Source organism: Celeribacter persicus (assembly GCF_003050785.1).
GTDB lineage: Bacteria > Pseudomonadota > Alphaproteobacteria > Rhodobacterales > Rhodobacteraceae > Celeribacter > Celeribacter persicus.
On sequence record NZ_QAOH01000005.1, the window covers coordinates 171,233 to 257,588 of the forward strand.

93 protein-coding genes and 1 pseudogene (1 of these 94 only partly in view) are annotated in these 86,356 nt (G+C 60.3%); 44 read left to right on the top strand and 50 right to left on the bottom strand.

What is annotated here, in order from left to right; translation table 11 throughout:
• Together C8N42_RS08630 and C8N42_RS08635 are read right to left on the bottom strand one after the other, a co-directional pair.
• A protein-coding gene (locus C8N42_RS08630; protein ID WP_107816156.1) for a tRNA1(Val) (adenine(37)-N6)-methyltransferase crosses the window boundary here: on the bottom strand, positions 1 to 376 show its 5' end (the start). 386 nt of this gene lie to the left of the window's left edge; 376 of the gene's 762 nt are visible here — the first part of the coding sequence; its start codon is at positions 374 to 376; its stop codon lies beyond the left edge, outside the window.
• On the bottom strand, positions 373 to 591 hold the full coding sequence (locus tag C8N42_RS08635; RefSeq protein WP_107816157.1) for a putative signal transducing protein: 219 nt from the start codon (positions 589 to 591) through the stop codon (positions 373 to 375). The genes C8N42_RS08630 and C8N42_RS08635 overlap by 4 nt, the downstream gene beginning before the upstream one ends.
• 51 nt (positions 592 to 642) lie before the next feature.
• Here C8N42_RS08635 and C8N42_RS08640 point away from each other — a divergent pair, with 51 nt between their 5' ends.
• Positions 643 to 1,641 (top strand): polyprenyl synthetase family protein, encoded by a 999-nt coding sequence (locus C8N42_RS08640; protein WP_107816158.1) that lies wholly within the window; start codon positions 643 to 645, stop codon positions 1,639 to 1,641.
• A gap of 4 nt (positions 1,642 to 1,645) precedes the next feature.
• Here the strand turns inward: C8N42_RS08640 and C8N42_RS08645 are convergent, their stop codons facing one another.
• From C8N42_RS08645 to C8N42_RS08655, 3 genes are all read right to left on the bottom strand, one after another.
• On the bottom strand, positions 1,646 to 2,476 hold the full coding sequence (locus C8N42_RS08645) for a 4-(cytidine 5'-diphospho)-2-C-methyl-D-erythritol kinase (RefSeq protein WP_107816159.1): 831 nt from the start codon (positions 2,474 to 2,476) through the stop codon (positions 1,646 to 1,648).
• Complete coding sequence (locus C8N42_RS08650) at positions 2,466 to 4,172, bottom strand: tetratricopeptide repeat protein (protein ID WP_107816160.1); 1,707 nt, start codon at positions 4,170 to 4,172, stop codon at positions 2,466 to 2,468. The genes C8N42_RS08645 and C8N42_RS08650 overlap by 11 nt, the downstream gene beginning before the upstream one ends.
• A 149-nt stretch (positions 4,173 to 4,321) precedes the next feature.
• Positions 4,322 to 5,974 (bottom strand): electron transfer flavoprotein-ubiquinone oxidoreductase, encoded by a 1,653-nt coding sequence (locus tag C8N42_RS08655; protein WP_107816161.1) that lies wholly within the window; start codon positions 5,972 to 5,974, stop codon positions 4,322 to 4,324.
• A 408-nt stretch (positions 5,975 to 6,382) separates the two neighbouring features.
• Here C8N42_RS08655 and greA point away from each other — a divergent pair, with 408 nt between their 5' ends.
• The 4 genes from greA to C8N42_RS08675 all read left to right on the top strand — a co-directional run bounded on the left by greA (position 6,383) and on the right by C8N42_RS08675 (position 9,040).
• A complete protein-coding gene (greA, locus tag C8N42_RS08660; RefSeq protein ID WP_107816162.1) occupies positions 6,383 to 6,853 on the top strand; it encodes a transcription elongation factor GreA in 471 nt (156 codons plus the stop codon).
• A 27-nt stretch (positions 6,854 to 6,880) separates the two neighbouring features.
• Positions 6,881 to 7,885: a hypothetical protein gene (locus C8N42_RS08665; RefSeq protein ID WP_245890006.1), complete on the top strand. Its 1,005-nt coding sequence runs from the start codon at positions 6,881 to 6,883 to the stop codon at positions 7,883 to 7,885.
• A 118-nt stretch (positions 7,886 to 8,003) separates the two neighbouring features.
• Entirely contained in the window at positions 8,004 to 8,720 is a 717-nt protein-coding gene (locus tag C8N42_RS08670) for an AzlC family ABC transporter permease (protein WP_107816164.1), read from the top strand.
• Positions 8,717 to 9,040 (top strand): AzlD domain-containing protein, encoded by a 324-nt coding sequence (locus C8N42_RS08675; protein WP_107816165.1) that lies wholly within the window; start codon positions 8,717 to 8,719, stop codon positions 9,038 to 9,040. The genes C8N42_RS08670 and C8N42_RS08675 overlap by 4 nt, the downstream gene beginning before the upstream one ends.
• Before the next feature lie 12 nt (positions 9,041 to 9,052).
• Here C8N42_RS08675 and C8N42_RS08680 read toward each other — a convergent pair whose 3' ends face one another.
• From C8N42_RS08680 to C8N42_RS08705, 6 genes are all read right to left on the bottom strand, one after another.
• Positions 9,053 to 9,697 (bottom strand): hypothetical protein, encoded by a 645-nt coding sequence (locus tag C8N42_RS08680; protein ID WP_107816166.1) that lies wholly within the window; start codon positions 9,695 to 9,697, stop codon positions 9,053 to 9,055.
• Between the two features lie 37 nt (positions 9,698 to 9,734).
• A complete protein-coding gene (locus tag C8N42_RS08685; protein WP_107816167.1) occupies positions 9,735 to 9,869 on the bottom strand; it encodes an aa3-type cytochrome c oxidase subunit IV in 135 nt (44 codons plus the stop codon).
• 55 nt (positions 9,870 to 9,924) lie between these two features.
• The gene (locus C8N42_RS08690; protein ID WP_107816168.1) at positions 9,925 to 10,404 is read right to left on the bottom strand and encodes a DUF6173 family protein; all 480 of its coding nucleotides are present in this window, start codon (positions 10,402 to 10,404) and stop codon (positions 9,925 to 9,927) included.
• A gap of 2 nt (positions 10,405 to 10,406) precedes the next feature.
• On the bottom strand, positions 10,407 to 11,438 hold the full coding sequence (locus C8N42_RS08695) for an MBL fold metallo-hydrolase (protein WP_107816169.1): 1,032 nt from the start codon (positions 11,436 to 11,438) through the stop codon (positions 10,407 to 10,409).
• 13 nt (positions 11,439 to 11,451) lie between these two features.
• Positions 11,452 to 13,161: an acyl-CoA dehydrogenase gene (locus tag C8N42_RS08700; protein WP_107816170.1), complete on the bottom strand. Its 1,710-nt coding sequence runs from the start codon at positions 13,159 to 13,161 to the stop codon at positions 11,452 to 11,454.
• Between the two features lie 87 nt (positions 13,162 to 13,248).
• Complete coding sequence (locus tag C8N42_RS08705) at positions 13,249 to 13,818, bottom strand: YqgE/AlgH family protein (protein ID WP_107816171.1); 570 nt, start codon at positions 13,816 to 13,818, stop codon at positions 13,249 to 13,251.
• A 131-nt stretch (positions 13,819 to 13,949) separates the two neighbouring features.
• Between C8N42_RS08705 and C8N42_RS08710 the strand changes: the two genes are divergently transcribed.
• Entirely contained in the window at positions 13,950 to 14,765 is an 816-nt protein-coding gene (locus C8N42_RS08710) for a protein-disulfide reductase DsbD domain-containing protein (protein WP_146168255.1), read from the top strand.
• Position 14,766: 1 nt separating this feature from the next.
• Here the strand turns inward: C8N42_RS08710 and C8N42_RS08715 are convergent, their stop codons facing one another.
• The 5 genes from C8N42_RS08715 to C8N42_RS08735 all read right to left on the bottom strand — a co-directional run bounded on the left by C8N42_RS08715 (position 14,767) and on the right by C8N42_RS08735 (position 21,704).
• The gene (locus C8N42_RS08715; protein WP_107816173.1) at positions 14,767 to 18,147 is read right to left on the bottom strand and encodes an efflux RND transporter permease subunit; all 3,381 of its coding nucleotides are present in this window, start codon (positions 18,145 to 18,147) and stop codon (positions 14,767 to 14,769) included.
• A gap of 5 nt (positions 18,148 to 18,152) precedes the next feature.
• Positions 18,153 to 19,610, bottom strand: a complete 1,458-nt coding sequence (locus tag C8N42_RS08720) for an efflux RND transporter periplasmic adaptor subunit (RefSeq protein WP_107816174.1) — start codon at positions 19,608 to 19,610, stop codon at positions 18,153 to 18,155.
• 131 nt (positions 19,611 to 19,741) lie between these two features.
• Positions 19,742 to 20,284 (bottom strand): molybdenum cofactor biosynthesis protein B, encoded by a 543-nt coding sequence (gene moaB, locus C8N42_RS08725; protein WP_107816175.1) that lies wholly within the window; start codon positions 20,282 to 20,284, stop codon positions 19,742 to 19,744.
• The gene (locus C8N42_RS08730; protein WP_107816256.1) at positions 20,281 to 20,907 is read right to left on the bottom strand and encodes a LysE family translocator; all 627 of its coding nucleotides are present in this window, start codon (positions 20,905 to 20,907) and stop codon (positions 20,281 to 20,283) included. The genes moaB and C8N42_RS08730 overlap by 4 nt, the downstream gene beginning before the upstream one ends.
• A complete protein-coding gene (locus tag C8N42_RS08735) occupies positions 20,907 to 21,704 on the bottom strand; it encodes a uracil-DNA glycosylase (protein WP_107816176.1) in 798 nt (265 codons plus the stop codon). Before C8N42_RS08735 ends, C8N42_RS08730 begins: the two co-directional genes overlap by 1 nt.
• 118 nt (positions 21,705 to 21,822) lie before the next feature.
• Between C8N42_RS08735 and C8N42_RS08740 the strand changes: the two genes are divergently transcribed.
• From C8N42_RS08740 to C8N42_RS08770, 7 genes are all read left to right on the top strand, one after another.
• A complete protein-coding gene (locus tag C8N42_RS08740) occupies positions 21,823 to 22,782 on the top strand; it encodes an aspartate carbamoyltransferase catalytic subunit (protein WP_107816177.1) in 960 nt (319 codons plus the stop codon).
• A complete protein-coding gene (locus C8N42_RS08745) occupies positions 22,779 to 23,306 on the top strand; it encodes a hypothetical protein (protein WP_107816178.1) in 528 nt (175 codons plus the stop codon). The genes C8N42_RS08740 and C8N42_RS08745 overlap by 4 nt, the downstream gene beginning before the upstream one ends.
• The gene (locus C8N42_RS08750) at positions 23,303 to 23,818 is read left to right on the top strand and encodes an aspartate carbamoyltransferase catalytic subunit (protein ID WP_107816179.1); all 516 of its coding nucleotides are present in this window, start codon (positions 23,303 to 23,305) and stop codon (positions 23,816 to 23,818) included. Before C8N42_RS08745 ends, C8N42_RS08750 begins: the two co-directional genes overlap by 4 nt.
• Positions 23,815 to 25,080 (top strand): dihydroorotase, encoded by a 1,266-nt coding sequence (gene pyrC, locus C8N42_RS08755; protein ID WP_107816180.1) that lies wholly within the window; start codon positions 23,815 to 23,817, stop codon positions 25,078 to 25,080. Before C8N42_RS08750 ends, pyrC begins: the two co-directional genes overlap by 4 nt.
• 62 nt (positions 25,081 to 25,142) lie before the next feature.
• Positions 25,143 to 25,727, top strand: a complete 585-nt coding sequence (gene plsY, locus C8N42_RS08760) for a glycerol-3-phosphate 1-O-acyltransferase PlsY (RefSeq protein ID WP_107816181.1) — start codon at positions 25,143 to 25,145, stop codon at positions 25,725 to 25,727.
• 82 nt (positions 25,728 to 25,809) lie between these two features.
• The gene (locus tag C8N42_RS08765) at positions 25,810 to 26,328 is read left to right on the top strand and encodes a DUF805 domain-containing protein (RefSeq protein ID WP_107816182.1); all 519 of its coding nucleotides are present in this window, start codon (positions 25,810 to 25,812) and stop codon (positions 26,326 to 26,328) included.
• Between the two features lie 98 nt (positions 26,329 to 26,426).
• Complete coding sequence (locus C8N42_RS08770; RefSeq protein ID WP_107816183.1) at positions 26,427 to 26,849, top strand: DUF805 domain-containing protein; 423 nt, start codon at positions 26,427 to 26,429, stop codon at positions 26,847 to 26,849.
• Positions 26,850 to 26,885: 36 nt separating this feature from the next.
• Here the strand turns inward: C8N42_RS08770 and C8N42_RS08775 are convergent, their stop codons facing one another.
• The 3 genes from C8N42_RS08775 to C8N42_RS08785 form a co-directional block, all read right to left on the bottom strand.
• Positions 26,886 to 28,256: a glutamate--cysteine ligase gene (locus C8N42_RS08775; protein WP_107816184.1), complete on the bottom strand. Its 1,371-nt coding sequence runs from the start codon at positions 28,254 to 28,256 to the stop codon at positions 26,886 to 26,888.
• 91 nt (positions 28,257 to 28,347) lie between these two features.
• A complete protein-coding gene (locus C8N42_RS08780) occupies positions 28,348 to 28,854 on the bottom strand; it encodes a hypothetical protein (RefSeq protein WP_107816185.1) in 507 nt (168 codons plus the stop codon).
• Positions 28,851 to 29,576, bottom strand: a complete 726-nt coding sequence (locus C8N42_RS08785; protein WP_107816186.1) for a 16S rRNA (uracil(1498)-N(3))-methyltransferase — start codon at positions 29,574 to 29,576, stop codon at positions 28,851 to 28,853. The genes C8N42_RS08780 and C8N42_RS08785 overlap by 4 nt, the downstream gene beginning before the upstream one ends.
• 11 nt (positions 29,577 to 29,587) lie before the next feature.
• Between C8N42_RS08785 and ubiA the strand changes: the two genes are divergently transcribed.
• From ubiA to C8N42_RS08800, 3 genes are all read left to right on the top strand, one after another.
• Positions 29,588 to 30,553 carry a 4-hydroxybenzoate octaprenyltransferase gene (gene ubiA, locus C8N42_RS08790; protein WP_107816187.1) on the top strand — a complete coding sequence of 322 codons (966 nt, stop codon included), beginning with the start codon at positions 29,588 to 29,590 and terminating at the stop codon, positions 30,551 to 30,553.
• Between the two features lie 63 nt (positions 30,554 to 30,616).
• The gene (locus tag C8N42_RS08795) at positions 30,617 to 32,524 is read left to right on the top strand and encodes an OmpA family protein (protein ID WP_107816188.1); all 1,908 of its coding nucleotides are present in this window, start codon (positions 30,617 to 30,619) and stop codon (positions 32,522 to 32,524) included.
• A complete protein-coding gene (locus C8N42_RS08800; RefSeq protein ID WP_107816189.1) occupies positions 32,521 to 32,847 on the top strand; it encodes a hypothetical protein in 327 nt (108 codons plus the stop codon). The genes C8N42_RS08795 and C8N42_RS08800 overlap by 4 nt, the downstream gene beginning before the upstream one ends.
• Before the next feature lie 55 nt (positions 32,848 to 32,902).
• Here C8N42_RS08800 and C8N42_RS08805 read toward each other — a convergent pair whose 3' ends face one another.
• Together C8N42_RS08805 and C8N42_RS08810 are read right to left on the bottom strand one after the other, a co-directional pair.
• Positions 32,903 to 33,646: an SDR family oxidoreductase gene (locus C8N42_RS08805; protein WP_107816190.1), complete on the bottom strand. Its 744-nt coding sequence runs from the start codon at positions 33,644 to 33,646 to the stop codon at positions 32,903 to 32,905.
• 32 nt (positions 33,647 to 33,678) lie between these two features.
• Positions 33,679 to 34,074, bottom strand: a complete 396-nt coding sequence (locus tag C8N42_RS08810) for a (R)-mandelonitrile lyase (RefSeq protein WP_107816191.1) — start codon at positions 34,072 to 34,074, stop codon at positions 33,679 to 33,681.
• A gap of 103 nt (positions 34,075 to 34,177) precedes the next feature.
• Between C8N42_RS08810 and C8N42_RS08815 the strand changes: the two genes are divergently transcribed.
• Positions 34,178 to 35,071, top strand: a complete 894-nt coding sequence (locus C8N42_RS08815; RefSeq protein WP_107816192.1) for a LysR family transcriptional regulator — start codon at positions 34,178 to 34,180, stop codon at positions 35,069 to 35,071.
• A gap of 6 nt (positions 35,072 to 35,077) precedes the next feature.
• On the opposite strand, the gene C8N42_RS08820 is transcribed toward C8N42_RS08815, so the two are convergent.
• The 8 genes from C8N42_RS08820 to C8N42_RS08855 form a co-directional block, all read right to left on the bottom strand.
• The gene (locus C8N42_RS08820; protein WP_107816193.1) at positions 35,078 to 35,515 is read right to left on the bottom strand and encodes a molybdenum cofactor biosynthesis protein MoaE; all 438 of its coding nucleotides are present in this window, start codon (positions 35,513 to 35,515) and stop codon (positions 35,078 to 35,080) included.
• Position 35,516: 1 nt separating this feature from the next.
• A complete protein-coding gene (moaD, locus tag C8N42_RS08825; RefSeq protein WP_170109257.1) occupies positions 35,517 to 35,762 on the bottom strand; it encodes a molybdopterin converting factor subunit 1 in 246 nt (81 codons plus the stop codon).
• Entirely contained in the window at positions 35,758 to 36,324 is a 567-nt protein-coding gene (gene pgsA / locus C8N42_RS08830; protein WP_107816195.1) for a CDP-diacylglycerol--glycerol-3-phosphate 3-phosphatidyltransferase, read from the bottom strand. The genes moaD and pgsA overlap by 5 nt, the downstream gene beginning before the upstream one ends.
• 20 nt (positions 36,325 to 36,344) lie before the next feature.
• Positions 36,345 to 38,201, bottom strand: coding sequence for an excinuclease ABC subunit UvrC (gene uvrC, locus C8N42_RS08835; protein ID WP_107816257.1), 1,857 nt, complete (start codon positions 38,199 to 38,201; stop codon positions 36,345 to 36,347).
• A gap of 342 nt (positions 38,202 to 38,543) precedes the next feature.
• Positions 38,544 to 39,329: an SDR family oxidoreductase gene (locus C8N42_RS08840; protein ID WP_107816196.1), complete on the bottom strand. Its 786-nt coding sequence runs from the start codon at positions 39,327 to 39,329 to the stop codon at positions 38,544 to 38,546.
• A gap of 10 nt (positions 39,330 to 39,339) precedes the next feature.
• Complete coding sequence (locus C8N42_RS08845) at positions 39,340 to 40,284, bottom strand: calcium/sodium antiporter (protein WP_107816197.1); 945 nt, start codon at positions 40,282 to 40,284, stop codon at positions 39,340 to 39,342.
• A 171-nt stretch (positions 40,285 to 40,455) separates the two neighbouring features.
• Positions 40,456 to 41,250 carry a S49 family peptidase gene (locus C8N42_RS08850; RefSeq protein ID WP_107816198.1) on the bottom strand — a complete coding sequence of 265 codons (795 nt, stop codon included), beginning with the start codon at positions 41,248 to 41,250 and terminating at the stop codon, positions 40,456 to 40,458.
• A gap of 107 nt (positions 41,251 to 41,357) precedes the next feature.
• Positions 41,358 to 42,422 (bottom strand): zinc ABC transporter substrate-binding protein, encoded by a 1,065-nt coding sequence (locus C8N42_RS08855; protein WP_107816199.1) that lies wholly within the window; start codon positions 42,420 to 42,422, stop codon positions 41,358 to 41,360.
• A 123-nt stretch (positions 42,423 to 42,545) separates the two neighbouring features.
• Here C8N42_RS08855 and C8N42_RS08860 point away from each other — a divergent pair, with 123 nt between their 5' ends.
• Genes C8N42_RS08860 through C8N42_RS08870 form a run of 3 tightly spaced genes read left to right on the top strand, consistent with a single transcriptional unit; the run spans position 42,546 to position 44,610 of the window.
• Positions 42,546 to 43,031 carry a Fur family transcriptional regulator gene (locus tag C8N42_RS08860; protein ID WP_107816200.1) on the top strand — a complete coding sequence of 162 codons (486 nt, stop codon included), beginning with the start codon at positions 42,546 to 42,548 and terminating at the stop codon, positions 43,029 to 43,031.
• Complete coding sequence (locus tag C8N42_RS08865; protein WP_107816201.1) at positions 43,028 to 43,810, top strand: ATP-binding cassette domain-containing protein; 783 nt, start codon at positions 43,028 to 43,030, stop codon at positions 43,808 to 43,810. Before C8N42_RS08860 ends, C8N42_RS08865 begins: the two co-directional genes overlap by 4 nt.
• Positions 43,807 to 44,610, top strand: coding sequence for a metal ABC transporter permease (locus tag C8N42_RS08870; protein WP_107816202.1), 804 nt, complete (start codon positions 43,807 to 43,809; stop codon positions 44,608 to 44,610). The genes C8N42_RS08865 and C8N42_RS08870 overlap by 4 nt, the downstream gene beginning before the upstream one ends.
• On the opposite strand, the gene C8N42_RS08875 is transcribed toward C8N42_RS08870, so the two are convergent.
• The 10 genes from C8N42_RS08875 to C8N42_RS08920 form a co-directional block, all read right to left on the bottom strand.
• The gene (locus tag C8N42_RS08875; RefSeq protein ID WP_107816203.1) at positions 44,611 to 46,074 is read right to left on the bottom strand and encodes a mannitol dehydrogenase family protein; all 1,464 of its coding nucleotides are present in this window, start codon (positions 46,072 to 46,074) and stop codon (positions 44,611 to 44,613) included.
• Positions 46,075 to 46,099: 25 nt separating this feature from the next.
• Positions 46,100 to 46,873 (bottom strand): L-iditol 2-dehydrogenase, encoded by a 774-nt coding sequence (locus C8N42_RS08880; protein ID WP_107816204.1) that lies wholly within the window; start codon positions 46,871 to 46,873, stop codon positions 46,100 to 46,102.
• On the bottom strand, positions 46,870 to 47,874 hold the full coding sequence (locus tag C8N42_RS08885; RefSeq protein WP_107816205.1) for an ABC transporter ATP-binding protein: 1,005 nt from the start codon (positions 47,872 to 47,874) through the stop codon (positions 46,870 to 46,872). The genes C8N42_RS08880 and C8N42_RS08885 overlap by 4 nt, the downstream gene beginning before the upstream one ends.
• A gap of 16 nt (positions 47,875 to 47,890) precedes the next feature.
• The gene (locus tag C8N42_RS08890; protein ID WP_107816206.1) at positions 47,891 to 48,721 is read right to left on the bottom strand and encodes a carbohydrate ABC transporter permease; all 831 of its coding nucleotides are present in this window, start codon (positions 48,719 to 48,721) and stop codon (positions 47,891 to 47,893) included.
• A gap of 10 nt (positions 48,722 to 48,731) precedes the next feature.
• On the bottom strand, positions 48,732 to 49,604 hold the full coding sequence (locus tag C8N42_RS08895; RefSeq protein WP_107816207.1) for a carbohydrate ABC transporter permease: 873 nt from the start codon (positions 49,602 to 49,604) through the stop codon (positions 48,732 to 48,734).
• 76 nt (positions 49,605 to 49,680) lie between these two features.
• Entirely contained in the window at positions 49,681 to 50,991 is a 1,311-nt protein-coding gene (locus C8N42_RS08900; protein ID WP_107816208.1) for an ABC transporter substrate-binding protein, read from the bottom strand.
• Between the two features lie 109 nt (positions 50,992 to 51,100).
• Positions 51,101 to 52,069, bottom strand: coding sequence for a sugar-binding transcriptional regulator (locus C8N42_RS08905; protein WP_107816209.1), 969 nt, complete (start codon positions 52,067 to 52,069; stop codon positions 51,101 to 51,103).
• Positions 52,059 to 52,742: an HAD family hydrolase gene (locus tag C8N42_RS08910; RefSeq protein WP_107816210.1), complete on the bottom strand. Its 684-nt coding sequence runs from the start codon at positions 52,740 to 52,742 to the stop codon at positions 52,059 to 52,061. Before C8N42_RS08910 ends, C8N42_RS08905 begins: the two co-directional genes overlap by 11 nt.
• A gap of 42 nt (positions 52,743 to 52,784) precedes the next feature.
• Positions 52,785 to 53,618 carry a GNAT family N-acetyltransferase gene (locus C8N42_RS08915; protein WP_170109254.1) on the bottom strand — a complete coding sequence of 278 codons (834 nt, stop codon included), beginning with the start codon at positions 53,616 to 53,618 and terminating at the stop codon, positions 52,785 to 52,787.
• Positions 53,615 to 54,301, bottom strand: coding sequence for a GntR family transcriptional regulator (locus C8N42_RS08920; RefSeq protein ID WP_107816211.1), 687 nt, complete (start codon positions 54,299 to 54,301; stop codon positions 53,615 to 53,617). The genes C8N42_RS08915 and C8N42_RS08920 overlap by 4 nt, the downstream gene beginning before the upstream one ends.
• Positions 54,302 to 54,550: 249 nt before the next feature.
• Between C8N42_RS08920 and C8N42_RS08925 the strand changes: the two genes are divergently transcribed.
• The 5 genes from C8N42_RS08925 to C8N42_RS08945 all read left to right on the top strand — a co-directional run bounded on the left by C8N42_RS08925 (position 54,551) and on the right by C8N42_RS08945 (position 59,271).
• Complete coding sequence (locus tag C8N42_RS08925; protein WP_107816212.1) at positions 54,551 to 55,525, top strand: ABC transporter ATP-binding protein; 975 nt, start codon at positions 54,551 to 54,553, stop codon at positions 55,523 to 55,525.
• Between the two features lie 34 nt (positions 55,526 to 55,559).
• On the top strand, positions 55,560 to 56,825 hold the full coding sequence (locus C8N42_RS08930; protein ID WP_107816213.1) for an ABC transporter substrate-binding protein: 1,266 nt from the start codon (positions 55,560 to 55,562) through the stop codon (positions 56,823 to 56,825).
• A gap of 92 nt (positions 56,826 to 56,917) precedes the next feature.
• Positions 56,918 to 57,772 (top strand): ABC transporter permease, encoded by an 855-nt coding sequence (locus C8N42_RS08935; RefSeq protein WP_107816214.1) that lies wholly within the window; start codon positions 56,918 to 56,920, stop codon positions 57,770 to 57,772.
• Position 57,773: 1 nt separating this feature from the next.
• A complete protein-coding gene (locus C8N42_RS08940; RefSeq protein ID WP_107816215.1) occupies positions 57,774 to 58,610 on the top strand; it encodes an ABC transporter permease in 837 nt (278 codons plus the stop codon).
• A gap of 1 nt (position 58,611) precedes the next feature.
• Complete coding sequence (locus C8N42_RS08945; protein ID WP_107816216.1) at positions 58,612 to 59,271, top strand: aspartate/glutamate racemase family protein; 660 nt, start codon at positions 58,612 to 58,614, stop codon at positions 59,269 to 59,271.
• On the opposite strand, the gene C8N42_RS08950 is transcribed toward C8N42_RS08945, so the two are convergent.
• Genes C8N42_RS08950 through C8N42_RS08965 form a run of 4 tightly spaced genes read right to left on the bottom strand, consistent with a single transcriptional unit; the run spans position 59,263 to position 65,133 of the window.
• Complete coding sequence (locus C8N42_RS08950; RefSeq protein ID WP_107816217.1) at positions 59,263 to 59,955, bottom strand: TetR/AcrR family transcriptional regulator; 693 nt, start codon at positions 59,953 to 59,955, stop codon at positions 59,263 to 59,265. The genes C8N42_RS08945 and C8N42_RS08950 overlap by 9 nt on opposite strands.
• A gap of 2 nt (positions 59,956 to 59,957) precedes the next feature.
• Positions 59,958 to 62,999 carry an efflux RND transporter permease subunit gene (locus C8N42_RS08955; RefSeq protein WP_107816218.1) on the bottom strand — a complete coding sequence of 1,014 codons (3,042 nt, stop codon included), beginning with the start codon at positions 62,997 to 62,999 and terminating at the stop codon, positions 59,958 to 59,960.
• A complete protein-coding gene (locus tag C8N42_RS08960) occupies positions 62,996 to 64,078 on the bottom strand; it encodes an efflux RND transporter periplasmic adaptor subunit (RefSeq protein ID WP_107816219.1) in 1,083 nt (360 codons plus the stop codon). Before C8N42_RS08960 ends, C8N42_RS08955 begins: the two co-directional genes overlap by 4 nt.
• Positions 64,075 to 65,133, bottom strand: coding sequence for an efflux RND transporter periplasmic adaptor subunit (locus C8N42_RS08965; protein WP_170109255.1), 1,059 nt, complete (start codon positions 65,131 to 65,133; stop codon positions 64,075 to 64,077). Before C8N42_RS08965 ends, C8N42_RS08960 begins: the two co-directional genes overlap by 4 nt.
• 402 nt (positions 65,134 to 65,535) lie before the next feature.
• Here C8N42_RS08965 and hemP point away from each other — a divergent pair, with 402 nt between their 5' ends.
• Positions 65,536 to 65,697, top strand: a complete 162-nt coding sequence (gene hemP, locus C8N42_RS08970; RefSeq protein ID WP_107816259.1) for a hemin uptake protein HemP — start codon at positions 65,536 to 65,538, stop codon at positions 65,695 to 65,697.
• Positions 65,698 to 65,872: 175 nt separating this feature from the next.
• A complete protein-coding gene (locus tag C8N42_RS08975) occupies positions 65,873 to 67,036 on the top strand; it encodes a muconate cycloisomerase family protein (protein ID WP_107816260.1) in 1,164 nt (387 codons plus the stop codon).
• Between the two features lie 2 nt (positions 67,037 to 67,038).
• Here the strand turns inward: C8N42_RS08975 and C8N42_RS08980 are convergent, their stop codons facing one another.
• Positions 67,039 to 67,929 carry a LysR family transcriptional regulator gene (locus tag C8N42_RS08980; protein WP_107816221.1) on the bottom strand — a complete coding sequence of 297 codons (891 nt, stop codon included), beginning with the start codon at positions 67,927 to 67,929 and terminating at the stop codon, positions 67,039 to 67,041.
• Positions 67,930 to 68,159: 230 nt separating this feature from the next.
• Positions 68,160 to 69,032, bottom strand: coding sequence for a dioxygenase family protein (locus C8N42_RS08985; protein ID WP_107816222.1), 873 nt, complete (start codon positions 69,030 to 69,032; stop codon positions 68,160 to 68,162).
• Between the two features lie 264 nt (positions 69,033 to 69,296).
• On the opposite strand from C8N42_RS08985, the gene C8N42_RS08995 reads away from it, so the two are divergent.
• From C8N42_RS08995 to C8N42_RS09020, 6 genes are all read left to right on the top strand, one after another.
• Complete coding sequence (locus tag C8N42_RS08995; protein ID WP_107816224.1) at positions 69,297 to 69,686, top strand: hypothetical protein; 390 nt, start codon at positions 69,297 to 69,299, stop codon at positions 69,684 to 69,686.
• Positions 69,683 to 70,528 (top strand): alpha/beta fold hydrolase, encoded by an 846-nt coding sequence (locus tag C8N42_RS09000; RefSeq protein WP_107816225.1) that lies wholly within the window; start codon positions 69,683 to 69,685, stop codon positions 70,526 to 70,528. The genes C8N42_RS08995 and C8N42_RS09000 overlap by 4 nt, the downstream gene beginning before the upstream one ends.
• 133 nt (positions 70,529 to 70,661) lie before the next feature.
• Positions 70,662 to 71,300: a paraquat-inducible protein A gene (locus tag C8N42_RS09005; protein ID WP_107816226.1), complete on the top strand. Its 639-nt coding sequence runs from the start codon at positions 70,662 to 70,664 to the stop codon at positions 71,298 to 71,300.
• Entirely contained in the window at positions 71,267 to 71,929 is a 663-nt protein-coding gene (locus tag C8N42_RS09010; RefSeq protein ID WP_107816227.1) for a paraquat-inducible protein A, read from the top strand. The genes C8N42_RS09005 and C8N42_RS09010 overlap by 34 nt, the downstream gene beginning before the upstream one ends.
• Positions 71,922 to 74,030 carry an MlaD family protein gene (locus C8N42_RS09015; RefSeq protein ID WP_107816228.1) on the top strand — a complete coding sequence of 703 codons (2,109 nt, stop codon included), beginning with the start codon at positions 71,922 to 71,924 and terminating at the stop codon, positions 74,028 to 74,030. The genes C8N42_RS09010 and C8N42_RS09015 overlap by 8 nt, the downstream gene beginning before the upstream one ends.
• Positions 74,031 to 74,033: 3 nt before the next feature.
• The gene (locus tag C8N42_RS09020) at positions 74,034 to 74,594 is read left to right on the top strand and encodes a PqiC family protein (protein WP_107816229.1); all 561 of its coding nucleotides are present in this window, start codon (positions 74,034 to 74,036) and stop codon (positions 74,592 to 74,594) included.
• A 52-nt stretch (positions 74,595 to 74,646) separates the two neighbouring features.
• On the opposite strand, the gene C8N42_RS09025 is transcribed toward C8N42_RS09020, so the two are convergent.
• Positions 74,647 to 75,177, bottom strand: a complete 531-nt coding sequence (locus C8N42_RS09025) for a redoxin domain-containing protein (RefSeq protein ID WP_107816230.1) — start codon at positions 75,175 to 75,177, stop codon at positions 74,647 to 74,649.
• A gap of 324 nt (positions 75,178 to 75,501) precedes the next feature.
• Between C8N42_RS09025 and C8N42_RS09030 the strand changes: the two genes are divergently transcribed.
• The 10 genes from C8N42_RS09030 to C8N42_RS09075 are packed head-to-tail and all read left to right on the top strand — an operon-like array spanning position 75,502 to position 83,048.
• Complete coding sequence (locus C8N42_RS09030; protein ID WP_211309167.1) at positions 75,502 to 75,849, top strand: 2Fe-2S iron-sulfur cluster binding domain-containing protein; 348 nt, start codon at positions 75,502 to 75,504, stop codon at positions 75,847 to 75,849.
• Positions 75,850 to 75,884: 35 nt separating this feature from the next.
• Positions 75,885 to 76,805 (top strand): catechol 2,3-dioxygenase, encoded by a 921-nt coding sequence (locus C8N42_RS09035; protein WP_107816231.1) that lies wholly within the window; start codon positions 75,885 to 75,887, stop codon positions 76,803 to 76,805.
• 1 nt (position 76,806) lies between these two features.
• Positions 76,807 to 77,238: a GlcG/HbpS family heme-binding protein gene (locus C8N42_RS09040; protein WP_107816232.1), complete on the top strand. Its 432-nt coding sequence runs from the start codon at positions 76,807 to 76,809 to the stop codon at positions 77,236 to 77,238.
• Positions 77,239 to 77,251: 13 nt separating this feature from the next.
• Positions 77,252 to 78,736 (top strand): 2-hydroxymuconic semialdehyde dehydrogenase, encoded by a 1,485-nt coding sequence (locus tag C8N42_RS09045; RefSeq protein WP_245890007.1) that lies wholly within the window; start codon positions 77,252 to 77,254, stop codon positions 78,734 to 78,736.
• Positions 78,737 to 78,747: 11 nt separating this feature from the next.
• The gene (locus C8N42_RS09050; RefSeq protein ID WP_107816234.1) at positions 78,748 to 79,542 is read left to right on the top strand and encodes a 2-keto-4-pentenoate hydratase; all 795 of its coding nucleotides are present in this window, start codon (positions 78,748 to 78,750) and stop codon (positions 79,540 to 79,542) included.
• Positions 79,543 to 79,546: 4 nt separating this feature from the next.
• Positions 79,547 to 80,491, top strand: a complete 945-nt coding sequence (locus C8N42_RS09055; RefSeq protein ID WP_107816235.1) for an acetaldehyde dehydrogenase (acetylating) — start codon at positions 79,547 to 79,549, stop codon at positions 80,489 to 80,491.
• A 1-nt stretch (position 80,492) separates the two neighbouring features.
• Complete coding sequence (gene dmpG / locus C8N42_RS09060; RefSeq protein WP_107816236.1) at positions 80,493 to 81,512, top strand: 4-hydroxy-2-oxovalerate aldolase; 1,020 nt, start codon at positions 80,493 to 80,495, stop codon at positions 81,510 to 81,512.
• Complete coding sequence (locus tag C8N42_RS09065) at positions 81,509 to 82,276, top strand: 2-keto-4-pentenoate hydratase (RefSeq protein WP_107816237.1); 768 nt, start codon at positions 81,509 to 81,511, stop codon at positions 82,274 to 82,276. Before dmpG ends, C8N42_RS09065 begins: the two co-directional genes overlap by 4 nt.
• A 3-nt stretch (positions 82,277 to 82,279) precedes the next feature.
• Positions 82,280 to 82,471: a 2-hydroxymuconate tautomerase gene (locus tag C8N42_RS09070; protein ID WP_107816238.1), complete on the top strand. Its 192-nt coding sequence runs from the start codon at positions 82,280 to 82,282 to the stop codon at positions 82,469 to 82,471.
• Between the two features lie 10 nt (positions 82,472 to 82,481).
• On the top strand, positions 82,482 to 83,048 hold the full coding sequence (locus C8N42_RS09075; RefSeq protein ID WP_107816239.1) for an antibiotic biosynthesis monooxygenase: 567 nt from the start codon (positions 82,482 to 82,484) through the stop codon (positions 83,046 to 83,048).
• A gap of 41 nt (positions 83,049 to 83,089) precedes the next feature.
• On the opposite strand, the gene C8N42_RS09080 is transcribed toward C8N42_RS09075, so the two are convergent.
• Together C8N42_RS09080 and C8N42_RS09085 are read right to left on the bottom strand one after the other, a co-directional pair.
• Positions 83,090 to 83,800 carry a GntR family transcriptional regulator gene (locus C8N42_RS09080; protein WP_107816240.1) on the bottom strand — a complete coding sequence of 237 codons (711 nt, stop codon included), beginning with the start codon at positions 83,798 to 83,800 and terminating at the stop codon, positions 83,090 to 83,092.
• Between the two features lie 336 nt (positions 83,801 to 84,136).
• On the bottom strand, positions 84,137 to 84,904 hold the full coding sequence (locus C8N42_RS09085; RefSeq protein WP_107816241.1) for a DeoR/GlpR family DNA-binding transcription regulator: 768 nt from the start codon (positions 84,902 to 84,904) through the stop codon (positions 84,137 to 84,139).
• A gap of 83 nt (positions 84,905 to 84,987) precedes the next feature.
• Here C8N42_RS09085 and C8N42_RS09090 point away from each other — a divergent pair.
• Positions 84,988 to 85,833, top strand: a pseudogene (locus C8N42_RS09090) (DDE-type integrase/transposase/recombinase).
• Here C8N42_RS09090 and C8N42_RS21890 read toward each other — a convergent pair.
• Together C8N42_RS21890 and C8N42_RS21895 are read right to left on the bottom strand one after the other, a co-directional pair.
• A complete protein-coding gene (locus C8N42_RS21890) occupies positions 85,820 to 86,098 on the bottom strand; it encodes a DNA methyltransferase (RefSeq protein WP_245890008.1) in 279 nt (92 codons plus the stop codon). The pseudogene C8N42_RS09090 and the gene C8N42_RS21890 overlap by 14 nt on opposite strands.
• A 29-nt stretch (positions 86,099 to 86,127) precedes the next feature.
• Complete coding sequence (locus C8N42_RS21895; protein ID WP_245890009.1) at positions 86,128 to 86,277, bottom strand: hypothetical protein; 150 nt, start codon at positions 86,275 to 86,277, stop codon at positions 86,128 to 86,130.
• Between the last annotated feature and the right edge of the window lie 79 nt (positions 86,278 to 86,356).

Sequence of the window (86,356 nt, forward strand, 5' to 3'; positions counted from 1 at the left end):
GGCGTTCGTAATAGGGCGGATTGGCGATGACGTGATCGAAATGACGTTCTTTCAAAGAGGCAGGCAAATGGCGCAGATCGGCCTCGACAACCGTCATTTCCAACTGATTTTCCAGAGCATTGCGCCGGGCAAGTTCGGCATAGAACGCCTGCAACTCGACCCCGGTGAGCAACAGCCTTTCCACCCGAGCCACCAGACAGAAAGACGCCACCCCGGCCCCGCAGCCAAGCTCCAGCACGGACTGGCCGGGACGGGCGGGCGTGGCCGCCGCCAGAAGCACCGGATCGACACCCGCCCGATACCCTTTGATCGGTTGAAAGATATGCAACCGCCCGCCGAGAAAGGCATCGTGGCTGAGACCCGGATCTCCGCTCACAGGTCCTCCAGCTCGAAATCGTTGTCCTTGAGAATGCGCCGGGCCTGCGCGAAATCTTCGTCGCGGACCATCAAACGGCGCGGCAAGATGCCGATGCTGCCCTCAAGGACGCTCATATGGACGTCCATTTCAAAGCAGTCTATATCCTCTCCGGATAAGAGCGCTTTGGCGTAGACGATCTGGGTCGGGTCGGTTGTGCGCAGAAGCTGTTTCATCGCCGACGATTAAAAAGCAGACCGCAGGGTTTGTCGAGCCGAGGAGGTCCCATGGGACTGGATAAAGCCGCCGTGAAGCCGCACGAGAGACTGGCCGCCGCTCTGGCGCCCGAACTTGAGGCCGTCAACGCGCTGATCCGGGAGCGGATGTCGTCGGAACATGCCCCGCGCATCCCCGAAGTGACCGCACATCTGATCGAGGCCGGTGGCAAACGGTTGCGCCCGATGCTGACGCTGGCGGCCGCCAAGGCCTGCGGCTACACCGGCCCCTATCACATCCACCTCGCGGCCACAGTGGAATTCATTCACACCGCCACACTTTTGCACGACGACGTGGTGGACGAAAGCGCCCAGCGGCGTGGACGTCCGACGGCGAACCTTCTGTGGGACAACAAATCCTCGGTTCTCGTGGGCGATTATCTCTTTGCCCGGTCGTTCCAATTGATGACCGATGCCGACAACATGCGCGTGTTACGCATCCTGTCAAATGCCTCTGCAACGATTGCCGAGGGCGAGGTGCTGCAACTCACCGCAGCGCAGGACCTGAAGACCGATGAGGCCATCTATATTCAGGTTGTGCGTGGCAAGACGGCAGCGCTGTTTGCCGCCGCGACCGAGGTTGGCGGCGTTCTGGCCGGGGCAGACGAGACAGTGGTGAAAGCCCTCTTCGACTATGGCGATGCGCTTGGGATTTCCTTCCAGATCGTCGACGATCTTCTGGATTACTGGGGTTCCGAGCAGACCGGCAAGAATGTCGGAGACGATTTCCGCGAACGCAAGCTGACCCTGCCGCTGATCAAGGCGGTAGCCAAGGCCGACGCGGAAGAACGTGCCTTCTGGGTGAAAACCATCGAGAAGGGCCAGCAGGATGAGGGCGATCTCGACCATGCGATTGCGCTTCTGAACAAGCACGATGCGCTGGAAGAAACCCGTGTGATCGCGCTCGAATGGGCCGACAAGGCAAAAGCCGCGCTTTCGGTTTTGCCCGAAAGTGAGATCGTCGAGATGCTCTCCGATATTGCCGATTACGTGGTGGCGCGCCTGCGTTGAGGCTCTATCCCGGAAGCGTGCTTGCGGATCTGACCCACCACCAAGGATTGCCCTCAGCCAATTGCAATGCAGCTACATCCGCCGCATAGCGATCCGCAAAAAGCGCAAAACAGGTCGCCCCGGAGCCGGACATCCGCACCATCAGTGCCCCCGGTGCCAGCGCAAGCGCCGCGAGTGCTGCCGCCACCTCCGGCACGAGTTTGACCGCAGGCTCCTCAAGATCGTTGCGCTGGGTGGACAACCAATCGACGAAAGCCAGCGTATCCGGCCAGCGCGGCAGCAGATCCGGCATTGCCATATTGTCCTTGCGCTCCAGCCGTTTGAACACCACGGAGGTCGACACCTCGACCTTCGGGTTGACCAGCACCATGTGCAGCGCCGGAATGAACACCGGTTCGAGCACATCGCCAATCCCCCGCATCCGCATCGGCTTCGAACGCAGACAGACCGGAACGTCGGCACCGAGCGCAAGCGCCCGCTCTGCCGTCACGGGGTCGGCCCCAAGCCGCGCCGCCGCGCGCAGAGTGGCCGCCGCATCGGCGGAGCCGCCTCCAATCCCGGATGACGGCGGCAGGTGTTTGTCGAGCACCAGAGACATGGGGTAACCCGCAAGCGCCGCCGCCCGAAGCACGAGATTGCTGCCGTCCGTTGGCACGCCCTCGGCAAAAGGCCCGGTCACGCTCAACTGCGATTGCGCAGCCGGACGTGCCGTCACCTGATCCCCAAGATCGACGAAGGCCACAAGACTGTCCAGAAGGTGATACCCGTCCTCCCGCTGGCCGGTCACATGCAGGCTCAGGTTAATCTTGGCAGGGGCAAAGACCTTAACCGTCATTCGTATCCCGCGTCGGCTCTTCGCCCTCTTCGATCAGGACCCGATCGAGACCGATCTCCAGCTTTTTGCGGATGCGAGCGGCCTCGTCCTCTTCAGGTTCGAAAGACAAGGCGCGCTGCCACTGGAACCGTGCCTCGCGTTCCCGCCCGACGGCCCAATACACATCACCCAGATGATCGTTGATGATCGGATCGACCGGCATCAGCTCGACCGCGCGCTCCATCGGCTCCACCGCCTCATCGTAACGACGCAACCGATAAAGACCCCAGGCCAGGCTGTCGGTGATATAGCCATCCTCGGGCCGCGCTTCGACGGCCTTGCGGATCATCTCCATCGCCTCGTCGAGATTGGTTTTCATTTCGAGATAGGAATAACCGAGATAATTCAGCACACGCGGCTGATCCGGCTCCAGTTCCAAGGCTTGCCGCAGATCGGCCTCCGCCTTTTCCCACTCACCAAGCCGTTCATAGGCCGTACCACGGGTGAAATAGAGCGGCCATTGCGCCCGTGTCGGCGGTTGGTGACGCTCGATGACCACGGAATAGGCCTTGGCCGCCCCGGCATAATCCTCCTGACGACGCAAGGCATCGCCCAAGGCGGTATGCGCCTCGTCCAACTCGGGATGCGATTTCGCCAATTGCCGCAGCACTTCGAGCGAAGCTTCGATATTGCCCGAGGCTCTGAGCGTCTCCGACCGTGCAAGGCTCGCCACCGGGAAAGCCGGGTCTTCCGCAGGGATTTTATCGAGGGCTTGTGTGGCAAGATCGTAATTTTCCAGCCGTTCGAGCAGCGTCGCCACACTCAACACATAGCTTGCCTCATCCGGGCGCAGCGCTTCGGCGATCCGTGCGTAAAGGAGCGTATAGGCATCGTCGAGCCCGCCATCGAGCGCGGAAGCCACGGCAAAGAACACGTCCGCAATCCCGTCGCGGGCGCTGTGCACGACGGTGAAAGGGACCGTCTCGCCGTCAGTGAGTGCCTCGCGCAGAGTTTCCAGTTCGAGATCCAGCGGGCCTTCACCGAAACTGTCATTCAGGAACGCCAGAGCCTCTTCGTCACGTTCGAGTTGGCTGAGAATTTCCGCCTGCGCGATCACGGAAAACCGGCTTTGCGGCATATCCGGCTGCGACAGAATCTCAAGCGCGCCCTCATAATCCCCGACCAGCGCGAGGGCGAGACCCTTGTTATAGGCTCCGAAATTCTCGAACCCCTGCCCCATGCCCGCACCCTGATCGAACAGATCGAGCGCGCCGGACATATCGCCCAAACCGACATGGGCCCAGGCCAACATCAACCCATCCACCACGGTGCTGATGCTTTGCCCGCCTTCGAGCGCGGCCATCAGCCCTTCGTAATCGCCGTCCCGCGCCAGAAGCGTCAGGTTTGCCATGGCCGCGATCTGGTTCGAAGGCTCGATCTGGATCAACTGGCTGGCATAGCCTTTCACCGCATCGAAATTTCCCATGGAGATATGCGCGGAAATCACGGATTCGAGCAAAGCCGGGTTTTCCGTGTCGCCCGCGAGCGCTCGCGTGGCGTAATTGGCGAGTTCCGGGAATGTACGATCCATCGTGGCCTGACGCGCAGCCAGATAGGAACCGGCATCGGCCAGAACCGGAGATGGCAGGGCCACAGTTCCAAACAAAAGCCCCATGGCAGTGAGGGCGGAAATCATGCGGCCGGCGCGGTCTGTCACCTGTCGTCTCCCTTGTCGTTCTTACCAGGCGGTTCGTTCCCGTCTGGTTCGTCCCGGCGAGCCTATCGCCCAAAGCAACCCGCCGCAATGCAAACGGGGGCCGCTCTGGCCCCCGTCTCGATCTTTGAAAACACGTTGCCGTGAGAGGCTTACATGTTCGGGTAATTCGGCCCGTCGCCGCCCTGCGGCACGGTCCAGGTGATGTTCTGGCTGGCTTCCTTGATGTCGCAGGTCTTGCAGTGGACGCAGTTCTGGAAGTTGACCACGAATTTCGGCTCCTGACCTTCTTCGGTCAGATATTCGTAGACACCGGCCGGGCAGTAGCGTTGCGACGGACCGCCGTATTGCTTGTAATCCACGTCGATGGCCACCTGCGGGTCCTTAAGTTTGAGGTGGCAGGGCTGGCTTTCCTCATGGTTCGTCGCGGCAAAGGACACGTTGGTCAACCGATCAAACGAGATCACACCATCGGGTTTCGGATAGTCGATCGGCTTGAACTTGGCCGCTTTGCCGGTCGCCTGCGCGTCCGTCTTGCCATGTTTGACAGTACCGAAGAACGACACACCAAAGAGCTGGTTGGTCCACATATCGAACCCGCCCAAGGCCAGAGAGGCCGCAAGACCGAATTTCGACCAGAGCGGTTTGACGTTACGCACGCGCTTGAGATCCTTGCCCACGGCACCGGTACGCAGTTCCGTCTCGTAGTTCTCAAGCGTATCGCCTGCGCGGCCCTCTTTGATCGCCGCAACCACGTGTTCCGCCGCCGCCTTGCCCGAGAGCATCGCGTTATGGTTGCCCTTGATCCGCGGCACGTTGACGAGACCGACGGAACAACCCAGAAGCGCACCACCGGGGAAGGCCGCTTTCGGCATGGACTGATAACCGCCCTCGGAGATCGCACGCGCACCGTAAGCGACGCGCTTGCCGCCTTCGAGAAGCTCCTTCACCAGCGGGTGCTGCTTGAAGCGCTGGAATTCCATATAGGGGAAGAGATAGGGATTTTCGTAGTTCAGATGGACCACGAAGCCCAGATAAAGCTGATTGTTTTCCGCGTGGTAGACGAAACCGCCGCCGCCCGCGTTCGAGCCCAGAGGCCAGCCCATCGAGTGCCAGACCTTGCCCTCTTTGTGCTTGTCGGGGTCAATTTCCCAGATTTCCTTCATGCCGAGACCGAATTTCTGCACGTCGCGGCCGTTTTGCAGGTCGTATTTCGCGATGATCTCTTTCGCCAGAGACCCGCGCACGCCTTCGGAAATCAGTACGTATTTTCCGTGTAATTCCATACCCGGTTCATAAGCCTCGGTCGGTTCGCCGTCCGGCCCCTTGCCGAACTCACCCGCGACCACACCTTTGACTTCGCCACTGTCGCCGTAAATCAGTTCAGAGCACGCCATGCCGGGAAAAATCTCGACACCCAGCTCTTCCGCCTGCTCCGCCATCCAGCGGCAAACATTGCCCATGGAGACGATATATTTGCCGTGGTTCGACATCAGCGGCGGAAGCGGGAAATTCGGGATACGGATCGAGCCGGCCTCGCCCAGAACGTGAAAATGATCTTCCTTCACCACGGTGGTGATCGGCGCGCCCTTTTCCTTCCAGTCCGGGATCAGCGCGTCGATACCGCACGGGTCGAGCACAGCCCCCGACAGGATATGCGCGCCCACTTCGGAACCCTTTTCCAGAACGACGACATTCAAATCCTCGTCCAATTGCTTGAGCCGGATCGCGGCGGACAGGCCGGCAGGCCCGGCACCCACGATCACGACGTCATATTCCATCGCCTCACGCTCGATATTCGACATAAAATTTCTCCCTGGCTCAGGCGGCTCTCCAGCGCCTACCTAACCGGGAAGAGAGGGCAGGGTCAATTTGAGAAGCGGTTTTTCGTTGCGTCTGTTAAGCTTTACGGGCCTGAAATGACCGCAGCGCCACATGGGGACACCGCCAGACAACACATCGGGCACCCCGGCACCATCCCCACGCGTAGAATCGTGCGCAAACCTTGCCGCGAAACCTCCGCTCATCACGCCACCGCACAGCCACAAAACAGGTGACAGGCGAGAGATTTTCGCCCTGCGCGCAACAAAGCGCCCCTTGCCCCTTGCAATAGCCACCCGTTCCGGGTCAGGTAGTCCGACAAAGACAAAACCCGAAAGCACCCGGAGCCTGAACGGCTCCGCAGTGCTTTTTTCGTGCAGATGAGTGCCCTGATGGAAAAGATCCTCATGACCCGCGCGGGCTACACCGCGCTGAACGAAGAGCTGAAAACCCTGAAATCCGTCGAGCGACCGGCGATCATTCAGGCCATTGCCGAAGCGCGTGAGCTTGGCGATCTCTCGGAGAACGCCGAATACCATTCGGCGCGTGAGAAACAGAGCTTCATCGAAGGCCGGATCAAGGAGCTCGAAGGCATCCTGTCGCTGACCGATGTCATCGACCCGAAAACCCTGTCCGGTCCGGTGAAGTTCTCCGCCACCGTGACCATCGTCGACGAGGACACGGATGAGGAAAAGACCTATCAGATCGTTGGCGAGCACGAAGCCGACATCGAACGCGGTCTTCTCAACATCAAATCGCCGCTCGCCCGCGCCCTGATCGGCAAGGATGAAGGCGACAGCGTCGAAGTACGCACGCCCGGTGGCGAAAAATCCTACGAAATCCTCAAGATCGCGTATATCTGATTTGTAAACGCGATCGAGGAGATCCCTTTGGCAACCGAAGGCCCCAAAAAAGTCGAGCTGGGCGTCTACCAGCGCCCCGAGGAAGAACCGAAAATCACCGCGACGGAAATGATCGCCGCGGTGCTGTCTCTGGTATGGCTGGCGATGACCGCCGGGTATTTCATGATCGTCGGCTCCGGGTCGAGTGATTTCGATTCGATCCGTTTCGTCATGATGCTGATCGCGATTTTCATGCCGATCGCGATGATCTGGGTCGGAGCTCTGGCCGTGCGCGCCTCCCAAACCATGCGTGAGGAAAGCCGCAGGCTTCAGGCCGCGATTTCCGCCATGCGCCAGTCCTACCTCTCCGGGCAAGGCGGTGGCACCTCGAACGCCACGGTCGAGAAGAAACTCGAAGAGATCGCCGCCGCACAACGCAAGACCGAGTCGACACTCGCGATGTTCACCTCGATCCGCCCCGGCCAGACGCCGCCCGAGGACAAGCTGGCAATCCCCGCCCCCGCGCTGATCGAGGAACAGGCAAGCCTTGCGCTCGGTACTCCCTCGGAAAGCCTCGCGCCGCCCCTGTCGGTCGCGGATTTCATCAAGGCGCTGAATTTCCCGGAAACCGCCGAAGACAAGGAAGGCTTCCGAGCGCTGCGGCGGGCGCTGTCGGATCGCAAGGTCAGCCAACTCATTCATGCCGCGCAGGACGTTCTGACGCTTTTGTCGCAGGATGGGATTTACATGGACGATCTGCGCCCCGACCGTGCGAAGCCCGAGGTCTGGCGCCGCTTCGCCAAGGGTGAGCGCGGCCATTCCGTCGCCCCACTGGGCGGCGTGCGCGACCGTTCGTCGCTGGCACTGGCCTCTGCACGGATGAAACAGGATGCGATTTTCCGCGATGCCGTGCACCATTTTCTGCGCAAATTCGACAAGACTTTCGCGGAATTCGAGCAATCCGCCACGGATGAGGAAATCGCCGCCCTCACCGACACGCGCACCGCGCGCGGCTTCATGTTGCTCGGTCGTGTGGCAGGTACTTTCGACTGAGCCTGGGTTGCGGCGCTGTCCGCTTCCGCATAACCCGTTCTCACAAATCGCAATTGGTCCGCGCCCCCCGATCCCTTAGGTTGGCACGGTTCGGAATTTCAAGGCCTTCACGGATCCCATGTCACTCTCCCCCGCTGCCCAGCAATTTCTCAAAGGCGCCAAGGACGGGCTGCCGTTTCACATCGTGATCTGGCCCTTCGCCGCGATCTTTGGCGCAATTGCCACACAGGCGGGGCTGAATGTGGTGGAGGTCATGGGTTTCTCGATCCTCGTCATCGCCGGTTCCGCCCAATTGGCCGCTCTGCAACTGATGACGGAGAACGCACCGACGCTGATCGTGTTGGCGACCGCTCTGGCGGTGAACCTGCGGATGGGCATGTATTCCGCCGCGATCACCCCGCATCTGGGAAAGTCCTCGCTGCTGACCCGCGCCTTCGCTGCCTACATGCTCTACGATCAACCCTATGCGCTTTCGACGATCAAATTCGAAAAAGAGCCAAATCTGAGCCTCTCCGAGAAGCTCGGCTATTTCTTCGGTGCTGCCATCCCGATTGCCATCGCGTGGTATGCTCTGACACTTGGGGGAGCGCTTCTGGGCGAGAAAATCCCGACCGACATCGGCGTCGATTTCGCTGTGCCGGTGACCTTCCTTGCCTTGGTGGCCCCGATGCTCAAGACACCGGCGCATCTCGCTTCGGCATTGACCTCGGGGGTGTTGGTACTTGTTCTCGGCTTCATGCCTTATGGCAGCGGGCTTCTGATCGCCGCGGCCGCCGCCTTGGTGGTGGGTGCGCAGGTCGAGATTTGGATGGAAAAGAGAAAGGCCGCGACATGATCGAAGCGAGCACGACGCAAATCTGGATCATCATCGTCGGAATGGCCATCGGCACTTTCCTGATCCGCTTTTCCTTTCTCGGCCTCGTGGGCGACCGTCCTCTGCCCGCATGGCTGTTGCGCCTGTTGCGCTACACGCCGGTCGCCGTACTGCCCGCCGTGGTCGCGCCGATGCTTTTGGGGACCAAGGCTGACACGGACCCGCTACGCCTGTTCTGTGCCGCCGCGACGATTCTGGTCGGTATCTGGACGAAAAACGTGCTCTGGGCGATCATCACCGGGCTTGGCCTGTTCTTTGGACTTGGCGCTGTGATCGGATAAACGCCACGTCCCTCAGGAACTCCCGCTGGAACTCCCGCTGTGGTGCAGCAAAAGAGGCGGTGCCTGAACAAGTTGGCCGTTTTCATCGGGGCTGTCATCGTAGATGACTTTTTCCGTCACCCCGGGCAGTTCCCCGAACCATTGCATGAGCTTTTTCGGTGACATGGTTTGCGGCGCTGTTTCGAATCCCGGCAATTCCACCAGAATGTCCGACACGCTCTTTGCACACATCGCTTTCGGCACGGCACCATAGGCCTGCACCTTGGCAAGCGCCAATGTGGCGACTTCCGGGCTGACCGTGATCGTCTGTTCCACCACGCGCCAGGTGATGCGCGCGTGATAGTCGATATAGAAATCCACCGCCGGATCGGACATGCCGTAATGCACATCGTTCCGCTCCGGCAAATGCGGGTGATAGAACGTTCCCGCCGGATCGAAAATCACCCGCTCGGACGGTGCATTGACCAGCAGGGAGCTATGCCCGCCACTGCCCGAGCGGTTGTTGATCACAGTGAAAAGCGTGAGCTGATAAGGCGCGCCATGCACGTAATGGGACCGCGCCACCTCGGCGTCCGACGCCCATTTCGGTTCGGCCGCACCACAGGCGGTCAGCACAAGAAGGGACAGGAGCCCGACGGCTCGATACAGAAACGACACGTTTGAGGCTCCGGCCCTTGTTCCACGCTTACAGGTGTTAACTATTGAATACCGCGAGGATAATCAAAACAAAAACGGTCGCCCCCGCAACCCAGGTGGCCCATTTCACAAAACCTTCAAAGGTTTTCTCCTGAACGGAAATATCCATTTCGCCGTGCTTGTGTTCCGACATTGTGCGGTCCTCCCTTATGTCTTTCTGTCAGACCTAGACGATTCAGCGCTTTCTGTCACCTCTCCCCGCTCAGGTCCTGTTCCAGATCAGCCGCCAGACGGAAACCGATCCGCGCAGGCGTCGCATCCTCCGTCTGTTTCGGCATGGCCTGCAGCATCACGTTGAGTTGGGTCACATGCTGGATAAGCTGGGTCTTGGTGCCCTCTTCATCCATGCCGTAGAAGGTGACGATATCCGGATCGAAAAAGCCGATCCCCTCGATCCGAAGCACACCGGTGTCGGAGCCCGCGAAGCCCATGGCAATCTCGTGTTCGCTGTCGAGCTGTTCCTCGAAATTCTGGATATATAGGATCAGCCGCTCATAGGCCCATTCTGCGGGGCTTTTCTCCTCAAGAGGTTTGCGCGCGACCGCTTCGGGCAAGGGTTTCTGTTCGGCGGTACAGGCATCGGGGTCGGCATGGGCGACACGGGCCTGCGGCAGGGCGGCCTCTTCATGCGCCTCGGCGGTGGTGCGGATATGATCCCCCTGGGACATACTCATTCTCCTGTTTGCCACAGGATCGCACCATCCTCCCTCTCTCGTCCAGTGATAAGACCGCGCCGTTCGAGATGACGACAATGCGCCATGGCCTCGACCATGGCGAGCCCGTATTCGCCCTCCTGAATCGGCCGTTTGAACAACACATCAAAGCACTCGCAAGCGGTGCGCGGCTCATGCAGCGCTTCGCGCAGACGCTCAAGGGCGTGGCGGTGATTGTCGATGAGGTGCCGCAAACGCGCGGGCAGGCCGGTATAGGGCAGTTTATGTCCGGTCAGAACCAAATGGCTCTCAAGCGCATGGGGTACGAATTTCTCGCAGGACCGAAGCCAGTCCCCCACCGGGTCGGCCAGAGGTTCGGTCGCGGAGACGCCGAGATTAGGAGAGATCGAACCCAAGAGCTGATCGCCACCAATGAGCAATTCGCCATCCCCCGACCAGAAGGTCGCGTGTTCCGGCGCATGGCCATCGCCTGTTCGAACGGTCCAAAGCCGCCCGCCGATCCCAATCTCCTGCCCGTCGACAAGTCGCGTATAGCCAAGCGGCAAAGGGCTGACCGCATCGGCGGTGTTGAACGGGCGCTCGGTGAGACGTTTCTCGTAAATTTCCGGCGCCATCCCGCAGGAGCGCCAGAAGGCAAGCATTTCCGGCGTCGGCTCGTCCTGCAGATCGAGCTGCAACATCCGCGCCATCAGGTAAGAGGTCCGCGTGGTCACAAGCTCCGCGCCATGCTCCGTCACGAACCATCCGGCAAGGCCGATATGGTCGAGGTGGTGGTGCGTGACGATCACCCGCCGGATCGGCTTGCCGGACAAAGGCCCGTCAATCAAAGCCTGCCACAGCCCGCGGGATTTGCGTGTGTCCACGCCGGTGTCGACAATGGTCCAACCATCCCCCTCGTCAAACGCATAAACATTCACATGCGCCAGCGGCACGGGCAAAGGCATCCGGGACCAGAGCACGCCTTCGGCAATCTCGATCACACCCCCGATCTCGGGGGGGGCAAAGGGCGTGCGGATCGGAGCAGTCATAAAATACTCACCATCAGGCGGAAAGGTCCTCTGGGCTCAATGCGTAAATATCACCGGCCCCGAGACGCGCCTGCGCCAGCAAAGCCGTATGTTCGGGCAGCATACGGTTGATGTAGAAAGCTGCAAGCCGCGAACGCGGCCCCTCGCCCCCTTCGGAAATCGCCGCCTTGAGATGGTAGTAACCTCCCAACACGCGCGCAAAGGCCCGCAGAAAGGGCACAGCACCGGCGAAGCGATCGTTCATCGACAGCGCCAGCATCGCCTCCATGCCTTCGCGCAGGGTTTCGGCGGCATTCCAGACGGCTTTGGCCCGGTTCGGCAGGGTCGCGCGAGCGGCCTCGGCAAAGGTTTCGATCTCATCGAGAATGGCAAACCCGGCTTCGCCTCCGTCCATCAGCTTGCGCCCGACGAGGTCCATCGCCTGAATGCCGTTGGTGCCCTCGTAGATCGAGGTGATCCGGGCATCGCGGGCATACTGCGCCGCACCCGTCTCCTCGATATAGCCCATGCCGCCATGCACCTGCACACCGAGTTGGGCGACTTCGTGCCCGATGTCGGTCGAGAACGCCTTGGCAATCGGAATAAGAAACGCGCCGCGCGCCTGTTGCTCCGGATCCGTCCGGCCAAGATCGAGCGCCACACCGCAAGCAAGCGCAATCGCCCGCGCGGTAAAGGTATCGGCCCGCATATGCGCCAGCATCCGGCGCACATCGGCATGGTCGATGATCCCGGCCCCGTCGCGGCCCAGCGGCGATTTGCCCTGTACACGATCCTCGGCATAAGCCAGCGCCTTTTGCGTCGCCGCCTCGGCCACGCCCACGCCCTGAACACCAACGCCGAGGCGCGCGTTGTTCATCATGGTGAACATGCATTTCATACCCTCGTGCTCTTCACCGACAAGCCAGCCGGTCGCACCGTCATATTCCATGACACAGGTCGGAGAGCCATGAATGCCCAGCTTGTGCTCAAGGCTCACAACCTTGAGGCTGTTACGCTGGCCGGGATTGCCCTCTGCATCCGGGAGGAATTTCGGCACCATGAAAAGCGAAATGCCTTTCGTACCCGGCACCCCGTCGGGCAACCGGGCAAGCACGAGGTGGCACACGTTATCGGAGAAATCGTTATCGCCCCAGGTGATGAAAATCTTCTGACCGGAAATCGCATAAGTGCCATCGCCATTGCGCTCCGCCCTGGTGCGCAACGCCCCCACGTCCGAACCCGCCCCCGGCTCTGTCAGGTTCATCGTGCCGGTCCATTCGCCGGAGATGAGTTTCGGAATATAAAGCTCTTTGATCCCATCAGAAGCGTGATGTTCCAGCGCCTCGATCTGCCCCTGTGTCATCAACGGCTGCAACGACAGGGACAGGCAAGCCCCGGACATCATCTCGTTGACCGCCGTCGCCACGGTAAGCGGAAGACCCATGCCGCCATTTTCAGGCTGCGCCAGCATGCCAACCCAGCCGCCCTCGGCCACCTGCCCGAGCGCCTCGGCAAAGCCCGGAGAGGTCTTGACCACACCGTCCACCAGTTTCGCAGGCGCCAGATCGCCACCACGATCCAGCGGCGCGATCACATCGCTTGCGAGCTTGCCGGCCTCTTCGAGAATCGCCGTAACCGTATCCGCATCCACCTCGTCAAACGCGGCGCTGTCGAGCACTGCCGAAAAATCGACGATCTGATCGAGAATGAACTGATAATCCGAAACCGGGGCGCGATAGGTCATGGCTGTCTCCTCCTCAGGCGCAGACGGTCCTGCTAGTTGGCCCTCAGAGTAACGAAGCCGGATCGACGGCCCAACCCGAACGCTGCGTCACGCCCGCCCGGCATCCGCCGACAAAAGCGCGGGACTGATCCCCATGGACAAAAGCGCGGCCTGCCACTTGCGGGTGTCCGGCGTCTCGAACACGATCTCCGGTGTCGCATCGCAACTGAGCCAGCCGTTCTGCCCGATCTCGCCCTCAAGCTGCCCTGGCCCCCAACCGGCATAGCCAAGGCACAAAAGACGCTCCCTCGGTCCACCGCCTTGGGCCATATCGCGCAGAATGTCGCGCGAGGCGGTCATGGCATAACCGGACCCAACGTCCATCGAAGCGTGATCGGCGTCGTAATCCGTGCTGTGCAGCACGAATCCCCGCCCAACCTCGACGGGTCCGCCAAAATGCACCGGCAAGGGCCGCATGTCCGGCGTGGGGCGGATTTCGAGCTGGGAAAACACGTCGGAGACGGAGATGTCCTGTGACACCTTGTTGATCATCAGCCCCATCGCACCGTCATCGGAATGAGCACACATGAATACCACTGCGCCGTTGAAACGCGGATCGCCAATGCCCGGCATCGCGATGAGAAGTTTTCCGGTGAGGTCAGACGATTGAGCTTCCATATCCCCACCTCATCGCATGACGCGCCGGGGTGCAAGGCTTCGCGATGGAAAAGACATAATTTCGCGTTTCCGGGGCAACACAGGTCCGCGATCACGCGTGGATCGTCCAAATGTGAGTTTGCGGAACGCATTTGCCTACCTATATCGGGCACATGATCCGATCTCTTGCGCCCCTTGCCTCCACCCTGTTTCTTGGCCTCGCCCTGCCTGCCTTTGCGCAGGACCCTGCCGAGATGGCCAAAATCGACATCCTGCCCGGCTGGCAGATGGAGAACGGTCATCGCATGGCCGCGATCCGGGTACAGCTTGCGCCAGGCTGGCACACCTATTGGCGCACGCCCGGAGAAACCGGCATTCCGCCCACGTTCGAGTTGAGCGGGTCGGACAATCTTGCCCGGATGGATCTGCACTGGCCGGTGCCGGAACTCTTTTCGGAAAACGGCCTGTGGTATCTGGGCTACGAACATGAACTGATCCTGCCCATCGAACTGATCCCCGAGAAGGATGGTGACATTCGCCTGTCTGGCACGATGGATCTTGGCGTGTGCAAGGACATCTGCATGCCGCTCCGGGCCACGCTCAATGCGACGCTCACGCCCGATGGAGCGGGTGGCGCGCAGACGGAGATCAGGAACGCTCTCGCCGATCAACCCAAACGCATCATCAACGCCACCTGCAAGGCCGCGCCGATCTCGGACGGGATGCGGGTTTCCGTCGATATGTCCGTGCCGGAGCTTGGCCCCTATGAGGTGGCGGTGATCGAACACCCCGACCGCTCCGTCTGGATTTCCGAAGCGGCTGTCGAGCGTGCAGGCGGTAAGATCAAGGTGGAGAGCGATCTCGTGCCCTCGGATGCGCAGCCCTTCTTTATCGACCGCTCACAACTGACCATCACCGTGATCGGCAACGGCACAGCCTATGAGGCGCAGGGCTGCTCCGGCAACTGAGCTATACGGCCTTATGCGTTCGTTGCGCCATCGTCACGGCCAAAATCGCATAGATCGCAGAGAACACCAGCAAAAGCCCCAACAGAAACAGTCCAAACGCTACGGCAAAGCTCGCAGCGCCGAAAAGCGCGGGCAGGATACCCGGCAGAACCACCGGCCCGATGGTCAGCGCGAACCATAGCACGGTGAACACACTCGCCCCGATCAACGCCTTACCCACCACACCGCTGCGATTGGGGTGACGCAACCCGCGGCGCAAGGCGGCAATCTGCCGTGCAACATCAAGCTGCATCGCCAGAATGGCGGGCACCATGACCAGAACGATCACCATACCGAAGCCCAAGCCATAGGCCAACGTGATCACTGTCGGCTTGAGGAACTGCGCATCGGCGGAGGTCTCGTAGAGCAGGGGCGCAAGACCCAGAACCGTGGTCAGCGTGGTCAGCATCACGGGCCGCAGCCGGTCCACCGCCGCGTCGATCATCGCGGGAACCAATCCACGATCATGAGCATATTCATCCACCGTGGACACCAGAACGATGGAGTCGTTGATGATGATCCCGGTCATGCCGATGAGCCCGACGACGGAGAACATCGAGAGAGGCACCTCCCAGAGCGCATGGCCATGGATTGCCCCAATCAATCCGAAGGGAATGACCGACATGACCACCACGGGGCGGGTCCAGCTTGAGAAAATCCACGCAAGCGTCAGGTAGATGCCGAGCAGAACGCCCGAAAGCCCCAGAAACGCATCGGAGAGAAAGCGGTTTTCCTGTTCTGACAGACCGGAAATCCGGTGGGTCACACCATAGGTCTCGTCGATCTCCGGCAGGATCTCATTGGTGATCTCGTCCTGAATTTCACTGGCGCGCGCGGCATTGTCCTCGCTCAGATCGCCGGTGACGGAAATGATCCGCAAACCGTTTTCGCGCCGCACGGTCGAGAAACCGGTCGTGCGCGTCACCGTCACGATGTCCGCAAGCGGCACATAGGCGCCCGAAGACGTGCGCATCCGGGTCCGGCTAAGAAAATCGGCGGTCAGTTCGTCTTCGGGCAGTTCCACCTGAATCGTCGCGGTGCGAGTGCCCGCCGGATAGGTCGCCGCCTCGATCCCGCCGAGACGATGGGTCAGCACACTGCCCAGATCGTTGATGTTGAACCCGAGCGCCTCACCCTGTGGTGTCAGTTCGAGGATCAGTTCTTCCTTGTCATAGGACAGATTGTCCTCAAGCGCCGAAACCTCCGGAAATTGCCCAAGACGCGCCTTGAGCGCCTCTGCCGCGGCCTTGAGTATTTCCGAATTCGCGCCGTAAAGCTCGACGTCGATTGCATCGCCACCGGGGCCGAACTGCCCGCGCCGGAACGACACGGTCTCGGCGAGAGGATGATTGACCACCTCTTCCTGAAGATCGCTGACGAAGGCGAAGGAGGAATAGGGCCGCAGATCGGCGTCGATCAGTTCGATTGTGATACCGCCCAGTTGATAATCCTCCTTGGTGCTCGTCCCCGACAGACCGCGTCCGGCATTCGATCCGATCTGCGCCACCGCATAGGCCAAGGGATTGGTGCCGTATTCCTCTTCGTACCGGGCCGCAACCGCTTCGGTCGCCCGCTGCAATTCACGCAACATCGCCAGCGTATCGCTGCGCACGGCGCTGGGGGCCATGGCGATATTACCGCTGATCACCGGCTGTTCGGGGGAATTGAAGAAGCGCCATTGCACCTGACCCGAAATCAACAGGGAAAGCTGGATCATCAGAAGCAGGATACCTGCGGCCACGACCGGATAACGCAGCCGGATCGACCATGTGACCACGGGCCGGAACAACCGTTCTCGGAAAACCCGAAACCCCTTGTCGACCTGGCGCGAGGGCCAGTCGTACCAATGGGTTCTGGCATGTGCGGCCAGAGAATGGCTCAGGTGGTTGGGCAGGATGATAAAACATTCCATCAGCGAGGCGATCAGCACCACGATCACGGTGAAGGGAATGTCGGAGATCATATCCCCGAAACGCCCCGAAATGGCCGTCAGCCCGAGAAAGGCGATCACCGTGGTGATGGTCGAGGAAAACACCGGCGCGAACATCCGTCGCGCGGCATTCTCGGAGGCCTCGACAGCGCTCTCCCCCAGACGTCTCACACGAAAATCCGCGTGTTCGCCGACGACAATCGCGTCATCGACCACGATGCCCAGCGTGATGATCAGCGCGAAAAGAGAGATCATGTTGATCGTGATCCCGACGGCATACATCAGCGCAATCGCCGACAGCATTGCCACAGGAATACCCGCCGCCACCCAGATCGCGGTGCGCGCGTTCAGGAACAGGAACAGAAGCACCAGAACGAGCCCGAGCCCCATCGCCCCGTTCGAAAGCAGGAGATCGAGCCGCGCCTGAATCGACTCCGCCCGCGTGCGATAGAGATCGAGCGTCACACCCTCGGGGAGGGTCCCCGCCATCTCGGCGGTGACATCCTCGACAATGCCCTGAATCCCGATTGAATCGCCCTGATCGGAACGCGCCACCTGCACCGATACCGCCGGGTTGTCACCGACGAAAAACGCCTCATTGCGGTCCACACCTTCGACACGAATCTGCGCCACATCGCCAATGGTCAGTTTCGAACCGTCGTCATTGGTTCGCAGGACAATCCCCGCAATATCCGCCGCGCCGCGCTTTTCCACCCCGGCCCGCACACGCGACCCGCCCGACCCGACATTCCCCGCCGGGCTGGTGTCGGCTTCGGCGGCGATGGCGCTGGCGATCTCGGCCATGGATATATCGTGCTCGATCAGGCTCAGCGTCGGCACTTCGACGATGGTCTCTGGCGCGGCAACCCCGGAGATCGTGGTCCGCGTCACACCTCTCGCAAACAAACGGGCCACCAGTTCGTCGGCAAACCGCGCCAGTTGATCGAGCCCCACGGGTCCGGTGATCGCCACATCGGTCACCCTGTCGCTCCAGCCGCCCCATTGCACCACCGGATCGTCGGCCCCCTCGGGCAGGTTCGTCACCGTATCGAGCGCGGCGTTCACATCGTCGGCAGCGCGCTGGATGTCCCAACCGGGTTCGAATTCAAGCGTGATATTGCCACGCCCTTCGATCGAGGTGGCACTGCTCTCCAACACGCCTTCGACGGCCAGAAGCGTCGGCTCCAGCACCTGCACGATGGCATTGTCCACATCTTCCGGCCCCGCCCCTTCCCACGGAACAGAGACCCGCACGCTATCGACGACCACATCCGGAAAGAATTGCGAACGCATCTTCGGCAGGGAGGCAAGCCCCGCTGCCAGAAGCAGCACAAGCACGAGGTTCGCGGCGGTCCGGTGCCGGGTGAAATAGGACAGAAGCCCCTTGGCGTTCATCAGGCTACGTGCGCTCATGGGGTTCAACTCCCCATCCGTTGCTCAAGCCGCTCCAGAAGATCGGCGGGCACTTTTTCGGCGGCGAGCTGTTCGAGCACCCGTGTCCGCATCTCCTCCGGCATTTTCGTGTTGTTCGAAACGAATTCCAGAAGGGCCGCGCGGCGTTCCTCGCTCAGTTCAATCATCTCCACGCCGCCCCCTGCGGCAGAAGCTTCCGCGCCGTTGACCTTTACCCGGATACCCGCGCCCAGAAGTGGCGTGCGCTCGGTGACGATCTGACGCCCGACAAGCCCCTCCGCCCCGATGATCACATCGTCCCCCTGACGGCGCAGCACCGGCACGGCGACCTCTTCGAGACGGCTTTGTTCGGTCACCGCGAGCACGGTGTCATTCCCCGCCACGGCGGTTGCAGGCACAAGCGCAACCCCGGAAAGCTCAGGTTCCTCAAGCTCGACCGTAACGAAATCGCCAGGCCGAAAACCCGGCGCGGCGTCGAGACGGGCATAGAGCATGCGCCCGCTCTGCCCCTCGGCAACAGCGGCGCTTTCACGCACCACCTGCCCCTTGGCCGACAGTGCCAGCCCCGCAACATCGAGCGTCACTGTGACTTCCATCTGCGGTAGCACGCCCCGATCCTGCACCAGACGGGCATATTGTTCGGTCGAGATGCGGAATGCGACCTCAAGCTCCTGCGGCGCGATCAGCGTCGCGAATTGTTCGTTACTGCTCAAAAGCGTGCCCAACGCACCGGACACATCGCTCAACACCCCGTCGAAAGCCGCCGTGACGGTCATGTCCTCCAGCGTGCGCCGCACCTCGTCGAGGGCGATTTCCGCGCGAAGCACTGCGGTTCTCGCACTGTCCACCGCCGCTTCCTTGTCCGCAAGCGACTGGCGTTTGGACAAAACCGACTGCTCCGCCGCCGCATGAGACAGCGCGGCCTCTTCGAGCGAGGCCGCAGAACCGACACCACGGTCGAACAGCCCCTGCTGACGATCAAGAGCGGCCTTACGCAGATCGAGCTGCGCCCGTGCGGCGGCGAGATCGTCGGCGGCAATCTCTTTCGCACGCTCGGCTTCACGCAAATCGGCATCGGCCTCCAGAAGATCGGCCTCGGACACGCGCACCGCCGCCTCCGCATCCGCCGTGTCGATTTTCAGGATTACCTCACCGGCCTTGACCCCCCCGCCTTCTTCGAAAGCCTCGGACAGCACGACGATCCGCCCTGCCGCCGGCGCACGCAACTCAAGGTTTCGGCGCGCAGCAACTTCGCCATAGCTTGTGAGGACAGGAACGATGTGTTGCGGTTGGACCTCGATCACATTGACCGCGAACTGACGCTCGCGCGCCTGTGGCGGCATGTTCTCAGTGGCGCGGCGCGCCTCGAACGCGGAACGAACCTTGTAGCCAGCCCCTGCGAGCAGGGCGAGCGTGACAACTGTCAGGAAAAGTCCGGTCAGGGAACGGCGGAGAAATCGCATGCAGAGAAACCCTTGGCTGGCCTGGCTGTGGTTCGAGAAAGCGGACGAAACCGTCGCACCGATGAATGCTCATCATACGGCGGGAATTTGAAAACCCGACGCGCTTTTTTGTCACTTCACAGGATTGTTGGTCACTTGCGCCGCTTGTGCTCTTCGAGCCGCGGGAAGATTTCCACGAAATTACAGGGCCGGTGCCGGTAATCGAGCTGATATTTCAGGATCTCGTTCCAGGCATCCTTGCAGGCTCCCGTGGACCCCGGCAGCGCAAACAGGTACGTGCCACCTGCAACTCCACCCGTGGCGCGCGACTGAATGGCGGAAGTGCCGATTTTCTGCATGGATACGATGGTAAAGACCGTGCCAAAGGCGTCGATTTCCTTTTCATAGACATCGCGATGCGCCTCCACGGTCACGTCACGTCCGGTCAGGCCCGTGCCGCCAGTGGAGATCACCACATCGACATCCTTATCGTCGATCCACGCCTGAAGCGTGTCACGGATCAGCGCCCGGTCGTCGGTGACGATCTTGCGATCTGCAACTTTGTGCCCCGCCTCTTCGATCATTTTCACCAAGGTGTCCCCGGATTTATCGTCCTCGAACGTGCGTGTGTCCGAGACCGTCAGCACGGCGATGCGGACGGGAATGAAATCGAGGCTTTCGTCAATGCGGCTCATGCGCGGCGCTCCGTGGCGAGTTTCAGGGCGAGCAGTCCGAAAACGGATGCGGAGAGGTAACGTAACAGGCGCTCGGCGCGCTGACTGCGTGCCAAAACGCCACCAAAACCGACGGCGAACCAGCCTACAGCCGCGTTGATGAAAAACCCGCCCAGTGAAATCACCGCGCCAAAAATCAGGAACTGGCCGAGTACACTTCCGCGCGTCGGGTCGACGAATTGCGGGATGAAAGCGAGGATGAAGAGGATCACCTTCGGGTTCGAGACATTGACCAGAAAGCCTTCGCGAAAAGCGCGGGCGGGGGATTTCATCGTCTGACCCGTCGCCCCGACCTCATGCGGGCTGCGCAGCGTGCGGATCGCCAGCCAGACCAGATAAGCGACCCCGATCCAGCGGATCGTCGAGAAAAGATGCGGGCTGGCGGCGACCAGCGCGCCGAGACCGAGCCCGGCCAGAGTGACATTCACCATCGACCCGGCTGATATCCCCGCACTCGCCGCCACGGCGGCCCGCCGGTTGCCCCGCAACCCCTGCGCCAGACAGAACATCATATCCGCCCCCGGCGTCATGTTGAGCGCCAGAGCGGCAGGCAAAAAAGCCGCGAGCGTCAGCGGATCGACGATCATGACGCACCTTTCAGCCGGGCCTGAATATCCAGAAGATCGGCCCAGGCGTCGCGTTTCGCAATCGGATTGCGCAGGAGATAAGCCGGGTGGGTCATCGGCATGGCGGGTTTGCCCAGCACCGTCTGCCAGTTGCCCCTGAGCCGTGTGATCCCGGCCCGGCCCAGCAAAGCGGTACAGGCCCAGTTGCCCATGAGCACAATCACCTCCGGGTCCGCCAGTTCGATATGGCGAATGAGGAAGGGTTTGAGCATGGCGATCTCGGCGGGCGTCGGATCGCGGTTCTCGGGCGGACGCCACGGGATCGGGTTGGTGATATAGAGCGCATGCTCGCTGTCGGGTGAATGGCGGTCCAGCCCAATGGCCGCGAACATCTTGTCCAGCAACTGCCCGGAGCGTCCGACGAAAGGCTTGCCCTGAATGTCCTCGTCCCGCCCCGGCGCTTCGCCGACGATCATCACACGCGCCTTCGGATTGCCGTCCGAAAACACCAGATTGCGCGCGCCACGCTTGAGATCGCAATAGTCGAAGCCCGCCAGAACCTCGCGCAAGCCCTCCAGAGAGACGACACTCTTTGCAAGCTGAACGGCGACCTCGACGCCCTCCTCCGTGCGCGAGAGCTTCGACCCCTGATCGACCGGCGCGTCTTTCACGGCCTGCACCTTCGCCGGTTTCGGCGCGTGATCCGGCAGCTCATAGCGATTGACCGGCGCATCCATGATGGCCTCGGTCACGCCGAGGTCCACCTGCCACTCCAACAGAGCGTGCGCCTGCCAATAGTCGATCTGAGTCTCCATGACGACCAAGCTACAGGCCGGACCCGCGAAGGTAAATCACTCGTGAGAACGATAACGCACATTGCCCGCTCCCGCACAGCTTTCTATAAGCGGATCAAAGATACCAGAGGGGGGCACCATGGCATTCCGGCAAAAACACCTTTTGGGGATCGAGCCGCTTCACCCCGAAGAGATCACCACCGTTCTCGACGTGGCCGAACGCTATGTCGATCTGAACCGGCAGTCGGAAAAACACGCCGACGCGCTCAGGGGTCTCACCCAGATCAACATGTTCTTCGAGAACTCGACACGCACGCAGTCGTCTTTCGAGTTGGCGGGCAAACGGCTTGGGGCCGATGTGATGAACATGTCGATGCAGGCCAGCTCGATCAAGAAGGGCGAGACCCTGATCGACACGGCCCTGACACTCAACGCCATGCATCCCGATCTTCTGGTGGTGCGGCATCCGCATTCCGGGGCGGTCGATCTTTTGTCGCAAAAGGTCAACTGTGCCGTGCTGAACGCGGGCGATGGCAAGCATGAACACCCGACGCAGGCTTTGCTCGATGCTCTGACAATCCGGCGCGCCAAGGGGCGGCTCCATCGCCTCAACATCGCAATTTGCGGAGACGTGACCCACTCCCGCGTCGCGCGGTCTAATCTCATGCTTCTGGGCAAGATGGAAAACCGCGTGCGCCTTGTCGGCCCACCCACTCTGGTGCTTGGGCAGTTCCGCGAATTCGGCTGCGAGATTTACGACGACATGGCCGAAGGGCTGAAAGACGTCGATGTGGTGATGATGCTGCGGCTTCAGAAAGAGCGGATGGACGGGGGCTTCATCCCGTCTGAGCGTGAATATTTCTATCGCTACGGTTTGGACGCCGAGAAACTGGCGCACGCAAAACCCGACGCCATCGTCATGCACCCCGGCCCGATGAATCGCGGCGTCGAGATCGACGGCACCATTGCCGACGACATCAACCGCTCGGTCATTCAGGAACAGGTGGAGATGGGAGTCGCCGTACGCATGGCCGCAATGGATTTGCTGGCGCGCAACCTGCGTGCATCCCGTGAGGCTGAAAAAGGAGTCATGGTGTGAACGATCCGCAAGACATCCCCAAAACCGGCGGGCGCTTCGTCTGGATCCTGTCCTATGACGGGCCGGTGAAGGATTTGAATGCCGATCTGATTTCATCTGCGGGATTTGCCGAGGCGCTTGGTCTCTGGACCCCGCCCGACACCGATGCGGTGGAGTGGTTCGATCTTGCGGCGATGAAGGATTATGGCTTTGCCCGCTATCTCGGTGAGGCCAGCGGGTTCGACATCGGTCAGGATGCGGACAAGCTCGATGCGCTCACCGGCGTCGTGATGATGCTCTATTCGACCGGGCTTGACGAAAAGGACACACGGCTGTCCCCCGAGCTGCCCTTCTCCCTGATCGGGCGTTACGGCATGCCGGTCGAATTACCGCCCGTTGTCGGGATCGACACGGACAGCGCCAGGGGACAATTGCCGCAGGGCAAACCGCCGAAATCCGCCGCACGCATGTCCGGCATGGTCGCCACCGTCGTGCTGATCTTCCTCGCGCTCTTCGTCGCGGTGTTCGTCTGGATCGGCGGATGACCGAGGGTTGGGGCGATATCCTCTTCCCCAATGAGCGGGTGCTCTGGCAGGGCCAGCCGGATCTACGCATTCAATGGCGCGGCCCCGCCCTGCCCTTTGCTTTCTTCGGGCTGATTTTTGCGGGGTTCGCCCTGTTCTGGATGGTCATGGCCTATCGCTCCGGCGATTTCTGGCTCTTCGGCCTCATCCATTTCGTCGCGGGGCTTCTGGTCGCGCTTGGCCCCCTTCTGATCGGCCCCTTCATTGCCCGCCGCACCTGGTATTCGCTGACCACGCGCCGCGCGTTCTTTGCCAATGACCTGCCCTTTGCGGGCAAAACCCTTTTGGCGCTCGATCTGCGCCCCTCACTCGGCGTCGAGTTCGATGGCAATGAGCCCGGCACCATCCTGTTTCGCGGACGCGCCGAACCGATCGTCGGAGAGCGGTTCGACAGCACTCCCGCTTTCGCCCAAATCCATGACGCCCGCACCGTCTACGGGCTGATCCGTGACATCCAGAAAGGCTCAGTATGACCATTTTCACCAATGCCCGACTGATCGACCCCGAGGCGATGACCGATGAAACCGGCTGGCTTCGGATCGAAGGCCCGACCATCGCGGAACACGGCACCGGCATGCCGCCGATGGGCGAGAGCATCGACTGCAGTGGGCTTTGCCTTGCGCCAGGGATCGTCGATCTGGGCGTGAAGGTCTCTGAGCCGGGCGAGCGGCACAAGGAAAGCTTTGCCTCCGCAGGCCGGGCGGCCGCGGCAGGCGGGGTCACGACCATGATCACCCGCCCCGACACGCTGAACGCCATCGACAGCCCCGAAGTGCTGGAGTTCGTGCAACGCCGGGCAGCCACGGATGCCGTGGTGAAAGTGAAACACATGTCCGCACTGACCAAAGGCCGTGAAGGCCGCGAGATGGTCGAGATCGGTTTCATGCGCGACGCGGGAGCGGTTGCTTTCACCGATTGCGATCATGTGGTCGAGGACACCAAGGTTTTGCAGCGCGCGCTGACCTACGCGAAATCCACCGGCGCGCTGGTGATCGGCCACCCGCAGGAACCGGGCCTCTCGAAAGGCGCTTCTGCCACATCCGGCAAATTCGCGGCACTCAGGGGCCTGCCTTCCGTGTCGTCCATGGCCGAGCGCATGGGGCTCGACCGCGATCTGGCGCTGATCGAGATGACCGGCGTTAGCTATCACTTCGACCAGATCACCACCACCCGCGCGCTTCCGGCGCTGGAACGGGCGAAACAGAATGGCTTTGACGTCACCGCCGGGGTGTCGATCCACCATCTGACCCTGAACGAGCTGGACGTCGGCAATTACCGCACCTTCTTCAAGGTGAAGCCGCCCTTGCGCTCGGAAGACGACCGTCTTGCGATGGTGGAGGCCGTGGCCTCCGGCTTGATCGACGTGATCTCTTCGATGCACACACCGCAGGACGAAGAGAGCAAACGCCTGCCGTTTGAGGAGGCCGCCTCCGGGGCCGTGGCGCTTGAGACCCTGCTGCCTGCCGCGATGCGTCTTTACCATGCCGGGCAACTCACCCTGCCGGAACTGTTCCGCGCCATGGCGTTCAACCCGGCGAAACGCCTGGGACTCGAAAGTGGGCGACTGGTTGAAGGCGCGCCCGCCGATCTCGTGCTCTTCGACCCGGATGCGCCCTTTGTTCTGGATCGCTTCACCTTGCGGTCGAAATCAAAAAACACCCCCTTTGACGGCGCGAAAATGCAGGGCAAGGTGAAAGGCACCTGGGTCGACGGGCTTCGGGTCTATGAGGGCTGATCCTTTTGGATCGCGTCGAAAATTGAGTATTTGAACCATCAGAAAGCCAGCAGGACAGATTCATGAGCTTCATCGCCACCGCCATCCTCGCCTATCTCCTCGGCTCGATCCCCTTCGGCATCGTCATGGCACGCCTGTTCGGGCTTGGCGATCTGCGCCAGATCGGTTCGGGCAACATCGGCGCGACGAATGTCCTGCGCACCGGCAACAAGCTGGCCGCGTTTCTCACGCTCCTGGGCGACAGCGGCAAAGGCGCGCTGGCGGTGGTCATCGCGCGCATTCTTGTGGGCGAACAGGCGGCGGGGATCGCGGGGCTTTGCGCCATGCTCGGGCATCTTTACCCGGTGTTCCTGCGCTTCAAGGGTGGCAAGGGGGTCGCGACCTTCCTCGGCACGCTTCTGGCGCTGAGTTTTCCGGCGGGAGTTCTGGCCTGTGGCACATGGCTTCTGGTTGCGGTGATCACCCGGTATTCCAGCCTCTCGGCGCTGATCGCGGCGTTGATGGCACCGATCTACACGGCGTTCTTCTATCACCTGCATGGCGCACTTCTGGTGCTCATGCTGACAGCGCTGATTTTCTACAAACACCGTGAAAATATCATGCGCCTCAAGGCCGGTACGGAAACGAAGATCGGTAAAAAGGGCTGATTTTCCCGAAAACGCACCACCGGCGCCGCATTCCCGCCAGAATCCACGCCAAAATTGACCCCGTAATGATTTGTCGGGGGACATGATGGCCGGACCGTTGAAAGCCGTAGAAAACGGCTATTTCAGAGCTTTCAATTTCTCAGGACGCGCCTCGCGCTCCGAATTTTGGTGGTTTGCCATCTATTACACCATCGTGAGTGGTCTGCTGGTGATAGACCTTACCAATGGCGGCACCCTGTTCATCTGGTTCGTGTTGCTCAACATTATTCCCAACCTGTCGATGACCATCAGGCGACTGCATGACATTGGGCGCTCAGGTTTCTGGTTCTTCATTTCATTCGTCCCCATCGTCGGCCCGATCATTCTGCTGATCTTCTATCTCCTGCCCTCCGAGCCGCATCGCAACGTCTGGGGCGATCCGGAACATGGCGGTTCCATGCGCCCCAGAGATCGGTTTTCGGGCCGATCCGCCCAGTCCGGTTACGCGGCCCTGACACGTATCCCGGAAGCCGGGCAGGTACATTCGGATGAATTCGAAGAGGCCCGTCGACAGGAAATACACGATTATTACCGACGTCGGGTGCTTGGCCAGAACGGGTGATACGGCACGAAATTCCGGCAAGATTTCCCCTCAAGATTTCTCCTTGTGTCTTCGTCAGCCTGACCGAAGACTGGTGCAAACATCAAAGGGACATTTTCATGACATTCATCGACGCCATCACAACCTGTTTCCAGAAATACGTCACCTTTTCCGGTCGTGCCCGACGGGCGGAATATTGGTGGTGGTCGCTCTTCATCATCTTGGGAAGTATGATTTTTGGCGGGGTCGATACGGTGTTTTTCGGCGTGCCGGAAATTACCGGGCCGACCGCTGGCATTTTCAGTCTTGTCACCTTCCTACCGGGCCTGTCGGTCTGGATCCGTCGTCTGCACGACGTCGATCGGTCCGGCTGGTGGGTTTTGCTGATCCTGATCCCGGTGATCGGCTGGCTCGTCCTGCTCTACTGGGCCGTCACGCGTGGCACCACGGGTGCGAACCGTTTCGGTCCCGATCCGATCACCGGCGAGGGCACGCCCCTGTCCTATGAAAACAGCGCAATCCCGCCTGTCACGCGCCATTGACAAAACGAACAATAAAGGGGCCCGCGGGCCCCTTTCTCAATAGGAATATTCGCCAAACACGCGGGTCACGTCCCCGTTCCAGTCGGTGTTGAACCGTTCGATCAACTCCGCCGCAGGGGATTGACCCGTTTCGATGCTGTCCTTGAGTGCGTTGAGGAAATGGGTCTCGTCCGGGACCATGCCACCCGCCCCCTCACGACCGCGCGCCTTCAGCCCGCTTTCCGCAATGTTCACACATTCCCGTGCAAGATCGAGCATCCTGACGCCCCCCACCTCGGCATGAAGCGCATCGACAGAGGCCGCCACCCGCAACTCTTCGCGGAATTCGGGCGTCCAGCCCTTGATCAGATCGGTGGCGGCATCGAGCGCGGTCTGATCGTACATCAACCCGACCCAGAAAGCCGGAAGCGCACAAAGACGACGCCACGGGCCACCATCGGCGCCACGCATTTCCATGTATTTCTTGATCCGCGCCTCAGGGAAGAGCGTCGTGAGGTGATCGGCCCAGTCGGAAAGCGTCGGCTTTTCGCCGGGCATCGCGGGCAGCTCGCCCTTGAGAAAATCGCGGAAGGACTGACCGAGTGCGTTGATATACTTGCCATCGCGATAGACGAAATACATCGGCACATCGAGCGCGTATTCGACATAGCGCTCGAACCCCATGCCGTCCTCAAACACAAAGGGCAGCATGCCGGTGCGCGACGGATCGAGGTGACGCCAGATGTAAGACCGCCAGGATTTATGCCCGTTCAGCTTGCCCTCCTTGAAGGGCGAATTGGCGAAAAGCGCGGTGGCAACCGGTTGCAGCGCCAGGGCGGTACGGAATTTCTGCACCATATCCGCCTCGGACGCGAAATCGAGGTTCACCTGCACGGTGCAGGTCCGGCGCATCATCTGCGTGCCGGTGGTGCCCACCTTGTCCATATAGGCGTCCATGAGCTTGTAACGGCCCTTGGGCATCAAAGGCATCTCGTCATGGGTCCAGCTCGGCGCCATGCCCAACCCGATGAAGCGCGCGCCGATCTCATCGGCCACCGTGTGCACTTCCTTGAGGTGTTCGTTCACCTCGTCACAGGTCTGGTGAATATTGTCCAGAGGCGCGCCTGAAAGCTCAAGCTGCCCGCCCGGCTCAAGCGAAACATTCGCACCGTTCAACTCCAACCCGATGAGATATTCACCCTCGAAAATCGGGTTCCAGCCGTAGCGATCCTGCAAACCTTCGAGGATTGCCTTGATCGAACGCTCGCCAGCATAGGGCAAGGGCATCAGCTTGTCTTCGCAATAGCCGAACTTCTCGTGTTCGGTGCCAATCTTCCACTGATCCTTCGGCTTGCATCCCTCTTCGAAATATCCAACGAGGTCGTCATAGCTTTCGATCGGGCCGCCGCCGGATTGGGGGATGGACATATGGGGATACTCCGAAGCGTTTCTTGGTCCGGTAGAGATGTGGCAAGCGCCCAAGGAAGTCAATGCGACCGTCGTGTTCCCGGTCGCGTGCTCAGTGCAGAACCGCTGTGCGTTTGCGCCAGATCACCACAGGTTTATCGGGATTGGATTTGATTTCGCGGAGCATTTTTTCGGTTTCCAACCCTTCAAGCCCGACGAAGACATCGAACAGAGCCTCCGCCCCATGAGCATTGAGCGGGATGGTCAGAGGCGTCTGCCCGTAGGCGTCGATCTGCCAATGAGCATGGCCTTTCGGACCGGGGAGAAGCGTCACGGAGGAAATCGCACCGATCTCGATCTGACCGCCGGTGAGTGGGGAAAAGAAACTGACGACGCCCTCGTCCACCTCCACCGCACCGAAGCCTCCCCCGCCCTGAGAGAAACGGGCGCGTTGCACGGCGGCGAAGGCAAAGATCACGGCAATACCGGTCACAATGAGGGCGATCCAGCGCATGACGCCATAAGATGAAAGCGACCACCACGCGAAGAGCGCCACGAATACGAGCCCGACAATCACCTCGCGCCAGCGGAACAAGGCCGCTCTGATTTCCGGCCTCACGACCAATCCCCAAGCTGTTGTTGCCAGACGGTCATCGCCGCCACCGCTGCCGTGTCGGCGCGCAGGATACGGGGGCCCAACGAAACGGCATGAGCATAAGGCAGTGCGTGGAGGCGCTTGCGCTCAACGTCCGAGAACCCGCCCTCGGGACCGATCAGAATGGCCCATTTGCCGTCCTTCACATCGCCAAGCGCTTCGGCAGCCCCCACAAGCGTTTCGTCGCAGAACATGATCTGACGCTCTTCGTCCCAGTCCGTGAGCAGGCGGTCGAGCTTTTGCAAATCGGCCACCTCGGGCACATAGGTCCCACCGCATTGCTCAGCGGCCTCAATGGCATGGGCCTGCAACCGGTCCTGCCGGATGCGTTCGGAATTGGTGAAATCGGTCTGAACGGGAACAATACGTTTCGCACCCATCTCGGCGGCTTTCTCGACAATGAAATCGGTGCGCGCCTTCTTGATCGGCGCAAAGAGCAACCAGAGATCGGGCGGCATTTGCAGCTCGCGTGTTTTCTCGACACAGGTGAGGACACCACCGCGTTTGCCCGCCTCGGCCACTTCCGCCACGAACTCCCCGTCACGGGAGTTGAACAGCGCGACATAAGCGCCCGTTGTCAGCCGCATCACCCCGAAAAGGTAATGTGCTTGCTCCCGTTCCAGAGGAATGGATTGCCCCTCGGACAGAGGGTGATCTACATAGAGCCTGATTTTCGCTTCAACCATGGATCCTACATATGACCGATCATCGCGTGACGCCAGAGCAGACCGGACAAGTGGCCGATGCGGTCAAGGGCAACTGGGTGGACCATAAAGCCCCCGCATGGACGCGGCCCTATCTGCGCCTGTCGCGGGCGGACCGGCCCGTGGGCACATGGTTGTTGCTCATCCCCTGCTGGTGGGGGGCGCTTCTGGCCTCGGCAGAAGCGGGGTCGCTCAACCTGCGCACGGTCTGGATCATGATCGGTTGCGCGCTTGGCGCATGGCTGATGCGCGGGGCGGGCTGTACATGGAACGACATCACCGACCGGGATTTCGACGACAAGGTCGAGCGCACGAAAAGCCGCCCGATCCCCTCGGGGCAAGTCACGGTGAAACAGGCCGCCACATGGATGATCGTGCAAAGCCTCATCGCCTGTGCGATCCTTCTCACGTTCGGCAAGCTCGCGATCCTTTTGGGCGTCGCCTCCCTGATCCCTGTCGCGATCTATCCCTTTGCCAAACGATTTACATGGTGGCCGCAGGTGTTCCTTGGCATCGCCTTCAACTGGGGGGCGCTTCTGGCCTATGCCGCCGTCGCGGGCAAACTCAGTACAGCGCCGGTGTTCCTCTATCTTGCTGGCATCGCATGGACGATTTTCTACGATACGATCTATGCCCATCAGGATAAGGAAGACGATGCGCTGATCGGGGTGAAATCCACCGCGCGGCGCTTTGGCGAAGAGACTCCGCGCTGGCTCAAACGCTTTCTCGTGATCACCGTCGTCCTGATGGCCGCAGGCATCATCGAGGCGCTGAGCGAGCGCTCGGTTCTGGCGCTTGTCGTGGCACTTGGCGCACCTTGGGCAATGGGGTTACATATGACCTGGCAGATGTCGCGTCTTGACACGGACAACCCCGATGTTTGCCTGAAACTTTTCCGTGCCAACCGCGATACCGGCCTTCTGGCTGCGCTGTTTCTTGCCATTGCGATCTTCCTTTGATTGCAGCCTTGGACCGAACCCCCTAAGACAAAGGCCACATCTCACAACAGGCCACTTCGTTTGATGCGTATATCCAGCTTCCTGCCCGTCTTCGCCGCACTGATCCTTGGTTCCGTCCTCTGTCTGGCCGGTGCCGCGATCGGAGCCCGGTTCATCGAAAGCACCTCGACCAAAGCCGTCGAGAACCAGATGAACCTGCAAGGCTATGACTGGGTTGATGTCGAAGGCGACGGGTTGCAGATCGTTCTGACCGGTGTGGCCCCGGACGAACAGACGCAACTCGCCGCTCAGCGCGCCGCCGGTCATGTGGTCGATCCGGCGCGGGTGATCAACGTGATGAACGTGGTCCAACAGGAAGACATCCCCGCCCCGCGCTTTTCTATCGAGATTCTGCGCAACGACAATGGCATCTCCCTGATCGGCCTCGTGCCCTCCTCCTGGGATCGCGCCCGCTTCATCGAGCGCCTCAAGAAATCGAGCGGCACGGGCTCCATCGCCGATCTGATGGAGCAGGCAGATTACCCACAACCCGAAACCTGGGACGAAGCCATGGAATTCGGGCTCGACGCCATTGCGCTTTTGCCGCGCTCGAAAATCTCTCTTGCCGCCGATGAGATCACCGTTACGGCACTCGCCGAGAGCAAGGCACAGAAAGCCGCTTTCGAAAAGGAACTGAAAGCCGAATTGCCGGAGACGATCCGCACCCGGCTCGACATCGCCGCCCCCCGTCCGGTGATCACGCCTTTCACTGCGCGTTTCCTGATCGACGAAACCGGACCGCATTTTGACGCCTGCGTGGCGGAAACCCCGCAAGGACATCTGCGCATTCTGGCCGCCGCGAAATCGCTTGGCATCGACGATCCGCATTGCACCGTGGGGCTCGGCGCACCGTCCGCACAATGGGCCGTCGCGGTGGAAACCGGGATGCGGGCACTCGCCGAGCTTGGGCAGGGCAGCATCACCTTTACCGATGGCGATGTGAACCTGATCGCAGCGGAAGGTACCTCCCCCGCCCTGTTCGACAAGGTGGTGGGGGAGTTGGAGGCCGATCTGCCCCCGACCTTCATCCTGCACTCCACCCTGCCGCAACCTGAAGAAGCCGACGCGGAGGAAGCCCGCCCCGAGTTCGTGGTCACCCGCTCTCCGGAAGGTCAAACCCAACTGCGCGGACGGATTTCCGACGCGCGCAGCAAACAGGCAACCGAAGCACTGGCCCGGGCCGAGTTCGGATCGCATTCGGTCTATTCAGCTACGCGGATCGACGACACCCTGCCCTCCGGCTGGGCGATGCGGGCCATGGCCGTGATCGAAGCGCTTGGAGAGGTGACCCGTGGTTCCGCCATCATGACCGAAGACACTGTCGAGATCCGCGGAGAGACCGGGAACGAGAACGCCAAGGCCGCGATTGCCGGTATCCTGTCCGACAAGCTCGGCGATGGCGCAGAATTCACCATCGACGTGAACTATGTGAAGAAACTCGACCCGGTGCTCGATCTGCCGACGCCGGAGGAATGCGTCGCCAATGCCAATGCCATTATCGCCAGTTCCAAGATCGTTTTCGATCCCGGTTCGGTCGAACTCAATGCCGAGGCCAATGACACACTGGACCGCATCGCGTCAGCCCTCAAGGATTGCGAAGATGTCGAAATGGAGATCGGTGGCCATACCGACAGCCAGGGCGGCGAGACGATGAACCTCAACCTTTCGACACAACGCGCCAATTCCGTACTCGATGGACTCTTGATGCGCCGCGTGGCCGGGGTAAGCTTTACCGCGAAAGGCTATGGTGAAAGCGAACCGATTGCCGACAACGGCACGGAAGAAGGTCGTGAGGAAAACCGTCGGATCGAATTCAAACTGCTGAACGCAGACATGCCGGAAGAACCGCAGGGGGAAAATGCGGCCACCGGCACGACGACCGAAACCGGTGCGGAAACCGCGGACGGGACAGAGAACGGGGACACGGAATGAACAGAACCGAATTGATCATCGCCACGGCGATCGTGCTATTCATCGCCTTCCTGATGGGATGGTTCGCGCATTGGCTGGTGCATCGGTTCGTGCGGGTCGGTCAGGGGGAGATGAACGATCTCGATACCATGGCGCAGCAATTGCACGAAGCCGAGGAAGAGCGCGATCAGGCCATCGCCTATTACCAGCACCGCGAAGCGGAGATGACAACGCAGAGCAACCAGACCGAAGCGGAACTGCGTGCCGCGATGGACGGGCTGCGCGAAGCGCGCCAGGAAGCCGAGGAACTCCGGGCCTATATCGAACGGATGAACGCGGGCTGAGACCCGCGTTTTTTGCTGCCGAGAATGCGTCACGGCTGGAAGGGCGAACCACCGCTCACCAAGGCTGATTGGCGGGGCCGACCGTGAATTCGTTGACAGTCGTGTCCTCCGGCAGATCAAGCGCAAAACTCACCACCTTCGCGACACGGTCCGGCGAGATGCCAAAGGCGTCATACACACCCTGCATCCCATCCGCCGCCTGTTGATCCGTGATCGTGTCCAACAATTCGGTGTTGATCGCAGCCGGATAAAGCGTCGCGGTCCGGATATTGGTCCTCTCCATCGCGGCCTCCATCCGCAGAACCTCCATGAAGTCGCGCACGAACCATTTCGTGCCACCATAGATCGCGGTTCCGGGATAGGCCTTGAGCCCGGCCACAGAGGACACCGCGAGGATATGCCCGGATTTCTGCGCAAGAAAGTCCGGCATCACGGCAGCGACACCGTTCAGAACTCCATTGATATTCACATCGACCATCTGCCTCCATTCATCGGTTTTCAATGCCGAGACGTTGCTGACCGGCATGATCCCCGCGTTCAGAAAGATCGCATCGACACGCCCGAAATTTTGCTTGGCGAAGGCCACGATCGCGGCATTCTCCTCCGGCTTCGTCACATCGAGCGCTTGATAAACGGCCTCGCCGCCCGCCGCCTTTATGTCATTGGCGATTTGCCTGAGTTTGTCTTCGCGGCGCGCACCGAGCACGACCTTTGCACCTTTTGCAGCGATTTCCTTGGCTGTGGCCTCGCCGATACCGGACGAAGCGCCGGTGATGATGACAACTTTATCCTTGATCATGTTTGTATCCTCTTTGAGTATCTTGTGCGCGATCAGGCGCCATATTCTGCGTCGGAGACATGCTCCATCCACTCGACGACTCGACCATTCCCGACTTCTTGAATTGCGATGTGGGTCATCGCACTGTCCGGGGTCGCGCCATGCCAGTGCTTCTCACCGGGCGCGAACCAGACGACATCTCCGGTGCGGATGGTCTCGATCGGACCGCCGAACCGCAGAACACGACCGACACCATCCGTCACAATGAGGATTTGTCCGAGCGGGTGCGTATGCCATGCGGTGCGTGCGCCGGGCTGAAAGGTGACACTTGCGCCCTGAACCCGATCTTTGTCGAACCCATTGAACAACATCTCGACCTCGACCGATCCGGTGAACCAGTCATTTGGCCCCATCATTTTCGGCAGGTCTTTTGCGTGGATGATTTCCATGCTGCATCCTTCCAGTCTTTTCGTTGTCGATGGATATCTAAGGCTGGACTCGCTATTCGATTAGAGATCATAATCGGGATGAACTAATGAGTTTTACTCAGCAATGGCGCGCGACGAATTAGGAGACTTGCGGGCATTTCTTGCGGTTGCCGAAGCACGCAGCTTTACCAAGGCCGCGGCACGGCTCGGTGTGTCGTCTTCCGCTCTGAGCCATACGATCCGATCCCTGGAAGAACGGCTTGGCCTGCGCCTTCTGGCACGCACGACTCGCAGCGTTGCCACAACGGAGGCCGGCGAGCGCCTTTTCAATACCATTGCCCCGCATTTCGAACAGATCCACGCGGAACTCGACGCCCTGAGCGAGTTACGGGACAAACCGTCGGGCACGGTGCGGATCAGTTCCGGAGAACATGCTGCGGAGACACTCCTGCGCCCGACGCTCGCCAGTTTCCTGCCCGAATACCCGGACATCAATGTCGAAGTGTCGATCGACAACGGACTGGTCGATATCGTCGGTGAACATTTCGACGCGGGTGTGCGCCTTGGCGAGTCGATCAGCAAGGACATGATTGCCGTGCGGATCGGGCCGGATTGGCGGTTTCTCGTGGTCGGGATACCGGACTATTTTACCGGTCGACCGTCTCTGGAGCACCCAAGCGATCTGACCCGACATCAATGCATTAATCTGCGCCTGACCTCAGCAGGGGGGCTCTATGCCTGGGAATTCGAAAAGGACGGGCGTGAAACAATCGTCAGGGTCGGCGGCCAACTGACCTATGACAGCATCCTGTCGGTGTTACATGCGGCATTGGACGGGCATGGGCTGGCCTTTGTACCAGAAGACCTGGCGCAACCTTATATCGCTCAAGGCCGATTACAGGTGGCATTGAGCGACTGGTGTCCGCCGATTCAGGGCTATCACCTCTATTATCCGAACCGCAGACTGGCCTCCCCGGCCTTTACCCGGTTCGTGGAGGCGTTACGCTACCGAGGCTGAGCTTATTCACCAGCGCTTCAACGCATCCTCGTCCGCATCTTTCGCGGCGACCCAATCGGCCCCATCACGCGTCACTTCCTTTTTCCAGAAAGGCGCACGGGATTTCAGGTAATCCATGAAAAATTCGGCGGCTTCGAACGCCTCTGCACGATGGCGGGCGGCGGTGGCGACCATCATGATCTGATCGCCGGGGCGGAGCTGGCCGTAGCGGTGGATCACGAGGCAATCGGTCAGAGACCAGCGTTGAACGGCCTCCTCTGCGATTTTCGCAATCGCAGCCTCGCACATACCGGGGTAATGCTCGATCTCCATATACTCCAGCGTGCAGGTATCGTCACGCACCAGACCTGTGAAAGAGACCGTCGCGCCGGTGTTCGGGGCTTTCCCGAATTCGCGCAGAGCCTCGGCAAGATCGAAATCGTCGGACTGGACGGTGATGCGCATCTTACCCCCCCGTCATGGGAGGGAAAAACGCCACCTCGCACACGCCTGCCAGCGGCGCATCGAATTCGGACAACTCCTGATCCAAAGCCACGCGCAGGGATTTGAGATCGGAAAAGGCCAAATCATACCGCTCCTCGCGCGCTTTCAATTCTTTGACCAGTTCCAGCACGGTTGCCGCCTCCGTCTCGACGGTCTCACGCGGTTCCCCGATGCGTTCGCGCACCCAAGCAAAATAGAGCACTTCAATCTTCATGGTGATCCCTCAGATATGGCATCGCCTTGGTCAGATAATCCCAACCGGTGATCACAGTCAGGAGTCCCGCGATCCAGAAGATCAGAAGGCCGAGGGCAAACAGCGGCGTGGCAGAGGTTGCGCCATAGGCGAAGAGCACGGCGATGGACACCATCTGAAACGTGGTTTTCCACTTGGCGAGCTTGGTGACCTTCAATGTTCCGGCGGTATCGCCAAGAAATTCACGCAGACCCGACACGAAGGTTTCGCGCAGAAGGATGAAGGCGGCGGGGATCACGATCAACGGATTCACCCCGTGCAGCATGGTCAGGACGGCAATCGCTGTGACCACCATGGCCTTGTCCGCAATCGGATCGAGCATCGCGCCGAATTTCGACATCTGATCCCATTTGCGCGCCAGATAGCCGTCAATGAAATCGGTCAGCGAAGCTCCCACAAACAGGATCAACGCGACCCAGTCGGCAAAGGGACGTGGCAGGATCAGGAAAACGAGCGCCACCCCCGGCGCGCAGAGCAGCCGGAAGACGGTGAGGATATTGGGCAGGTTCCAGGTCATGATGCTCTCTCCTTACTCCCTCACCCGTGCTCATGGAAGAAGTCGTAGACGGTCTGGGCCACTTTCTCCGAAATTCCCTCCACCGCCTTGAGATCGGCAAGGTTCGCGCCCTCAACCGCCTTGGCGGAACCGAAATGCGCCAGAAGCGCGCGTTTGCGGGTGGCCCCGATGCCGGGAATATCGTCGAGTTTTGTCAGCCCCATAGCCTTCGATCGCTTGGCGCGATGGGTGCCGATGGCAAAGCGGTGCGCCTCGTCGCGTAGACGCTGGATGAAATACAAGACCGGATCGTTGCGCCGAAGCGCCATGACACGATGGCCGATGCGGTGGAATTCCTCCTTGCCCTGATCGCGGTCGATGCCCTTGGCGACACCGATCATCGGAATGTCAGTGACGCCCTGTTCTATCATGATCTCATGAACCGCAGAGACCTGTCCCGCACCGCCGTCGATCAACAGTAGATCGGGCCAGAGACCTTTGGTGCGATCCGGGTCGTCTTTCAGAAGGCGTTTGAAACGGCGGGTCAGCACCTCTTTCATCATGCCAAAATCGTCGCCCGGCGTGAGATCGTCGCCGCGAATGTCGTATTTGCGATACTGATTCTTCATGAACCCTTCCGGCCCTGCGACGATCATCGCACCGACAGCGTGGGCGCCCTGAATGTGGGAGTTGTCGTAAACCTCGATACGCTCTGGCACGCGCGGCAGGTCGAAGGCCTCCTTTAGCCCTTCGAGCAGTTTCTCCTGCGCAGCACCCTCGGACATTTTACGCCCAAGGCTCTCGCGCGCATTGCGCAGCGCAGAAGCCACAAGCTCCTGTTTCTCGCCTCGCTGCGGGACGAGGATTTCGATTTTCCTTCCCGCCTTCTCGGACAGCGCGGCTTCCATCAACTCGCGCTCTTCGATGTCATGCGACAGGATGAGTTGACGCGGCGGGTCGCGTTTCTCGTAGAATTGTCCGATGAACCCGGCAAGCACTTCCTCTGCCTCCGCCCCGTTGGTTTTCGGGTAGAAATCCTTGTTGCCCCAGTTCTGATGCGCGCGAATGAAAAAGACCTGCACACAGGCCTGCCCCCCCTCCATATGCAGCCCGATCACATCGCCCTCGCCCACAGTACGCGGGTTGATGCCCTGCGCGGTCTGAACCTGGGTCAGCGCCCGGATGCGGTCACGGAAGGCGGCGGCGCGTTCGAACTCCATCGCATCGGAGGCTTCCTGCATCTCATGAGCAAGCTTCTCCTGAAGGCCCGAGTGACGGCCTTGAAGGAAACGCTCGGCCTCACTCACAAGCTCGGCGTAATCCTCTTTCGATATCTTGCCGACACAGGGCGCGGTGCAGCGTTTGATCTGATATTGCAGACATGGGCGGGTACGACTCTCGAAATCCGCGTCGGAACAGGTGCGGAGCAGAAAGACTTTCTGCAACTGATTGAGGGTCCGGTTCACGGAGGCCGCTGAGGCGAAAGGGCCGAAATAGGAGGCCTTGCGCTTGCGTGCACCGCGATGCTTGGACAGTTGCGGGAAATCCGTGTCCTTGGTGAGCATGATGTTCGGAAAGCTCTTGTCGTCGCGCAACAGCACGTTGTAGCGCGGCTTGAGCTGTTTGATCAGGTTCTGCTCCAGCAGAAGCGCCTCGGTCTCCGTCCGGGTCGTCAGGAACATCATCTGCGAGGTCTCAGAAATCATTCGCGCAATGCGCACGGAATGACCTGAGGGTCGCGCATAATTCGACACGCGATTGCGCAGGTTCTTCGCCTTGCCGACATAGAGCACATTATGCTCGGGATCGAGCATGCGATAGACCCCCGGCGAGCCGTCGAGCTGCTTGAGATAGGCCGCAATCACGGCATGACCGCGCGGCACGTCCTTATGGGACATCTCCGGCGTCAGATCTGTGTTTTCGGTGCCTGTCACGTCGTTCATCTGCCTGCCTCTGATTCCCCCTCTGGCTGCAATCTTATCGCCCTGAGGGCAAGAGCAAACTCATCCACCATTTCTGTGGATAACCCTGCATATAAGTTTTCGTGAACTCGCATTTCTCCTTAGATTCACGCCTTTTTGCCCATTTGCACAAAAAATGATCTTATTTCTAAACTTTTGATTTCAAAGGGTATTTTCTGAACATCGCCGCAAGTCATTGAAATGATTTACATTTTAGTAACGAAAATGAAACAAATCCGAGAGCCGTGCAAAACTTTTACGGCCAAAGGTTAACGGAACCTACTCTTTGCCCTGCACATCCGGTGTCTGCCATGCCAGATGTTGACCGCCGTCCGGGCAGATCAACTGCCCCGTCACTGCAGGGGCCGTGATCAGATAGGCGAGCGCTGCGGTGACATCGGAAGGGTCACCGCCACGTTCCAGAAGGGTGGATCGCCGCTGCTCCACAAAGTCATTTTCGGACTGGCGCGCGCCCTGCAAAGTCGGGCCGGGACCGATGCCGTTGATGCGCACCCGAGGGGCCAAAGCCTGGGCCGCCGTTTGCGTCAGGGTCCAGAGCGCGGATTTCGCCAACGTGTAGGACATGAACTGCGGCGTGAGCTTGCGCACGCGCTGGTCGATCATGTTGACCACCAGAGCCTGCGCCCGCGGTCGTCCGTCATCCTCCATCACCGGATCGGGGGCCTGTGCCGCGAACTGTTGTAACAAGACGAAAGGTGCCCGCAGGTTGCTTTCGAAATGCCGGTCCCAGCTTTGCCGGGTTGCCGTTGCGAGTGTATCGTCTTCGAAAAGCGAAGCGTTGTTGACCAGAAGCGTCAAAGGACCACCCAGCGCCTCGACGGCGCGCGGAATCAAAGTCTCCACCTGCGCCTCGTCGAGCAGATCGGCTTTCAACACAGAAGCCTTGCGCCCCATGGCCCGCAGAGCCTCGACCACCTCGGCGGCCTCTGCATCCGAGCGATGACAATGCACCGCGACGTCAAATCCCATCTCCCCGAGAAACAGTGCCATGGCACGGCCAAGCCGTTGCCCTGCCCCGGTCACAAGCGCCTTGCGCAGTGTCATACGATTTTCCTCAGCCCAGAACCGCAACGATGTAGACGATATATAGGGCAGAAAGCGCCACACCCCAAAGCCGGGTGATGTCGATGCGCTTAAGCACAAAGACACCGAGCAGCACGGAAACCCCTAGCATCACCCAGATGTCGAAATCCATCAGGTCTTTGTCGACCGGAAGCTGGCCGACGAGGCTCGACACGCCGATGATGCCAAGAAGGTTGAACATGTTGGAGCCGATGACGTTGCCAAAGGCCACATCGGCCTGTTTCCTCAGCGCTGCCATCACCGTGGTCGCAAGCTCCGGCAGGGAGGTGCCGAGCGCCACGAGAGTCAGACCAATCACCTCATCGGACACATTGAAATCACGAGCGATATTGGTCGATGCATCGACCAGAATATCCGCCCCGAACGGCAAGCCAATGAGACCGACCAGCAGAAAGCCGATGATCTTGAACCAAGGCATATCGGGATCGGCGCCCTCAACCTCTTCGGCTTCGACCTCACGCTGCGCAGCCCGGTGACAGCGGGCCTCGTAGATTGCATGACCGATCATCCCGAAAAGCGCCGCCAGAAGCACCAGCCCGGCAATCCAGTCGAAAGTGCCGCGTAGAGCCAAAAGAATGAACAGCACCGTCGCGCCGATCATCTGGAGATAGGAGGCGCGGGTGGAATTGTCGATCACATGCAGGGTCGAGATAAGGGCGGGCACCCCCAGTACCAACAAGACGTTGGCGGTGTTCGAACCGATGACGTTGCCGAGCGCCAGTCCCGGAACACCGTCGAAAATCGCGGACACGGACACAAGAAGCTCCGGCGCGGAGGTGCCGAAGGCCACGACGGTGAGCGAGACAATCAGTGCGGGAATGCCGAGCCGTAGCGACAGGTTCACCGCGCCCCGCACCAACATATCGCCCGCGATAAGCAGGATGATCAGACCGGCAACCGCATAAATGAAATCCATCAGGATCTGTCCTTTTCACAGGCGCACGGGCCTTTGCCTATTCTGTAGCGCCCGCATTTCGGGCATTTCATGTCGTTCAGCTTTTTCTGCCCCGGAAAGCGCAATCGTCCGAACATGGCGAGCACCATCATGAAGACCAGGAAAACGCTGATGATCTTGAATATCATGCGATCAGAGCCCGAACCGCGCCCAGAGCGCCTGTTCCTCGACCTGCGCGGTGAGACCGGCGGCAAGTTCCGTGCCAAAGCGGCGCAGAAGCGGGCGTTTCGCGCCAAAGACCGAAAGCTTCACCTTGTCGCCGTAAATCTCTTTCATCTTCGGCACCAGATGACCGATGCCGTCCGCCAACCCAAGTCCGACCCCCTTCGCCCCGGTCCAGAAGGAACCGTCGAACAGCTCAACCTCTTTTGACAGCCGCTCGGCGCGGGAAGCGGTGACATGAGCGATAAAGGCCTGATGGATCTCTTCCTGAAGCCCCTTGAGACGGGCGACATCTTCGGGGTTTTCCGGGCGGAAGGGATCGAGCTGGCTCTTCGATTTGCCGGAGGTATAGACCCGGCGTTCGATGCCATGCTTGCCGATGAACTGATCGAACCCAAAGCTCGCGGAAATCACGCCGATGGACCCGACGACGGAACTCGGGTCGACTAAAATCTTGTCGGCGGCACAGGCGAGCCAATATCCACCAGAGGCCGCGACATCCTCGACAAAGGCATAGACCGGAAGCTCTTTCTCCTGCGCCAGACGCGTGATCCGCGCGGCGATCAGCGAGGATTGCACCGGAGAACCGCCCGGAGAATTGATCGACAGCGCCACCGCCGCAGGCTTGCCCTTGCGAAAGGCACGCTCGATCGCGGGCGCGAGGCTTTGGTCATTCAAACCGCCCTGACGGGTCATGATCGCGCCGTTCAGGCGGATGACATTGACCTTCGGCGGCGAGGCGAGGAAGGGGATGCTGAGGCTCATGCCTTGGGATGTAAAGTGCCCCCCCGGCACAAACAAGGGCGCGAGGCCTCGCCCCGCGCCCTTTTTTTATTGAACCCTGTTTTGTCGGACCATGTCCGACAAGCGGATTATTCGCTCGCGCAGGTTTTGAAAGCCTCTGCCGCCGCGTCAATCAGATCCGAATAGAACCCGGCACCCGGCGTCAGGGACACGCCCAGCGGGTCGATCACGGTCGTCTTGGCCTCGGTGCCGTCGAGCACGGTGGCCACGAGACCGGCGTTGAACTGCGGCTCGGAGAAGACGCAGGTAACACCTTCGGATTTAATCTTGTCCTGGATTTCCTTCACGCGGGCCGGGCTCGGCGCGGTGGCATCCGACAGGGAGATCGAGCCTGCGGCCTGAAGACCGAAGCGGTTTTCGAAATACTGGAACGCATCATGGAAGACGATGAAGCGCAGGTCGGAGATCGGGGCCAATTCAGCCTGCACGCGTGCAATCTGTTCGTCGAGCGCGGCCTGACCGGCAGCGGCGTTGGCGGCATAGGTCGCGGCATTCTCCGGGTCATGCTCCGACAGTTCCTCGGCGATGACGCCGAGCCAGACGCGGGCATTCATCGGGTCGAGCCAAGCATGACCGTCGGTGTGGGAGAGGTCGCCATGCTCATCACCATGGTCGTGATCATGAGCCTCTTCGTGTTCATGCTCATCGTGGTCGTGATCGTCATGCGCCTCTTCGGCATGATCATGATCGTCGTGGTCGTCGTGACCGGCCTCGTCATGATCGTGATCATGCTCATCGTCGCCATGGACGTGACGCTCGAAAGTCGCGCCTTCGCGCAGCGGCAGGATGATCGCGCCTTCGGCGAGCGACAGCGGCACGGAATGGGCTTCGGTCGCCACTTCGTCGATCATCTCGTCAAGCCAGGGTTCGACACGCGGACCGGTCCAGAAGACGATATCGGCAGCCTGCAATGCCTTGGCCTCGGACGGGCGCAGGGAATAGCCATGCGGCGAGGCACCTTGCGGCATCAGGGTTTTCGGTGTCCCGAGATCCCCCATGACCTGAACCACGAGAGAATCGATCGGCGCCATGTCGGTGACGACATTGGGCACCTCGGCAAAGGCGGTGTGTGCGTATGCGAATTGCGCTCCGGCAAGAAGCGTCACAGAGAGAAGGGAGGAACGAAGGGTCATTCTGGCCTCTGATTGATGTTATGTTATTACGTCTCAGCCTTGATATAGGAGAGGTGATAACATATCAAGGGTTCCTGTCACAAAGCCGACCTCCGGCGCGACTCGTTATTACGGAGCACTGTCATGGACCCGAACCCGATCGGATTTCAGCACCACGACCACAGCCATTGCGTCGCGGACGCCGTCGAAGCGGCCGATCGCTCCTGTCGCGAGGCGGGGCTACAACTGACGCCGGTGCGCAAGCGCACACTGGAGATTCTGCTCGAAGAACATCGCGCGCTCGGGGCCTATGATGTCCTCGCCCGCCTCTCCGAGGACGGGTTCGGAAGCCAGCCGCCGGTGGCCTATCGCGCGCTCGATTTCCTCACCAAACACGGATTCGTCCACAAGATCGAGAAACTCAACGCCTTCATCGCCTGCGCCCATCCCGGCGAGTTGCACACACCCGCCTTCCTGATCTGCACCTCCTGTCAGGCGGTGGCGGAAGCGGAAACCGATCCCTCGCACAGCCTGCTCGCGAACATTGCGGAGACCACGGGTTTTCGCATCTCCCGCGCGGTTCTGGAGGCCGAGGGCACCTGTCCCAACTGTCTGGCGAGCGAAAAATGAGCCTCATTAACATCGACAACGTGACCCTGCATCTCGGCGGGCGTCTGGTGCTCGACCAGGTTTCGATGACGGTCGAGCCCGGAGAAATCGTCACCATCGTCGGGCCGAACGGGTCCGGTAAATCGACGCTGATGAAAGTGGTGATCGGGGCCTTGCAGCCGGAGAGCGGTACGGTGACGCGGCAAAAGGGATTGCGCATCGGTTATGTGCCGCAAAAACTGCATATCGACCCGACCCTGCCGCTCACTGTGCGGCGGTTCCTGTCGCTGCCGAAGCGGGTGAGCAACGATGCCGCCCATGCCGCACTCGCTGATGCGGGGGTCGGGCATCTTTGCATGCGCCAAATGACCGATCTCTCGGGCGGACAGTTCCAGCGCGTGCTTCTGGCCCGCGCTTTGTTGTCCAATCCCGATCTTCTGATCCTCGACGAAGCCACACAGGGTCTGGATCAATCCGGCTCCGCCGATTTCTACAGCCAGATCGAAACCCTGCGTCAGGACAAGGGTGTTGCGGTGCTGATGGTCAGCCATGAGCTTCATGTGGTGATGTCCACCTCGGATCGGGTGATCTGTCTCAATGGCCATGTCTGTTGCCACGGCGCACCGGAACATGTCGCCTCCGCACCGGAATACCGGGCGCTCTTTGGCACCGGCACTCATGGGGCGCTGGCGCTCTATCGGCATGACCACAGCCATGACCATTGCGATCACGATCATACATATGATCACTCGCACAATCACGGGCATGACCATCCACAGGAAAAGGCGAAGTCCGCATGAGCCTTCTCGACGATTTCCTCGTCCGCGCCATTCTGGCCGGGATCGGCCTTGTGCTGGCAGCCGCCCCTTTGGGCTGTTTCGTGGTCTGGCGCCGGATGGCCTATTTCGGCGATGCAACTGCCCACGCCGCCCTTCTTGGTGTCGCTCTGGCACTCGCCTTCAACGCTTCGATCTTCGCGGGTGTCCTCGCCATCGCCCTCCTGATGGCGCTGACCGTTTCAACGCTGTCGGGGCGCGGCTTTGCGATGGACACGATGCTCGGCGTGATGGCGCATAGCGCGCTGGCCTTCGGCCTTGTCGCCGTAAGCTTCGTCCCGAATGTGCGCGTCGATCTCAACGCCTATCTCTTTGGGGACATTCTGGCCGTCGGGCGCAGCGATCTGGCGGTGATCTGGGGCGGGGCCGTGCTTGTCTCCGTGCTGCTCTACTGGCGCTGGTCGGCGCTTTTGACCACCACGCTCAACCCCGATCTCGCCATGGCCTCGGGTCTCTCGCCCCGACGTGAACAGTTGATCCTGTCGCTTGCACTGGCGATGGTGGTTGCCGTGGCGATCAAGGTGGTCGGCACGCTTCTGATCGCCGCGATGCTCCTGATCCCGGCGGCCAGCGCGCGCCCCTTTTCGCGCACACCGGAACGCATGGCAGTGATCGCCACGCTGATCGGTGTGATGGCCGTGCTGGGAGGCATTCAGGGCGCGTTCACCTTCGACACACCGACCGGGCCGACCATTGTGACCGTGGCCGCGCTGATCTTTGTGCTCGCGAACCTCGTCCGGCTGATCCGCTCTCAGCTCAGATAATCAGGCGAGATAAGCGCGCAACGCGGCCTCCACACCCTCGGCGTGGATCACCCCGAGCCAGCGCGTGAACGGCGTGGCAAAGCGCGCATCGTCACCGAGATCGCCATAGATGTGCCGCATCGTCAGCCAGCGTTCCGGCACTTCGCGCGCCTCGGCGGCGAGCGTCGTGAGATCGGTCCAGAACGGATCGTTCGGCGCGATGACGCTGCCGTCTTCACGCGTGCCGAGACAATAACGCGCCCAGAGCGCCTCGACCAAGGCCAGCCCCTCCACCGCCATGCCGCGATCCAGGCAAGCCCGGATCGAGGGCACGAGAAAACCGGGATGGCGCGAGGAGCCGTCAAAGGCGACGCGACGCGTGGTGTCGACGATCTTCGGGTTGGAAAAGCGCTTCTTGATCAGCGCGACATAGGTCTGCGGCGTGAATTCGGGCACAGGAGCGACATGGGGCATGATCTCCTCGCGCTCGACCTTCTCGAACAGCGCGGCGATCAGCGGGTGTTCCATACAGCCGGAAATCGTCTCGACCGACAAAAGATCGCCGGGGTTGGAAATCACCTGATGGCCGCCGTTCAGGATGCGGATTTTCATCGTCTCATAGCGATGCACATCGTCGGAAAATGTTGCACCAGCTTTGTCCCAATCCGGGCGCCCGGCACAGAAATCATCTTCGATCACCCATTGCCGGAAATTCTCATGCGTGACGGGCACGGCGTCCTCGATGCCGAACTCTTGTGCCAGCTCCAACTCCTTCGGCCCGGTGGCGGGCACGATGCAATCGACCATGGCGTTGGGGAAGGTGCAATTCGTGTCGATCCACTCGGCCAGCTCCGGGTCGGACAAACGGGCAAGCGACACGACGGTCTGACGCAGCACGGCTCCGTTGCCCTGAAGATTGTCACATGACTGTCCGGTGAAGGGCCCGACCCCGCGATCGCGCCGCAGTTTGAGCGCCGCCACCATCGCGCCGAAAGCCGTGCGAGGACGCCACGGGTTTGCGGCATCGTGGACAATATCTGGATGCGTGGCATCGAAACCCTTGGTGGCCGGGTCGATGAAATAGCCGCCCTCGGTCACGGTCAGGGCAACGATCCGAATCTCGGGCTGCGCCATGCGTTCGATCAACGCGCCATTGCCCTCCTCGACCGGCACATAGTCGATCATCGCACCAACCACCTCCGCCGACGATCCGGCAGGGTCCAACTCGATCAGCGTCGTCAGGTAATCCTGCGCCGCCATTTTCTGACGCATCTCCTCGTCATAGGGTCGCACCCCCGCGCCGACGATGGCCCAGTCGTGAGCCAGCCCCTTTTGCATCAGCCGGTGCAGATACCACGACTGATGCGCGCGGTGAAAGTTGCCGAGACCGATATGGACGATGCCGGGTGTGAGTTTGCTCCGGTCATAGTCCGGGCGCTTGATCGTTTCAGGCAGGTCCTTGAGGGTGTTGTTGGATAATTTCATGTTTGGTCTCCCCCAACTCATCCGCTTAATTCATCCATTGGCCGCCATCGACGTTATACGTCTGGGCAACGATGTAATCGGCCTCGGCCGTGGCAAGAAACACGGCCATGCCGGTCAGGTCCTCCGCCCGGCCCATCCGGCCGAAAGGCACGGCCTCGCCGACCTCTTTTTTCTTCTGCCCCAGGGGTTTGCCCTCATATTTCGCGAAAAAGGCGTCGACCCCGTCCCAATGCTCACCATCGACCACGCCGGGAGCGATGGCGTTGACGTTGATGCCGTGCTTGATGAGGTTCAGCCCTGCCGATTGCGTCAAGCTGATGACTGCCGCCTTGGTCGCACAATAGACCGCCACCAAAGGCTCGCCACGCCGCCCGGCCTGGGACGCCATGTTGATGATTTTGCCACCCTGGCCGCGCGCGATCATATGTTTCGCCACTTCTTGCATCATGAAAAGCGTCCCGGAGACGTTGATCGCGAAAGCGCGGTCGTAATCGGCGCGGGTGATCTCGGCAATCGGCGCAGCGGTGAAGATCGCGGCGTTGTTGATCAGGATGTCGATGCCACCGAGGCGTTCGACCGTCTCGTCTACCGCGCGCGCGATGCTGGCGGGATCGGCCACATCGAGTTCAACGGCGATGGCTGCGCTGTTGATCCCGGTGGCTGCCTCGCGCGCCCGTACGATATCAATGTCGGCAATCGCCACACGCGCGCCCTCTGCGGCATAGGTCTGGGCAAAAGCCAGACCTATGCCGCGCGCAGCCCCCGTGATCAGGGCATTTTTCCCCGCAAGCCGCATCATGCGATCCGCAACCCTTCGGCATTGAACCGATGCAGATTGACCTCGTTCGGCGTGAGCCAGACGATGTCGCCGTATTTCAAAGACACTTCACCGGAAGCGCGCACGGTCAGGGGCTCGCCCAGTCCTTCGACCGTTACATGGAAAAACGTGTCGGACCCGAGGTGCTCAGAGACCCCAATGACACCCTTCCACAACCCACTTTCGGTCGAAATTCCCAGATGTTCGGGGCGAATCCCGATGGTTACAGCGCCGTGTTTTTCGGCTTCTGCCCCGGAGATCAGGTTCATTTTCGGCGACCCGATGAAACCCGCGACGAAGACATTGCGGGGACGGTTGTAAAGTTCGAGCGGGGAGCCGACCTGTTCGATATGACCCGCGCGCAGCACGACGATCTTGTCGGCCATGGTCATGGCCTCCACCTGATCGTGGGTCACATAGATCATCGTTGTGGCGAGACGTTTGTGCAGCTCGGAAATTTCCAGCCGCATGCCGACGCGCAGCGCGGCATCAAGGTTCGAGAGCGGTTCATCGAACAGAAACGCCGCCGGTTCGCGCACGATGGCCCGCCCGATGGCGACACGCTGGCGCTGACCGCCCGACAGTTGTCCGGGTTTACGGTCGAGGTAATCGGTGAGATTGAGCGCCTTGGCTGCCGCCTCGATCCGCCGGTCTTGTTCGTCCTGCGGCAGACCCGCCATTTTCATCGGAAAAGCGATGTTCTTGCGCACGGACATGTGGGGATAGAGCGCGTAGCTCTGAAACACCATCGCCAAACCACGCTTGGCGGGGGGCAGATCGGTGGCGTCCTGGCGGTCGATACGGATCTGGCCGGAGGTGACATCCTCAAGCCCGGCAATCAGCCGCAGAAGCGTGGATTTCCCACAACCCGAGGGGCCGACGAAGACCACGAATTCACCGTCCTCGATGGTCAGGTCCAGCGGCGGAATGACCTCGACATCGCCGAATGTCTTGCGCACTTTATCAAGCGTAATGCGTCCCATGTCGAAGGTCCTCTTCTTATTTCACAGCGCCGAAGGTCAGGCCCCGGACGAGTTGTTTCTGGCTGAACCAGCCCATGATCAGGATCGGCGCGATGGCCATGGTGGAGGCGGCGGAGAGCTTTGCGTAAAACAGGCCTTCGGGGCTCGAATAGCTGGCGATAAAGGCCGTGAGCGGTGCGGCTTTCGCAGCGGTCAGATTGAGGGTCCAGAAGGCCTCGTTCCACGCGAGGATGATGTTCAAAAGCACCGTAGAGGCCATGCCGGGGATCGCCATGGGAGTCAGCACATGGATGATTTCCGAACGCAGGGTGGCCCCGTCCATCCGTGCGGCTTCAAGGATTTCGCCGGGGATTTCCTTGAAATAGGTGTAGAGCATCCAGACGATGATCGGCAGGTTGATCAGTGTCAGCACGATCACCAGACCGATACGGGTGTCGAGAAGCCCGAGGTCCCGGAACAACAGGTAGATCGGAACCAGAACGCCGACAGGCGGCAGCATCTTGGTCGAGAGCATCCACATCAGCACGTCTTTCGTGCGCCTAGCGGGGACAAAGGCCATGGCCCAAGCGGCGGGCACGGCGATGATCAGGCCCAGAAGCGTGGAGCCGCCGGAGATGATCACGGAATTCATGAAATGCCGGAAGTAGTTCGAACGCTCCTGCACCGTCGCGTAATTTTCCAGCGTCCAGTGGAAATTGAACCACACAGGTGGATCGGCGATGGCGGCGGCCTCGGTCTTGAACGAGGTGAGGATGGTCCAGAGGATCGGGAAGAAGATCGCGATGCCGATGGCCCATGCGAAGACGGTGGTGACGAGTTTGCGTTGGGTCGAAACGGAACGTGCCATGATCGCCTCCTTACGCGTCGAGGTTCTTGCCGATCATCCGCATCAGGAAGATCGCGACGATATTGGCGAGGATGATGGCGACCACGCCACCGGCGGAACCACCGCCCACATCGAATTGCAGAAGCGACTGCATGTAGATGAGGTAGGTGAGGTTGGTGGAGGCCGTGCCCGGACCGCCGTTGGTGGTCACGAGGATCTCGGCGAAGACCGACAGAAGGAAAATCGTCTGGATCAGGATTACAACCGTGATCGCACGCGCCAGATGCGGCAACATGATGAACCAGAAGCGTTTAATCCAGGGCGCACCATCCATTTCGGCGGCTTCCAACTGCTCCTGATCGAGGGACTGCAAGGCGGTCAGCAGGATCAGCGTCGCAAAGGGCAGCCATTGCCAACTGACGATGCCGATGATCGAGGTGAGCGGCGCGGCAGACAGAAAATCGAAAGGTTGAAGCCCAAGCGCCTTGGCCGCATGGGCAAAGAGACCGTTCACGGGGTTCATGAACATGTTCTTCCACACCAGCGCAGAAACGGTCGGCATGACAAAGAACGGCGCGATGACGAGAATACGCACGATGCCTTGGCCGAAAAACGGTTGATCCAGCAAAAGCGCGAGAAGAATGCCCCCCACAACGGTCACAAGAAGTACACCGCCAACCAGCAGGATCGTATTGGTGAGAGCCGCGAAAAAGGCAGGATCGGTAAGGAAGAACCGATAATTGGTCAACCCCGTGAACTCCTCCATCCCCGGCATCAGAAGATTGTAGCGCAGGAAGGAGAAATAGAGCGTCATCGACAGCGGCACGATCATCCAGCCCAAAAGCAAAAGCACGGCAGGCGAGATCATGAAGCGCGCGGCGACACGGGCGTGTTTCGTGGCCATGGCGGGTCTCCCGGAAACGTCGGAGTGAGGAAAGGTGCGGGCCGGAAACTGGGAACCGGCCCGCGAGGAGGAAGGCTTACTTGATGTAACCGGCCTTCATCATCTCACGCTCGGTGAGCATCTGGGCGTTCTTGAGCGCCTGTTCGGCAGTCACCTGACCGGCAAGAGCAGCAGAGAATTGCTGGCCCACGGCGGTGCCAATGCCCTGGAATTCCGGGATGGCGACGAATTGCACACCCACATAGGGCACCTCGTCCACGGTCGGATTCTGCGGATCGGCGGCGTTGATCGATTCGAGCGTCATCTGTGCAAAGGGCACTTTCTGATACTCGGGGTTCTCATAGAGCGAGGTGCGGGTGCCCGGCGGCACGTTCGCCCAACCCTCTTTCGAAGCGACCAGTGCGGTGTAGTCCTTGGACGTAGCCCATTCGACAAAGGTCTTGGCCGCCGCTTCGTTCTTGGTCCCCGCAGGGATGCCGAGGTTCCAGGCCCAGAGCCAGTTGCCGCGTTTGCCAAGCCCGTTATCGGGGGCCAGCGCGAAACCGACCTTGTCGGCGACCTGGCTGTCGTTCGGATTGGTCACGAAGGAAGCCGCTACGGTGGCGTCGATCCACATACCGCATTTGCCAGTCTGGAACAGCGCGAGGTTTTCGTTGAACCCGTTGCCGGACGCACCCGGAGGACCGTAATTGGTCATCAGGTCGAGATAGTCGTTGAGGGTCGCGGCCCAGGCCTCAGAGTCGAACTGCGGCTTCCAGTCCATGTCGAACCATTTCGCGCCATAGGAATTGGCCATGGCCGACAGGAAGGCCATGTTCTCGCCCCAACCCGCCTTGCCACGCAGACAGATGCCGTAGACCTCGTTGTCCTTGTCGGTCATCGCCGCGGCGGCTTGCTTGATGAAATCCCATGTCGGCGCATCGGGCATCTCAAGCCCCGCTGCCTCCATCAGATCGGTGCGATACATCACCATGGAGCTTTCGCCATAGAACGGCGCAGCATAGAGATGTCCGTCCACGGTCAAACCGCCACGGATCGCTGGCAGGATGTCATCGACGTCATACTCCGCCGGAAGATCGTCAAGCGAGACAAGCCAGCCGCGTTCACCCCAGATCGGAACCTCGTAAGTGCCGATTGTCATCACGTCGAACTGCCCGCCCTTGGTGGCGACATCCTGTGTCACACGCTGGCGCAGCACGTTCTCTTCGAGCGTGACCCATTCGACCTGAATGTCGGGATGTTTGGCGTAGAAATCTTCCATCAGACCCTGCATGCGGATCATATCGCCGTTGTTCACGGTGGCGACGGTGATGGTTTCGGACGTGGCCGCTGTGGCCAGCGCAGCAAAGGCGCACGCCCCCATAAGGGCGCGGAAAGTGGTATTCATGATATCCTCCCATTAGATTTGAGCAATTGCCCATATCATGAATTAATGCTCAACTATAGATGCGCATCTGTCAAGCCGCTTTCCACCAAAGCGATTTTAGCGGCGAATATTACTGAGAAATCAATTCTCTGGCAGTCCATTCATCGGTGAAAAGCCCGGCAAGCAACCCGCCGTGCAGCGCCGCACGCAACGCCGGAAGCTTACTCGCCCCCGCGCCGACACAATAGACCGGCATGTGCCCTTCGGGCACCTGCACCCCGACCATGCGGTGATTCACCGGGTGGTCAAGGTAACACCCGTCACGATCGAAGATATGTCCGCAGATCTCCCCGACGCCCCCGGCGGCGCGCAGATCGGTGAGTTCCTCGGCCGTGAGAAAGCCATCGACGTAAAGCGGCGCGTCATCGCCGAGCTGACCGATGCCGACAATGGCGAGATCGGCGGATTTCGCCAGGGCCCGCGAAGCCTTCACATGCGGTAATGACTGATAGAGCGTCAGCTCCGCTTCATCACGCGCCGAGACCGGAGCGGACATCGGATAGTGCCGTGCGCGGGTCTTTTCGGCGAACCGCATGATCACCTCGTAAAACGAGGCCGAACCATCCGGGGCAACATTTCCGATCAGAGAGACCAGCTTATGATGTGCGCCCTCCACGGTGCGCAGATGCTCGACTACGGTCTTGAGCGTGCGCCCGGTGCCCAAAGCGAAGACCTTCGGCGTTTCGCTCTCGAAAATCCGTTCCAATTCCGGGGCAACGAAGGGCGCCAGCCCGATGAGCGGGTCACTGCCCGCAGCGAGCGCCGGAGACACCCGGACTTGCTCCAGCCCAAAACGCACCTTCAGATCACGCTCAAGTTCGAGACATGCGGCAATCGGATGCTCGATGCGCACCCGGATCAGCCCCTCCGCCGAGGCGCGGGCGACGAGACGCTGCGCCCTCTGGCGTGAAATGCCGAGCTGTTGCGCGATCTGGTCCTGCGTCAGGCCGCCGACAAAGGACAACCACGCCGCCCGAGCCGCCATGTCGCGCGGGGAAACCTCGCTCTCGTCGGAAAGGCCTTGCGGCTTAAGCTGCATGCTCGGGGTCCTTGTTCAGAAGCTGCGGAGCAGAATGGAAGAATTCTCCGAAACTTGCAAACACGCGATGCGGAGTCGCTTCGGCGGGCGTGGTGAGGTCGAGCCCTTGCAAATGGCTTCCACCGGTAAAACGCCAGACGCTCATCCCGGCGGCGAGCCCCGCCTTAACCCCCGCTAGCGAATCCTCGATCACCAGACAACGCTTTGGATCGGCAGAGAATTTTTCAGCAACATGGAGGAAGAGATCGGGGGACGGTTTGCCGCGCGTCACTTCGGAAGCGGTGGTCGTCCGACCCTCGAAAAGATCGCTGAGTCCTGCGATCTCAAGCGACTCGCACAGACGCGGCGGGCTTGAGCTTGTGGCCAGCGCATAGGGCACGGCGAGCCGTTCGATGACCTCGCGCACACCGGGGATCGGTATGAGACCGGAGCGGAAGCCCGCGATGAGACGGGCGCGGTATTCGGCTTCGAATCCTTCGGGCAAAGCGACATTGAAGTCTTCGCGGATCGTCTTGAGCACGGTCGGATAGCTGCGCCCGAGAAAGTGCTGCGCGACATAGGCCGTGTCGATATCCACGCCATAGCCCGTCAGCTCTTCGATCAACATGCGGGCGGAAATGACCTCGCTGTCGATCAGAACCCCGTCGCAATCGAAAATCACCAGATCGAACATGTCCGCCTCCCCTTCGGGCGGACTATGCCAGAGTACCACGGATCATCCAAGTTCCAGCGTGGCGACGCCGAAAAGCGTTTCGGGATGCCCCGGCGCGGGCGGTTCGCCGCGATACATCCGGGCGGTCTCGAACGTGATCTGCCAACCTCCGGCGACAAGGGTGTTGCGGAACCCGGTCTGCACCTCCGGCACATCGAGGATGGCCGCGCCTTGCCCCAATGCCGCGCAGGCGGCGGAAATCAGGCGCAGCGCACTGTCCCCATCGGGAGCGACGAGCGGCCCGATCTTGCAACCCTCGCGGCAGAGACGCGCGGTGGCAAAGCCCCGCGGACCTTCGGGGCCGTCAAGCACCATGGTGCGGCGGGTTTCAGTATCGCCCAGCCACCCGGAGAGAAAGCGCGGTCGCAGAAACCCATTGGCCAAAAGATCGAGCCCGCCGAGATCGGCAAGATCGGCATTGGTGACAGGCCGGATGTCCACATGATGCTGTGGCCTCACAGCCCCTTCGAACCGCGCGGTAGAACCGGTTTTGACAAAACCCGACCGCGCATAATTCGCCTGTTGCTCCGCCACACCATCGAGACCGATCGTCCGGTCCCCCGCGTGCTCAAGCGCGTGTTGCCAGAGTTTCAGCCCGATCCCCCGCCCGCGATATTTCGGCCGACAGATGTAAAGCCCGAGGAAAGCAAAACCCGGACAATGGTTCACCACCGAAATGGCCGCAGCGAGACCGCTTTTCTTTTCGGCAACGAAAAACCCGTTCTGATCGGCATAAGCGAAGGGCTCTGCATCCTCGATCCCGGGATTCCACCCCTCCGACGCCGCCCAGTCGAGCAGGGTCACAACTTCTTCAGGGCTTGCTGTGCGCAAGATCAAATCAAAGCCTCCTTGAGCGATTTCGGCACCGAAGGTTGATCGCGCAGGTCGAGCGAGGTCAGAAGATCGAGCAGGTGATGTTTCATCAGTTCCTCCGCCGCCGCGCCATCGTGACGCGCAAGCGCCTTGAGCAACGCGTCATGGGCATGGCTTTCGCAGAGCGCCGTGCGCCGTTGCCAATAGAGCGCGATGATCAGGGAAGAGCGAGAGACGAGTTGCGCGATGAAGTCTGCGATGGTGGTCTGATCGGCGATGCGGGCGATCTCGACATGGAACATGCCGGAGAGATGCAGCGCACGGCCCGTGTCGCCGGCATCCAGCGCCGCGTGTTCCTCGTCGATATGGTTTTGCAAAATCTCGATGTCTTCAGGCGTCGCGCGTTCGGCGGCGGAGCGCGCCGTGCGGGGTTCAAGCAAAGCGCGGGCCTCGAACACCTCTCGCGCCTCCTTGATGGAGGGCTGGGCAACGAAAGCGCCACGATTGCGCTTCAATTCGACAAGATGGTCATGGGCAAGCTGTTGCAGAGCGGCGCGCACCACGGTGCGGCTGACACCGTAAATCTCGCCGACCTCGTCCTCGCTGAGTTTCATGCCCGGAGAGAGCCGGTGTTCGTGGATCGCCATGGCCAGACTTTCCGCAACCCGTGCGCTTCCGCTTTCTTTCTGCTCAACCGGCTCCAGCATGAGATCGTCCTTCGTCTTCTGATCGGTCTACTTTCCGCCCCGGTCGCTGATTCTCAAGCCCATGGGCGGAAAAATATCGTCCACAATATTGTATACAATTATAGCGCATAATTAATGCACTCTTATGTACGACGCGCCCAAACGACAGGCATTTCGCGTTCCACACCGGAAAGAGCGTGAAAATATCTTCGGCCACACAGGAAACCGGATCAGCGTCGAGCCATCGAAACGCACAGAAGGCGGACGGACATGCGCTCTGGACAAGATTTGGAACTCGTACATCTGACCAAACGCTATGGTGAAACGGTGGCCGTGAACGATGTGAATTACGTGTTTAGCAATGGCACTTACGTCTGTCTTCTCGGGCCGTCGGGCTGTGGCAAATCGACGACTTTGCGGATGATTGCCGGACATGAAAGCGTGTCCGAGGGTGCAATCGTGCTCGACGGGCTGGACATTGCCCACCTGCCCCCCGCGAAACGTGGCACGGCGATGATGTTCCAGTCCTATGCCCTGTTTCCGCATCTGTCCGTACGCGACAACGTGGCGTTCTCACTGCGCATGAAAGGCGTGGACAAGGCAAGCCGCCACAAGGCCGCCGACGAAATGCTTGAGCTGGTCCATATGACCAGCTTCGCCCAGCGCCTGCCCGCACAGCTTTCCGGCGGCCAGCAACAGCGTGTCGCTCTGGCCCGCGCGCTGGTGACGAAACCGCGAGTTCTGTTGCTGGACGAACCACTGTCGGCGCTCGATCCGTTTCTGCGGATCAAGGTGCGGGCCGAGTTGAAACGTCTGCAACGTGAGCTGGGCATCACATTTATCCACGTCACCCACGGGCAGGACGAGGCGCTGGCACTCGCTGATGAGATCGTCGTGATGAACAATGCGGTGATCGAACAGGCAGGGGCCGCACGCGACGTGTGGAACGCACCGAAGACCGAATTCGTGGCGCGTTTCATGGGCGGGCATAATGTCATTTCGCTCGACGGAACCAAGGTCGCGCTGCGTGCCGATGAGGTGGTGTTGGGCGATCACGGCCTGCCCGCCACGGTGACCTCCGTCGAATATCAGGGCGCGCATGTGGCGATGACCTCGATGACGCAGACGGGCGAAGAGGTTTTGGCGCTCGTGCCCGAAGGCACTTTCTATTCCAATCCGAAAAATCCGGGCGATGCGGTCAGCCTCGCCTGGGACGAGGGGCGGGCCCACCGCCTCCAAAACTGAACACGCAAATCACTCCAACAAGGGAAGAACTTACATGTCTAAAATGCGTTACTCGCGCCGTGCGGTGCTCAAGGGCGGTGCGGCCGCCGTCGCCGCCTCCGCCCTTCCTGCGCCCATGGTCTGGGCGCAGGAGATCAAGGACATCACGCTCCGCCAATTCGGCACCGGCGTGTCAAACCTCAACGATGTGGCCAACAAGGTGAAAGAAGACCTTGGTTTCACGCTTGAGATGACCGCACTCGATTCCGACAGCGTGACCCAGCGCGCCGCGACCCAGCCGGATAGCTTCGACATCGCCGATATCGAATACTGGATTTGTAAAAAGGTCTGGCCGACCGGCAACCTTCAGGCGATGGATGTGTCGAAGATCGCGAATTACGACAAGATCGTCGGCATTTTCAAAGACGGCAAGCTGACCCCCGAGAGCGTGATCGCACAGGGCACCGCGCCGCACACCGTGGGCTTTGTCGAGGGCGAAGGGTCGAAAACCTTCGCCACCGAGCAGACCAACTGGATGACCCTGATCCCGACGATTTACAACGCCGACACGCTGGGCATTCGCCCCGACCTGATCGGTCGTCCGATCGAAAGCTGGACCGAGCTTCTGAACCCGGAGTTCAAGGGCAAGGCCTCCATCCTCGACATTTCCTCCATCGGCATCATGGATATGGCCATGGTCTGCGAGGCGATGGGTGAGATCCAATATGGCGACAAGGGCAACATGACCCGCGAAGAGATCGACAAGACCATGGCGATCTTCACCGAGGCGAAAAAGAACGGCCAGTTCCGCGCCTTCTGGAAGACCTTCGACGAGAGCGTCAACCTGATGGCCTCGGGCGAGGTGGTGATCCAGTCGATGTGGTCGCCGGCGATCACCGCGGTGAAATCGCGCGGCATCGAATGCGTCTACCAGCCGTTGAAAGAGGGCTATCGCTCTTGGGGCGGTGGCATCGGCCTGTCGGCGAACCTGTCGGGCATGGCGCTCGATGCGGCCTATGAATACATCAACTGGTATCTCTCCGGCTGGGTCGGTGGCTATCTGATGCGTCAGGGCTATTACTCCGCCGTGCCGGAAACCTCGAAGGATTTCATGACCGAAAACGAATGGGGCTACTGGTTCGAGGGCAAGCCCGCGACCGATGTCATCACCTCGCCGACCGGCGATGTGCTGGCACAAGCGGGCGAGACGCGCGATGGCGGATCGTTCTATGACCGCATGGGCCATGTGGCCTGCTGGAACGCCGTCATGGATGAGAACCAGTACATGGTCCGCAAATGGAACGAGTTCATCGCATCGTGATGAGATGAGGGGGCGCTGCCCCCTCCACCGTGCGGACCGAGGGTCCGCACGCCTCCTCCCCCTGGATATTTATAGACAAAAGAAAGCGCGCGATGTTGAAAAACCGTCATATCCAAGGTTGGCTTCAGGCCGCGCCGTTGAGTTTGGTGCTGCTTGGATTTCTGATCCTGCCGATCATCACCATCGTCGTGGTGAGTTTCTGGCAGGCGACTGAGTTTTCGATCATCCCGGCGTTTTCCTTGGAGAATTACGAATTCCTGTTTGGGTCTCCGGTGACTTACAAGGTGTTCTTCGCGACGTTCAAATACGCCTCGATCACATGGGCAATGACGCTCGCGATCGGGTTTACGGTCGCCTATTATCTGGCCTTTCATATCAAGAACCAGACGACGCAGATCGCGCTTTTCCTGCTGTGTACCATTCCATTTTGGACCTCGAACATCATCCGGATGATTTCCTGGATCCCCTTCCTCGGGCGCAACGGCATCGCCAACTCCATGCTGCAAAGCTGGGGCGTTATTGATCAGCCGCTTGAGTGGCTTTTGTACTCCGATTTCTCGGTGATCCTCGCCTTCGTCCACCTTTACACGCTGTTCATGGTCGTGCCGATTTTCAACACCATGACGCGGATTGATCATTCCCTCATCGAAGCCGCCCGCGACAATGGCGCCAGCGGATTTCAGACTCTAACCCACGTGATTTTGCCCCTCACAAAGCCCGGGATCATGATCGGGACGATCTTTGTCCTGACGCTTGTGATGGGCGATTTCATCACCGTGCGGTTCATGTCCGGTTCGCAAAAGGCCAATGTCGGGCGGTTGATTTCGAATGACATCGCGCTCCTGCAATATCCCTCCGCTGCGGCAACCGCCGTGATCCTTTTGATCACCGTGCTGATCGTGATCGGCATTCTGTTGCGCTTTGTCGATATCCGCAAGGAGCTTTGACATGGAAAAGAAATCCAAGTCCTTCTACGTGCTGACCGCCTTCTTCGCGCTCTTCATCCTGTTCCTTTATGGCCCGACGCTGACCATCGGCATTTTGTCCTTTCAGGGACCGGGCGGCGGGCTGACATTCCCGATGCAGGGCGCCTCGCTCAACTGGTTTCACGAGCTCTTTCAGGAACAGGCCGTCGGCGACATCTGGGGCAGTTTCCGCCGCTCCTTCGCGCTTGGCCTGATGGTCATGGTGACCACCGTCGTGGTCTCCGTCATGGGCGGCTTTGCGTTTCGCAAACGCTTCTATGGCTCTGGCATCCTGTTCTATCTGATCATCGCATCGCTGGTGATCCCGTCGATCCTGATCTCGCTGGGTGTGGGCCTGATCTTCAACCAGTTCGGGTTGAAAATTCACTGGGCCACCTCGGGCTTTGGATCGCAACTGACTTGGACCCTGCCCTTTGGCCTGTTGATCATGTTCGCCGTGTTCAACCGGTTTGACAAATCCTTCGAGGAAGCCGCGCGCGATCAGGGTGCCTCCCCTTGGCAAACCGTGCGCTATGTGGTTCTTCCGATCATCGCGCCCTCGCTGATCGGGGTGGGGCTGTTCGGCTTTACGCTCTCTTACGACGAATTCGCGCGCACGCTGTTGACCGCCGGGTCGTACAACACCCTGCCGCTGGAGATTTTCGGGATGACCACCAATGTGACCACGCCGGTGATCTATGCGCTCGGTACGCTCACGACACTGTTTTCGCTGCTGATCATCGGGGCATTCCTTCTGACCGTCTGGGTGCTTGGCAAACGCCGGGCACGGTTCGGCTCGGACGCGGGACAAGGTGTGTGAGGTGAAGATCCTCTTTCTCAATCCGAATTGCACCGAGGCCATGACCGAAAGCGTGGTGCAAACTGCCCGCACGATCCTGCCGGAGGCGGAAATCCTCGGCTGGACCAATACGGACGGCCCGTCCGCTATTCAGGGACCAGAAGATGGGGATGCCGCCCTGCCCGGTTTGCTCGTGCTTTTGCCGAAAGCCCGCGAAGCCGGAGTCGATGCCATCGTCATCGCCTGTTTCGATGACACGGGACTCGAAGAACTGCGCGCCAAGGCCCATTGTCCGGTGATCGGCATCGGACAGGCGGCCTATCACATGGCGGTCTTGTCCGGACAGAGCTATGGCGTCGTCACCACCATGGCCGGATCGGTTCCGGTGATCGAAGGCAATATTGAGCGCCATGGGTTCGAAGGGGCCTGTCTCGGGGTCGTACCCTCGAACATTCCCGTGCTCGACGTCGAAGAAGGCCGTCCGGAAGTTCTGGACAAGCTTTCCGTCGAGATTACGGCCATGGGCGCGCGCGGAGCGACGAGCGTCGTGTTGGGCTGCGCCGGCATGACCACGCATCATGCCGCGCTCAGCGAAGCGACGGGGCTCAGACTGATCGACGGAGTGCGTGCGGCAAGCGTGCTGGCCGAGGCCATGGTTCGGCTGAACGCAGTCTCAGTGTGACGCGCTCCAGGTCGCGTTCGCCCGCACCAGAAGACTGTCGGCGGCGGGCTGCGGCACTTCGACCGGCAGTTCCGCAATGGCCACGGAGGCCTCATAACTCAGCCCCAGAACCCTGAGCATCGCCGCCACGAAAGCCGCAACGTCGACCTCTTCCCCTTCCATCAAACGCCGCAAAACGGAAATTGCCCCACCTTCCATCAGATCGAAGATCAGAGTTTCCGGGATGGGGCGGAACTCTCCCGCCTCAATGGCGCTTGTGACAAAACCCGGCGCGGTTTCTTTCAGGAGGCTTGAAAAACTGTAACTCTGATGACCGAGCCGGGCGGTGAATTCGAGAAAGAGCTTGTTGTGCCGCGCCACCTCAATGAAGGCGCGCAGCCCGTAGGCGACGCGCTCGGCGGGCGGGCGATCAAAATCGACCGAGCCTTTGACCAGCAACAGAAGCTCCCGCTTGAGCGCCAGACGCGCCGCCTCAAGTGCATCCTCGATGGTGTCGAAGTAATTGTAGAACGTGCCCCGTGATACTCCGGCCTGACGCACCACATGGTCGATCACCGTGCCGTTCAGCCCACGTTCGGCAAAGACCATGATCGCCGCTTCACACAGCCGCTCACGGGTCTTTTCCCGACGCGCCTGTCCGATGCGGGTACGGTGATCGAGATCGTCGGGACAGCCTTTCACCATGCTCAGACCTCCTTCTCGGGCTTCACGCCAAAGACGAGACAATACAGCGCGGGGGCGAACAACAGGGTGATAAGTGTTCCCGCGATGATGCCGCCCATCATGGCATAGGCCATCGGCCCCCAGAACACCTGGCGCGAGATCGGGATCAGAGCCAGAGAGGCGGCGGCAGCCGTCAGAAGGATCGGACGCGCGCGACTGTCGGAGGCTTCAAAAACAGCTTGCCAGCGCGATTTGCCCTCGGCCCGCAGATCCTCGATGGCCTGCACGAGAATGATCGAGTTGCGCATCAGGATGCCGATCAGGGCCAGAACACCCAGAAGCGCGACGAAGCCCATCGGCGCATGGGCCGACAGGAGAGACGCCACCACCCCGATCAGCCCGAGCGGAGCCACGGCCAGAACGACGAACATCAAACGGAAGCTCTGTACCTGCATCATCGTCAGGGTCAGCATGATCAGGATCATGATCGGCATCACCGCCATGATCGGCTCCTGGCTTTCCGCACTGCTCTCCACCGTGCCGCCGACCTCAACCGAATAGCCCCGTGGCAGGGTCTCGGCAAAAGCCGCAACGGTCGGAGCGAGATCGGTCACGATGGTTGCAGGCAGATCATCGGTGGCAATCGCCGCCTTGACCGTGATCACCGGTTCGCGGTCCTCCTGCCGGATCAGCGGCTGTTCGGTCACCCAATCCAATGTCGCGATAGAGGAAAGAGGAATGGACACGCCTTGGGTATTGGCGAATTGCAGGCTTTCGAGCGCGGAAAGCGTCTGCCGATCTTCATCGTTCCCGCGAATTTCCACGTTGATCAGATCGCGCCCCTGACGGTTCTGTGTCACCGTCTTGCCTTCGAAGAGCGAAGCCAGAACCCCCGCCACATCCGATTGCGTCAGCCCGAGTTGACGCATGCGCGCCTGATCGAGATCGACCCGCACCACACGGCTCGGCTCGTTCCAGTCGAGCGCGATGGAGATCAGCCGGTCATCCAAGGAAATCGCGGCGGCAAAGTCGCGGGCATGATCACGCAACTCGGCATAATCCGGCCCGGAAATCCGGTACTGTACCGGCTTGCCGACCGGCGGCCCCAATTCGAAGGTCTTGGGATAGAATTCCGTGCCAGGCTGAGCGTCGGAATAAGCTCGAACCTTGGCGATAAGGCGGTCACGCGCCTCGAAATCCGGCGTCATGATCAGAAGCTGTCCGATATTGGGGCCGGGCGTCAAAGACTCCAGCGTAAGGATCACACGGGGCGCGCCAGTGCCGATATAGGTGGTCCAATAGCTCGCCTCGTCCTGCTGGCCGAGCCAGCTCTCGAAATCGGCAATGGAGTTGTCGGTCGCGTAGATGCTGGCGTTCTGGCGCAGGGTGACATCGACGAGAACCTCGGGACGATCCGAGCTTGGGAAGAATTGCTGCTCCACCTTGCTCATGCCAACGACGGAAACCGCGAAGGCAAGGACAGTAATCAATACCGTGAGGAGCTTGAACCGCATCGACAGTCGCAGCAGGGTATGGAAGCGCCGCCGCAACCACCCCGCCTCACCATGTTCGTGTTTCCATTTCTTCGGCAGGAAGGTCGCGCCAAGGACGGGCGCGAACAGCACGGCGACGATCCAGCTCAACACCAGAGAAATCGCGATCACATAAAACAGCGTGCGGGTGTATTCCCCCGCGTTCGAAGAGTTGAGCCCGATCGGGATGAACCCCGCCGTGGTGATCAGCGTGCCCGTCAGCATCGGCCAGGCGATGGTGGTCCAGGCGTAAGACGCCGCCTTGTGTCGGCTTTCACCGCGTTCCAGCCGGGAGATCATCGTCTCGATGGCGATCATCGCATCGTCGACCAAAAGGCCCAGCGCAATGATCAGCGCCCCCAGCGAAATTCGCTGAAGCGTGATGCCCATGACCTCCATGAAGACAAAGGTGAGCGCCAGCACCAGCGGGATCGTCAGGCTGACGACAAAGCCCGCGCGCACGCCGAGCGACACGAAACTCACTGCCAGAACGATCACCACCGCCTCGATCAGCGCACGCACGAAATGACCGACCGACTCCTCGACCACTTTCGGCTGATCGGCGACATGATGCACGTCGATGCCGATCGGCAGGCTGGCGGTCAACTCGGTCATGAGCTCGTCCACCGCAGCCCCGAAATCGAGGATATTGCCGCCATCGCGCATGCCGATCTTGAGCCCGATGGCGGGCTGGCCGTTGTAGCGGAACAGTTCCGACGGCGGGTCCTCGTAACCTTCCGTCACCTCACCGATATCCGCGAGGGTGAAGAAGATGTCACCCGAACGCAGCGGCGCATGGGCCAGTGCCTCGGCACTGTCGAACTGGCCGGTGACGCGCAGGAAGATATTTTCACCAGCGGTCGAAATCATGCCGGAAGACACGATCTGGTTTTGCGCCGCAAGCGTGTCGAACACCGCCTGCGCATCGAGTCCGAAGGCGGCAAGCCGACGGGCGGAGAATTCGATATGGATCACCTGATCGCGGGTACCGAAAAGCTCGACCTTGCCCGCATCGTCGATCTTTTCGATCTCGTCACGAACGTCCTCGACATAGTCTTTCAGCTCTTCCGGAGCGAAACCGTCAGAGGTGAAGGCATAGACAGTCCCGAACACGTCACCGAAATCGTCATTGAATGCAAAGCCCTGAAACTCCTGTGGGAAATCGCTCTGAATATCCGACATCATCTGTCGGACGCGTATCCAGGAGGGTGTGATCTGATCAGAGGGAATATCGTCGCGCAGATCGACATAGATCATGGCGATCCCCGGATAGGTCACCGAGCGCGTACCATCGAGCGCGGGCAGTTCCTGCAACTTGCGCTCGATCCGGTCGGTCACTTGGGTCACGGTTTCCTCGGCGGTGGCACCGGGGAGGCTTGCGGTCACGACCATGGTGCGAATGGTAAAGGCCGGGTCCTCTTCGCGCCCGAGCTTCATGTAGCTGAGCGTGCCCGCAATCACCGCCACGATCATCATGAACCAGATGAAGGAACGATGCCCCAACGCCCAATCGGACAGGTTGAACCCTTTCATTGCAGTCGCTCCCCGACGCTCTGGCCTTCTTCGAGCGCATGCACGCCCCGCACCACGATTTCATCCCCCTCGGTCAACCCCGAGACAATCACCACACGCGTTCCGATGGTCCGCCCAAGCGTCACCGGCACGAAATGCACATTCCGACCGACCTCACCGTTATCCTCGACACGCCAGACCCCCGGCGCGTCGTTCGTCCCCGCAATTGCAGTTTGCGGCAGGGTCATCACAGGGGCGGCGTCGCTGTCATAGGTGGCGGTTATCAACGTACCGATGCGGTAATCCTCCGGCGGATTGTCAAGCGTCAACCGGAGCCTGCGGGTTTCAAGACTGGTTTCCGCCACCGGCTCGATCACGCTGAGCTTTGCGGCGACCGGCGCCACACCTTCGGAACGATGACGAACGATGAAACCGGCCTGATCCGGGATCACCATGGCGAAACTCTCCGGCACATCAATGATCGCCTCACGCCCCAGAGGATCGGCCATTTCAACCACGCTCACCCCCGCACTGACCAGCGTTCCGGGCTCCACATCGGTGCTCAGGATGATGCCATCACGCGGAGCCGTCAGTTGGCCGTAGCGCGCGGCCTCCTCGGCCTGAGCGAGGTCGGCGCGGGCACTGTCGGCCTTGGCCACAGCGGCATCCCGGGAGGCGCGGGCCGCTTCGATCTGCGCCTTGGTCGCGACATTGCGAGCAAGCAACGCCTCGATCCGCTCATATTGCGACTGGGCGAACTCCGCCTGCGCCTCAGCCGAAGACAAGGCTGCCTCGGCCACCGCCACATCCTGCGCCAGTGTAATCTGATCGAGCGTGGCGATCACCTGTCCCTCGGTGACCCGGTCGCCCGCCTCGACATCGAGCGTCGCAAGGCGTCCGCTGGTTTGAAACGCCAGAGCGGTGACGTCCTGCCCCCGGATCACACCGGAGAACTGCCGCTCCACCGCCGGATCAGCCGAGAGGAATTCGGTGATGACCGGACGTGGCACCTCGGGGACGATTGCATCGTCGGCAAGGCCCGCTCCGGCGATGAGGCCGAGCGAAACGGTCAGGGTCAATCTCTGCAAAATGTTGATCATTGCATGTCCTCCAGCCCCTCGACCCGACGTCCGGCATACAAAAGATGCGACCCGGCCCCAACCACGACATCTCCTTCTTCCAACCCCTCGGCGATGGAAAACATGTCATCCTCATAGCGGTCGATGCGCACCTGTTTCGGTGTCACCGTCCCGCTTACCGGATCGCGCACCCAGACAGCGGGACCTTCGGCATTGGCGCTCAGCGCGGTCCAAGGCAAAAGGATGCGCGGCGTCATGCGCAGGGCGATGCGACCGGTGATCGAAGTCCCGATGGGAATATCGACGGCGCGTTCAGTGGGAATATCGGCATGGATTTCCACCGTTCCCGTGTCGTTGAGAACCGGCAGAACCTCCGTCACCGTGGCCTCGAAAGCCGCGACCGGACCCGCCGGATCGAGTTCGAGCACATGGCCGCGGATGGTCGACAGCCCCGCCGTGTCCGGAGCAAGAAAGACCGCCTGCCGCTGACCTTCGGGAGCGAGCTGCACGACGGCGGTTCCGGCGGAGACCACCTCGCCCAGATCGGCATAACGCTCGATCACCGTCACATCGCGATCGGCCTTCAGTTCCGTATCCTCGAAGGCCTGCTCTGCGGTTTCCAGAAGGGCGCTGGCCTGATCGCGTTGCGCCTTGGCCTCAAGATAATCCTGTTGCGCCTCGTCATATTGCGCCTGCGTCCCGACCCCGCGGTCCAGCATCGAACGTGTCCGGTCGCGCGCTTGCGCCGCCTGCACGAGTGCGGCCTCCGCCGCGTCGAGATTGGCCTGCGCTGCATCAAGTTGCGCGATAATGTTGGTCGGGTCGATGCGTGCGATCACCTCTCCTGCGGAGAACCGCTGCCCCACTTCGGCATTGAGCTGGTCGATCTGACCACCGCGCCGGAAGGAGGCGGGGAAACTGTCGGTCGCTTCGACCGATCCGATCACCCGCAATTCCTGCACGACGGGCGCACTTTGTGCGGTGATCAGTTCGACGTTCAAAGGAGGCTCTGCCTGTCCAGCCAGCGGCAGCACCGCCAGAAGAAAGGCCACAAGCATGTTCCGATCCGCCGTCATTGCGCTGCTCCGAATGTCATGAAGGTCCCTTGTGACATATGAGAAATGACACATTTGTCAACTTTGATCTGCCTTTCCGTGCAGCAGGCCCAGGTTTTCCACCCTGACGCACAGCCGGCCATCCCGCCTTTGCGGCAAAATCCGCACAGTTTTGAGCGTTCTTCTGCAAGTGTGAAAATATCCTCACGAAAAAGTTGACAGAAAAACTCAGGCTTAATATCCAAGACACAGAGAACGGGACAGACCCGTGAGTCGCGCAATCGGCGCGGCCCCATGGCAAGCAGAGGCGGGAAACGCCCAGCCAGTCTTGGTGATCCTCAACCACGTGAAGCAATTCACCGCCAACCGGAAGGCAGGCGGATTGAGATGACTGACAAAGACACAAACCCGAAGGCACTTGAGATGAACGCACATGTGACCCAGATGACCACCGAGACCGGTCAACTCCCCCCGCTCGACGCCCGCAGCCTGATTGCAGAAGGCAGCACCCGCCAGATCAATCTGGACGGACAGATTTACACCCTGCGTATCACCCGCGCCGGCAAGCTGATTCTGACGAAATGAAACAATCCCGCGCAAAACGTCCGGGTACTGGCGGTTTCGGCGAGTTGCTGGCCGCCCTACGCTTTATTTCAACGATCCATACGCGTGGCTGAGACCGGCTCGGGAAGTATCACCCGAGACCGGCACGGTAATGGACCGATCCGTCGCTCTGCTTCATTCTGGTGACAAATCAGACATGAAAGCCAAGACTTTGACCCGGATCGAACAGATTGAAGCGAAAATTATCGACGTGCCCACCATCCGCGGGCACGTTCTGGCGATGACCACGATGCTGGCCCAGTCTTTCGTGCTGGTCCGTATTCGGTTCTCGGATGGCTCCGAGGGCATTGGCGAAGGTACCTCCATCGGCGGGCTGAGCTATGGCGTCGAGAGCCCGGAGAGCATCCGTTCCGCGATTCTGACCTATATCGCACCGGTGCTGACCGATCAGCCGGCGGACAATGTGAATGCCGCGATCCAGCGCATGGATATGGCGGTGAAAGGCAACAACATCGCCAAAGCCGCCGTGGAAATGGCCCTGTGGGACGGTCTTGCCCGCCGTCAAGGCGTGCCACTGGCCGATCTCTTCGGTGGCGCCGTTCGGCGATCCGTACCCTGTGCATGGACTCTCGCCAGCGGGGTCTCCGCGAAAGACATCGACGAAGCCCATGAGATGCTCGACACCAAGCGCCACAACATCTTCAAACTGAAGATCGGCAAGCGTCCGGTGCGCGAAGACATTGCCCATGTCGAAGCCATCGCCAAGGCGGTGGGGGACCGTGGCCAGATCCGGGTCGATGTCAACCAGGCCTGGTCACTGCATGACGCACGCTGGGGGCTTTCCGGTCTTGAGGACATTGGCTGCACCTTGGCCGAGCAACCCGTCGTGGGCACAGACCGGGCGGGCATGGCGGAACTGACCGCCGCGCATCGTATCGCCGTGATGGCCGACGAGGGTCTGAGCGGGCCGGTGTCGGCGATGGCCTATGCCTGTGACCGCGCGGCCGATGTGTTCGCCGTCAAGGTGGCGCAGTCGGGCGGGTTGAAACGCGCCCGCGAAGTCTGCGCCATGGGCGAAGCGGCGGGCATCGGGCTTTACGGCGGCACTATGCTGGAAAGCGGCGTGGGCACCGCTGCCGCACTTCATCTCTTCACAACCGTGGACCGGATGACATTCGGCTGCGAACTGTTCGGACCGCTGCTTTTTGCCGAAGAAATCCTCGCCACGCCGCTCAGCTACAGCGATTTCGAAGTGCATCTGCCCGAGGGCCCCGGCATCGGCGTAACGCTGGACGAGGACAAGCTCGCACGGTTCGAACGCGACGGGGTTCATGGCGGCTTGCGGGCGGTCGGGGCCTGACCTCAGAACATCTTGCGCGCGACCGTTTGCGCGATCTGGATGAAATTCTTTACATGCACACCTTGTTCATCAAGACGGTGGCTCACAGAGAGCGCCGTCTTGTCGAGCTCGGGCTCGATCGTCAGAAACCGAATACCGTTACGCTTACCGGTCGCAACCGAGGCAGGGACGATGCAGACGCCTTCGCCAATGGCCACGAGGCTCAACGCCGTCTGCAAATCCATGGTGAATACCCGTTTGAACTCCGTAAATCCCTTGTCTTCAAGATTTGAGATCACGAAATCGGCGTAGCTCGGGCGTGGAAATTCCGGGTAGAGGATGATGTTCTGCCCCCGCGCACTGCCGGGGTCGAAGCGATCCCCCGGTCCCGGCTGGAACATGTCGGGCACAGCGGCGAGCAGGGCCTCTTCAGTCAGAAAGCGGGTCTGAAACTCCGAGTCGGTGAGCGCCGGGCGGGCGAAAGCCACGTCGATCTCACGGCGCACCAGCGCACGGTGCAGCCGGGCGTTGTTCATCGGGAAAAGGCCGAGATTCACTTCCGGGTAATGTGCCCGGTAGGATTTCACGATGGTCGGCAAAAGCCCATAGGTCGAGGAGCCGACAAAGCCGATGCGCAACCGCCCCTCGGCCCCCTGCCCGATCCGGCGCGCCTCAAGGATCGCATCGTCTATCTGGGCGAGAATGGCGATCACGCGTTTGTAAAGCTGCTCGCCTGCTTGCGTCAGCGTGATCGCATTGCGACCCCGGTTGAACAGCAACACACCGATCTCCGTCTCGATCTGTTTGATCTGACGGCTGAGCGGCGGCTGTGCCATGTCGAGCCGCTCGGCGGCACGGCCGAAATGCAGTTCCTCGGCAACCGCCACGAAATATTTCATCTGCCGGATGTCCACGCCCGTTCCTCCCCTTAAAGCGTTTCTCAAAAAACTTGAGGCACTCAATTTTTGAGAAACGTAGCAATATCAAAGCAGTGTTGTAATGTTTTTCGCTGAATCTGATTCAGATTAAACGAAAAACGCTTTAGGCTCCGCATATGAAACCCGGTTTTTCAGATAAGCGAAAGCCCCCGCGCAACGACGGGGGCTTGGCATTCTGTCACAGTCTCCTTGCGGATTTACGCGAATTACTCCGCCGCCAGAGCCGCCGTTTCAGCCGCTTTCATGATGAAGTCGAAACGGACATAGAGATCGGTATCGTACTCGTCGCCCGCCGGGCGGAACTCGGCCACAAGGCTTTCCTTCACGGCGAACACGCTGTCTTTTTCGAGATAGTCGCTGGTGCTGTCGTAGACTTGGCTGACGAGGCTGCGGTAACCGTCTTTCGCGATCATGAAGTGGATGTGGCCCGGACGGTTCGGGTGGTGGCCCATGGCACGGATCAGCTCGCCTGCGGTCTCATCCGAGGGGATCGGATAGGGCACCGGACGCACGGCACGGAAGGCGAAGTGACCGTTCTCGTCGGTCATGAAACGGCCACGCAGGTTGTAATCCGGCTGATCCGGGTCGTGGTTCTCATAGAGACCGTTCGGCGCATCTTCCCAGACGTCCATCATCACGCCTTCGAGCGGGTTACCGGCGACATCGCGGATATAGCCCTCGAAATAAACGGTTTCCTCGTTGTCGAAATGCTTCTGAACGGTGGAAGACCCTTTCGGCAGAACCGGCGGGTTTTCACGGTAGAACGGCCCGAGCACCGTGGATTCGCTTTCTGTCCCGTCGATCGGGTGGGTCAGCATATCGACCAGAACCTCGACACCGAGAATGTCACCCAGAAGGATGAATTCCTGACGTTTGTCATCGGTGATCTGACCGGCGCGGGCGAGGAAATCACAGGCATAGAGGAACTCGTGGTGCTGGATTTTCGCTTCGCGGCAGAAGTCGTGCAGGTGGCGGATCAGACAGGTCATGATCTCGTGGTTGCGGGGCGTGATTTCCCCGTTCTTCCCCAGCGAGCCCAGAACGATATCAGTTACATTATCTATGGTCACATTGCGCATCTTGGTCCTCCTCAAAGCCTGGCGCGGCATTTTAAAAATGGCGGGTGAAGACACCCGTCTTCAACGCTGGGACGGATGATTCCAGAGCCGGCGCTCCGATCCAATACGCATCCCGGTATTGGTCAATACCCGCAGCTCCCGACACCCATTCCGCCTGCGCGACCGCGCCGCGCAGGTATCGGGAGATACCCCTTTCGACATTGCTGAATGCCCGCCGCAAAAGCATGTTCCCCCTGAACGATAATGACACGGGATGATGCAGGAATGCTGGACAAATGGACCGCAATGGGAGCCGCCCTGGAAGCGCGCCCCCATCTTCTCAGATTGGGACGGCTGTTTTCCGAAACGGTTCTGATTCAACTGGGCGAGGACGAATATTACCTCACCTTCGAGAAAGGCCATCTGGCCGATGTGACCCCCGGACCGAGCCGCAAGACCCCGTGGCGTTTCGCGCTGCGCACCGATGCCGACGCGCTCAAAGCTTTCTGGCAGCCGATCCCCGAAGCGGGCTTTCACGACGTGTTCGGTCTGGTGAAGATCGGTCGTGCCCGGGTCGATGGCGATATCCTCGTCCTCGTTAAAAACTTGCGGTTTTTCAAAGAATTCCTCGCCCTTGGCAGAGATATGGGGCGCGGTCTGGAGGTGTCGGCATGAGCGCTCTGATTGATCCCATCGTTGGCCGCTATGTGACTGTCACCCTGAGCGGTCGCACCCATCGCATCTATTTCGAAGAGGCCGGTCAGGGCCGCCCCGTGCTTTGCCTGCATACGGCCGGTGCGGACACCCGTCAGTGGCGTCACCTGATGAACGATGCCGAGGTGACCGCGACCAACCGTCTGATCGCCTTCGACATGCCCTGGCACGGCAAATCCCTGCCGCCCGAAGGATTCGAAACCGAAGAATACCTGCTGACGACCGAGGCCTATATCGAGACGGTTCTGGCCCTCGTCGAGGCGCTCGGCCTTGAGAAACCGGTGCTGGCAGGCTGTTCCATGGGCGGGCGGATATCGCTTCAACTTGCCGCACTTCATGCCGACAGGTTCTCGGGCTTCATCGCCATCGAAGCCTCCGATTTCCAACCGGCCTGGTACGACATCGACTGGTTCCACCGTCCCGACGCCCATGGCGGCGAGATGGGCGCGGCGCTCGTGTCGGCGAATATCTCGCCCTATGCGCCGAATGCCGAACGCTGGAACACGCTCTGGATGTTCATGCAATCGGGACCCGGCGTGTTCCGGGGCGATCTGTCCTTCTACACCAAGGACGAAAGCCTGATCCCCCGCCTGCCGCAGATCGACACGGCAAAAACCCCGGTGCATATTCTGGTCGGCTCTTACGATCTGACCTGTACGCCCGAGGATGCCCAGCGCACGGCGGATGCGATCCCCGGCGCGACCTGCACCGTGATGGAAGAGCTTGGCCATTTCCCGATGAGCGAACACCCGGAGGGCTTCCGTCCGTTCTTCATCGACGCTCTGGACAAGATGCCCGCCTGACGGTCACCATAAACCATAACAAACCACGCACAAAAGCACGCGCGTCCGGATGTTCGGGCGCGCGTTTCCGTTCTCTCGACGCACAACGCCGAGACACCTTCCCGATCCCGGCGCAGACCGATACACTGGCCGCATGAGTGTTGTGCCCGTGCCTTCCCTGCCCGACGATCTGATCGCCTGCCCGTCCTGCGACGCGCTGCTGCATGACCGGGACGTGGCGCTTGGCGAAACCTTGCGCTGTCCACGGTGTCATGAGGTAATCGAAGCGCCCCGCGCACTGGCGATGACGCGGATCATCATGCTGGCGCTCGCGGCCCTGATCCTGATGATCGCCGCGATCTTTTTCCCTTTTCTCGAACTCGGGGCCGCCGGTATGGTACGGCGCAGTTCGCTTCTGGATACGGTGATGGCCTTTTCCACCGGACTGACCGCGCCTTTGACGCTCGCCATGGCGGCGCTGATCGTGGTTTTACCGGTGACGCGCTTCATGGCGCTTTTATACGTGTTGGGCCCGATGGCCTTCGGTTGGCACCCCGCACGCTTTGCGGCCCCGGTGTTTCGCCTCGCCGAAGCGCTCAGGCCTTGGGCCATGGCGGAGGTCTTTGTCGTAGGCGTCGCGGTCGCGTTGGTAAAGGTCGCAGGACTTGCGCATATTTCCATTGGCCCGGCGTTCTGGGCCTTCGTCGCGCTGGTGATCGTGACGGTATTGAAAGACAATTTCATGAGCAGAGTGACAGTTTGGAAAACGCTGGACGCCCGACGCAGATCGTGACCGCGCGCGCAGCGGGGCTGATTGGCTGCACCCATTGTGGGCGGGTGCACCCTTCGGGTACGCAGGTCTGCACCCGGTGCGGGACGCATCTGACGCCGCGCAGCGTGGCCTCGCTGCAGCGTGTCTGGGCTTGGTGGATCGCCGGGCTGATCGTTTACATCCCGGCCAATCTCTACCCTATGCTGCGCACCGCCTCTCTGGGCAAGACGCTTGAGAGCACCATCCTCGGCGGGGTGATCGAGCTTATGCACCATGGCGATTACGGGGTCGCGCTAATCGTTTTTGTCGCCTCCATCATCATTCCGGTCGCCAAGTTCATCGCCATCGCCTATCTCGCTCTCAGCGTCTCGCATCGCGTGCGACTTTCGGCACACAGGCGACATATCCTCTTCGAGGTGGTTGAATTCATTGGCCGCTGGTCCATGATCGACGTATTCGTGGTGGCGATCCTGTCGTCTCTGGTGCGGCTCGATTTCGCGGCCACCATTACGCCCGGGATCGCGGCGGTGAGCTTTGCACTGTCAGTGGCCTTCACCATGCTCGCTGCTTTGAGTTTCGATTCACGGCTGATCTGGGACGCCGGAGAACAAGAAGCCGGAAAGAAGGAAAAGGAGCGCTCCATTGGATGAGCCACAGATCGCAGAGCCTCTGATCGAAGGGCCGAAACAGTCCTTTTGGCGTAATCTTTCCTTTGTCTGGCTCGTGCCCTTGGCCGCGCTGGCCGTCACACTGTTCATCGCCTGGCAAAGCTGGGCCGAACGCGGGCAGTTGATCGAGATCCTGTTCGAGAATGCCGCAGGCGTCACGGCAGATGAGACCATGATCCGCTACCGCGATGTCAACGTCGGGGTGGTGGAAAGCGTGTCCTTCTCGGACGATCTCACCTCGGTGCTGGTACGTGCCCGGATCGAGCGGGCGGTTGCCAAGGCGCTGCCTTCGGATGCCGAATTCTGGGTCGTGCGCCCCGAGGTCACCGCCAGCGGCATTACCGGCCTCTCCACCGTCCTGTCGGGCGTCTATATTCAGGCTGCTTTCGATCCGAGCGAAATCGAAACCGGTGCCACACGGTTCACCGGGCTCGACACGCCGCCTCTGGTTCTGCCGGGCATGAAAGGGACCAAAGTCACCCTGCGCACCGCCGATGGCGGTCAACTTACCGCAGGCGCCCCGATCTATTATCAGGGCATCGAAGTCGGCAAGATCGAAGCTCCCCGCCTGCTCGACAGTGGCACAGGGGTGGTTGTCGATGCCTTCATCACCGCCCCGCATGACAAACGACTGACCACCGCCACCCGGTTCTGGCAGACCTCGGGATTCTCGGTGAACATCGGGCCGGGCGGGCTGGATTTGTCCATCGGCTCCGTAGCCGGGCTTCTGCGTGGCGGGATTTCTTTCGATACGGTGTTTTCCGGTGGACAACCCGTCACAGAGGGGCTGGTTTTTGACCTTTACGAGAGCGAGGAAGAGGCGCGCTCCAGCGTCTTCAAGGAAGCCATCGAGAACCCCGTCGATCTGACGGTGGAGTTCGAACAATCCGTCGCCGGGCTGACCGTCGGCTCGCCCGTGGTCTATAAGGGCGTGAAAATCGGCGCTGTCTCCACCCTCGGAGCCTTCATCGAGGAGGGAGAAGACGGCCAAATCGTCGTGCTGCGCGCCACGATCTCCATCGACCCGAGCCGCCTCGGCCTGGACCCCGACACGCCAGCCGCGCAAACCATCGCTTTCTTTGCCGACGCCGTCACGAACGGATTGCGTGCCCGCCTGATCTCGCAAAGTATTTTTAGCCGCTCGCTGGCGGTGGAACTTGCAGAATTGCCCGACGCAGAGCCCGCCGCGCTCGGCATTTTCGCGGCCACCGCGCCGCTTTTGCCCTCCGTTACCTCCAACCTGCCCGACCCCGGCGCGACCGCCGAAGGTCTTATGAAACGGGTGAACGATCTGCCGGTCGAGGAACTGATGGAACAGGCCATCGCGACGCTCGCCTCAATCGAGAGCCTTGCGGGCGACGAAAACCTGCGCGCCGCGCCCGACGCCTTTGTCGGGCTGATGGACGATGCCCGCGCCATGATCGGCGGCCCGGATGCACAGGCCCTGCCCGGCGAACTGCGTCAAGCGGTTGCGGAGTTGCGCGGCGTGGCCGAGGATTTACGAACCGCCGAGGCGGTCACGAAACTGGTTACTGCCCTCGAAGATGCCTCCGAAGCCGCCACCTCCGTGACCGATGTAGCGGGCGCTTTCGACGAAAAAATTGCTGGCGTGCCGGATCTGATCGACGGGCTGAACCAGTTGACGGAAAAAGCCAATTCTCTGGAACTCGAACAATTCCTCACCATGGCAACACAGCTTCTGGACGGGGCCGACAAGCTCATTGATCAGGAGAGCACACGCAAACTGCCCGAAAGCCTGACTGGCGCTCTGGACGAGGCGCGCACGGCGCTTGCGGAACTGCGCGAAGGCGGCGCGGTAGAGAACACCAACGCCACGCTCGCCTCCGCCCGCAGCGCCGCCGAAGCGGTCGAAGCCGCCGTCGCCGATCTGCCGCAGATCGCCGAACGGATCGACGGGCTGGTCAGCGAGGCCGAGGGGGTTCTGGCGGGTTACGGTCAGAATTCCCGCTTCAACCGCGACACGCTCGATACGCTGCGCGAGTTGCGTTCGGCCGCGGAGGCACTTTCAAGCCTTGCGCGCGCACTGGAACGCAATCCCAATTCCCTCTTGTTTGGACGGTAAGTCATGAGACGTTTTCTGCCCCTTCTGCTTCTGAGCCTCGCCGCCTGTGGCGACACCGACCCGCGCTATCTGATGGCGAGCACACCCACGGCGGAGATCACACGTACCGCGCTTCGGGTGGCGACGCTGGAGATCCGTCAGGTGAGCCTGCCCGCCTATGCCAATGACGATCTGATCCTGCGAGAAGAAGCGGACGGGGCGCTAACCCCCATCAAGGGTGCGCTCTGGGCCGACACCCCCGCCCGCGCGATGACTCAGCATCTGGCCGACCGTCTCAGCGCCACCACAACCGCGCAGGTCGCCGCCGAACCCTGGCCCTTGGCCCGTCCGGCACAGGCGGAGGTCGATGTGCGCGTGTCGCAAATGGCCAGCCGCACCGATGGCAAGCTGCATTTGTCGGGGCAATTCGCTGTTTCCTCCTTCGATCAGGTGGTGCGGGAGCGGATCGTGCCCTTTGCCATCGCCGTGCCGCTGAGCACCGACACGCCCGCCGGGATCGCTGCGGCCTCGGGGCAGGCCGTGGATCGGCTCGCCGGGCAGATCAGCGTCACCCTCTCACGTTAAGAACGCATGAGGTGCGAGACGAAACAGGGTGCCTTTGCGCCTTGCCGTGTAATCACCCCTGCCCGCGTTCCGGGAATTTCATCGTATTATCAATCGCCCGCACCAGATTGGTTGCATCGGGCCAGAGGTTCGGCCCGCTTTGCACGCTGGCCAGCCCAATGGTGCCATCGGCCTTGATCCAGACCTGCGCCGGTTCGATATGCAACGACGCCGCTCCTTCCTCCGAGCTGTTGCGGGTGAGATAAAGCCCCCAATCGCGCGCAAGTGTTTCGGGGTCGAGACCATAACCGAGCGGCAGGCGAATAAGCTGCATTCGCTCCTGAAGTGCTGCGGTTTCGGCCTGCGTCTCACATCCAACGGCAAAAACCCGCAAGCCACGAATGGCGAAATCGCCGATACGGTCGTCGAGTTCCTTGAGCTGCAACCGGGACCATTTGCAGTGCGATCCGCGGTGAAAGGCCACGAGCGTGCCGCCCGCCGGAGCATCCTCGGCAATGTCGCAAATACCGTGGCGAAACGTAGTGAACCGTAGCGCGGATGCCGGCTTCCCTGGAATCAGTGTTCGGGTCGAATTCAGTGTCATATGCCGTCTCCCCAGCTTTGCGAAAGGGCTGCGTCAATTTGGCCGACCGGCTGTTTCCAGAACCGACACCGCATCAAGGAGCGAATAGAGCGATCACCCCTCTCCATATTGTATTCAAAAGAAAAATGCATGGTTTTCCTCCTCTTTCAGGCCACGCCTCTGATGCTCTCCCAAGATCAAATCGGGCCTGAGTAATGTGGTGATATCCGGAGTCTCGTTGTCAATCGAGTAAAAAATATCGTTTTTATTTGACAGTAACGATTAATTCTCGCCATGATCTGGGTCACGAGGCGTGTGGAGGACGCAGCGAGGAGGAGAGAATCAATGCCAGACGGAAGCCCGTTTTCGGTCATGCACAGCATCCGCATCAAAGGATGCGAGACCACCATCGCATGTGCCGAGGGTCAAAAAGTGCTCATGGCCATGGAACAGAAAATCCATTTTCCCAACCCGCGTCCGGTGCGGGTCGGATGCCGCAAAGGCGGCTGTGGCGCTTGCCGCGTGAAGGTCACCAAGGGAGCGTACACGGCCGAGAAATCGAGCCATAGCCACGTGACGCCCGAGGAGGCCGCCGAAGGTTACGCGCTGGCCTGCCGCATCACGCCGCTGAGCGATCTCGAAATTGAACCCGCCTTTCTCGGGCCACGCCGCCCAACAGAGAAAAACGAGTAAGCATCAAGTCTATAGGTGTCAGAGGAGGAAAACCTATGTCTCAAGAAGGACTTCTGCGTCCAGGTATCATCCAGCTCCGCGTGCTGGATATGGACGAAGCCATCACCCATTATCGCGACCGCATCGGTCTCGATTACGTGTCGACCGAAGAGGACGGTCGCGTTTATCTGAAAGCCTTTGACGAATTTCATCGTCATTCCGTCGTCCTGCGCGAAGCGGACAGCGCTGGCATCGACTTCTTCGCCTTCAAGGCCGATGGCCAAGAAGCCGTGGACGGGTTCCGCAAACGCATCGAAGATTACGGTGTCGCAGTCGAGGATGTGGCCGCAGGCGAGATGCCGGGCACCGGCAAACGCATCGGCTTTACCATCCCCTCGGGGCACCGGATCGAGATTTATGCCGATATGGAGCTCTCCGAGACAGCACCCGAAACCCACAATCCCTACATTTACAAGGACGAGCCGCGCGGCATGCGTGCTCAGCGCCTCGACCATTGCCTGCTCTACGGGCCGAACCTGCCGGAAGTCGAAAAGTTCTTCACCGAAGTGCTCGATTTCCACATCCCGGAACGTGTCGACCTGCCGGACGGCACGCTGGCGATCTGGATGACCGTCTCCAACAAGGCCCACGACATCGCTTTCGTGAACCATCCCGAGCCGGGCAAGCTGCACCACGTCGCCTTCTTCCTCGAAGACTGGAACGACATCGGTCACGCCGCCGACGTGATGACCCGCTACGACATTTCGCGCGACCTCGGCCCGACCCGTCACGGCATCACCCGCGGTCAGACGATTTATTTCTTCGACCCGTCGGGCAACCGTAACGAAGTCTTCTGTGGTGGCTACACCGCTTACAAGGATCACCCGACCCGCATCTGGGACGGCAACCATGTGGGCCGCGGGATCTTCTATTACGAGCGTCAGTTGAACGACGCCTTCCTGTCCGTGGTGACCTGAGATGGAAGTGACCCGTCCCACCCGTAAACTGACCGCCATGGCCGCGTTCGAGGCCGTTCGGATCGCCATAACCCGCGCGGAGGAGCTTGGCGTGGCAGTCAACGCCAGTGTCGTGGACGCAGGCGGGCGAGAGATCGCCTTTCTGCGGGGGGACGGGGCCTTTCTGCCCTCGGGCCAGATTGCCCGGGACAAAGCCTATACCGCTGCGGGCTTCGGCATCCCGACCGGCGATCTCTACAAGGCGCTGTCCGGGGAACCGGACGTGCTTGCGGGGATCACCGGTCAGCCGAATGTCGCGGCATTTCCGGGCGGGGTGCCGATCCGCGTAGAAAACGAGCTGATCGGCGGCATCGGGGTGTCCGGTGCCTCAGCCGAACAGGATGACATATGCGCAAAAGCCGGACTGGCCGCCATCGGCCTTTGGCAAGACTGAGGATGAGAGAGAGATGAGAGACGGGCTTATGACCTTCACGCAGGAAGCGATGCATTTTATCAACGGGGAGTTTACCCCCGGCACGTCGGGCAAGACCTTCGACAATATCTCGCCGGTGACGGGCAAGAAAATCGGCATCGTGCATGAGGGTCTCAAGCCCGAGGTGGACGCTGCGGTGAAAGCCGCACGCGCGGCGCTCCACGGCCCATGGGGTTATATGCCGATGGCCGAACGGGCCGAATTGCTCCACGCCGTCGCCGACGAGATCAATCGCCGTTTCGACGATTTCCTCGAAGCCGAAATTCTCGACACCGGCAAACCCAAAGGTCTGGCCTCTCATGTCGACATTCCGCGCGGCGCTGCGAATTTCAAGATTTTTGCAGATCTCGTGAAAAACGTGCCGACCGAAAGCTTCATGCTCGATACGCCCGACGGGTTCGGCGCGCTGAACTACGGGGTGCGCAAGCCCAAGGGCGTGATCGCGGTGATTTCTCCGTGGAACCTGCCGCTCCTTTTGATGACGTGGAAGGTCGGTCCGGCGCTCGCCTCCGGCAACACGGTTGTCGTGAAACCTTCCGAGGAGACACCTCTGACCACCACGCTTCTGGGCGAGGTGATGAACACTGTGGGCATTCCGAAAGGTGTGTTCAACGTGGTGCACGGCTTTGGCCCGGACAGCGCCGGCGCCTACCTGACCGCCCACCCACAAGTGGATGCGATCACCTTTACGGGCGAGACTCGCACCGGCGAGATCATCATGCAATCCGCGGCCAAAGGCCTGCGTCAGGTGTCGATGGAATGCGGCGGCAAGAACGCCGGGATCGTGTTTGCGGATGCGGATATGGACAAGGCGATCGAAGGCACGCTGCGCTCAGCCTTTGCGAACTGCGGTCAGGTCTGCCTCGGCACCGAGCGGGTCTATGTCGAACGTCCGATCTTTGATGAGTTCGTATCCCGCCTGAAACAAGGTGTGGAGATGATGAAACTTGGCCCCTCCGAAGACCCAGAAACCTCTATGGGGCCGCTGATCTCGCAAGAACACAAAGAAAAGGTGATGTCTTACTACAAACTCGCCGTCGAAGAGGGTGCAACGGTCGTCACCGGGGGTGGCGAGCCGGATATGCCGGACGAGTACAAAGGCGGTGCCTGGGTTCAGCCGACCATCTTCACCGGCCTCTCGGAAAATGCGCGTTGCATCAAGGAAGAGATTTTCGGTCCGGTCTGTCACATTGCCCCCTTTGATACCGAGGAAGAGGCAATCAAACTGGCCAATGATACGGAATACGGACTGGCGACCGCGATCTGGACCGAGAACCTCACCAAGGCGCACCGCGTCGCACGTCAGATCGACGTGGGGCTCGCCTGGGTCAACTCGTGGTTCCTCCGCGATCTGCGCACAGCATTCGGCGGCGCGAAACATTCCGGCATCGGTCGTGAAGGCGGCGTCCACGGGCTCGAATTCTATTCCGAGCTGACCAACGTCTGCGTGAAACTCTGAAGGACAGATAAATGACAAGTGAAACCAATATCCAGAAGGCCGCAGATCAGCTCTGGAAGGCCTGGGAAGAGGGCGTGCCCGCCGAACCGATCCGGGGGCTTCTCGACGAGGGCGACGTGGACGCGGCCTATGCCGTTCAGGAGATCAACACCAAGCGCTGGTTGGGCGGTGAGGAGCGCGTGCTCTCCGGTCGCAAAATCGGCCTGACCTCGGTCGCCGTGCAAAAACAGCTTGGTGTGGACCAGCCGGATTACGGCATGCTCTTTGCCGATATGGAATACATGGACGGCGAAGAAATCCCGATGTCGGCTGTGCAACAGCCGAAGGTCGAGGCGGAGATTGCCTATATCGTCGCAGCCCCCCTGACCGGCGGGCATATCACCATGGTCGATCTGATGGCCTCCATCGGCTACGTGGTTCCGGCGCTCGAAATCGTCGGATCACGGGTCAAGGACTGGGACATCCGCATCACCGACACCATCGCCGACAATGCCTCTTCCGGTCTCTACGTGCTTGGCCAGACGCCCAAACGTCCGGGCGATTTCGATCCGCGCCTCTGCGGCATGGTGATGACCCGCAACAACGAGCCGGTCTCCGTCGGCGCGGGCGCAGCCTGCATGGGATCCCCGCTCAACGCCTCCCTGTGGCTTGCACGGACCATGGCCAAGGCCGGTCGTCCGCTCGGACCGGGCGACGTCATTCTCTCCGGGGCGCTTGGCCCCTTTGTCGCCGCCGCGCCCAGCGATGTCTTCGAGGCCCGGATCAACGGTCTGGGCTCCGTTCGCGCTGCTTTCGCAAAGGAATAAGACAATGGAAAAGATCAAATGCGCCATCATCGGCTCGGGCAATATCGGTACCGATCTCATGATCAAGATCATGCGCAACTCGAAAGTGCTTGAGATGGCGGCGATGGTGGGAATCGACCCGAATTCCGATGGTCTCGCGCGTGCAGCACGTCTCAAGGTGGCGACGACGCATGAGGGGATCGACGGGTTGGTGAAACTGCCCGAGTATAAAGACATCCGCATCGTGTTCGACGCCACCTCGGCAGGCGCGCATAAGCGTCACAACGAGGTGCTGCAAAAAGACGGCAAACAGGTGATCGACCTGACCCCCGCCGCCATTGGTCCGTTCACCGTGCCCTCGGTCAACATCGACGCAAATCTCGATAAGATGAACGTCAACATGGTGACCTGTGGCGGGCAGGCGACGATCCCGATGGTGGCCGCCATCAGCCGCGTGGCCAAGGTGCATTACGGCGAAATCGTTGCGTCGATCTCCTCGAAATCCGCAGGCCCCGGCACCCGCGCCAATATCGACGAATTCACCGAGACCACCGCGCACGCCATCGAGGCGGTCGGCGGTGCAACCCGTGGCAAGGCGATCATCATCCTGAACCCGGCGGAGCCGCCGGTGATCATGCGCGATACCGTCTATTGCCTCTGCGAGGAGGCCGATCAGCACGCGATCCGCAAATCCATCCTCGACATGGTCGAAGAGGTGAAAACCTACGTACCGGGCTATCGTCTCAAGCAGGAGATTCAGTTCGAGCATTTCGGCGACAACAACCCGCTGACCATCCCGGAAAGCGGCGGCACCTTTACGGGTCTTAAAGTGTCGGTGTTCCTCGAAGTCGAAGGCGCGGCACATTACCTGCCGGCCTATGCGGGCAATCTCGACATCATGACGTCTGCGGCGATGAAGACCGCCGAAGCGCTCGTTCACAAACGCAATTGGGTCCGGGAGGCCGCATAAGATGACCAAGCTGTACATTCAGGACGTGACGCTTCGTGACGGGATGCATGCCATGCGTCACCAGTACGATCTGGGCCAGGTGCGCGCCATTGCGCAGGCGCTGGACGAAGCCGGTGTAGACGCGATCGAAGTGACCCATGGCGACGGGGTCGCGGGCTCGACCTTCAACTACGGCTTTGGCCGTCACACCGATGTAGAATGGATCACAGAAGCTGCGAAAGTGGTGAAAAAGGCCAAGCTCACCTGTCTTCTCGTGCCGGGGATCGGCACTTTGGAAGACCTGAAAAAGGCCCATGACGCAGGTGTCGTCTCCGTGCGCGTTGCGACCCATTGCACCGAGGCCGACGTGGCCGCGCAGCACATTGCCGCGGCGAAGGAGATGGGCATGGATGTGTCGGGCTTTTTGATGATGGCCCATATGAACACGCCCGAAAAACTCGCCGAACAGGCGAAAATGATGGAAAGCTACGGCGCGGATTGCGTCTATTGCACGGACTCCGGCGGGCGTCTGACGATGAAGGACGTCGCCGCGCGCATTGACGCCTACAAGGCTGTACTCAAACCGGAAACCCAGATCGGCGCGCATATGCACGAGAACCTGTCTTTGTCCGTGGCGAACTCCGTCGTGGCCGTCGAGCGTGGAGCCTACCGTGTGGACGCGTCTCTCGCGGGCATGGGCGCGGGCGCGGGCAACACCCCGATCGAGGCCTTCGCCGCCGTCGCCGATCTCTACGGCTGGGAGCATGGCTGTGACGTATTCAAATTGCAGGACGCCGCCGAAGATCTCGTTCGTCCACTGCAAGAGCGTCCGGTCCGCGTCGACCGCGAAACCATGACCTTGGGCTATGCAGGGGTCTACTCCAGCTTCCTGCGTCACGCCGAACGCGCCGCCGACATGTACGGCCTCGACACCCGCGCGATCCTCGTGGAACTCGGCAAACGCGGCATGGTCGGCGGTCAGGAAGACATGATTGTCGATGTGGCCCTCGATATGGTCAAAGCGAAAGAGGCAGCAGCATGATGAACCTCGCTGAACTTGCAGAATACGTGGATGAAGCGGCCCGCACCGCCACGGAAATCCCGCAAATCTCCGACAAGACCCCGCTGACCGTTGAAGATGCTTACGCGGTGCAGGCGCTCTCCATGCAACGCCGTTACGCCCGTGGCGAAAAGCGGATCGGCATCAAGATGGGTCTGACGTCGCGGGCCAAGATGGTGCAGGTCGGTGTATCCGATGTGATCTGGGGCCGCCTCACCGACGCGATGCGCGAAGATGAGGGAGGCGTGGTCTCCATGGCCAAATACGTCCACCCGCGCGTCGAGCCGGAGATCGCGTTCTTGATGAAAAAACCACTGTCGGGCAATGTCTCCGCGCTGGAGGCCATGGCGGCGGTAGAAGCAGTGGCCCCCGCACTCGAAATCATCGACAGCCGCTACAAGGCATTCAAATTCGATGTGGGCGACGTGATTGCGGATAACTCATCGTCTTCAGGCTTCGTTCTCGGCACTTGGCACAGCCCGGAAATCGACCTTTCCAACCTCGGCATGGTGCTTTCGATCAACGGTCGCCCACAGGAGATCGGCTCGTCCGCCGCGATCCTCGGCAATCCCGTGCGATCTCTGGTGGCAGCAGCCCGGATGGTGGCTTCGGCCGGAGAAGAGCTCAAAGCCGGTGACATCGTGCTTGCGGGCGGCGCCACGGCGGCCATTCCGATGGCAGCCGGTCAATCCGTGCTACTCGAAGTCGAAACGCTCGGGATGATCGGCTTCAACATCGGAGAATAAGCCATGCCGTTTATCGAAGTGACGCTGATGGAAGGCCGCACAGCGGAGATGAAAGCGAAGCTGATCGAAAAACTGACCGATGCCACGGTCGAGGCCATCGGCGCCCCGATCGAGGCCATCCGCGTCTGTATCCGTGAGGTGCCCAAAGAAAACTGGGGTGTCGCAGGGAAACAGAAATTCGTTACTAAGGATTAAAGAGGTCGTCATGACCGAAACACTCGTGGAACCGGGCCAGGAAGGCCCGGTCACCATCTCGATCTCGCGCCGTGTAAAACCCGGCTTCGAAGTGCAATATGAAGACTGGTTGCACGGTATCGTTGCCGCAGCCGCCGATTTCCCTGGCCATATGGGGGTGAATATCCTCAAGCCGTCGGGGGCGACCGACGGTCGCTATGTGCTGATCTACAAATTCGACACCTGGGCGCATTGTCAGGCTTGGGAAGACAGCCAGACCCGCAAGGACTGGGTCGGCAAGCTCGGCGATATGGTCGAGGGCGAAGGTGAGCGCAAACGCGTCACCGGGCTTGAGGCCTGGTTCGAATTGCCCGAAGTGCCCGCCGCCAAACATGCGCCGCGCTGGAAAATGTCCATCGTGCTGATCGTGGTGGTGTTCGTGCTGGTCTACCCGTTGCAACTGATCATCCTGCCGTTCGTACCAAGCTGGCCGCATTGGATCAAGACGCTGACCATTGCAGTGATTCAGGTGTTGCTGATGACCTACATTTTCATGCCGCGTGTCACGAAGGCCCTGAAAAACTGGCTTTTCGCCTGAACTCAGGAAAACGGATCAAAAAGGGGCCTTCACGGTCCCTTTTATGTCAGGTCGTGTTGTTCAATGAGGCAGGAGTAGGATTCTTCGATATGCGCCTCGACACGGGCAACACAGGCCTCAATGTCTCCCGCGATGGCCGTGTCGAAGATCGCCTTGTGCTCCACCCGGACATCGCGGAGCAGCGAACGATCCCCGATCAAGCGTCGATGATAGCGGTAGGAATGCTGATGCAGGGTCAGGCGGAACCGTTTGAGCCAGGTATTGTCACAATTTTTCACGAGGCAATTGTGGAAATTTGCATTCCACTCGTCCCAATCATGGGCGAACTCGGTTTTGCCCTCGCCGATCAGACGCTCCTCGATCCGGGACAGGCGGTGAAAGGCAGCGACAAGATCGGCCTCCCAGTCTTCGGTGCGGTTGGCCAGAGAAATACGCAGGGCCTGCGCCTCGATCAGCTTGCGCGCATCGGTGATGTCCCGGAAATCCTTGAGTGACAACGGAGCGACGCGAAAACCGCGCTGTTGTTCCGAGGTGACGAGATTGTCGATCAGAAGCCGGGAAATGGCCTCCCGCATAGTCGAGGTGGACACCCCGAACTCCTGACGCAGCTTGTCCACATGCAACCGCGCGCCCGGACTAAGCTCGCCCGAGATCACACGTTCACGGATCAACTCGTGCACGGTCTCGATGGCGGTCTTCTTGCTTGATGCGTCGGATTTATCGCCTTTCGGCAGGGTCTGAGGCTGATTCATATCGTTTTGGCGTTTCTTATGGCTCCCTCTAGCAATGTCATTGCTCTTCGCAAATGTCGAGGATCAGCTTTGTTTTAATCTTTCGGGAAAATTATCGTTTTTCTGAATGAGCATTTCATATACGTAAACGTCCTGCCTCAGTGAGGAGTCTCAAGGGCTGAAATTCGGTCTCGACGGTTAGGTCGAACATCTGTCCGGTTTCATCGCAACGCTGGAACCCGAGAAACTCTCCGCCCTGTTCCCAGTTCCGTAACAAGACCGCATTCGCATGATGGCCCCGACCGAGAAAACAGCCTGTTTCAACGATCTTTTATCTGGTTATCTATGCTGAACTGCCTACACCTGAATGATCTGGCAGTCCTGTTGATTACAGCTCCGCTGAACGCTCTCCGCCAGTTCCGCGCCCGTAACGATCACGTCGTAATCCCACAGATGGCCGTGCTGGCAAGCCAGATCCAGACCGTTTTTCCCCGCGTCTGCAACCAGAATGGTCCGCCTAGCGCAGCTTGCAATGGCTTTTCGCGCCGCGATTTCATCGGAATTATAGTCCATCACCGCGCCAGAGGACGATACTCCGCCACAACTGAAAATCGCGTAATCTACCCGATATTTCGAGAAGAATTCGAGCGAGGCGACCCCGATCATATCCAGATCCCGCATCCGAACGGCCCCTCCCGCAATCTCGACCACAGCGCCCAACGCCGATTGCAGGGCACAAACGGCGTGAATGCTGTTTGTCGCCACGAAAAGGTTTTTGCGAGAGGCCAAAAGCCGCGCGCATTGCTCCACGGTCGTACCGGTCCCGAGCGCCACCCGTGCGCCATCCGGGATCAGGTTCTTCACCGCCAGAGCGATCCTCTGTTTCTCCTGACGTGAAAGACTCTCGCGTGGCAGATAACCGATATTCTCGCTTTGTTGCCGCAACCGCGCTGCCCCGTTACGGCGCTGCACGAGAAAAGCCTCATCCAGATCACGCAGATCTGTCCGGATGGTCTGAACAGACACGGACAAACATTCCGCAAGTTCCGCTGCAGAAAGCTCTTTGTTCTCGGCCAGGAGCGCAATAATGCGGTCGCGCCGTTCCGTCAGATCCAGCCGCCTCATGACTTTCGAACGAAAGCTAAATCTTGAGCTGCTGTCGGTTTTATGGACACCGAGATAAGGTGTTATGAAACTGGAGAATCTACATGACAAGAAGGATGTTCAGCCGCGAGTTCAAACAGGAAGCGGTGGAGTTGATAACGAAGCGTGGTCTCAGCATGGCGTAGGCTTCAAGGGACCTTAGAATACACGCTACTGTGCTTCATCGATGGGTGCGTGCTGTTGACGCTGACGGCCCCTCGGCGTTCCCTGGCAATGGAAAGCTTACACCTGAGCAGGAAGAGCTCAGAGCGCTTCGGCGTGAGGTAACCAAGTTGAAGACGGAGCGCGATATTTTAAAAAAGGGCGAGGCTTGTCCGCCATTGGTCCGAGGACAATGCCGAGCTCCTACTTCGCCAAGGACCAGCTGTGATGTTTGGCTTTGTTGCGAAGCACCGAGGGTTCTGGCCTCTCTCGGCAGATTTGCATCGCAAATCACCTGCCGGGCACATGGGTCCATGGGAGATCAGATGACGTCCCAGATGGTCACGGACGCTTTGATCATGGCGATCTGGCGCAGAGGGCGACCAAAGGAGTTGCTGCACCATTCCGATCAGGGCAGCCAATACACCAGCGAGCCGTTTCAAAGGCTGTTGGCCGATCACGGCATCACCTGCTCGATGAGCCGGTCTGAAAATGTCTGGGAGTTCAAGACGGTCCGCGCCAGCGGATTGAATGATACGGGGGATCATTCAATCCGCTGGCGCGGCGATGAAGAGCTTCTTCTCATCGCTGAAACTGAAAGAGTCAGGCGCAAAACCTATCGGACCAGAAGACAGGCTCCCGCCGATGTGTTCGATTACATTGAGAGGTTCTACAATCCAACGCGTCGCCACTCCACCATCGGCTATTTAAGCCCTATGACCTTCGAGGAGCGAGCTATGAAAGCTTAAGTTGCCGTCCACGAAACCGGCAGCAGCTCACTTCTTCATCGTCGATGGATACAAATACCGCACCATCTTCCCGCAAAAAATCTCGTAGCAACCTCAAGCGCGGATACATTAAACAAAGCCACTTGTCATGGCGGGACAGGTCCTCGGCTTCCTTGCCGACCACCTTGCCTAGCCTAGCCTTGATCTCGGGCGAAGCGACATTGTCGTTATACACCCAGCCTTCATTGCCGGTGTTATAGAGCGGGTCGATGTAGATACATTTCACCTGCCCGCCATAATACGGCTGAAGAGATTTCAGGGCTTCGAGATTGTCGCCCTGAACCAGAAGGTTGCCCGCGTCTGGATCACCGGCGAAAACTCGCCATCGCAATGGACAAGCCGATACGGCACCTCGGCGTGGTGATGCTCAACCGCATCCTTCCCTATCCATTTCAGTGTCGGCATATTCAGTCCTTATCATCTCTGCCTCGGATTCGGGCAGCTCAAATCTTTGGGCTATTGTGCATGGTGGATGATTGAGGGC

Coding starts and splice junctions, on each gene's coding strand:
- C8N42_RS08635 (WP_107816157.1), bottom strand. CDS start 591: ATGAAACAGCTTCTGCGCACAACCGACCCGACCCAGATCGTCTACGCC.
- C8N42_RS08640 (WP_107816158.1), top strand. CDS start 643: ATGGGACTGGATAAAGCCGCCGTGAAGCCGCACGAGAGACTGGCCGCC.
- C8N42_RS08645 (WP_107816159.1), bottom strand. CDS start 2,476: ATGACGGTTAAGGTCTTTGCCCCTGCCAAGATTAACCTGAGCCTGCAT.
- C8N42_RS08655 (WP_107816161.1), bottom strand. CDS start 5,974: ATGTCGAATATCGAGCGTGAGGCGATGGAATATGACGTCGTGATCGTG.
- greA (WP_107816162.1), top strand. CDS start 6,383: ATGGAAAAGATCCTCATGACCCGCGCGGGCTACACCGCGCTGAACGAA.
- C8N42_RS08670 (WP_107816164.1), top strand. CDS start 8,004: ATGTCACTCTCCCCCGCTGCCCAGCAATTTCTCAAAGGCGCCAAGGAC.
- C8N42_RS08675 (WP_107816165.1), top strand. CDS start 8,717: ATGATCGAAGCGAGCACGACGCAAATCTGGATCATCATCGTCGGAATG.
- C8N42_RS08685 (WP_107816167.1), bottom strand. CDS start 9,869: ATGTCGGAACACAAGCACGGCGAAATGGATATTTCCGTTCAGGAGAAA.
- C8N42_RS08690 (WP_107816168.1), bottom strand. CDS start 10,404: ATGTCCCAGGGGGATCATATCCGCACCACCGCCGAGGCGCATGAAGAG.
- C8N42_RS08695 (WP_107816169.1), bottom strand. CDS start 11,438: ATGACTGCTCCGATCCGCACGCCCTTTGCCCCCCCCGAGATCGGGGGT.
- C8N42_RS08700 (WP_107816170.1), bottom strand. CDS start 13,161: ATGACCTATCGCGCCCCGGTTTCGGATTATCAGTTCATTCTCGATCAG.
- C8N42_RS08705 (WP_107816171.1), bottom strand. CDS start 13,818: ATGGAAGCTCAATCGTCTGACCTCACCGGAAAACTTCTCATCGCGATG.
- C8N42_RS08715 (WP_107816173.1), bottom strand. CDS start 18,147: ATGAGCGCACGTAGCCTGATGAACGCCAAGGGGCTTCTGTCCTATTTC.
- C8N42_RS08720 (WP_107816174.1), bottom strand. CDS start 19,610: ATGCGATTTCTCCGCCGTTCCCTGACCGGACTTTTCCTGACAGTTGTC.
- moaB (WP_107816175.1), bottom strand. CDS start 20,284: ATGAGCCGCATTGACGAAAGCCTCGATTTCATTCCCGTCCGCATCGCC.
- C8N42_RS08735 (WP_107816176.1), bottom strand. CDS start 21,704: ATGGAGACTCAGATCGACTATTGGCAGGCGCACGCTCTGTTGGAGTGG.
- C8N42_RS08740 (WP_107816177.1), top strand. CDS start 21,823: ATGGCATTCCGGCAAAAACACCTTTTGGGGATCGAGCCGCTTCACCCC.
- C8N42_RS08750 (WP_107816179.1), top strand. CDS start 23,303: ATGACCGAGGGTTGGGGCGATATCCTCTTCCCCAATGAGCGGGTGCTC.
- pyrC (WP_107816180.1), top strand. CDS start 23,815: ATGACCATTTTCACCAATGCCCGACTGATCGACCCCGAGGCGATGACC.
- plsY (WP_107816181.1), top strand. CDS start 25,143: ATGAGCTTCATCGCCACCGCCATCCTCGCCTATCTCCTCGGCTCGATC.
- C8N42_RS08765 (WP_107816182.1), top strand. CDS start 25,810: ATGATGGCCGGACCGTTGAAAGCCGTAGAAAACGGCTATTTCAGAGCT.
- C8N42_RS08770 (WP_107816183.1), top strand. CDS start 26,427: ATGACATTCATCGACGCCATCACAACCTGTTTCCAGAAATACGTCACC.
- C8N42_RS08775 (WP_107816184.1), bottom strand. CDS start 28,256: ATGTCCATCCCCCAATCCGGCGGCGGCCCGATCGAAAGCTATGACGAC.
- C8N42_RS08785 (WP_107816186.1), bottom strand. CDS start 29,576: ATGGTTGAAGCGAAAATCAGGCTCTATGTAGATCACCCTCTGTCCGAG.
- ubiA (WP_107816187.1), top strand. CDS start 29,588: ATGACCGATCATCGCGTGACGCCAGAGCAGACCGGACAAGTGGCCGAT.
- C8N42_RS08795 (WP_107816188.1), top strand. CDS start 30,617: ATGCGTATATCCAGCTTCCTGCCCGTCTTCGCCGCACTGATCCTTGGT.
- C8N42_RS08800 (WP_107816189.1), top strand. CDS start 32,521: ATGAACAGAACCGAATTGATCATCGCCACGGCGATCGTGCTATTCATC.
- C8N42_RS08805 (WP_107816190.1), bottom strand. CDS start 33,646: ATGATCAAGGATAAAGTTGTCATCATCACCGGCGCTTCGTCCGGTATC.
- C8N42_RS08810 (WP_107816191.1), bottom strand. CDS start 34,074: ATGGAAATCATCCACGCAAAAGACCTGCCGAAAATGATGGGGCCAAAT.
- C8N42_RS08815 (WP_107816192.1), top strand. CDS start 34,178: ATGGCGCGCGACGAATTAGGAGACTTGCGGGCATTTCTTGCGGTTGCC.
- C8N42_RS08820 (WP_107816193.1), bottom strand. CDS start 35,515: ATGCGCATCACCGTCCAGTCCGACGATTTCGATCTTGCCGAGGCTCTG.
- pgsA (WP_107816195.1), bottom strand. CDS start 36,324: ATGACCTGGAACCTGCCCAATATCCTCACCGTCTTCCGGCTGCTCTGC.
- uvrC (WP_107816257.1), bottom strand. CDS start 38,201: ATGTCCCATAAGGACGTGCCGCGCGGTCATGCCGTGATTGCGGCCTAT.
- C8N42_RS08840 (WP_107816196.1), bottom strand. CDS start 39,329: ATGACACTGCGCAAGGCGCTTGTGACCGGGGCAGGGCAACGGCTTGGC.
- C8N42_RS08845 (WP_107816197.1), bottom strand. CDS start 40,284: ATGGATTTCATTTATGCGGTTGCCGGTCTGATCATCCTGCTTATCGCG.
- C8N42_RS08850 (WP_107816198.1), bottom strand. CDS start 41,250: ATGAGCCTCAGCATCCCCTTCCTCGCCTCGCCGCCGAAGGTCAATGTC.
- C8N42_RS08855 (WP_107816199.1), bottom strand. CDS start 42,422: ATGACCCTTCGTTCCTCCCTTCTCTCTGTGACGCTTCTTGCCGGAGCG.
- C8N42_RS08860 (WP_107816200.1), top strand. CDS start 42,546: ATGGACCCGAACCCGATCGGATTTCAGCACCACGACCACAGCCATTGC.
- C8N42_RS08865 (WP_107816201.1), top strand. CDS start 43,028: ATGAGCCTCATTAACATCGACAACGTGACCCTGCATCTCGGCGGGCGT.
- C8N42_RS08870 (WP_107816202.1), top strand. CDS start 43,807: ATGAGCCTTCTCGACGATTTCCTCGTCCGCGCCATTCTGGCCGGGATC.
- C8N42_RS08875 (WP_107816203.1), bottom strand. CDS start 46,074: ATGAAATTATCCAACAACACCCTCAAGGACCTGCCTGAAACGATCAAG.
- C8N42_RS08880 (WP_107816204.1), bottom strand. CDS start 46,873: ATGATGCGGCTTGCGGGGAAAAATGCCCTGATCACGGGGGCTGCGCGC.
- C8N42_RS08885 (WP_107816205.1), bottom strand. CDS start 47,874: ATGGGACGCATTACGCTTGATAAAGTGCGCAAGACATTCGGCGATGTC.
- C8N42_RS08890 (WP_107816206.1), bottom strand. CDS start 48,721: ATGGCACGTTCCGTTTCGACCCAACGCAAACTCGTCACCACCGTCTTC.
- C8N42_RS08895 (WP_107816207.1), bottom strand. CDS start 49,604: ATGGCCACGAAACACGCCCGTGTCGCCGCGCGCTTCATGATCTCGCCT.
- C8N42_RS08900 (WP_107816208.1), bottom strand. CDS start 50,991: ATGAATACCACTTTCCGCGCCCTTATGGGGGCGTGCGCCTTTGCTGCG.
- C8N42_RS08905 (WP_107816209.1), bottom strand. CDS start 52,069: ATGCAGCTTAAGCCGCAAGGCCTTTCCGACGAGAGCGAGGTTTCCCCG.
- C8N42_RS08910 (WP_107816210.1), bottom strand. CDS start 52,742: ATGTTCGATCTGGTGATTTTCGATTGCGACGGGGTTCTGATCGACAGC.
- C8N42_RS08920 (WP_107816211.1), bottom strand. CDS start 54,301: ATGCTGGAGCCGGTTGAGCAGAAAGAAAGCGGAAGCGCACGGGTTGCG.
- C8N42_RS08925 (WP_107816212.1), top strand. CDS start 54,551: ATGCGCTCTGGACAAGATTTGGAACTCGTACATCTGACCAAACGCTAT.
- C8N42_RS08930 (WP_107816213.1), top strand. CDS start 55,560: ATGTCTAAAATGCGTTACTCGCGCCGTGCGGTGCTCAAGGGCGGTGCG.
- C8N42_RS08935 (WP_107816214.1), top strand. CDS start 56,918: ATGTTGAAAAACCGTCATATCCAAGGTTGGCTTCAGGCCGCGCCGTTG.
- C8N42_RS08940 (WP_107816215.1), top strand. CDS start 57,774: ATGGAAAAGAAATCCAAGTCCTTCTACGTGCTGACCGCCTTCTTCGCG.
- C8N42_RS08950 (WP_107816217.1), bottom strand. CDS start 59,955: ATGGTGAAAGGCTGTCCCGACGATCTCGATCACCGTACCCGCATCGGA.
- C8N42_RS08955 (WP_107816218.1), bottom strand. CDS start 62,999: ATGAAAGGGTTCAACCTGTCCGATTGGGCGTTGGGGCATCGTTCCTTC.
- C8N42_RS08960 (WP_107816219.1), bottom strand. CDS start 64,078: ATGATCAACATTTTGCAGAGATTGACCCTGACCGTTTCGCTCGGCCTC.
- C8N42_RS08965 (WP_170109255.1), bottom strand. CDS start 65,133: ATGACGGCGGATCGGAACATGCTTGTGGCCTTTCTTCTGGCGGTGCTG.
- hemP (WP_107816259.1), top strand. CDS start 65,536: ATGAACGCACATGTGACCCAGATGACCACCGAGACCGGTCAACTCCCC.
- C8N42_RS08975 (WP_107816260.1), top strand. CDS start 65,873: ATGAAAGCCAAGACTTTGACCCGGATCGAACAGATTGAAGCGAAAATT.
- C8N42_RS08985 (WP_107816222.1), bottom strand. CDS start 69,032: ATGCGCAATGTGACCATAGATAATGTAACTGATATCGTTCTGGGCTCG.
- C8N42_RS08995 (WP_107816224.1), top strand. CDS start 69,297: ATGCTGGACAAATGGACCGCAATGGGAGCCGCCCTGGAAGCGCGCCCC.
- C8N42_RS09000 (WP_107816225.1), top strand. CDS start 69,683: ATGAGCGCTCTGATTGATCCCATCGTTGGCCGCTATGTGACTGTCACC.
- C8N42_RS09005 (WP_107816226.1), top strand. CDS start 70,662: ATGAGTGTTGTGCCCGTGCCTTCCCTGCCCGACGATCTGATCGCCTGC.
- C8N42_RS09020 (WP_107816229.1), top strand. CDS start 74,034: ATGAGACGTTTTCTGCCCCTTCTGCTTCTGAGCCTCGCCGCCTGTGGC.
- C8N42_RS09025 (WP_107816230.1), bottom strand. CDS start 75,177: ATGACACTGAATTCGACCCGAACACTGATTCCAGGGAAGCCGGCATCC.
- C8N42_RS09030 (WP_211309167.1), top strand. CDS start 75,502: ATGCCAGACGGAAGCCCGTTTTCGGTCATGCACAGCATCCGCATCAAA.
- C8N42_RS09035 (WP_107816231.1), top strand. CDS start 75,885: ATGTCTCAAGAAGGACTTCTGCGTCCAGGTATCATCCAGCTCCGCGTG.
- C8N42_RS09040 (WP_107816232.1), top strand. CDS start 76,807: ATGGAAGTGACCCGTCCCACCCGTAAACTGACCGCCATGGCCGCGTTC.
- C8N42_RS09045 (WP_245890007.1), top strand. CDS start 77,252: ATGAGAGACGGGCTTATGACCTTCACGCAGGAAGCGATGCATTTTATC.
- C8N42_RS09050 (WP_107816234.1), top strand. CDS start 78,748: ATGACAAGTGAAACCAATATCCAGAAGGCCGCAGATCAGCTCTGGAAG.
- C8N42_RS09055 (WP_107816235.1), top strand. CDS start 79,547: ATGGAAAAGATCAAATGCGCCATCATCGGCTCGGGCAATATCGGTACC.
- dmpG (WP_107816236.1), top strand. CDS start 80,493: ATGACCAAGCTGTACATTCAGGACGTGACGCTTCGTGACGGGATGCAT.
- C8N42_RS09065 (WP_107816237.1), top strand. CDS start 81,509: ATGATGAACCTCGCTGAACTTGCAGAATACGTGGATGAAGCGGCCCGC.
- C8N42_RS09070 (WP_107816238.1), top strand. CDS start 82,280: ATGCCGTTTATCGAAGTGACGCTGATGGAAGGCCGCACAGCGGAGATG.
- C8N42_RS09075 (WP_107816239.1), top strand. CDS start 82,482: ATGACCGAAACACTCGTGGAACCGGGCCAGGAAGGCCCGGTCACCATC.
- C8N42_RS09080 (WP_107816240.1), bottom strand. CDS start 83,800: ATGAATCAGCCTCAGACCCTGCCGAAAGGCGATAAATCCGACGCATCA.
- C8N42_RS09085 (WP_107816241.1), bottom strand. CDS start 84,904: ATGAGGCGGCTGGATCTGACGGAACGGCGCGACCGCATTATTGCGCTC.
- C8N42_RS21895 (WP_245890009.1), bottom strand. CDS start 86,277: ATGCCGACACTGAAATGGATAGGGAAGGATGCGGTTGAGCATCACCAC.